At 39.4% G+C, this 115,343-nt stretch carries 101 protein-coding genes, 1 rRNA gene, 1 riboswitch and 1 other annotated feature (2 of these 104 only partly in view); of the genes, 91 read left to right on the top strand and 11 right to left on the bottom strand.

Translation table 11 applies throughout. The annotated features are described in order from the left end of the window. The 24 genes from IGJ99_RS13770 to IGJ99_RS13655 form a co-directional block, all read left to right on the top strand. On the top strand, nucleotides 1-562 hold the 3' portion of the coding sequence (locus IGJ99_RS13770; protein ID WP_010734026.1) for a sugar ABC transporter substrate-binding protein. It extends 488 nt beyond the left edge of the window; the window shows 562 of its 1,050 coding nt (coding positions 489-1,050); the start codon falls outside the window, past its left edge; its stop codon occupies nucleotides 560-562. Nucleotides 563-603: 41 nt separating this feature from the next. Beyond that, nucleotides 604-2,139, top strand: coding sequence for a xylulokinase (xylB, locus tag IGJ99_RS13765; protein ID WP_434800860.1), 1,536 nt, complete (start codon nucleotides 604-606; stop codon nucleotides 2,137-2,139). Between the two features lie 42 nt (nucleotides 2,140-2,181). Beyond that, entirely contained in the window at nucleotides 2,182-2,796 is a 615-nt protein-coding gene (locus IGJ99_RS13760; protein ID WP_153830580.1) for a ThuA domain-containing protein, read from the top strand. 93 nt (nucleotides 2,797-2,889) lie between these two features. Beyond that, entirely contained in the window at nucleotides 2,890-4,539 is a 1,650-nt protein-coding gene (locus tag IGJ99_RS13755; protein WP_438770899.1) for a MutS-related protein, read from the top strand. Between the two features lie 316 nt (nucleotides 4,540-4,855). After that, a complete protein-coding gene (locus IGJ99_RS13750) occupies nucleotides 4,856-5,797 on the top strand; it encodes an ABC transporter ATP-binding protein (protein WP_224434316.1) in 942 nt (313 codons plus the stop codon). Further along, the gene (locus IGJ99_RS13745; RefSeq protein WP_010734031.1) at nucleotides 5,790-6,560 is read left to right on the top strand and encodes an ABC transporter permease; all 771 of its coding nucleotides are present in this window, start codon (nucleotides 5,790-5,792) and stop codon (nucleotides 6,558-6,560) included. Before IGJ99_RS13750 ends, IGJ99_RS13745 begins: the two co-directional genes overlap by 8 nt. A 506-nt stretch (nucleotides 6,561-7,066) precedes the next feature. Beyond that, nucleotides 7,067-8,032, top strand: a complete 966-nt coding sequence (locus IGJ99_RS13740; RefSeq protein ID WP_137072974.1) for a tRNA dihydrouridine synthase — start codon at nucleotides 7,067-7,069, stop codon at nucleotides 8,030-8,032. A 339-nt stretch (nucleotides 8,033-8,371) separates the two neighbouring features. After that, nucleotides 8,372-9,862 carry a phytoene desaturase family protein gene (locus IGJ99_RS13735; protein WP_019722718.1) on the top strand — a complete coding sequence of 497 codons (1,491 nt, stop codon included), beginning with the start codon at nucleotides 8,372-8,374 and terminating at the stop codon, nucleotides 9,860-9,862. Further along, nucleotides 9,849-10,745, top strand: coding sequence for a phytoene/squalene synthase family protein (locus tag IGJ99_RS13730; RefSeq protein ID WP_023520543.1), 897 nt, complete (start codon nucleotides 9,849-9,851; stop codon nucleotides 10,743-10,745). The genes IGJ99_RS13735 and IGJ99_RS13730 overlap by 14 nt, the downstream gene beginning before the upstream one ends. A gap of 365 nt (nucleotides 10,746-11,110) precedes the next feature. Continuing rightward, entirely contained in the window at nucleotides 11,111-12,001 is an 891-nt protein-coding gene (locus IGJ99_RS13725; protein WP_023520542.1) for an Rgg/GadR/MutR family transcriptional regulator, read from the top strand. 141 nt (nucleotides 12,002-12,142) lie between these two features. Then, entirely contained in the window at nucleotides 12,143-12,436 is a 294-nt protein-coding gene (locus IGJ99_RS13720; RefSeq protein WP_023520541.1) for a WXG100 family type VII secretion target, read from the top strand. A 252-nt stretch (nucleotides 12,437-12,688) separates the two neighbouring features. Beyond that, on the top strand, nucleotides 12,689-13,210 hold the full coding sequence (gene esaA / locus IGJ99_RS13715; RefSeq protein WP_438770898.1) for a type VII secretion protein EsaA: 522 nt from the start codon (nucleotides 12,689-12,691) through the stop codon (nucleotides 13,208-13,210). Nucleotides 13,211-13,213: 3 nt separating this feature from the next. After that, nucleotides 13,214-14,701: a hypothetical protein gene (locus IGJ99_RS13710; RefSeq protein WP_438770897.1), complete on the top strand. Its 1,488-nt coding sequence runs from the start codon at nucleotides 13,214-13,216 to the stop codon at nucleotides 14,699-14,701. Beyond that, nucleotides 14,702-16,075 carry a hypothetical protein gene (locus tag IGJ99_RS13705; protein WP_438770896.1) on the top strand — a complete coding sequence of 458 codons (1,374 nt, stop codon included), beginning with the start codon at nucleotides 14,702-14,704 and terminating at the stop codon, nucleotides 16,073-16,075. It abuts the gene before it with no gap. A gap of 13 nt (nucleotides 16,076-16,088) precedes the next feature. Then, nucleotides 16,089-16,574, top strand: coding sequence for a hypothetical protein (locus tag IGJ99_RS13700; protein ID WP_438770895.1), 486 nt, complete (start codon nucleotides 16,089-16,091; stop codon nucleotides 16,572-16,574). A 13-nt stretch (nucleotides 16,575-16,587) separates the two neighbouring features. After that, the gene (locus IGJ99_RS13695; protein WP_010734040.1) at nucleotides 16,588-16,863 is read left to right on the top strand and encodes a hypothetical protein; all 276 of its coding nucleotides are present in this window, start codon (nucleotides 16,588-16,590) and stop codon (nucleotides 16,861-16,863) included. Next, nucleotides 16,860-18,032, top strand: a complete 1,173-nt coding sequence (gene essB, locus IGJ99_RS13690; protein WP_438770894.1) for a type VII secretion protein EssB — start codon at nucleotides 16,860-16,862, stop codon at nucleotides 18,030-18,032. The genes IGJ99_RS13695 and essB overlap by 4 nt, the downstream gene beginning before the upstream one ends. Further along, nucleotides 18,019-22,431, top strand: coding sequence for a type VII secretion protein EssC (essC, locus tag IGJ99_RS13685; protein ID WP_438770893.1), 4,413 nt, complete (start codon nucleotides 18,019-18,021; stop codon nucleotides 22,429-22,431). Before essB ends, essC begins: the two co-directional genes overlap by 14 nt. Beyond that, a complete protein-coding gene (locus IGJ99_RS13680; protein WP_010734043.1) occupies nucleotides 22,428-22,829 on the top strand; it encodes a DUF4176 domain-containing protein in 402 nt (133 codons plus the stop codon). The genes essC and IGJ99_RS13680 overlap by 4 nt, the downstream gene beginning before the upstream one ends. An 11-nt stretch (nucleotides 22,830-22,840) precedes the next feature. Next, nucleotides 22,841-23,095, top strand: coding sequence for a hypothetical protein (locus tag IGJ99_RS13675; RefSeq protein ID WP_224434310.1), 255 nt, complete (start codon nucleotides 22,841-22,843; stop codon nucleotides 23,093-23,095). Nucleotides 23,096-23,104: 9 nt separating this feature from the next. Beyond that, nucleotides 23,105-23,455 (top strand): hypothetical protein, encoded by a 351-nt coding sequence (locus tag IGJ99_RS13670; RefSeq protein ID WP_010734045.1) that lies wholly within the window; start codon nucleotides 23,105-23,107, stop codon nucleotides 23,453-23,455. Beyond that, nucleotides 23,446-24,966, top strand: coding sequence for a hypothetical protein (locus IGJ99_RS13665; protein WP_438770892.1), 1,521 nt, complete (start codon nucleotides 23,446-23,448; stop codon nucleotides 24,964-24,966). The genes IGJ99_RS13670 and IGJ99_RS13665 overlap by 10 nt, the downstream gene beginning before the upstream one ends. A 5-nt stretch (nucleotides 24,967-24,971) precedes the next feature. Beyond that, complete coding sequence (locus IGJ99_RS13660) at nucleotides 24,972-25,865, top strand: DUF4176 domain-containing protein (RefSeq protein WP_224434308.1); 894 nt, start codon at nucleotides 24,972-24,974, stop codon at nucleotides 25,863-25,865. Then, nucleotides 25,858-26,190 carry a DUF4176 domain-containing protein gene (locus tag IGJ99_RS13655; protein ID WP_010734048.1) on the top strand — a complete coding sequence of 111 codons (333 nt, stop codon included), beginning with the start codon at nucleotides 25,858-25,860 and terminating at the stop codon, nucleotides 26,188-26,190. The genes IGJ99_RS13660 and IGJ99_RS13655 overlap by 8 nt, the downstream gene beginning before the upstream one ends. Nucleotides 26,191-26,361: 171 nt before the next feature. Here the strand turns inward: IGJ99_RS13655 and IGJ99_RS13650 are convergent, their stop codons facing one another. Both IGJ99_RS13650 and IGJ99_RS13645 read right to left on the bottom strand, forming a co-directional pair. Next, nucleotides 26,362-27,969, bottom strand: a complete 1,608-nt coding sequence (locus IGJ99_RS13650; protein ID WP_010734049.1) for an SWIM zinc finger family protein — start codon at nucleotides 27,967-27,969, stop codon at nucleotides 26,362-26,364. Nucleotides 27,970-28,140: 171 nt separating this feature from the next. Then, on the bottom strand, nucleotides 28,141-28,608 hold the full coding sequence (locus tag IGJ99_RS13645) for an Rrf2 family transcriptional regulator (protein WP_019723027.1): 468 nt from the start codon (nucleotides 28,606-28,608) through the stop codon (nucleotides 28,141-28,143). A gap of 121 nt (nucleotides 28,609-28,729) precedes the next feature. On the opposite strand from IGJ99_RS13645, the gene IGJ99_RS13640 reads away from it, so the two are divergent. After that, a complete protein-coding gene (locus IGJ99_RS13640; protein ID WP_438748788.1) occupies nucleotides 28,730-29,575 on the top strand; it encodes an SDR family oxidoreductase in 846 nt (281 codons plus the stop codon). Nucleotides 29,576-29,905: 330 nt separating this feature from the next. Continuing rightward, nucleotides 29,906-31,066, top strand: a complete 1,161-nt coding sequence (locus tag IGJ99_RS13635; protein ID WP_010734052.1) for a glycoside hydrolase family 73 protein — start codon at nucleotides 29,906-29,908, stop codon at nucleotides 31,064-31,066. A 67-nt stretch (nucleotides 31,067-31,133) separates the two neighbouring features. Here the strand turns inward: IGJ99_RS13635 and IGJ99_RS13630 are convergent, their stop codons facing one another. Next, on the bottom strand, nucleotides 31,134-34,622 hold the full coding sequence (locus IGJ99_RS13630; RefSeq protein ID WP_438770891.1) for a glucosaminidase domain-containing protein: 3,489 nt from the start codon (nucleotides 34,620-34,622) through the stop codon (nucleotides 31,134-31,136). Between the two features lie 220 nt (nucleotides 34,623-34,842). Between IGJ99_RS13630 and IGJ99_RS13625 the strand changes: the two genes are divergently transcribed. Both IGJ99_RS13625 and IGJ99_RS13620 read left to right on the top strand, forming a co-directional pair. After that, on the top strand, nucleotides 34,843-35,283 hold the full coding sequence (locus IGJ99_RS13625; protein WP_019723030.1) for a DUF2798 domain-containing protein: 441 nt from the start codon (nucleotides 34,843-34,845) through the stop codon (nucleotides 35,281-35,283). Nucleotides 35,284-35,367: 84 nt separating this feature from the next. Further along, nucleotides 35,368-35,676 carry a hypothetical protein gene (locus IGJ99_RS13620; protein ID WP_175401350.1) on the top strand — a complete coding sequence of 103 codons (309 nt, stop codon included), beginning with the start codon at nucleotides 35,368-35,370 and terminating at the stop codon, nucleotides 35,674-35,676. A gap of 179 nt (nucleotides 35,677-35,855) precedes the next feature. Here IGJ99_RS13620 and IGJ99_RS13615 read toward each other — a convergent pair whose 3' ends face one another. Then, on the bottom strand, nucleotides 35,856-37,103 hold the full coding sequence (locus IGJ99_RS13615) for a glutamate-5-semialdehyde dehydrogenase (protein WP_010734056.1): 1,248 nt from the start codon (nucleotides 37,101-37,103) through the stop codon (nucleotides 35,856-35,858). Next, the gene (proB, locus tag IGJ99_RS13610; protein WP_010734057.1) at nucleotides 37,103-37,906 is read right to left on the bottom strand and encodes a glutamate 5-kinase; all 804 of its coding nucleotides are present in this window, start codon (nucleotides 37,904-37,906) and stop codon (nucleotides 37,103-37,105) included. Before proB ends, IGJ99_RS13615 begins: the two co-directional genes overlap by 1 nt. A 214-nt stretch (nucleotides 37,907-38,120) precedes the next feature. On the opposite strand from proB, the gene IGJ99_RS13605 reads away from it, so the two are divergent. The 12 genes from IGJ99_RS13605 to IGJ99_RS13550 all read left to right on the top strand — a co-directional run bounded on the left by IGJ99_RS13605 (nucleotide 38,121) and on the right by IGJ99_RS13550 (nucleotide 48,630). Then, nucleotides 38,121-38,648, top strand: coding sequence for a dUTP diphosphatase (locus IGJ99_RS13605; protein ID WP_010734058.1), 528 nt, complete (start codon nucleotides 38,121-38,123; stop codon nucleotides 38,646-38,648). Nucleotides 38,649-38,713: 65 nt separating this feature from the next. Next, nucleotides 38,714-40,084: a DNA repair protein RadA gene (gene radA / locus IGJ99_RS13600; RefSeq protein WP_010734059.1), complete on the top strand. Its 1,371-nt coding sequence runs from the start codon at nucleotides 38,714-38,716 to the stop codon at nucleotides 40,082-40,084. Between the two features lie 26 nt (nucleotides 40,085-40,110). Then, entirely contained in the window at nucleotides 40,111-41,259 is a 1,149-nt protein-coding gene (locus IGJ99_RS13595) for a PIN/TRAM domain-containing protein (protein WP_409173657.1), read from the top strand. 325 nt (nucleotides 41,260-41,584) lie between these two features. Then, on the top strand, nucleotides 41,585-43,045 hold the full coding sequence (gltX, locus tag IGJ99_RS13590) for a glutamate--tRNA ligase (protein WP_010734061.1): 1,461 nt from the start codon (nucleotides 41,585-41,587) through the stop codon (nucleotides 43,043-43,045). Then, nucleotides 43,042-43,275: a binding site (T-box leader), on the top strand. It overlaps the preceding gene by 4 nt. An 82-nt stretch (nucleotides 43,276-43,357) precedes the next feature. Further along, nucleotides 43,358-43,906: a serine O-acetyltransferase EpsC gene (epsC, locus tag IGJ99_RS13585; RefSeq protein WP_010734062.1), complete on the top strand. Its 549-nt coding sequence runs from the start codon at nucleotides 43,358-43,360 to the stop codon at nucleotides 43,904-43,906. Beyond that, on the top strand, nucleotides 43,890-45,302 hold the full coding sequence (gene cysS, locus IGJ99_RS13580) for a cysteine--tRNA ligase (RefSeq protein ID WP_023520525.1): 1,413 nt from the start codon (nucleotides 43,890-43,892) through the stop codon (nucleotides 45,300-45,302). The genes epsC and cysS overlap by 17 nt, the downstream gene beginning before the upstream one ends. Beyond that, entirely contained in the window at nucleotides 45,299-45,703 is a 405-nt protein-coding gene (locus IGJ99_RS13575; protein WP_010734064.1) for a Mini-ribonuclease 3, read from the top strand. Before cysS ends, IGJ99_RS13575 begins: the two co-directional genes overlap by 4 nt. Then, a complete protein-coding gene (gene rlmB, locus IGJ99_RS13570; protein ID WP_023520524.1) occupies nucleotides 45,687-46,550 on the top strand; it encodes a 23S rRNA (guanosine(2251)-2'-O)-methyltransferase RlmB in 864 nt (287 codons plus the stop codon). The genes IGJ99_RS13575 and rlmB overlap by 17 nt, the downstream gene beginning before the upstream one ends. A gap of 3 nt (nucleotides 46,551-46,553) precedes the next feature. Further along, nucleotides 46,554-47,084 (top strand): NYN domain-containing protein, encoded by a 531-nt coding sequence (locus IGJ99_RS13565; protein WP_010734066.1) that lies wholly within the window; start codon nucleotides 46,554-46,556, stop codon nucleotides 47,082-47,084. A gap of 77 nt (nucleotides 47,085-47,161) precedes the next feature. Further along, on the top strand, nucleotides 47,162-47,737 hold the full coding sequence (locus tag IGJ99_RS13560) for a sigma-70 family RNA polymerase sigma factor (RefSeq protein WP_019724411.1): 576 nt from the start codon (nucleotides 47,162-47,164) through the stop codon (nucleotides 47,735-47,737). Between the two features lie 116 nt (nucleotides 47,738-47,853). Continuing rightward, nucleotides 47,854-48,099 carry a Veg family protein gene (locus IGJ99_RS13555; RefSeq protein ID WP_010734068.1) on the top strand — a complete coding sequence of 82 codons (246 nt, stop codon included), beginning with the start codon at nucleotides 47,854-47,856 and terminating at the stop codon, nucleotides 48,097-48,099. A gap of 93 nt (nucleotides 48,100-48,192) precedes the next feature. Then, on the top strand, nucleotides 48,193-48,630 hold the full coding sequence (locus IGJ99_RS13550; RefSeq protein WP_023520523.1) for a GNAT family N-acetyltransferase: 438 nt from the start codon (nucleotides 48,193-48,195) through the stop codon (nucleotides 48,628-48,630). A 35-nt stretch (nucleotides 48,631-48,665) separates the two neighbouring features. On the opposite strand, the gene mscL is transcribed toward IGJ99_RS13550, so the two are convergent. Further along, the gene (gene mscL, locus IGJ99_RS13545) at nucleotides 48,666-49,130 is read right to left on the bottom strand and encodes a large conductance mechanosensitive channel protein MscL (RefSeq protein ID WP_010734070.1); all 465 of its coding nucleotides are present in this window, start codon (nucleotides 49,128-49,130) and stop codon (nucleotides 48,666-48,668) included. A 222-nt stretch (nucleotides 49,131-49,352) separates the two neighbouring features. On the opposite strand from mscL, the gene yfmF reads away from it, so the two are divergent. The 11 genes from yfmF (at nucleotide 49,353) to IGJ99_RS13490 (ending at nucleotide 61,140) form a co-directional block, all read left to right on the top strand. After that, entirely contained in the window at nucleotides 49,353-50,621 is a 1,269-nt protein-coding gene (yfmF, locus tag IGJ99_RS13540) for an EF-P 5-aminopentanol modification-associated protein YfmF (protein ID WP_023520521.1), read from the top strand. Continuing rightward, nucleotides 50,614-51,903 carry an EF-P 5-aminopentanol modification-associated protein YfmH gene (gene yfmH, locus IGJ99_RS13535; protein ID WP_023520520.1) on the top strand — a complete coding sequence of 430 codons (1,290 nt, stop codon included), beginning with the start codon at nucleotides 50,614-50,616 and terminating at the stop codon, nucleotides 51,901-51,903. Before yfmF ends, yfmH begins: the two co-directional genes overlap by 8 nt. 295 nt (nucleotides 51,904-52,198) lie before the next feature. After that, the gene (locus IGJ99_RS13530; protein ID WP_010734073.1) at nucleotides 52,199-53,089 is read left to right on the top strand and encodes a helix-turn-helix domain-containing protein; all 891 of its coding nucleotides are present in this window, start codon (nucleotides 52,199-52,201) and stop codon (nucleotides 53,087-53,089) included. A gap of 171 nt (nucleotides 53,090-53,260) precedes the next feature. Then, complete coding sequence (pgsA, locus tag IGJ99_RS13525; protein WP_019723896.1) at nucleotides 53,261-53,839, top strand: CDP-diacylglycerol--glycerol-3-phosphate 3-phosphatidyltransferase; 579 nt, start codon at nucleotides 53,261-53,263, stop codon at nucleotides 53,837-53,839. A gap of 226 nt (nucleotides 53,840-54,065) precedes the next feature. Further along, nucleotides 54,066-55,310 (top strand): competence/damage-inducible protein A, encoded by a 1,245-nt coding sequence (locus IGJ99_RS13520; protein WP_023520517.1) that lies wholly within the window; start codon nucleotides 54,066-54,068, stop codon nucleotides 55,308-55,310. 105 nt (nucleotides 55,311-55,415) lie between these two features. Continuing rightward, on the top strand, nucleotides 55,416-56,456 hold the full coding sequence (gene recA / locus IGJ99_RS13515; protein WP_010734076.1) for a recombinase RecA: 1,041 nt from the start codon (nucleotides 55,416-55,418) through the stop codon (nucleotides 56,454-56,456). Nucleotides 56,457-56,744: 288 nt separating this feature from the next. Beyond that, nucleotides 56,745-58,301, top strand: coding sequence for a ribonuclease Y (gene rny / locus IGJ99_RS13510; protein WP_010734077.1), 1,557 nt, complete (start codon nucleotides 56,745-56,747; stop codon nucleotides 58,299-58,301). Between the two features lie 296 nt (nucleotides 58,302-58,597). Then, a complete protein-coding gene (locus IGJ99_RS13505) occupies nucleotides 58,598-58,729 on the top strand; it encodes a hypothetical protein (RefSeq protein ID WP_347081657.1) in 132 nt (43 codons plus the stop codon). A 124-nt stretch (nucleotides 58,730-58,853) separates the two neighbouring features. Next, nucleotides 58,854-59,510 (top strand): hypothetical protein, encoded by a 657-nt coding sequence (locus IGJ99_RS13500; RefSeq protein WP_438770890.1) that lies wholly within the window; start codon nucleotides 58,854-58,856, stop codon nucleotides 59,508-59,510. Nucleotides 59,511-60,037: 527 nt separating this feature from the next. After that, complete coding sequence (locus tag IGJ99_RS13495) at nucleotides 60,038-60,778, top strand: hypothetical protein (RefSeq protein ID WP_010734080.1); 741 nt, start codon at nucleotides 60,038-60,040, stop codon at nucleotides 60,776-60,778. An 8-nt stretch (nucleotides 60,779-60,786) separates the two neighbouring features. Then, nucleotides 60,787-61,140 (top strand): hypothetical protein, encoded by a 354-nt coding sequence (locus tag IGJ99_RS13490; protein ID WP_034691573.1) that lies wholly within the window; start codon nucleotides 60,787-60,789, stop codon nucleotides 61,138-61,140. Between the two features lie 132 nt (nucleotides 61,141-61,272). On the opposite strand, the gene proC is transcribed toward IGJ99_RS13490, so the two are convergent. Continuing rightward, entirely contained in the window at nucleotides 61,273-62,067 is a 795-nt protein-coding gene (gene proC / locus IGJ99_RS13485; protein WP_438770889.1) for a pyrroline-5-carboxylate reductase, read from the bottom strand. 435 nt (nucleotides 62,068-62,502) lie between these two features. On the opposite strand from proC, the gene mprF reads away from it, so the two are divergent. From mprF to thiT, 9 genes are all read left to right on the top strand, one after another. Further along, a complete protein-coding gene (gene mprF / locus IGJ99_RS13480; protein ID WP_438770888.1) occupies nucleotides 62,503-65,073 on the top strand; it encodes a bifunctional lysylphosphatidylglycerol flippase/synthetase MprF in 2,571 nt (856 codons plus the stop codon). 112 nt (nucleotides 65,074-65,185) lie between these two features. Further along, complete coding sequence (ispE, locus tag IGJ99_RS13475; RefSeq protein ID WP_019722360.1) at nucleotides 65,186-66,034, top strand: 4-(cytidine 5'-diphospho)-2-C-methyl-D-erythritol kinase; 849 nt, start codon at nucleotides 65,186-65,188, stop codon at nucleotides 66,032-66,034. A 534-nt stretch (nucleotides 66,035-66,568) separates the two neighbouring features. After that, nucleotides 66,569-67,507, top strand: coding sequence for a metal ABC transporter substrate-binding protein (locus tag IGJ99_RS13470; protein WP_108145309.1), 939 nt, complete (start codon nucleotides 66,569-66,571; stop codon nucleotides 67,505-67,507). Nucleotides 67,508-67,525: 18 nt separating this feature from the next. Further along, nucleotides 67,526-68,206: a metal ABC transporter ATP-binding protein gene (locus tag IGJ99_RS13465; RefSeq protein WP_010734086.1), complete on the top strand. Its 681-nt coding sequence runs from the start codon at nucleotides 67,526-67,528 to the stop codon at nucleotides 68,204-68,206. Then, nucleotides 68,179-69,000, top strand: a complete 822-nt coding sequence (locus IGJ99_RS13460; protein ID WP_019722358.1) for a metal ABC transporter permease — start codon at nucleotides 68,179-68,181, stop codon at nucleotides 68,998-69,000. The genes IGJ99_RS13465 and IGJ99_RS13460 overlap by 28 nt, the downstream gene beginning before the upstream one ends. A gap of 175 nt (nucleotides 69,001-69,175) precedes the next feature. Continuing rightward, nucleotides 69,176-69,994 carry a pur operon repressor gene (gene purR / locus IGJ99_RS13455; protein WP_010734088.1) on the top strand — a complete coding sequence of 273 codons (819 nt, stop codon included), beginning with the start codon at nucleotides 69,176-69,178 and terminating at the stop codon, nucleotides 69,992-69,994. 155 nt (nucleotides 69,995-70,149) lie between these two features. After that, nucleotides 70,150-71,523 (top strand): bifunctional UDP-N-acetylglucosamine diphosphorylase/glucosamine-1-phosphate N-acetyltransferase GlmU, encoded by a 1,374-nt coding sequence (gene glmU, locus IGJ99_RS13450; RefSeq protein WP_153830574.1) that lies wholly within the window; start codon nucleotides 70,150-70,152, stop codon nucleotides 71,521-71,523. An 89-nt stretch (nucleotides 71,524-71,612) separates the two neighbouring features. Next, a complete protein-coding gene (locus IGJ99_RS13445; RefSeq protein WP_019722356.1) occupies nucleotides 71,613-72,581 on the top strand; it encodes a ribose-phosphate diphosphokinase in 969 nt (322 codons plus the stop codon). Between the two features lie 23 nt (nucleotides 72,582-72,604). Beyond that, nucleotides 72,605-72,707, top strand: a riboswitch (TPP riboswitch). 83 nt (nucleotides 72,708-72,790) lie between these two features. Continuing rightward, a complete protein-coding gene (gene thiT, locus IGJ99_RS13440) occupies nucleotides 72,791-73,375 on the top strand; it encodes an energy-coupled thiamine transporter ThiT (protein ID WP_023520509.1) in 585 nt (194 codons plus the stop codon). 54 nt (nucleotides 73,376-73,429) lie between these two features. Here thiT and IGJ99_RS13435 read toward each other — a convergent pair whose 3' ends face one another. After that, on the bottom strand, nucleotides 73,430-74,206 hold the full coding sequence (locus tag IGJ99_RS13435; protein WP_010734092.1) for a hypothetical protein: 777 nt from the start codon (nucleotides 74,204-74,206) through the stop codon (nucleotides 73,430-73,432). 232 nt (nucleotides 74,207-74,438) lie between these two features. Between IGJ99_RS13435 and IGJ99_RS13430 the strand changes: the two genes are divergently transcribed. The 17 genes from IGJ99_RS13430 (at nucleotide 74,439) to IGJ99_RS13350 (ending at nucleotide 92,379) form a co-directional block, all read left to right on the top strand. After that, a complete protein-coding gene (locus IGJ99_RS13430) occupies nucleotides 74,439-76,097 on the top strand; it encodes a patatin-like phospholipase family protein (protein ID WP_409173942.1) in 1,659 nt (552 codons plus the stop codon). Between the two features lie 2 nt (nucleotides 76,098-76,099). Beyond that, nucleotides 76,100-76,318 carry a YdbC family protein gene (locus IGJ99_RS13425; protein WP_019722353.1) on the top strand — a complete coding sequence of 73 codons (219 nt, stop codon included), beginning with the start codon at nucleotides 76,100-76,102 and terminating at the stop codon, nucleotides 76,316-76,318. An 18-nt stretch (nucleotides 76,319-76,336) separates the two neighbouring features. Next, nucleotides 76,337-77,227: a YicC/YloC family endoribonuclease gene (locus tag IGJ99_RS13420; RefSeq protein ID WP_010734095.1), complete on the top strand. Its 891-nt coding sequence runs from the start codon at nucleotides 76,337-76,339 to the stop codon at nucleotides 77,225-77,227. Nucleotides 77,228-77,484: 257 nt separating this feature from the next. Further along, the gene (gene gmk, locus IGJ99_RS13415) at nucleotides 77,485-78,099 is read left to right on the top strand and encodes a guanylate kinase (RefSeq protein WP_153830575.1); all 615 of its coding nucleotides are present in this window, start codon (nucleotides 77,485-77,487) and stop codon (nucleotides 78,097-78,099) included. Between the two features lie 4 nt (nucleotides 78,100-78,103). Next, entirely contained in the window at nucleotides 78,104-78,409 is a 306-nt protein-coding gene (gene rpoZ / locus IGJ99_RS13410) for a DNA-directed RNA polymerase subunit omega (RefSeq protein WP_010734097.1), read from the top strand. A 190-nt stretch (nucleotides 78,410-78,599) separates the two neighbouring features. Continuing rightward, nucleotides 78,600-81,008 carry a primosomal protein N' gene (gene priA, locus IGJ99_RS13405; RefSeq protein ID WP_023520505.1) on the top strand — a complete coding sequence of 803 codons (2,409 nt, stop codon included), beginning with the start codon at nucleotides 78,600-78,602 and terminating at the stop codon, nucleotides 81,006-81,008. A 13-nt stretch (nucleotides 81,009-81,021) separates the two neighbouring features. Further along, the gene (def, locus tag IGJ99_RS13400) at nucleotides 81,022-81,513 is read left to right on the top strand and encodes a peptide deformylase (RefSeq protein WP_019722350.1); all 492 of its coding nucleotides are present in this window, start codon (nucleotides 81,022-81,024) and stop codon (nucleotides 81,511-81,513) included. After that, entirely contained in the window at nucleotides 81,506-82,450 is a 945-nt protein-coding gene (fmt, locus tag IGJ99_RS13395; RefSeq protein ID WP_010734100.1) for a methionyl-tRNA formyltransferase, read from the top strand. The genes def and fmt overlap by 8 nt, the downstream gene beginning before the upstream one ends. After that, nucleotides 82,450-83,808 (top strand): 16S rRNA (cytosine(967)-C(5))-methyltransferase RsmB, encoded by a 1,359-nt coding sequence (gene rsmB / locus IGJ99_RS13390; RefSeq protein ID WP_065095609.1) that lies wholly within the window; start codon nucleotides 82,450-82,452, stop codon nucleotides 83,806-83,808. Before fmt ends, rsmB begins: the two co-directional genes overlap by 1 nt. Nucleotides 83,809-83,820: 12 nt before the next feature. Then, entirely contained in the window at nucleotides 83,821-84,561 is a 741-nt protein-coding gene (locus IGJ99_RS13385) for a Stp1/IreP family PP2C-type Ser/Thr phosphatase (RefSeq protein WP_010734102.1), read from the top strand. Beyond that, entirely contained in the window at nucleotides 84,558-86,606 is a 2,049-nt protein-coding gene (gene pknB, locus IGJ99_RS13380) for a Stk1 family PASTA domain-containing Ser/Thr kinase (protein WP_010734103.1), read from the top strand. The genes IGJ99_RS13385 and pknB overlap by 4 nt, the downstream gene beginning before the upstream one ends. 150 nt (nucleotides 86,607-86,756) lie before the next feature. Next, the gene (rsgA, locus tag IGJ99_RS13375; protein WP_029593934.1) at nucleotides 86,757-87,656 is read left to right on the top strand and encodes a ribosome small subunit-dependent GTPase A; all 900 of its coding nucleotides are present in this window, start codon (nucleotides 86,757-86,759) and stop codon (nucleotides 87,654-87,656) included. A 12-nt stretch (nucleotides 87,657-87,668) separates the two neighbouring features. After that, complete coding sequence (gene rpe, locus IGJ99_RS13370) at nucleotides 87,669-88,319, top strand: ribulose-phosphate 3-epimerase (RefSeq protein WP_010734105.1); 651 nt, start codon at nucleotides 87,669-87,671, stop codon at nucleotides 88,317-88,319. Next, on the top strand, nucleotides 88,319-88,957 hold the full coding sequence (locus IGJ99_RS13365) for a thiamine diphosphokinase (RefSeq protein ID WP_010734106.1): 639 nt from the start codon (nucleotides 88,319-88,321) through the stop codon (nucleotides 88,955-88,957). Before rpe ends, IGJ99_RS13365 begins: the two co-directional genes overlap by 1 nt. A gap of 159 nt (nucleotides 88,958-89,116) precedes the next feature. Beyond that, nucleotides 89,117-89,971, top strand: coding sequence for a rod shape-determining protein MreC (mreC, locus tag IGJ99_RS13360; RefSeq protein ID WP_010734107.1), 855 nt, complete (start codon nucleotides 89,117-89,119; stop codon nucleotides 89,969-89,971). A gap of 3 nt (nucleotides 89,972-89,974) precedes the next feature. Beyond that, a complete protein-coding gene (mreD, locus tag IGJ99_RS13355) occupies nucleotides 89,975-90,499 on the top strand; it encodes a rod shape-determining protein MreD (RefSeq protein ID WP_010734108.1) in 525 nt (174 codons plus the stop codon). A gap of 362 nt (nucleotides 90,500-90,861) precedes the next feature. Continuing rightward, nucleotides 90,862-92,379, top strand: a complete 1,518-nt coding sequence (locus IGJ99_RS13350) for a C40 family peptidase (RefSeq protein ID WP_438770887.1) — start codon at nucleotides 90,862-90,864, stop codon at nucleotides 92,377-92,379. A gap of 123 nt (nucleotides 92,380-92,502) precedes the next feature. Here the strand turns inward: IGJ99_RS13350 and IGJ99_RS13345 are convergent, their stop codons facing one another. Beyond that, the gene (locus IGJ99_RS13345; protein ID WP_438770886.1) at nucleotides 92,503-94,302 is read right to left on the bottom strand and encodes a M3 family oligoendopeptidase; all 1,800 of its coding nucleotides are present in this window, start codon (nucleotides 94,300-94,302) and stop codon (nucleotides 92,503-92,505) included. Nucleotides 94,303-94,424: 122 nt separating this feature from the next. Here IGJ99_RS13345 and IGJ99_RS13340 point away from each other — a divergent pair, with 122 nt between their 5' ends. Next, nucleotides 94,425-94,931, top strand: a complete 507-nt coding sequence (locus IGJ99_RS13340; protein ID WP_010734112.1) for a VanZ family protein — start codon at nucleotides 94,425-94,427, stop codon at nucleotides 94,929-94,931. A gap of 48 nt (nucleotides 94,932-94,979) precedes the next feature. Here the strand turns inward: IGJ99_RS13340 and IGJ99_RS13335 are convergent, their stop codons facing one another. Both IGJ99_RS13335 and IGJ99_RS13330 read right to left on the bottom strand, forming a co-directional pair. Next, on the bottom strand, nucleotides 94,980-96,380 hold the full coding sequence (locus tag IGJ99_RS13335; RefSeq protein ID WP_409173651.1) for a L,D-transpeptidase family protein: 1,401 nt from the start codon (nucleotides 96,378-96,380) through the stop codon (nucleotides 94,980-94,982). 297 nt (nucleotides 96,381-96,677) lie between these two features. Next, nucleotides 96,678-97,652, bottom strand: coding sequence for an L-lactate dehydrogenase (locus IGJ99_RS13330; RefSeq protein ID WP_019722338.1), 975 nt, complete (start codon nucleotides 97,650-97,652; stop codon nucleotides 96,678-96,680). 346 nt (nucleotides 97,653-97,998) lie between these two features. Here IGJ99_RS13330 and pth point away from each other — a divergent pair, with 346 nt between their 5' ends. The 13 genes from pth to IGJ99_RS13265 all read left to right on the top strand — a co-directional run. Further along, the gene (gene pth, locus IGJ99_RS13325) at nucleotides 97,999-98,559 is read left to right on the top strand and encodes an aminoacyl-tRNA hydrolase (protein WP_224434298.1); all 561 of its coding nucleotides are present in this window, start codon (nucleotides 97,999-98,001) and stop codon (nucleotides 98,557-98,559) included. Nucleotides 98,560-98,576: 17 nt separating this feature from the next. Further along, a complete protein-coding gene (gene mfd, locus IGJ99_RS13320) occupies nucleotides 98,577-102,098 on the top strand; it encodes a transcription-repair coupling factor (protein ID WP_153830578.1) in 3,522 nt (1,173 codons plus the stop codon). A 15-nt stretch (nucleotides 102,099-102,113) separates the two neighbouring features. Next, complete coding sequence (locus IGJ99_RS13315) at nucleotides 102,114-103,712, top strand: putative polysaccharide biosynthesis protein (protein ID WP_023520496.1); 1,599 nt, start codon at nucleotides 102,114-102,116, stop codon at nucleotides 103,710-103,712. Nucleotides 103,713-103,721: 9 nt separating this feature from the next. Then, nucleotides 103,722-103,997: an RNA-binding S4 domain-containing protein gene (locus IGJ99_RS13310; protein ID WP_019722335.1), complete on the top strand. Its 276-nt coding sequence runs from the start codon at nucleotides 103,722-103,724 to the stop codon at nucleotides 103,995-103,997. Nucleotides 103,998-104,060: 63 nt separating this feature from the next. Beyond that, nucleotides 104,061-104,486: an FtsB family cell division protein gene (locus IGJ99_RS13305; RefSeq protein WP_010734119.1), complete on the top strand. Its 426-nt coding sequence runs from the start codon at nucleotides 104,061-104,063 to the stop codon at nucleotides 104,484-104,486. A 46-nt stretch (nucleotides 104,487-104,532) separates the two neighbouring features. Beyond that, complete coding sequence (locus IGJ99_RS13300) at nucleotides 104,533-105,003, top strand: S1 domain-containing RNA-binding protein (RefSeq protein WP_010734120.1); 471 nt, start codon at nucleotides 104,533-104,535, stop codon at nucleotides 105,001-105,003. A 78-nt stretch (nucleotides 105,004-105,081) separates the two neighbouring features. Next, on the top strand, nucleotides 105,082-106,512 hold the full coding sequence (gene tilS, locus IGJ99_RS13295; RefSeq protein WP_010734121.1) for a tRNA lysidine(34) synthetase TilS: 1,431 nt from the start codon (nucleotides 105,082-105,084) through the stop codon (nucleotides 106,510-106,512). Further along, complete coding sequence (gene hpt, locus IGJ99_RS13290) at nucleotides 106,512-107,057, top strand: hypoxanthine phosphoribosyltransferase (protein WP_010734122.1); 546 nt, start codon at nucleotides 106,512-106,514, stop codon at nucleotides 107,055-107,057. The genes tilS and hpt overlap by 1 nt, the downstream gene beginning before the upstream one ends. Nucleotides 107,058-107,147: 90 nt before the next feature. Continuing rightward, nucleotides 107,148-109,244, top strand: coding sequence for an ATP-dependent zinc metalloprotease FtsH (gene ftsH, locus IGJ99_RS13285; protein WP_010734123.1), 2,097 nt, complete (start codon nucleotides 107,148-107,150; stop codon nucleotides 109,242-109,244). Nucleotides 109,245-109,397: 153 nt separating this feature from the next. After that, entirely contained in the window at nucleotides 109,398-110,285 is an 888-nt protein-coding gene (hslO, locus tag IGJ99_RS13280; RefSeq protein ID WP_438770885.1) for an Hsp33 family molecular chaperone HslO, read from the top strand. Continuing rightward, complete coding sequence (gene dusB / locus IGJ99_RS13275) at nucleotides 110,286-111,284, top strand: tRNA dihydrouridine synthase DusB (protein WP_010734125.1); 999 nt, start codon at nucleotides 110,286-110,288, stop codon at nucleotides 111,282-111,284. Nucleotides 111,285-111,399: 115 nt separating this feature from the next. After that, complete coding sequence (gene lysS, locus IGJ99_RS13270; protein WP_010734126.1) at nucleotides 111,400-112,896, top strand: lysine--tRNA ligase; 1,497 nt, start codon at nucleotides 111,400-111,402, stop codon at nucleotides 112,894-112,896. 966 nt (nucleotides 112,897-113,862) lie between these two features. After that, nucleotides 113,863-115,343: ribosomal RNA gene (locus IGJ99_RS13265) — 16S ribosomal RNA — on the top strand (it continues 80 nt past the right edge of the window).

Below are 115,343 nucleotides of genomic sequence, written 5' to 3'. Positions count from 1 at the left end.
CGGTGGTTCGATCGCCATCGTTTGTGTGGACGTCGCACAACCAACTATGATCGATCGTGAAAAAGGACTGAAAGAAGGTTTTGCAGAGATCTATGGAAAAGATGCTGAGAACTTTAAGTTTTTAGCGACGATCCAAGACAATGATCAACCATCAGAATCTAAAAAACAATTAGAAGGCTACATTGCGGCGAATAGAGACTTAGTCACTGTCTTTTCATTAGGTTCAGAAGGGCCGAATGTCGGTGTGATGAGTGCATTAGAATCTCAAGGAAAAGCAGGACAGGTGCTTCATTATGGATTTGATTATACGGACACTTGGTTAAGCGGAGTAGCGGACGAACGAATCACAGCGATCGTTGACCAAGATGCGTACCAAATCGGCTATCAAGTGATCGAGAATTTAGTGAAAGCAATCGACGGTGAAACAATTGACGCAACAATTCCGATCGATGTCAACTATGTGTTAGCTGAAGAGTTAGAAGAGTATGGAAAAGAAAAAAGTAAAGTGAAAACAGACTCAGTAGAAGATTCTTCAGTAGAAAGTACAGAAGAAACAGAATAAAAAGCGTATGTAATCAGTGGAAAGGAACAGGTGGTGTCTTGATGGAACGGACTGTTTCTTTCGCTTGTTTTTGTCGGAAAGGGGAACGATTCATGTATGTATTAGGTTTAGATCTAGGAACAAGTGCCTTGAAGGGCCTAGTGTTTGATCGAAAAGGAAAGTTAGTGGCAGAAGCAGTTGCTTCTTACCCTATGAGCAATCCACAGATGGGGTATAGCGAGCAACAACCGGCGGATTGGCTCAAAGCAGCAGATCAAATATTGAAAGAATTATTAGGGAAAGTGACTGATCTTAAAGATGAATTGGCAGGCATCAGTTTTTCTGGACAGATGCACAGCTTAGTTTTTTTGGATGAAGCCGATCAAGTTGTAAGACCAGCTATTTTATGGAATGATGTTCGTACGACACCACAATGTCAACGAATCACTGAAATAATGGGGGATAAGTTGTTACAGCACACGAAAAACAAAGCGTTAGAAGGATTTACACTACCGAAAATCTTATGGGTCCAAGAACACGAACCAGCGAGTTGGGAAAAGGTCAAACACATTCAATTACCGAAAGATTATTTACGATTCTGGTTGACTGGTTCGTATCATATGGACGAGTCAGATGCGGCTGGCACACTACTGCTGGATCAAGAAACGAAGCAGTGGGATGAAGAAATCTTAGAAGAATTTGGGATCGATCCAGCCATCTTACCTCCTTTAGTGGCTTCTACTGACGTGGTGGGGACATTGAAAGAGGAATTAAAAGAAAGATACGGCTTTACCAAGCCAGTCAAAGTGATTGCAGGCGGTGCCGACAATGCCTGTGGCGCTGTTGGCGCTGGTATTTTAGAAGAAGGTCTTGGATTATGTTCCATCGGCACAAGTGGAGTATTCCTTCGTTACGAAAAAAATGTGGATAGAGACTATCAAGGGAAGCTCCATCTCTTCCAACATGCCTCAGGTGCCGCGTATTCCATGGGTGTGACCTTAGCAGCTGGCGACAGCTTGAGTTGGTTCAAACAGCGCTTTGCTCCTAATCGTTCCTTCAGCGAGTTGCTATCAGAAATCGGAAGTGTTGATGCAGGCAGTAATGGCTTATTGTTCACTCCTTATATCGTAGGGGAACGGACGCCTTACAGTGATAGTCAAATCAGAGGAAGCTTTATTGGGATAGATACGCAACACGAATTGAAACATTTTACCCGTAGCGTGCTAGAAGGGATTACCTTCTCTCTAAAGGACTCCCAAGCGATCATGGAAGAGATGACCCAACAAAAAATCGAAACAATCGTATCAGTCGGTGGCGGCGCAAAAAATCAGACGTGGCTCCAAATGCAAGCGGACATTTTCAATCGACCGATCGTTACTTTAACCACCGAACAAGGACCTGGGCTTGGCGCCGCTATGTTAGCAGCAGTAGGCTGTGACTGGTTTACTGATTTGAACGAATGTGCAAGTGTTTTTGTTTCCTACCAATCCCCTGTGCAACCGAACCCGCAACAAGTGGAAATTTACCAAAAGGTGTATGCGCGTTATCGTAAAGTATACGAATGTACAAAGGAAATTTGTCACATGTACGAAAAATAATAAACGAGTACCTAAGTGAAAGGAGTGTTCCTAGTGAAAAAAATGATCACGTTGTTAGGCGATTTTTACCATCCGCATGATCCGTTAGTCAACTATTTTCAGGGGATCGCTAAGCACTTCCCACAAGAACTAAAGATGACTGATCTGACGATCGAGCAACTAACCAAAGCATTACATGAGCAACCTGATTTATTCCTCCTTTCAAAGGAAAATCGGTTAGCACCCAAAACAAATGACGCTTTTTGGTTAAATGAAACATACGATCAGTTGATCACCAAGTATGTAGCGGGTGGCGGAAGCCTGATTGCGTATCATTCAGGACTTTCTAGCTACCCGATCCACTCTGCGTTTAGTGAGATGTTGCGGGGGCGCTTCCTTCATCATCCCAAACCTACAGAAGTAACCTATCGAGAACCAAATGGTAAGTCTTATAAAATATGGGACGAACACTATTTCACTGAGGTAGCTATAGGCGAAACGGAAGTTCTGATGCACAGCTTTTCTCACTATGGTGAATCGATTGCCGCTTGGCGACATCTGTATGGTAAAGGTAAAGTTTTTTGTATGACTCCTGCACATTTTTCAGAAGGATTGCAACATGAAGGAAATCAAATGGTACTTTTCGATGGAATTAGTTGGTGTCTAGAATCAACATGAATACGGTGAAAAAGAAGGATAGTTTTTTTATAAGTCCATTTATGTTTCCAATCAGTGCTATACTTAAAGTATTCAATAGATTGGAGAAAATTTATGAGTCAAACAGAATTTATCATGCTCCTGATCGTCGGCATCATTGGAATCTTAATTGTCTTAGAAATCAATTCGCGAAAAAAATTAAGAGCAGATATCCGTTACAAATGGGGGAAGCTTCCATATCAAGTACGATTTGATAAGGAGGAGAGCTTAAAAGAAGCTTGGCAGACAGAAAAAAAGTTTCGCACGTGGGACAGTGAAGTCGATGACTTGACTTGGTATGACCTAGATATGTTTGAAGTATTCGAAACGCTCAATCATACGTATTCAAGTGTGGGTTCAGAAGCGCTTTATCAGCGACTGCGTAATTTTGATTTTGGACAAGATCAGCGTCTAGAAAAGTTGATTACTTTCTATCAAGAAAATCCTAAGTTGAGAGAAGAAATCCAATATCAATTTGCACGAATTGGAAAAAAAGACCGGAATTTTGCCAAACAATACTTAGCAGATGGCAAAAGCAAAAGAATTGGTCATATTGGGCTATTTGCCTTTTTAGGCATGTTACCACTCATTGGTTTAGGCTTGTTTTTACTTGGACAAGTGATCGGCATTTATCTCGCGATCATTAGTGTGTTATTCAATACGGTTTATTACTTGATAAAAAAGCAAACACTCGAAACAGAACTTAATAGTATGAGCTATCTTGTTTCTACGATTTCTGCGGCGAAAAAAATAGCTACGTTTGCCACACCGTTACAAGCAGAGTTACAAAAAAATGTTCAGCCTTTAAAAGAAATCCCTAAGTTCGGTTTTTCATTTCGAGTGAAAAATGGCTCAGAAGCGGAGTTGTTTTTTGACTACTTGAATATGATGTTCATGTTGCCATTTATTTCGTATCATTTTGTCATTAGCCGATTGGAAAAGAAAACGGAACAAGCGATTGAATTATGGCAATTACTCGGAGAGCTAGAAGTAGCTGCGGCAGTATTGAATTATCGCACCTACATGCCCTATTCTTGTCAACCAGTCTTTGTAGAAGGCGGGATTATGGCAGAGGATACGTATCACCCTCTGATTGCAGAGGCAGTCGTCAATCCCATCGATTGGCAACAGAACACATTGGTCACAGGCTCGAATGCTTCAGGAAAATCGACGTACGTCAAAAGTATTGCCATCAACTGTATCTTAGCGCAAACGATCCAAACTGCTTTAGCCGAATCTTTCACGATCCAACCCGGTCATGTCTTGACCTCGATGGCGATCGAAGATAATTTGTTTGAAGGCGATAGTTACTTTGTTTCAGAAATCAAATCGATCAAGCGCTTATTACAGCAAGTGGAAACAAAAGAACGTTGCTATTGCTTTGTCGATGAGATCTTGAAAGGGACAAATACGATTGAACGGATCGCGTCTTCAGCAGCTATCGTGAATTGGTTGAGTGATTACCCTTCTTTAGCCTTTGTCGCAACACATGATATCGAACTGACAGAGATCTTGAAAAAAGATTGTGCCAATGTCCATTTTGAAGAGCAAGTGACGCCTGAGAAGGGGATCAGCTTTGACTTTAAATTAAAACAAGGACCTGCTAAGACAAGAAATGCCATCGCATTATTAGATGTGCTGAAGTATCCTACAGCAATCGTGAAAGAGGCACAAGCAGAAGCCGCCTATTTTGATCAACATCGCCAATGGCGGGTAGTGGAGTAAGAAATAAGCCCAAGCTGAAAGTATTTAGTCAATAACCATCATTGATAATGAAAACCACAGAGACGACAGAATTATTTTCTGGAAGGACTTGTGGTTTTTTCATTTTCATCTTACTGCATGAAGCTTAACGGCTTTCTCACAACCTAGATAAACGGTGTTCGAAAGCCAACTCCTTCAATAGTAAGTCGAAAATTGAAAAAATATGAGGAACTATTTTCTCAATTTCCGCCTTACTATTCGGAGCTTAACGGCTTTCTCACAACCTCTTTACATGCTAAAATAGTAAATCAGACAAAATAAGGAGAGTTAGTAAAAAATGACATATGCTCTTGAGATAAATGAGTTAAGAAAAATATATGGGACAGGTGTGGAAGCACTCCGAGGCATCGATCTGACGGTTGAAGAAGGAGATTTTTATGCATTATTGGGACCAAATGGTGCAGGGAAATCAACAACGATCGGGATCATCACTTCATTAGTGAATAAGACATCGGGAAAAGTGAAAGTATTTGGCTATGATCTGGATACAGATTTAGTACGAGCAAAACAACAAATCGGCTTAGTGCCCCAAGAATTCAACTTCAATCCGTTTGAAACAGTGCAACAAATCGTCGTGAATCAGGCGGGTTACTATGGCGTGGCCCGTAATGAAGCATTGAAACGTAGTGAAAAATATCTTAAACAATCTAATTTGTGGGAGAAACGCAATGTTCGTGCGCGGATGCTTTCAGGTGGGATGAAACGACGATTGATGATTGCCCGTGCATTGATGCATGAACCCAAATTATTGATTCTAGATGAACCCACAGCGGGTGTCGATATTGAATTAAGACGAGAAATGTGGGAATTTCTACGTGAATTGAATCACGCAGGAACAACGATCATTTTGACGACTCATTATTTGGAAGAAGCAGAAATGCTTTGTCGAAATATTGGAATCATCCAATCGGGTGAACTGATTGAGAATACCTCTATGAAAGCCTTGCTTTCCAAATTACAATTTGAAACGTTTATCTTTGACTTAGCACCTTATGATAAAAAGCCAGAGATCATTGGCTATACAAGTATCTTAGAAGATGAACGCACACTTGCGGTTGAAGTGGAGCGTGATCAAGGAGTGAATGGGATCTTTGAACAGTTAAGTGCGCAAGGGATCAAAGTCTTGTCTATGCGCAATAAATCCAATCGCTTAGAAGAACTTTTCTTGAAAATTACGGAAGAAACTTATCATATGGAGGCAACGAAGAAAAATGTTTAATCTTTATTTTACTGCATTAAAAAGTTTAGCAATCAAAGAAACCAATCGCTATATGCGTATCTGGGTACAAACGCTAGTACCACCAGTGATCACTACGTCTTTGTATTTTATCATTTTTGGGAAAATGATCGGGGGACGAATCGGTGATATGGGTGGTTTCTCCTACATGGAATTTATTGTTCCCGGATTGATCATGATGTCCGCCATCACAAGCTCTTATTCAAATGTTTCTTCTTCATTCTTTTCACAAAAATTCCAAAAGAATATCGAAGAGATTTTAGTTGCCCCTGTACCAACACATGTCATCATCTGGGGATTTGTGATCGGTGGGTTGGGACGGAGTGTCTTGGTCGGTGCATTAGTCACAATGATTTCTCTATTTTTTGTGCCATTACATGTCTATTCATGGACGATCGTTGTATTAACACTATTGATGACCGCTATCTTATTCTCGCTTGCTGGTTTGATCAATGGGATTTTCGCCCAATCTTATGATGATGTGTCCATTGTACCAACGTTTGTGTTACAACCTTTGACTTATCTTGGCGGGGTGTTTTATTCAATTTCGATGTTACCACCGATTTGGCAAGCCATCTCAAAAGTAAATCCAATTGTTTATATGATCTCAAGTTTCCGTTATGGTTTCTTAGGCACCACCGATGTGCCAATCTTCATTTCGATTGCGATCCTTGTACTGTTCATTGTAGTGCTTTATTCAACGTGTTGGTACTTGATCAATAAAGGTAGAGGGTTAAGAAGTTAAGCGAACGAGGCAAGCTAACTCCTTCAATAGTAAGTCGGAGCTGACCGGCTTTCTCACAACCTCGATAAACGGTGTTCGAAGGCCAACTCCTTCAATATTAAGGCGGAAATTGAAAAAATATGAGAAGCTATTTTCCCAATTTCCGCCTTAATATTCGGAGCTGACCGGCTTTCTCACAACCTCGATAAACGGTGTTCAAAAAGCTGACCTTCAACATTAAGCTAAAAAATTGCAAAATATGAAAAGCTATTTTACAATTTTCTATCTTACTGCTCAGGTCAAAACGCTTTTTTCACAACCTATGATAAACGGTGTTCAAGGAGCAACACTTCGGACATAAGCCAGGAAAATCAAAAATGAAACAACCATTTTCGATTTTCCTTTCTTATGCCTTAGTGCTGATCGCTCCTTTCACAACCTCTACTTTGCTTCTTTTTCTTTTTCCTTGTATAATGGCAACAATGTTTTTGATGGAACTTTTTATATAGCGAAATGGAGTGTACTTGATGAAGAATAATTTTTGGGCTGAACTACCTACGCCCTTTTTTGTATTAGCACCGATGGAAGATGTGACAGATGTGGTTTTTCGCCATGTTGTCCAAAAGGCCGGTGCGCCGGATGTGTATTTCACCGAATTTACTAATTCAGATAGTTTTTGTCATCCAGATGGCAAAGAAAGTGTCAAAGGACGTTTGACATTTACTGAAGATGAACAACCGATGGTGGCACATATCTGGGGAGATAAACCGGAATTTTTCAGAGAGATGAGTATTCAACTAGCCGAGATGGGTTTTAAAGGAATAGACCTCAATATGGGTTGTCCGGTACCGAATGTGGCAGAACGTGGAAAAGGTAGTGGCTTGATCCTACGTCCTGAGGTTGCGGCAGAATTGATCGAAGCTGCAAAAGCTGGAGGGTTACCGGTAAGTGTAAAAACACGTATTGGCTACACAGAGCAAGCTGAAATGGTTGATTGGATCAGTCATTTACTAAAGCAAGATATCGCGAATCTTTCTGTTCATTTACGTACACGCAAAGAAATGAGTAAAGTGGCGGCACATTGGGAACTAATTCCTGAAGTCGTTGCCTTGCGTGACCAAATTGCCCCACAAACGAAGTTGACGATCAATGGTGACATCCCTGACCGCCAAACAGGGCTTGAATTAGCGGAAAAATATGGTGTAGATGGCATCATGATCGGCCGAGGTATTTTTAAAAATCCATTTGCCTTTGAAAAAGAACCGAAAGAGCATTCAGCAGAAGAACTTATTGATTTACTGCGCTTGCAACTAGATTTACAAGACCACTATGCAAAAGAGATCCCACGTTCGATCACAGGCTTACATCGTTTCTTCAAAATCTACGTCAAAGGATTTCCAGGAGCCAACGATTTGCGTGTGCAATTGATGAACACGAAATCCACTGATGAAGTTCGGGCACGTTTAGATGAATTTCAACATAAAACTGAATAAACTGTCTAAGTTTTCACAAAGTAATCAGCCAAAAAAGCTGTGACATCTAAAAAATATGAAAATATTTTCGGATGTCATGGCTTTTTTTAATGAATTGACTTTTGAAGGCTGTTTATTCAGTTTTAGCTGACAATGGCTATCTAGATTGTATATTTCACGTGTAAATAATACTGAGTGAAAAATGATAAAAAATGAATTAAAAACAAAGAAAAATGAAGAAAATTTAATGTAACGTATGTTATTTGAGCGTTTTATTTTATGACATAACGGATTTAATGATATCCTAAAATTTATCAGATGATAAAAATTTATAGAACAAGAATTGAGTAGGTGGATGTCATGAAAAAAGTCATTGTAACAGGTGCAGGAGTTGCGGGATTAAGTGCAGCTGTACGCTTGCAAAAATTAGGCTATGAAGTAACATTGTACGAAAAAGAAAGTGGCCCTGGCGGCAAGATGAATCAAATCAAAAAAGATGGGTTCACGTTTGATGTGGGGCCAACGATCGTGATGATGCCTGAAATCTATCGCGAAGTATTTGAATTTTGTGGGAAAGATCCGGATGACTACATTCCGATGGAAAAAGTCGATCCTATGTTGAAACTCTATTTCAATAAAGAAGAACCAATCGAATTTTCAAATGATCTCATTGAATTGACCAAAACGCTCGAAGCGATTTCCCAAGAAGATGCGCAAGGCTATTATGCGTTTCTAGCGGATATCTACAAGCGTTATCACATAGCCAAAGAAGCATTTATTACTAAATCCTTTCGTGGTTTTTGGGATTTCTATAATCCTAAATCACTATGGGCAGGGATTCGTCTAAGAACATTTAGTGATGCGTATTCATCGATTGCTAAATTTGTTAAAGATGAACGTTTGCGAAAATCATTGGCGTTCCAAACCTTATACATCGGTGTTTCCCCATATCAAGGTCCATCGTTATACACGATTATCCCGATGATCGAACTTTTATATGGCGTTCATTTTATCAAAGGAGGTATGTATACTTTAGCAACCTCACTAGCTAACTTATTAGAAGAATTAGGTGGAACGATCCATTATAATACACCCGTTGATGAATTGATCATTGAAGATAAAGTGGCAAAAGGTGTTCGAATCGGACAAGAACGAATAGAAGCAGATGCGGTCGTTTGTGGTGCTGATTTTCCTTATGCAATGAAAGAGTTGATTCCTGATGAAAAGAATCGTGGGAAATATACGGATAAGAAAATCGATAAGATGGAATACTCTTGTTCTTGTTTCTTACTATATTTAGGTCTAGATAAAAAATATCCGGGGGATTATCTCCACAGCATCTATTTTGCAGATGACTTCAAACGAAATGTGGATGATTTATTTGAAGATGGTCGTTTACCGGAAGATCCATCCTTTTATCTATACCGTCCTACGATCATGGATGAATCATTAGCCCCAGAAAACCATGAAGGATTATATGTATTAGTACCAGTTCCAGAACTTTCAAAATACGAAGATTGGTCAGAAGCGAAAGTCCAAGAATATCGTCAAAAAGTATTGACATTATTAAAAGAAAAGACAGACTTTACTGATATTGAAGAGCATATCGTTTCAGAAAGTTTTTATACACCAAAAGACTTTGAACAACATTTCAATGCCTATAATGGTGCAACATTTGGGTTGAAACCAACCTTAAAACAAAGTAACTATTATCGACCTCATAATAAATTTGCTTCTGCTGAGAATCTTTATTTCTGTGGTAGCAGCACACATCCCGGAGCTGGTGTACCAATCGTGATGCAAAGTGCTAAGCTTGCGGTAGAGGAGTTGGTTAAAGATGATAAAAACTAATCAGGAACTGTTTGAAAAACACGCAGACGATTTTGCCTATTGTGAAACTGTGATAAAAAAATATTCAAAATCGTTTTACGCTGCGTTTTCTCAACTTCCTGAAGAAAAAGCAAAAAGTGTCTATGCCATTTATGCTTTTTGTCGCTTGGCAGATGATACAGTTGACTTAGCCCATAGTGAGGAAGAATTGTTGGCACTAAAACACCAACTAGATGCTTTCTCCATGGGTAAAATTCCTGATGAACCAATTTGGCGTGCCTTGTCGGTTGTTTTTTCCGTTTATCCCATGACCTTGTCTCCGTTCTACGACATGATCGCAGGTCAAAAGCAAGATTTAGTCTTTACACAGCCAGAAACATTGGCTGACTTAGAAGACTATTGTTACTATGTCGCAGGTAGTGTCGGCTTGATGTTGTTACCTTTATTATCTGACCAAGCAGAAAAAATCCAGTCACAGGCAAAAAGGCTGGGTGAAGCGATGCAACTCACTAACATTTTACGAGATATCGGTGAAGATAATAAAATGGGACGAATTTATTTACCAAAGGAAATGATGCGTGCCCATGGTGTGACTGAAACCATGTTGCAAGCAGATAAACCTGCGAAGCCATTGATTGATCTATGGGAAGCGATAGCTAATGAAGCAGAGAAAAAATATGAAACTTCTTTTACGATGCTGCCGTTTATTGACCGAAATTGTCAACTCGCATTAACTGCTGCTGCAATGATCTATAGAGAGCAATTAAGCGTAATCAGAGAAAATAACTATTTCATGTTAGATCGTAAAAACTATGTCAGCCAGATAAGAAAAATCCAACTGCTGAGAAAAGCCAAAAAATATGTAGAAACTCTAATAAATAGTCCACAACAATCAACATTATAATTGGTATGATAGCATTGATAATCTGATGTATCAGAAAACGGAATGAGCACTCGCGGAAAGTACCGTTGCGAGTGCTCATTCTTTGTTTATCATGACATTTTGAACAAAAAATACATTGTTTATTCCATTATTATCGCTCTTATAAATAACATCAATGTTTTTCTGTTCTGTTTTTTTGTATTTATTAGTAAAGTCTTTATATTTAAAAACAACAGTTATTATAAATAAATGTAATATTCAAACGAGAATGATGGTAAGATTATAATAAACGGGGATTTTTAGCTTTATCAAATTTCAATCATAGAAGCTCTTTCTATAAAATCTTTGAGTTCAAGATTCAGTGAAAGAGGTCAGGAGTGAAAAAAATGGAAGTATGGGAGATCGTTGAATTTGTCAGAAAGCAAAAAGGAATAACGATTGCAGAACTTTGTGGAGAGGAAGCTAGTCGTTCTGTTTATAAACGTTTTATTCAAAATAAAGCAGATACGACAGTCAGTAAGTTGACTTATTTTTTGAAAAAACTAAATTTGGACTATGATGAATTGCAGTTATTTAATTTTCCAAATGATTTATCCGAGGTCAATCGATTGATGCAAGAAGCGGTAGTCGCTTTTGAAAAGAAAGATAGTTTAGAATTACATAGTATTATCATGTTGTATGAAACAGAAGAACCTGATTCTCAAAGAGAACGTCATCTAATCAGTCTTTGTCGCTTGATGATCGCTCAATTAAAAGAGGAAAAAATCGATGTGCTATCTTCAGAGGTTTATCAGTATTTAATGAAGGCACAAACATGGACTCGCTACGAAATTTTTTTGTTTACTAATTGTATGTATGCGTTCCATCCTAAATTTATCGATTTGATTTTAGAAAAGTCGTTTCTTAGTTTGGCGGTCTACGAAGAAAACCGCAGCGGGCAAAGTGAGACATTTCGCATGTTGGCAAATGGCCTCATTCTATTTATTAAAAATCAGGATCTCCGCCTGGTTTGGAAATATGGTGCGAAGTTAGAAGAGTATTTCCTTGAAGAAGAACTATACTATGAGCGTAACTTGCAATTGTTTTTGCAAGGCGTCTGGTATGTGATCAAAGGTAATAAGAAAGGGAAGTATCACATAAAAAACGCTTTAGCAGTCAGTTGCTACTTGGATTCAAAGCAACAATATCAAAAAAAATACGAACTGTTACGCTTCGTGGAGCAGGCGTACCATGTGGATTTTGAACTCAAGAATGAGTTTCCCCCCGCTAGTAATTGAATGCTATCTTAAAATAACTAATCTTATACGAAAAGAATTGTGCGTATACGACGAAGATCAACCTTATTCGGCGTATTTTATTTTGACCAGTTGAAAATCAAGTATGATAAACTAGTCAAAAAAATTTTAGGAGGTACAAAAATGGCAGGAGTAATTGCAGTCACCCCCGAACAACTGAAGTCACAAGCACAGGTTTATTCACAGGCAGCCTCTCAGATCCAAGAGGCGATCCGTAAAGTAAATGCAATGAACCAACAAATCAGTCAACAGTGGAAAGGACAAGCATTTCAAGCTTATTTGGAACAATACAACCAATTAGAAGGTAATGTTCGTCAAATGGAAGAACTTCTTGAGCGCATCAATCAGCAGTTGAACAAGTATGCTGATACGGTTGCAGAACGCGATCGTCAAGATGCAGGTTCGTTTGGATTTTAACTTGATGTTCAAACAGAAGTCACTTTGCTAGATTTTCTTAAACGAATCACATGTGCAACAATACACAATGTAAAACAGAGCATCTCAGCTATAGCCTAAAAAGAGGATATGACAGAAGTGCACATCGCCATGATATAAGCGTCAAAATCCGAAATCAGCTAGCTATTTTTGGATTTTGACGCTTATTTTGAAAGGTAGAAATACAGACAAGTCACTTCTGACCCCATGCTCTTTTAGAAGGAGGAGAACAACTTGAAAAACCATCTGAAGCAAAAGCAGCCATTTATCCTTGCGATCATTGCAAGTTTATCTTTGCTTCTTTTCTTTGCTTATATTGGCTTTAAAGAAAAGAGTATCATCACGAGCACCGCCAGCCCGACGACAAAAATGCAATATGTTTTGGTAAATGAGGATCGAGGAGCAGATTTTGAAGGTCAGCAGTACTTGTTAGGAACCGATTTTGTGACACTGATCAATAAAGATACTGCCAATCGTTGGGAAACGACTACGCGTAATATTGCAACAGCAGGACTAGAGAACGGCCAATTCGATGCAAAAATCATTATTCCCCAAGATTTTTCGGAAAAACTATTATCTTTACAAAGTATCAATCCAGAAAAAGCGATCATCGAATACCAAGTTCGAGATGGTCAAAATGAGATAACTAACCAAATGATCGAAGAACAAGTGAATCAGATTTTAACAAACTTCAATCAGCGTGTTGTGCAGATGTATTTCTCTAGTATTGTAGGAAATCTCTCTGAAGCGCAGTAAAACGTGAATAAAATGACGAATACACATAGCAATTATCAGCAAAATCTAGAAAATAGTATCTATCAGCCATTCCAAAATATTTCAGACAACTATGCGAGTGTATTAGACTCAACTAGTATTTTAGATACAACAAATAGTGCATTCAAGGCACAACAACAGGCCTTTGTTGATTCGGTACAATCTCTTTTGGAGCGCAATAATGCAAGTTTAGAAGAGACTCACAAAGAGACAGAAAATGTTCAGGAGACAATTGTTGATTATACAAAAGAAACGAATGAAAAAATCACTGGAGCGATCGATCAATTCAATCAACAAGTCATCTTACAAAAAAATCAATTAACCACTCAGTGGGAGAACGCAACAACTGATTATAGAAATCAATACGACTTATTCAATGATGCGATTTTAGCTCAATTTAGTAACTTTTATACACCAAATGAACAAAATAGTTTCGGTATTTATTGGGATTTCTTGGCTCAGGCAACGGCGTTTCAAACCAATCAACAAACCCGCATCGAAGAGATCCAACAACAAATTACTGAGTTGGAGAGTCAAGTAGAACAGCTAGAACGCTTAAAAGGTCAAATTGCCAATGCGTATTATAATGATCCGACAAGTACACCCGCAACTGCGACAGAAGTTCAAGTGAAAAATGCGATTATCAAATTGATGACAAATCAAAGGAATGAACCCAAATTAGATGGGGCGTACCAATCAGTTATCGAGGAGATATTGCCCCGGATCTCGGTGGATAGTTTAGCTCTATTATTAGCTGAATTACAAAATCAAGCAGTGATCAGTCAGGATCAGGCCGCCATTTTCAATGATGAGCTAGCGATTGTTACACGCTATGCCCATGATTTTGACCGACCAATCGGAAGTGAAGCCTCTTTTGCTTATCTTGAACCGAAAGCACAACATGATGCAATGATTTCTTTACCCACCACCAATCAACAGATGTCAATTGAGTTAAATCAAGATACGTTCCTCTCGATACAAGCAGAAGAAGAGCAGCAAGGAATGCTCTTTTTTGATCCAACATATGATTTTATAGAAATGGAAACTCAATTGAATCAGTTACTAGCCCCCTACAACTATGAAACAGCAATCCGAGTAGATACAAATCATTCATTCACAATCGTACAACCTTGGACGATTGAACCGGAGGAGGAAACGGAAGAGACATACCAGCGTATAGAATATCCTTCGCTATCAGATAAATTGAACTTTGAAGTAAGCATTCCTTTAAAGTGGCAGTTGACTCCAGAACAACAAACTACTTCATACAATCAGGTGTTTTACACATGGATGATCAATGAACGCGAACAACCAATGAGTGAATTCTCGGTATATCTTCCAATGGATCAGCCATTGATTGATGATGTGCCACAAATCTTGGAACAGTTTCAACTATTAAGTACGACTGCGCAACAAATCGTCACGCTATTTGGTGCACCACACCATTCTATAACGATTCCCGCATATCGATAGATGATCGATCAACCAGAAAATACGGGGAGATCCCTTATTGAATTAGCTGATTCTCGTTCGATCTATTGGCTATATAACAATCTTCAGGAAAGCGACAAACCTTCGATGATCAGTGAACAACTGTATCAGGAATACAAAAAAACAGGGGATCAGTTGTATAGCGATACCGAGAATCAAATCATTGCATTACAAGCAGTCATTGGTTCTCCTGGGACTAAAGAACCTGAAGAACTAAAACCAACCTTGTACGGTACCTTGCAATTAATGACATTACCACAGACATTTATGGAAGAAGCGGACAAATTAAACCACTGGTTCGCCTCTGCGAATCAACAAATCCATGCAGTATACGACAGTTGGCAGCAAACGGCACAAACAGAAGCGGAATCCGTCATCTCAGAAGAAAATCCACATCCTAAAGAAAATGAATACGCTCTGATTGAAGCTCAAACAGCCAGTCTGATCGAAACGATGCAAGGATTGATGGCAAGTTCAAAAGCAGCAGCTGAAGTTACCGGTCAATCTGCGGCAGAAGTAGCTGATATCACACCTACAATCGATCAGCTAAAAGAATCGACCATCGAAGTACAAGAGAATGCCACCACTATTTTAAGTAATCTAAGTACCTCTCTTGATGAATCAGCACAGACTGTCTCTGAAAATCAAACATATGCCGAATCATTTAGTGAAGTCCTTTCGAATACAAAGAATGGAGGGGCAGACAATCCACATGTCTTTAATTTTTTAGCAAGTCCAATTTTAGGACAAGGAAGCTTTGGTCAAACAAGACAAAGCTCATTGACTCCTTACTATGTGACATTGATCGGTGGCTTTATGATTCTGTTAGTATCCTTTCAATTGTCTAGCGTGATGAAAAAACGTGTAGTGACTTCTGTCGATTTGTTAGTCACACCGAACCGTATATGGAAAAACGTGCCTAATATGGTGGCGGTACTCAGTGTAACGTTAGTTCTGTCACTTATTTATAGCGTTTTAACGACCATAGTATCAGGAGTCGCGCATTCTTTTGTTTGGTTCGTTTATGCATTTTTAGTCTTTGCTAGTGGTCAATTGATTCTTTTAGGGTTCATGCGCCAATTCAAAAAAATCACGTTGTATTTATGTGGTGGGATTTTTGGCTTGTTCTTCATGTTGACTCCTTTGTTGGGCGTAGCAATCAAAAATGGCTCGTTGACAGAATGGCTCTATCGTCTGTCACCTTTACAGAATATTCAAAACGGGTTTAATGTGCTGATGAATGAGGGTGTCATCGGTTGGGGAAGTTATCTCATGCTCGTTCTATTCCTGATATTTGGAGTGATACTGAATTTTATTGTCCGACCAGAAGAGAAAAAAGAACGGTCAAATGAATAAACGGAGGTATAAAATGGTTCAGAAAAAAATAGGGGGGCTTTTCTTTTTATTGGTAGTTTTACTATTTTTAAGTCACCCGAATGTCACAGTCTTTGCAAGCACACTCACTATCAATAACCATGTGATCTACCAAGAAAGGGAAGGCATCGAAGATCATGAAACAACATTTATAGTGCAAGATTTATTTTTAGAAGATAAAACAAAATTAGACCAAGAACGTGTCCAACAACAAAGACAACAGATTTCTACTGCTCACAACCTCGTCTTTGTGTCGGAAGCAACTCCACAGCCACAGGTCTTTGAGCAAACAATTACACCCCAATTATTCAAAAAAGGGCAAATGTCTGTAGGACATCAGGTGTCAGCTAACCCAAATCACACAGCTATCCAGGGAAGAATTGTTTTGTGGATCTTACTTCTACTAGGAAGTATTTTACTGACTATTGGAGGCAATTATCTTGGTAAAAAGTTTTCACAGCAGAAATACAAAAATGATTAAAGGACTGTTGTAGTTGGATAGAAATCAAGCAATTGGGATAAGTTTACAAGTCAAAGAAGAAATCATTGACTTACAGATCCCGACCCAAGTAACGATTACACGATTAAAAGAATTACTGAAGGAATCTTTCATACAAAATGGTTCGTCCTTGCCAGAGGTGTTCGACTTAGTGGTATTGAATAAACCGATCCGCTTAAAGGAAGAGGCATATGTGGCAGACTATCCATTAAGTGAAGGCGATCATTTACTGATCCATGAATCTCAACAAAAATCGGAGGAACGAACGTGACCCACATAAAAGATATTTCTGAAACGATCATGATTGAGACAACAACTGATGCTGTCAAAGTGACACTGAATGCTAAGCAATACCAACTCGATCGTTTAGAACAGTATCAACTATTCTTAACACAGAAAAAACACTTGCTCTCTGGACAGATCGTAGAATCTTCAGAGGAAAAACTCGTCATTCAATACCAGAAAAGTAAACAAATCTATTCTTTGCAAGAGTACCTTAAACGAACAGAACTTTTTCAACGATTATTACTTGCACAAAAAATCAATTTCTTATCCGAGTTTTTGAGTAGCCCGATCCAGCCGTTCATCCATCCAGCCAATCTATTTCTATTTGGAGAAGAAATCATCGTAGCACATAGAGGTTTTGCGCATTCAATTATTCCTTATGAAATAACCGAAGAAGAATTTTTGAAGCAATATCGTGCCTTGATCCTGACAATTTTACATCCTAAGTTCGATTATGAGCAACTGATTGAAGGAAATGGCACATTGAAGGACGAGTTTTCTAAACGAATCCAAAGAGCAAACAGTGTCGCAGAAATCGACCGCATGATTGGCGAACAAGTCGTACAGCAGAAAACGAAACGTGCATCAGAAATTCAAATGGTGAACAAAAGAAGCTATTTTATGTTTAAGTGGGGCACGCTTTTATTAAGTATTTCAACAATAGGTTTAGCGCTTACAACAGGTATCTATGCGTTTGATAAACTTCCCGCACAAGAACGGATCAGTTCTGCTGAAACGCAATATATTGCTAATAATTATGCTGGTGTTTTGACCACATTAAAAGATGATAAACCCGAAGATCTCCCTTCTGGTGCCCAATATGTCGCTGCAGTCAGCGCGGTACAGCTGGATAATTTGTCGAATGAGCAAAAGACAGCAATCTTAAATAACATTTCTCAAAAATCAAATGAGAATACTTTGCTTTACTGGATCTATATTGGAAGGGGGAATTTTGAACGATCATTAGATATCGCACAAAACCTCAGCGATCATCAATACATTTTACATGCCTACACCAAACTATACGACGCGACGCGAGCAAACAACAAGATGAGTGGACAGAAGAAGCAAGAGTTATTAACAAGTTATGAGGAAGAAATCAATAAGTACTTAGAAATCTTAGAAAGCGAGACGGATAGTAATGAAGCAAACTAAGCCAAATTCAATAACTGATCAAATCCAACATTCCGTTTCAGTTCTTTATGATCTTTTTTACTTTGGTTCGACGTTTATTCATAAACAAATAACAGAAAAAAACAATCAAGTAATACTGGACAATCGAACACTTTCCTGTGAAGACGGACAGCTTTTTTGTGGAGGAGAATTAGTCAAGGATGAAAAGTTTCTCCTCGTTCATCATGAAAATTTGAAAACGGTAATCGTCAATAAGCCAAGGGAAAGCGTCTATCTATCAAATACACAAGACTCGGCGATCCGTATTGATTCGGATGCGTTGATTTTTATTCATCGTAATAGTACTGATGACTATCAAATAAAAATCTATCCTAGTAAGGCCAAGATTTATTACAATCACCAACGTGTAGAAAAAGGTGTCTTTCCATTTTCTGTAGGCGATCAATTGATCATTGATTATCTCATGATTGAGATGCGTGAGAAACAATTAAAGATCTCAGATTTAAAAAATCAGCTACAGTTGGACCCCTGGCAGTTGCTCGAAGAACCCTACATTCCCGAGTATCCAGAAAATTTTCCAGCATTTAGGCGTAGTCCAAGAATCCATTTAAAAGAGCCAAAAGAAAAAATAGAGATCCAAGCGCCTAAGCAGAAATCTAATGAAGGAAAGAATGAGTGGTTGAAAACTATCGTTCCACCGTTAGGTATGGTTGTTTTGAGCGGTGCGACAAGTTTTTTGAGCGGGGGCAATCCAGTTATGTTGATCAGTATGGGAGGTGCTAGTATACTTACAACAGGTTTTTCTGTGTCGAGTTATTTTACAAACAAAAAAGAAATCAACAGAAAAAATCATATGAGAGAAGAGCATTTCCGTCAGTATATGATCAAAAAAAAGTCAGAGCTTAATGTCTTACAGCAAACACAAAAAACAGCATTAGAATATATGAATCCTTCACTGGATGAATTAGCATTGATGGCTAAGGATTATCATGCGAGGATTTATGAACGCATGACAGTGAACGAAGATTTTTTGACTGTCCGCCTAGGAATCGGCGAAATCAATGCTAGTTTTCAAACAAACTTTCAGCCGGTAGAAGAGGATGAACTGAGTAATGAAGCGTTTGAGCATCTTAATAGTCCCTATAAACAACTTGGAGATGCCCCGATCATCGTTTCACTTTTGGAACAGACGGTTGGCTTAGCAGGAACACCTAGTGTTTTACGAACAGCATTACAACTCCTATTATTTCAGTTATGTGTGTTGCATTCTTATCGAGACGTCGAATTCATTACACTGATCCCGTCGGAAGAGTACGAACAACATTGGCGAGAATGGCGTTGGTTACCTCATAACAAAATCCGTTCTTTAAATCTAAGAGGAATGGTGCATACCCCCCAAAGTCGAGACATGATTTTGAATTCTTTTTATCAAATAGTGGCAAAAAGAAAACAACAAGTCCGTGAAGCGGGAAATGAAAAGGTACACTTTCAGCCACAGTATGTTTTTTCGATTTTGGATGAAAGTTGGTTGGCAGGTCATGGATTGAACGAGTTTTTAGCCGAAAACTTAGGAGACTATGGAATCACGGTCATTTGGGGAAAAGAAACGTTGAATATGTTGCCAGAAACAACGACTACTTTAATTGAATATCAAAGCAATGAAGCAGCAACGTTGATCAATCAGGACAATGAATATGTGAACCAGCGTTTTATTCCCAATCATTTGCCGACAACCTATCCAATCGAAAAAGCCATTCGGCGTTTGGCGAATCTTCATCATGTGGAAGTAGAGAAAAATGCCGTACCTGACAGCTTGAGTCTATTGGATCAATATGAGGTCAAGACAGCTGAAGAACTAGCGATTTCAAATCGCTGGGCTACTGCGGAACCTAATAAATCGATTCGTTCATTAATTGGTTGGCGTGGAAAAAAAGATTTAGTTTACTGGGATCTACATGAACGAGTCCATGGACCACACGCCTTAGTTGGTGGTACGACTGGTTCCGGGAAATCTGAATTTTTAACGACTTATTTGATCGGCTTAGCAATCAATTTTTCGCCAGAAGATATCGGCATGTTGATTATTGACTGGAAAGGTGGCGGAATAGCCAATACCTTAGATCATTTGCCCCATTTTATGGGCGCAATCACTAATTTGGATGGTGCTGGAACTGCGCGAGCCTTAGCAAGCATCAAAGCAGAGCTAGCGAAACGTCAAAGAGAGTTTGCCAAATATGGTGTAAATAATATCAACGGCTACATGACCTTGTATAAACAAAGAAATACCCCAAAACCAGACGTTGTTTATCCACAAAAACCTTTGCCCCATTTGATTTTAGTTTCGGATGAATTTGCGGAGCTTAAAGCCAATGTTCCAGAATTCTTAGATGAGCTCACTTCTGTTGCACGAATCGGACGTTCATTAGGTGTTCATTTGATTTTAGCCACCCAAAAACCTTCTGGGGTAGTCAATGACCAGATCGAAGCCAATAGTACGAGTAAAATTGCCTTGAAAATGGCGAGTGTCCAAGACTCGAATGAGTTACTCAAAACGCCAGATGCCGCACAAATCACGAATCCTGGACGAGGCTATTTGAAAGTTGGCGAAAATGAGGTGTATGAATTATTTCAAAGTGGCTATGCGGGGGTTCCATATGATCCAGAACAATTGATCGAAGAAGTGATTGATGAACGGGTATTCAAAATCAACGAATTGGGCCAGTTAGAATTACTCTATGATCCAGATATCGAAATCATTCAAGGAAAAGATACACGAGATTTGCCGACACAATTAGAAGCAGTGATTGATAAGATCAAGACAATCTTTGCCGATTCTACCTACAAATTGCCGGATAAGCCATGGCTACCGAACCTAAATAAGCAGATTATGGCGCCAAAAATAAAACAGTCAGAAGTTCGTAATCTAGCTATCCCATTTGGTTGTTTAGATATTCCTTCTGAACAAAAACAAATGAATTATACCTTCAATCTCGAAGAAGCGAGTCACACATTGATCGTAGCTAGTCCAGGCTATGGGAAGTCGACAGTGTTGCAAACTCTTGTAATGAACCTTGCCCGTCAAAACACCCCTGCAACGATTCAGTTTCATTTAATTGATTTTGGGAATAATGGTTTATTAGTACTCAAGGAATTACCCCATATTGCGGATATAGCGACTTTGGAAGAAGATGAAAAACTGCAAAAAATGCTTGATCGCATCGAAAAATTATTGGCAGCACGCAAAAATTTGTTCAAGCAAGCTGGTGTCGCGAATCTAACGCAATACGAAACAAGAACAAGAGAAAAATTACCGATCTTAGGAATCATTCTTGATAGTTATGATGGCCTGAGCTTGGAAGATAAGCGCAAAGATAGAATCGACGAAGTGCTTCTTCAACTACTAAGAGATGGTGCCAGTTTGGGTATCTTTCTTGTGATGACCGCGAATCGTGTAGGAAGTATTCGGACTAACATGATGAGCAATATTGCCACTAAGATAACGCTATATTTAAACGATGAAAATGAAATAAATATGGTCATGGGCAGAAATGCTTTGTCACCTGAAGCAATCAATGGGCGCGGACAAGTCTTACTCTCTACGCCAACTACCATTCAGTTTTATCTGCCGATTAACGGGAAAAATGATGCGGAACTACTCCAAAATCTGGAAGAAGAAATTATAGAAATCAATCAAGCTTGGACAGGCGAACGCCCAGATAAAATTCCAATGGTACCAGAAAACCTAACGCAAAAAAGTTTTGCTTCTTACCTTGAACAAGACGACAGCCACACACTGTATTTGGGATTAAACAAAGCCACTTCTTCAGTAGAATCGTTCGACTTGTTCCAGCGCATGAGATTAGGGATCTTTTTCAGATCCAATAAGCAACTTCGTGCGATGATGCCTTGGCTGCTTCAACAAATTTGTCAAGAAAGACAAGAAGAAGTGGTGTTGATCGATGCAAATGGAACACTCGAACCAGCAAAGCCGAAAGTTTCACTATATTTGGACCGTTCATGTCTTAGTGAAAAAGCAACAGCCCTAAAAGGGGCTTTAGAAGCTCTCTTAACAAATGAAACTGGCAAGAGAATCATCATTATCAATGGTATCGCAGACTTGGTCGATAAATTAACATTGAACCCTGAGGAAGTTACCGCTCTGCTAAGTGGAGGAAACGAGCATTTACAGTTTGTTTTTCTCGATCATATGACGAAAGTGGGTAATACCTTTGGCGGAATCACTATGTTCGTAAAAGAAAATATCGATCATATTTTATTTGGTGGAAGCTTACAAAATCAATTATTTATTGAAAATCTTTCTTATCAAGAAAAAAACGCAATAGTTGCTAAAAACGTCCTACACAGTTTGAAGGATGAACACTTGGAAGCTTTGGTGTTTCCTACGGAGGAAGAAGCATGAGAGAAGAAATGATCACACCGTTTTTGCCACTAGGTAGTATCTTAAGACTAGTTGGGACAGAGGATGACCAACTGCTCTATTTTGTCGTTGCTCGTGCCATCGCTAAAAATGAAGAAGAAAAAGTGATAGCGAGATATCGAGTAGCCCCCCATCCGTTTGGAGATGTACCGAGCCAAGAAGTCTTTTCTATCCATGCCGATCAAATCACAGAAGTGTTGTTCGAAGGCTTCCAAAACCAAGACGATGAAGAATTTTTAGACGATTTGCTGAAGCAACTTAGGGATGCGCCAACTAGACCACCACTCGTGCAAGAGGAGAAACCTGTACAGATTGTAGAAACTATAAAAATCAATGAAGAAGAGAGATTAAAAGAAGACCCATTCTATCAATTCAGATAAGGAGAAAAAAGATGCCGAAAATCGCTTCTCAGGAATCCACTGCAACAGCAGCCGTAACAGGAATAAAAAATGTATCTGTTAGTAGTAGTAAAACAAGTTCTTTAAGCAAGAGCACGATCAGCAGTATGAAAACAGGAGTAGAGGTCAGTAACAACCTACTCACCGATATTTCAAATCTAGTTACTTGTGTCAATGAACAGGCAAACAAATTCCCTCAGCTTGCTCAAGCAATCGCAGTCAGAGACAGTCAAACAAGATTCAAGTAAGGAGTCAGTATGGAAAAGGAAGAGTTGCTCGCTGAATATGAGCGTAAAATCAGCAACAATGAACAACGATTGGAGCGTCTGAGTAAAGAAAAACAGCAGTTAAAACAATGTATGTATTATTTAGAGATGGACATGCGAAAAAGCTTTCGAGAAATCCAACAATTCACAGAAGAATTAGTATCCCAAGGAAGCCAAGTTGCTCGTTGGGAGCAAAATGAGAATGAAGGGAAATCAACTTACTTCACGCAGTTGGTAGAAAACCAACAGCACCAACTAGATCAAGAATACTTAAAAGGTGTAATCAAACTTGAAGAAGAACGTACGGAACTTCAGAAAGAAAGGAATAAACGATGGGACTAATTTATTCAGCCACAGAGTCTTCTAATTTAATGAGCAATCTGACCACTAATTTATCGCTTGCTCGTACAACGATCACCCAACTACGAACAGGTAGTCAACAAGTTGTTCAAGCGGTTGATGGCAAAAAACTCTCAGGAGCTGCTTATCAAGCTGGGAAAGGGCTGTTTTCTGAGTTGATCATTCCTACGATCAATCGGGTAAACACTGCGGTACAAGGGATTCAGTCAGACTTGAATCTTTACTCTTCCGCACATCAAATGCTTGCCAGTGAAGGATACTTGGATGAAGAGAATTTAAGCGGACAGATTCGTGCCAAAACATTCGCTAAACAATCAATCGATAACCACGCGCAGACGATTAGGCAGATCGCCAATACAAGCATATTACCAGGTATCACAGAAATGCTCAGTGATTTTCATCGAAACTTGATGCGAATGGCGGACAGCCTGCAAGAAGATATCTACAAGTTGCAATGCAAACAACAAAAACTGCATGCCTTTAACTTCCAAACCAGTGGACTGTTCAATAACAGTCTACTGGAATTGAAACTCGCCATGCAAAGCGTATTAGTCTTGAACCAAACAACCATCAAGGCAGACGGTAGTTATGTATTGCCGAAAGGAGTGGATGGGAGTTGGTTTGAGAAGTACAAACCAAACGGACAAGCTTTGTTGGAAGAATCTTCAAATAATGCCTACTTAGAAATGTATGCGGAGATCGAAAAATTGGTCCAACCCTTGAAAGATGGGAAAACCGATGCAGTCAAGCGGTTCGAAATGTTGATCAAAAATTATCCGGATGCATTAGTCAACAAATTGGCATCCAACGATGAATTTTGGATGCTTGCTAATCATCTACCATCAGGTATGAAAAATAAATTATTTAGCGGTCTTGCAAAATACGAAATGTTCGGTAAAGCCGTTGCCCAAGGGAAATGGATTCCTAAAATCGATACGCTAGGCAAGGCCTATCAAAATTTCACTAAATTTACCTCTCCCGTAAAAACCTATGTCAGCGAAGCCTTGAAGAAATCTCAATTTGTGCAAGGAGCTAAAAATTGGGGTGTTGCCAAAGGATTAGGAACGGCAGGCCAAGTAGCTACTTACGCGCAATTAGGCGTCACTTTCGCCGCCAATGCGGTGAATGAATATGGAAAAACAGGAAGTGTTGGCAAAGGAATAATAGGCGGTGGAATAGAGATGGTGAAGAGCATTGGACCGTTAGAGGGAATGACATTAGGTGCGGCAGTCGCTGGGCCGCCGGGTGCTTTACTTGGTGTTGCTTTTGGACTTTCAAATAAAATATTGCAGTTTGCTTTTCCAAATAAGTACGATTATGGAAAAAAAGTTGCTTATGAAGCATACGATAAGAGTGTTGAGAAAGTGGGTAAGGTGATTGAACAAAGTATTGATACAGTAAAACATGTGTATAAAAATATTCAACAAGTAGGTAAATCAACAGGAAAGATGCTATTTTCGGTAAAAATACCAAAAATTAGCTTTAATTGGTGAAGAATATGAAAAAATTATTCAATGCGACGTTTGAACAAAGCTTAAACTTGTTGGATGATCGTTTAGTCGATTATATGATAAAAGATACTGAAAAAAGAGGATTATATAATGGGAAAAAGCGTTTTTTATTAATATCTATATCAATAATTTTAATAATGGGACAATATGGTTTTGTTAAATTTACTGAATTAGGGATGAAAGATCCTGATAGAAATAGCCTTGTTCCTGAACCAGATATAAATTTTTTGCCAGAAAGTTTTTTTTGGATATTTCTTTTTATTTATTTATTTATCTGGTTATATACAAGATATAAAAATAGGAATAATAGTAGTACAAGAATTTTTATTACAATGAACACCTGTAACAATTACCTTATTTGGTTAATACTGACAGTAAATTTATTTTTTATTACTATGTTTCTGAAACTATTAACTTCTATTGGGATGATAATCGTTTTGATTTTATTAACGATAGTAGGTTATATCGTTATTAGAAGTAAATGTAATTCCTTAAATATAAAAATGCTTAATATAAAAGATAAAGAGAAACATAAGGTGGGTGGTTTTATAAAAAAAATCATTCAGATGGTAATGAGCTATGGCTGGATAGTGGTCATAATAGTCATGATTTGGAAATTCATTTTCCCTAGTGGGAATACACCTCGAACAGATATGATCGGTTTTATTAATATTTTTGCTATGTGGATAGCGTTTAATATTGCAGTGATTCTCGCCGAAGCCTATCTATTCTTCCCGTATCTATTACACGGTTATTATAAACACAAATACTCAGAAGAATACCGTAATTTTGAAGGGAAAACACAATTAGAATGGTATGGAGAGAAATATTTTAACAAACATATCAAAGGAACTGATAAGGAGGAAATATATAATGAATGAGGGGAAAAAGTTATTACCATTAGGAAGTGTCGTGTTGCTTGAGGAAGGGTTACAAAAATTAGTCATCGTTGGAAGAGGTGCTGTATATACAGATCAACAGTCGAAAAAAGATACGTTTGCAGACTATATGGCAGTACTTTATCCCTCAGGATTAAATCCTGAGACCACTATTTTTTTTGATCATAAAAATATCGATAAAGTTGTTTTTGAAGGATATAGTGATGAAGAAGAAGTGAGATTTTTAGAGATCTATAGCAAGTGGGAGACTGACGTGAAGCAAGCAACCAGTAAATCAGCCCAATCAATTCCGATTGGATTTGATTGACAGATGAGATATCATGTTATTTAAAAGTTTTTAAAATGCTTTTTCTTTTTTAGGAAAATATAGGAAATAGACAAATTTGTAATTGTCTATTCAAAAAAGCCGAATCAACGGCGTTGCTTGTTGATTCGGCTTTTTGAAGTACGGACTGTGAATAGGGTCGCTATTGCTACATTATTTATACGTTTTTTCTAATTTTCTCAATTCTTCTAGCATCGCTTTTCTGCGTGGGTATTTTTCTTTTAGTTCTTTGATCAGTAATTGAACAGAGATGGTGCTACTTGGAAGGGTGGCCATTTCGGCGATCAACAAAGCCATTTTATGATACCGTAAACGTGTAGTTGTCTCAGCAGCCATCCGCCGTAATTCGTATTCATATTTTTGAAGAAGCGCTTCTGGAAATTGCTTTCTCAAGAAAGAAAAATAGCGACTTGCTTCTTCCAGTCCAGGTGACTTGAGGACATAATCCAACAATAAATCATAACGTCTTTCTTTTGAATAAAACAATCCAACGTCTGTACGATATTTTAATTTTTCAAATAAGTTTTCACGTACTTCTTCCCACTGATCAATCGAATATGTTTTTTTCAATTGATGGATCAAATTCATATCGACGGTCTCTCCCTCTAATAGAAGATGCAAGACTTGTTCCGCATACAGCTCTTTTTCCCCTAGTTTATGATAAAGATTTTTTAATGCATAGCGATGCAAGGTGACCATATCAGAAGAGTGTTGATCTAATACAATACTTTCATTCAAAACAGTGATTGCTTCTTCATATGCTTTCTTTTGCATCAGATAGTCAATATATTGTGAACGTATAGTTGGAGATTGCCAGCTTTCGCGTGCACGTTGATGAATTTGATTGTCTGTATAATTCAAATTTTCCATTTGGCGAATGGATAGCAGTCGTTTGTTTTTATAGTTTAAGTGTCCGTTATTTTCAGATGTTTGATCAAGTTTTTGCTGATCCTGATCAGAGAACTGTTCAGGGAATTCTTCATGTAAAATTTGTTGGATATAAAAACTAGATTGGCTTGCGTTATTTATTTTAGCCGAAAGTTTAGAATATATTCGTTGTTTTTCTTGCTCAGACGCATGTCTAAGTAATTTTTTCCATAGAGAGTACCATTGATGCATGATAAGGCTGATATCATTTTCTACATTATGTACCTTTGCTAAGTCAAAGTGTTCAACTATTCTGTTCATTAATTCGAATGCATGAAGGATCTGTTTTTTTGCGATGGATGTATCAATAAGACTGTTTAAAAATTCAGACAGTTCTTTATTGATGTTTTGAAGTGTACGATCATGAATATTGCTTCCAGAATAATGGGTATGTTTTTCTAAAATAACAATCATTTTATCGTAATCGTCCATATTTTTGATTGCAGTATGTTCTTGGAATCGTTGAGCTAGTTCTTGGTTCTCTTTTAAAATAATTAATAGAAAGTCTTGAATATCTTGTTCATTTGCATAAGAAATCAACTTGACCAGTTCATTTGCTTTTCTCTGCTCTTTTTCTTGTTCATATTTGAATAAGGTAGCCACGACATGAGGACAATGACCTGTGTCTTCGTGGGAGCAACTGCAAGACAAACCATAGAATTGGTTGTCATCTGTTAATTGGATAAGTATGTCATACTCCTTCTTGTTTTCTTCTGTGACTTTTGCGATGATTTTTTCTTGTGTAAACAAACATCCATGAACGCGTTTTTCAATAAACATTTCATAGCCATGATCTAAATCAGATTCCCAAAAATCGTTTTTCCAATCTTTCATAAAATTTCCTCCTTTAGTTATCTTCATAGTTTAATTTTACCGAATAAATAAAAAGAAAACAGCAATTTTTTTCCAGTACGAAGATTATTTAATCTATTATAAAATTAATAATAATATAAAACTGTTATTTTAATTTTTAGATAACTAAAAGTGACTCTGATTTACATCAAACTAAAGAAATTTTTCCACGAGCGGCTGGTTTTCTGGACGTTTCTCTTTTTCTGATAATGCAATCTGTTTAATGAGTCCATCTAAAGTGATTACTGCCATTTCTTCTTCCACTTTTTTTTGTAATCGAGAATAAGTTGCAGCCAAGACTTCTTGGATATTAGCGCCTACCACGCAATTCGGATTTGTTTTTGGATCTACTTGGATCAAATTTGTGTTGCCTTCAATACTTCGATAAATTTCCAATAAATTGATATTTTCGGGAGCTTTCGCAAGTACGGGTGTTGGTTTCCCACTTGTTGTATGGATAAGATCTGCTTTTTTTAATTGACTCATGATTTTTCGAACATTTGTTGGATTCGTTTCAATGCTACTTGCAATCATGTCGCTTGAAAGTAAATCAGTTCCTTGAAATATGTGGATATAAGCTAAGATGTGGATCGCATCGCTTAATTGTAGAGAATATTTCATTAAAATCCATCCTTTCAACTTGATTTCTTGACTTATCTTAGCATACTCTTTATGATAATGGTGTATTTTAAAAATGTACAGCTATATGAACAAAAATAATTAATCAATAGGGAGTGGGAATATGACTTATTTAGTAACAGGAGCAACTGGAGGATTTGGACACTACGCTTTAGAAGAATTAAAGAAGCTGGTTCCATTGGAGGAGATCTATGTCCTTGCTCGTAATGAAGAAAAGGCACAGAAATTAATTGAAGCAGGACTTCAAGTTCGCATCGGCGATTATGCTGATCGCGAGACGATGGTACAGGCGCTACAAGGCATCGATCGTCTATTATTTGTATCAGGTGTACCGGGAAACCGACAAGCTGAACATCAACATGTTGTAGAAGCAGCAAAAGAAACGGGGGTTTCTTTTATTGCCTATACTAGTTTTGCGGATGCAGATCATTCGACTAGTATCCTGGCTCCAGACCATCAATTTACAGAAAAAATCATCAAAGAATCGGGTATTAAACATACCTTTTTACGAAATAACTGGTACTTAGAAAATGAGATGCCATTGATTGGAGTAGCATTGAAAACTGGTCAGTTTGTTTATGCAGCTGGCGAAGGGAAAACCGGTTGGGCGTTAAAGAGAGAGTATGCAGAAGTAGCTGCAAAAGTGTTAGCAGGAATGGATTATCCTGAGTTCTTAGAATTATCTGGAAAACCAATCACCTATCAAACCTTGGCAGAACAAGTTGCTAAAGTAAGTGGGAAACCTTTAGACATCCTTTCGTTGGCTCCAGATGAATTTACAGACAAACTAACAGCCTCGGGATTTTCTCAAGGTGGTGCAGAAATGACGACTGCAATCCAAAATGATATTCGCAATAATCAGTTAGATGTAATTTCTGATGATTTTGCAAAAGTATTAGGACGCGAATTGACTTCGATAGAAGATGGGTTAAGGGAGTTAGGTATCTAAATTAAGGACTAGTTTTTTCTACCAAATTTAATAGGAATGTTACTCTTAGAGCACGCGTATGGGTTTGGAAATAGCAGATGTATTTCTAAACTATGCCGGCAAGCCTCTAAGAGTTTTTTATTTTTTGATTTGAGCCAATAATCATCGACTTCAAAAATAGAAAGTTACAAAATGGCATAAAGACTCCTCTAAATCTTAAGAATTTATATACTGAAAAATGTTGAAATCTATGTATAATTAAAAAGTGTATGATGTTTAAAGAGAGTGTATATTTCTGTTATCATATGCAACACATTAAATTATTTTATTTTTAAGAATAAAGGAGAAGTAATGAAAGCAAAAAATTTATTATTTAGTGCAATTGTTCTGAGTAGTCTTGTGACTACCAACCTTACTGTACTTGCAGAAGAAGTAGGGACAAATAATTCTGTTGAAACCACCGTTTCGACACAAGCAGACGATGTGACAGAACAGCCTACGGAAAATGTGGAACAAACTGAATCTATTACGAATCCTCTGACAAATGGGGAAGAACTAACACACACACATCAAGCGGATTTATCACAATTTGAAAATCCTGGCATAGCAGCATTTTCAGCACGTGCTTCTTCAAATGCGCAACAAGCGTTCATTGATAGCATTGCTGCAAGTGCACAGACCTTAGCAAGCGCGAATGACTTATATGCTTCAGTTATGATCGCTCAAGCGATTGTTGAAAGTGGCTGGGGGAAAAGTACGCTAGCTTCGGCACCTAACTACAATTTATTTGGAATAAAGGGAAGTTATAATGGGCAATCCGTGACAATGCCAACTTCTGAGTTTGTAAATGGGCAATGGATCACTGTAAATGCCGCTTTTCGTAAATATCCTTCGTACGCAGAATCTTTACAGGATAATGTAACTGTTCTTAAAACAACTTCGTTCCAATCGGGTGTGTATTATTACTCAGGTGCTTGGAAAAGTAATACCTCTTCGTATAAAGATGCCACAGCATGGTTAACAGGTCGTTACGCGACAGCACCAAACTATGGTTCAACATTGAATAGTATTATTGAAACCTATAATTTGACACAATATGATACGCCAAACTCTAGTTCTTCACCGATGTATCGCTTATATAATAAAAGTACAGGGCAACATTTGTACACATTAAATGCGGGAGAGAAAAACTATTTATCAACAGTTGGTTGGAAATACGAAGGAATTGCATGGCAAGCACCAAATAGTGGTCAACCGGTGTATCGTCTGTATAATCCAAATAATGGGGATCATCATTATACAATGGCTCAGTCAGAAATCAACTTCCTTACACCACTAGGCTGGAGATATGAAGGGCTAAGTTTTTATTCTGGAGGTTCTAAACCAATTTATCGACTATTTAACCCAAATGAAACTATCGGAACACATCATTACACATTAAGTTCAGTAGAAAGAGATTCTTTGACACCATTAGGTTGGAGATATGAGGGAATCGGTTTTTACGCGAATTAATAAATAAAAAATATCTACTTGGCATTTTTAAATAATGTCAAGTAGATATTTTTTATAAAAGATCAGATCAATCAAACTGATCCAAACGCCAACGTTCAATGATGTTGTTTAATTTTGTTCCATAATTTGGATCAGTTGCATATGTTCCAGTTAAGGCTTGGGTCGCATCTCGATAAGAACGTGTATTAACTTTCCAAGTTCCACGATAGCGAACAGGGTCCCAAGGTACGCCATATTTCAGTTTCACAGCATTGTCGATGAAAGATTCATCGGTACTTTGATAGACACGGAATTTAGAATTGACAGGTATCGTGATCCCGTTGACAACTTCATTGGATACATGCCAAACGTAATCATATTTCCCTTCATCTTCCCCATCTTTGAACTTCATTCCAAAGAAATTGTTCGCATTGCGTGCCAAGAAGCTAGTGCCATAGCCGGTCTCTAGAATTGCTTGAGCAAGCATGACAGAAGTGTATAATCCGTATGCTGGAGCAACTCGATTTGCACTTTGTGTAATAGAATTGACAAATCTTCCTTCTGGTGTTGAAGTGTCAATTTGACCTAATATGGTCAGTTGATTTGCTTGGTAACCCGCTGGTTTTCGATCATTTTCTACAATCGTGACTTCAATTGCTTCGACAGGTAGACTCATTCCAACTGAGCCTGCTTTTTGACCATTTGAAGCCCAACCTAACCAACCGCGTGAACGGACGAATGAACGATAGTAAATATCGTATTTTTCAGATAATTCACCTGTTAGTTGAAAAGAGAAGGCCTGGAGTGCACGACTATGTCCGACCGAACCTGATATTGCTCCATTCTCAACAGGATTTGTCCATCCACTTGATGAAATATGTGAATCATATCTAATTCCACCAGAGTAATCACTTTGTTCTAATTGTGCACGAATTGCTTCAAATTGCCGCCCTTGATTCGCATGATTGATTGAATTACTTAGACCATTGCGATTGACCCAACCAATACCAGACACATGACCATCAAAGAAAACCTTAGGTGGTGCAATTCGAAAGGCACGAGCAGTTTGACCTGGGGGAGCTTGCCCTTTTTCGACTAGTTTTATTTGTAAGCCCTCTGCACGATACGAGTAACCTTGTGTGCCAGCTGATTCTCCATTTTTTGCCCAGTCTAACCAGCCGAAGTGTTGGGAGTGGACACGGTAATAAATATCATAGTGGTGACTGATATCACCGGTCAAATTAATTCGGACAGCTTGTAATGCTAAGCTTTGTCCAACGGTCCCTGAAGTTTGTCCTTCCTGAATCCATGAAGTTTCCCAACCACGATGTGCCAGGTGGGATTGGTAAACGATACCACCCTCATAACTGTTTTCCGTTAATTTTAATTGAAGTGCCTGTAAGCTAAGTCCTTGTCCGACCGTTCCAACTTGTGTCTCGGCTGTTTGTTCTGGTAGCCATCCTCTAGAAGCTACGTGAGCGTTCGCTAAGACAGAAGGGGGTTTTTCAACATAAGATTCACCCGTTGGTGGCCCAATTTGCTCTTTGGGTAGCAGACGTATTTCAATTGCTTCAATACGATAACCGTACCCCAATGTACCAGCACTATTTCCATTTTCTGCCCAAGGTAACCAGCCTAGATTTTGAGCATGGATTCGGTAATAAATATTGTAATGTGTTGCAAGTTCGTCTGTCAGTCGTATCCTGATTCCTTCAATCTGACGACCTTGTCCTTCTGTTCCCGATATCCCTCCATTTGCTACCCAATTTTGCCAACCATGATTTTCAATATAGGAAGTATATTCGATTGATCCAGAAAAGGCAGAAGAGAGATTGACACGTAACGCTTCAATACGTAACCCTTGTCCTTCTGTTCCAGAAATTTCCCCATTCGAAGATTCAGGAAGCCAACCTTGCCCGCGTACATGCGTGGAATAATTTATAGATGCTCTTTGGACGTAAGAATCTCCAAGTTCAGGACCTTGTTGGGAGCGGCTAATTAATTGAATTTCGATGGCTTCGATTCGGAAACCAAAACTGGATGTTCCAGAAGGATTTCCATTTTTTGCCCAAGGTAGCCAACCAAGTTTTTGAACATGAACTCGGTAATAAAGGTTATAATTTTCAGCCAATTCTCCTGTGAGTCGCATATTAATTCCTTCTATTTGAAGACCTTGCCCCTCCGTTCCTGATATTGCTCCATTTGATACCCAGTCTTGCCAGCCAGTTCCTTCAACATAGGAACTATACTCAATCGAACCAGAAAGGGAAGAAGTAAGATTGGCACGTATTGCTTCAATGCGTAGTCCTTGTCCTTCTGTGCCAGACAACTCACCATTTTTTGAGGTGGGCATCCACCCATGTCCACGCACATGTGTTGAGTAACTAATTGAAGTTTCTGTTCTTCTTTCGCTAGGTGAATGATTTGTATCATTGACACTACTATTCGAAGGTATAGTAGGTGTAATATTTTCTGTTTCAGTTGTGTCTGGATCACCTTGTCCCAATTTGTTGAAGTCGTTCTGATCAACATACCCCACCACAACATTGTCATGGGATATTTTATAAAATGAACGGTTATTGATTTGTATTTGTTGATTTATTTCATAAAGTGTTTCAAGATCAGCTTGCATTGCAGATTTTTCAAGCCATGCATCATCTAAAGTGGAATAAATTTTTGCATGATTTTCTGTTAATTTTCCTTTTTCAGAAAGGTTTATTATTTTAGAAGCATGATAAGTTAAATTTTCTGCAAAAATCCAACCGGACTGCGTAGCGCTTTCGACAAAAAAGAATGTTTCCTGATTGGATAATGCGATTTTTCGACTCAAAAGAATGTTTCCAGAGAATACTTTTTCATTAGATTGTTGATTAAATGTATCAGTTAGTGATTGTTGTTGCACACTCCCATATTGATCAGTTAAATCTTCTATTTCTCGAATGGTGGTTTTTTCTGTGACCTGCGGATAATACTCTTGGATCAAAGCAAACAAACTATCTTCATTGATCGCTAAAGTTGGATCAATTGAAAGAATATCTGTGAGATTTTCGAGTGAGAGTTGATAAGTTTTAAACTGTTGTGCAAGATAATAAGCTAAAGTTTGTTTGGTTTGTGAGACATCTCCAGTGTAGACAGCTAACTGGATTGTGGATGAATCAGTAGTTCGGGGGTTAGGGACTTGCACATCTGTGGAATTGATTTCATAGATTGTGTTTCCACCAATGTAGCTGTGTGTTGTTTTTTTGTTTTCCTCATCTTCAATAAATGTTTGTTGCATAGTTTCAGTCGCTGATACGTTGATTCGTTTCGGTTTACTGACACCATCCTTATAGCTTTCTCCTATTAATTGGGGAGTTCCTATTATAGTTGGTGTGTCAGTGCTGGGTGGGGGTATCTCTTCATTTGTGGTTGAAATGGTAGTTGGAGATATTACATTCGTTGTTTTTTCTTCGGTGATTGAACTTGAGGTGCTTTCGGTTTGCTGATTATTGTTTGTTACTGTTTCTGCTAAAGCAATACATGGCGACAATGATGCGTTTAATAACATTATCGATGCAAGCAAAATCCTTACTTTCATCAAATATCCTCCTGGTTATAATCTTTTCTTTATTTGATTGATAAGAAAATGTTATTTTTATTTCGGTGTTACTAATATTATTCTATCGTAAATTTAATTATTTTCCAATATATTTTCTAAATTAAGTCAAGAAATATAGCTCAATGAAAAAAATAAAATAAAAACTTACGAAAAATTTTCATTTATGCTATGCTGTTTTTCATGAAAAGGAGTGATTGAAGTGCCAACAAACAAAAAAGAAGGAATTATTTTTACAACAATGATGTGTTTTCTGATGGTTTTAGGGATGAGTATCTATAATCTATGGTTACATAATGCGTTGCATGTATCAAACTTATTCGTAGGACTTATACCAGGATTTATCGTGGCATTTATCTTAGATGTTTTTATCGTAGGAGTAGTCGCAAAAAAGATTGCTTTCAAACTACCTATAAATAAACAAAATAAAATGCAAATGATCCTTACGATTTCATGTCTCATGGTTTTAGGTATGGTGACATGTATGTCATTATTCGGTATTGTTATTGAACAAGGGATTCCAGAACAATTTCTTTCTGCCTATCTTACAGCTTGGAAAATGAATGTGATCATGGCGTTGCCGTTACAGTTATTATTTGTCGGTCCAGTTTCACGTGCAGTTTTGGCGACGATCCAAAAATAAATAAAGAAGTCTCTATGTTGTCGCTAGCAACTTTCAGTTAGATAAGCTAAAATGCAAGCAAGACATAAATGTGAGGCTTAGATGATGATCGAAGAATATTTTAAAGAGGTAGGTTTGACGATGGTCGAACTACCTGTTGAATGGGTAGATGAACAGTTGATTTATCGGGGATTGATCAAGGAGCTTCCGACGATCAATGCGGAGGCTAATTCAAGGATAAAAATGCAACAACAATTAGCAGAGACCTACCGAATCTATCGTGAACAACTTCTTCTTGAATCAGAAGAGGAAAAAGAAACTACTACAAATCTGACGAGTGAACAATTATTGCGCTATTACGATGGAGAAACATTTGATGGCTTTTCTTTATTTGATCAATTAACGGAAGAATAGTCTATCAAGGGAGAATGTACTAATAGTGTGCACTCTTTAGAAACAAGACGACATCCACGAAATTTATTTTAAAATTTTGTGGATGTCGTCTTATTTTTTCTTTTAATAAAGAATAATCTGATTTTTACGTAACTTTATTATGAAAGACAACTCGCACATAAAATGTTTCCCGTGAAACATTATTTACGAATTTGTCCATCTCCATAGATGATGTATTTCGTCGTTGTTAACTCATTTAGCCCCATTGGACCTCTAGCATGAAGTTTTTGTGTAGAAATACCGATTTCTGCACCGAAGCCAAATACTGAACCATCCGTGAAGCGAGTGGACGCATTGACGTAAACAGCAGCTGCATCAACTTCATTTAAAAAGCGTTGGCTTGCTGTGTAACTGTCCGTCACGATAGCTTCGGAATGTTGTGTATTGTGACGGTTGATATGTTCAATTGCTTCGTCCAAAGAATCAACGATCTTAACCGCTAAAATATAATCCAAATATTCTGTATCCCAATCGGTTTCGTCTGCTAAGGTTGCGGTCTCTAAATAATCTAACGCGTGAGCATCTGCATGTAGAGAGACACCATGTTCAACCAGTGCTTGCTCAATAGATGGCAAGAAGAAAGGTGCGATCTCTGAATGGATCAGCAAAGTCTCGGCAGCGTTACAGACAGAAGGGCGAGATGTTTTGGCGTTCACAATGATATCCACGGCCATGGCTAATTGTGCTTCTTTATCGATATAGATATGGTTGTTGCCGGTACCCGTTTCAATGATTGGTACAGTGGCTTGCTCTTTCACACGTTTGATCAACGAAGCACCACCTCGAGGAATCAATACGTCTAAATAATCCGTTAATCGCATCAATTCCGCAGCCGTCTCATGAGAGGTATCATCCACGAATTGGATCGCGTAAGGCGAAACTTCAGCATTTCCCAATGTTTCTTGAAGTAATTCAACCAACAGTTGATTGGAATGGAAGGCTTCTTTTCCACCACGTAAAATCACTGCATTTCCTGATTTAAATGCGAGACTTGCCGCATCAGTTGTCACATTCGGACGTGATTCGTAGATCATGCCGATGACACCTAGAGGGACACGTTTCTTGCCAATCAATAAACCATCTTCGTTTTGCCACATGTGATCGACTTTTCCGATTGGGTCGTCTAGTTGCGCCACTTTAATGATTTCTTCCGCCATTGTATGGATGCGTTCTGGTGTTAGCCGTAAACGATCTTGCATTGTTTCGCTAATATTATTTTCTGTCGCTTGATCTAAGTCTTTTTGATTGGCTTCAAGAATGGCTAGTTGATTTCTCTTGATTGTTTGTGCCATTTGCAACAATAAGTCATTTTTTTGTTTAGTCGGCATCAAAGCAAGTTCTCGCGCGCCTTTTTTTGCTTGTATCCCAAGTTGGTTAAGATCAGTCATTATAAAACCTCCTTAAATAATGTGCCGATTTCTTTTCCAGCTAAAATATCAAAAATGATTGCTGGATTTTTTCCGTTTGCTAAGATCATCGGACGATTTGCTTCAAAGATCCTTAAAGCTGCTTTTAGTTTGCTTGCCATCCCACCAGTTCCGTAGGCACTACCAGCACCACCTGCTTGGGCCATCAGTTCATCGTCGATCGCGGTAACTGTTTGATACATTTCAGCGTCAGGATTGATGGTTGGATTATCCGAATAAAAACCGTCGATATCTGAAAGAATGATGAGTAGATCAGCGGCAATCAGTTTGGTAACGATCGCAGATAACTGATCATTGTCGCCAAATTTGGTGGAGTGATCTAATTCATCCACTGCGACGGTGTCATTTTCATTGACGATCGGAATGGTTCCCATTGCTAGTAGCTGTTCTAACGTATTGACAACATTTTTTCGGCTTTCAGGGTAATCGATAACATCTCGCGTCACTAAGATTTGTGCCGTTTGTTGACCATAGGCACTGAACCGTTGATTATAGATATTCATCAATTCAGCTTGTCCAATTGCTGCAATCGCTTGTTGTGCGGGGATCGTATTAGGACGCTTTGCTAGATTCATCTTGTGCATCCCAACACCTACTGCACCGGAAGAGACTAAGACGATTTCTTTGCCTTGATTACGAAGGTCAGAGAGAACAAAAGCGAGTTGATCGATCGCACCCAAATTGATGTTGCCATTTGGATAGATCAACGTACTTGTTCCTACTTTTATAATGATTCGTTTTGCTTCTATTATTTCTTTTCGCATGGTGCACCTCAACTAATCTTTTTTACACAGAAATGATTTTGCTCTATTCTACTTGTTTTCAATCATAAAGTCATGTTTTAATAAACTTTTTTTCAAAAAATCAATAAATTTGTTTCTTAAATAGAGAAAGGAATTTCATGAAGAATTCGTTAACTTTGGGTATTCAGTCGCTTGGTATGTTAAAATAGAACTAGTTTACTCTGGGAGGGATTCGGTGAATAAAAGAGGTTTTGAAGTAATTACACGTTATCAGGATCAACAGATCCAATTGCCGCAAAGAGCGACTCATCACGCTGCCGGTTATGATTTTGAAGCAGCAGAAGATGTGGTGATTCCAAGTGTTTGGAAAGCCGGGTTCAAGCAAGGACTAACAGCTGTATCAGATGCGCTGATCTCTGAAATGTCAGCAGAGGAAAAGAAAATCAAACCCGTTTTAGTGCCTACAGGAATCAAAGCGTATATGGGTGAGGATGAATTCTTACAATTAGCCAATCGTTCGAGCAATCCATTAAAACGTTTTTTGATTTTGACGAATGGTGTCGGCGTGATCGACAGTGACTATTATAATAACGAAGCAAATGAAGGGCATATCATGTTCCAATTCACGAATTTTGGTTTCAAAGATGTAGTGATCAAAAAAGGGGAAAGAATTGGGCAAGGAATCTTCCTACCGTTCTTAAAAGCGGACCAAGATCAAACCGCTAATGCTCGTCAAGGTGGATTTGGTTCATCCAACCAATAAGCAAAGTAGATTTAAGTTATCTTTAACTCAAGAAAAGTAAAATGAAAGACAGGTGGTACACCGAAATGGCCAAAAAAGCAAAAGTTCAATTTGTTTGTCAAAATTGTGGCTATGTGTCGCCTAAATTTTTAGGACGTTGCCCAAATTGTGGTAAATGGAATACCATGGTTGAAGAAATCGAACAAGATACAACGGACCGCAGAGTACGAACGAGTTTGACCGGAGAAAAAGCCAAGCCAACAAAAATTGCTGAGGTGGTTCCTAAGAAAGAACCACGAGTAAAGACGAAGCTAGAAGAATTGAACCGTGTTTTAGGCGGTGGTGTGGTCCCTGGCTCGATGGTTTTGATCGGTGGCGACCCTGGTATCGGAAAATCCACCTTACTCTTGCAAGTATCACAGCAACTGGCTGCTATTGGTGGAAAAGTCCTTTACGTATCGGGAGAAGAGAGTGCGGACCAAATCAAGTTGCGTGCAGAACGATTAGGTTCGATCGACACAGAGTTTTACTTGTATGCAGAGACAGATATGAATGAAATCAGTCGAGCCATCGAACAAATTTCACCTGATTATGTCATCATCGATTCGATCCAAACAATGACTCAACCTGATATTACGAGTGTCGCTGGTAGTGTTAGTCAAGTGCGAGAAACCACAGCTGAGCTATTGAAAATCGCAAAAACAAACGGTATTGCTATCTTTATAGTAGGTCATGTCACGAAAGAAGGCTCGATTGCAGGTCCGCGCATGTTAGAGCACATGGTTGATACGGTCTTGTATTTTGAAGGTGAGCAACATCATAGTTTTCGCATTTTGCGTGCCGTCAAAAATCGTTTTGGTTCCACCAATGAGATCGGTATTTTTGAGATGCACACCCATGGCCTTGAAGAAGTAGCCAATCCTTCACAGATTTTCTTAGAAGAACGATTGGATGGGGCGACAGGTTCAGCGATCGTTGTCGCCATGGAAGGTACACGTCCGATCTTGGTTGAGATCCAAGCCTTAGTCACGCCTACGATGTTCGGAAATGCCAAACGAACAACGACTGGTTTAGACTTTAATCGGGTGTCATTGATCATGGCAGTCTTAGAAAAACGGGCAGGATTATTGTTGCAAAATCAAGATGCTTACTTAAAAGCAGCTGGTGGGGTAAAATTAAATGAACCTGCAATCGACTTAGCGATTGCAGTCAGTATTGCGTCTAGTTACAAAGAAAAAGGAACGCAACCAACGGAGTGTTTTATTGGAGAAATCGGTCTGACTGGTGAAATCAGAAGAGTCAACCAAATTGAACAACGAGTCAAAGAAGTACAAAAATTAGGTTTTACAAAAGTATATTTACCTAAAAATAATTTAGGTGGTTGGAATATTCCAGAGGGTATCGAAGTCGTAGGTGTTGCTACACTTGATGAAACTCTTAGACGAGTATTTCGCTAAAATCAAAATGAAATGGAGGAAACAGGATGCAAAAACGTGTCATCACCTTACTGATGATCATCGTTGGTGCCAGCTTAGGGATTTCTTTTTTACCTACAGCTTGGCAGGCGGTCGGTCAACAGACGAATGGATGGCTGAATAACACCTTTACCAATAGCTTGTTAGGTGCACTTATTTTCTTTCTATTATCTTTGCTATTGGCAAAACATATAACAGCAGTCATCAAGCAAATTGAAGAAAAATTAAGTGAAGTCAGCTTGACGTATCTCTTATTTGGCGCAATCGGTGCAATTATTGGCCTAACGTTGGGGGTTGTGATCTCAACGCCGCTTTACAATATTGAAATACCTTTTGTGAACAGTGTTTTACCCATCTTATTGATGGTGATCCTTGGCTATTTGGGCTTGCGAATGGGAACGACCCGCATCGAAGAATGGAAGAAAATATTTGGACCTAGAAGTAAAAAGGTGGAGCAAGAAACACCTAGTCAGGTGGAAAGTCAGTTATTAGAACGCAAATTAGATGATCATTTTCATAAATATAAAATTTTAGACACAAGCGTCATTATTGATGGACGTATTTACGATATTACAAAAACAGGATTTCTAGAAGGAACCTTGATGATCCCAAATTTCGTCCTGTATGAATTACAATATATCGCTGATTCTGGCGATAGCCTGAAGCGGGTACGTGGACGTCGCGGACTAGATATTTTGAATGCGTTACAAAAAGAAGAAGGTATTTCAGTTGAGATGTATGATGGTGATTTTGAAGACATCAGTGAAGTAGATAGTAAGCTGATCAAATTGGCAAAACTATTGGATGGTGTCATCGTGACCAATGATTATAATCTTAACAAAGTCTCTGAATTTCAAAATGTACCTGTTCTCAATATCAATGCACTTGCTAACGCAGTGAAACCAGTCGTTATCCCTGGTGAGAATATGAATGTACTAGTGGTCAAAGCAGGCACAGAACGTCAACAAGGAGTGGCTTATCTAGATGACGGTACAATGGTGGTTGTGGAAGATGGGCAACATTACATGAATGAACGGATCGAAGTCGTGGTAACGAGTGCACTACAAACAGCTGCTGGACGAATGATCTTTGCAAAACCTGCTCATGCGGGTAGAGGAATCGACAATAAGCGTGAAAATGAGAAAAAAACGAAATAAAAACGCAATATGGTAAATATGAGGCAATTAGACATCGTCAGATTTTTTAGAGAGATGGTTTTTGTTTCCTCAGTTTAGGTGGAGTAGGCGAGGATTGAAAAGTAGGCCAAACTATTTTTTCGATTCCCGCCTTCTTACGTAGATTTGAATGACTTTTTCATAATCTCTTTACTATTTAACGTATAAAAGGTAAAATTTGTGCTGAGTAGCTTTAAATTTCAACATTTATCGCTAAAGGAGATCCAACCCAAAACAATCTGATAAGATATTGTATTGTCAGTTGTTTTTGGCGTCTCAAAGTCTAGTTTGAAAGAAGAGGAAGAAAATGACGAAAGTACGCGTACGTTATGCACCAAGTCCAACAGGGCATTTGCATATTGGGAATGCACGAACTGCATTATTCAATTATTTATTTGCCCGTCACAATGATGGAGATTTCATTATCCGCATTGAGGACACTGACCAAAAACGAAATATTGAAGATGGCGAAAAAAGCCAATTAGAGAATCTTGCATGGTTAGGGATGGAATGGGATGAATCACCTGAAAATCCAGGTGAATACGGTCCTTACCGTCAATCTGAAAGAAAAGAAATCTACCAACCATGGATCGATCAGTTATTAGCAAGCAATCGTGCTTACAAATGCTATTGTTCAGAAGAAGAATTAGAAGCAGAACGTGAAGCGCAACGTGCGCGTGGCGAAATGCCTCACTACGCTGGGACTTGTGCGAACTTGTCACCTGAAGAACAAGCGAAAAAAGAAGCAGAAGGTATTGTACCAGTGATTCGTTTCCGTGTGCCGCGCAATACAGAATATGCGTTTACCGACATGGTCAAAGGAGATATCACCTTTGAATCAGACAATATCGGTGGGGATTATGTCATCCAAAAACGCGATGGTATGCCAACCTATAACTTTGCGGTAGCTGTTGACGATCACTTAATGAAGATCACTCACGTATTACGTGGGGATGATCATATTGCGAATACACCAAAACAATTAATGATCTATGAAGCATTTGGTTGGACTGCGCCAACATTTGGGCATATGACCTTGATCATCAATTCTGAAACGGGCAAAAAATTAAGTAAACGTGATGAATCGATTTTACAATTTATCGAACAATACCGTGAATTAGGCTACTTACCAGAAGCGATGTTCAATTTTATTGCTTTACTAGGCTGGTCGCCTGTCGGTGAAGATGAATTGTTCAGTCAAGAAGAATTGATCAAAATGTTTGATCCACAGCGCTTGAGCAAATCACCAGCAGCATTTGACGCAAAAAAATTACAATGGGTGAACAACCATTACATCAAAGAAATGGATCTAGATGCATTGACAGAAATGTGTTTACCTTATTTGATCGCTGATGGTCGTGTGCAAGAAAATCCAGATGCACAAACAATCGAATGGGTGAAAAAAATTGTTCGTCTGTACCAACCACAAATGAGTTATGCAGCGGAAATCGTTGAAGTATCAACATTATTCTTTAACGAACATCCTGTATTAGATGAAGCAGCCAAAGAAGTATTAGCGGGTGAAACGGTTCCGACTGTGTTGAAAGCTTTCAAAGAACAACTTACTCAAATGGAAGTGGTAGATGCACCAACAGTCAAAGCAGCAATCAAAGCAGTACAAAAAGAAACAGGGGTAAAAGGAAAGAACCTGTTTATGCCGATCCGTGTCGCTGTTTCAGGACAAATGCATGGACCTGAATTACCAGAAACAATCGAATTGTTAGGAAAAGAAAAATCTTTAGCACATTTAAACCAAGTATTGAACTAAACACGATGAACAGAAAGAAGTAAAAAAAGAATGGTTTCAAGAGAGTCAACGGGTGGTGTAAGTTGTCAATTGTTCTTTTTTGAAATGCCTCTGGGAGTGGTCTTTGCGAAGAGGGGGTTGATCAATCTCAATCCTTGAAAGTAGCGAAGAACGAATAGCAGACGTTACCTGTTAGAGATAATCATTTGATTATGAAAAAAAGTGGAACCACGCCTCATAGCGTCTTTTAATAAGGAAACTTATTAAAAGACGTTTTTTAGTTGTCTTTCGTTGTTCTTACATACAGTCGAAAAAGGAAAGGAGAGGAAGTCGATGGAATGGTTCAAACGAGCTGTCATTGCCGTAAAGAAAAATGATCCAGCAGCGCGTACCACAGCAGAGGTCATTTTGACCTATCCTGGGCTACATGCATTATTTTGGCATCGTTTCTCCCATTATTTATATCGCCATCGTCTCTATTTGATTGCCAAAATGAATGCCCAATTTTGGCGATTTATTACGGGAATAGAGATACATCCAGGAGCGACGATTGGAACGGGTGTATTTATCGATCACGGTATGGGAATCGTTATTGGAGAAACAGCAGAAATCGAAGATGATGTCGTCTTGTTTCATGGTGTCACTTTAGGGGGGACTGGAAAAGAAACGGGGAAAAGACATCCAACCGTCAAAAAAGGCGCAATGTTGTCAGCCAATGCCCAAATCTTAGGACCGATCACCATAGGAAAAGATGCGAAAATCGGTGCAGGCGCAGTCGTCTTAAAAGATATACCTGATGGGGCAACAGCAGTAGGGATACCAGCAAAAGTTGTCCGAATCAATGGAGAGAAAGTAGGGGATGAGAATGATAAAAATCTATAATACGCTATCAAGAGAAAAAGAGACTTTTGTTCCTTTAAAAGAAGGACAAGTTTCAATGTATGTTTGCGGACCAACTGTCTATAATTATATCCACATTGGAAATGCCCGAAGTACGATTGCATTTGACACGATTCGACGCTATTTGGAATACCGTGGATATCAAGTGAACTACGTATCGAATTTTACAGATGTGGATGATAAAATCATCAAGGCTGCCAATGAGCTTGGGATCACGGCGCCTGAAGTTGCTGATCGTTTTATCAAAGCTTTTGAAGAAGATACGAAAGCCTTGAATGTGCAGCCAGCAACGAGCCATCCAAGAGTAATGGATCACATGGAAGATATTCGTGTGTTCATCCAAATATTGATCGCCAAAGGTTTTGCTTATGAATCGAATGGCGATGTTTATTATCGTACGCGTAAATTTACTGATTATGGTCAATTGAGTGATCAATCAATAGACGAGTTAGAGATTGGTGCAAGTCAACGTACTGGCGCAGAACAGCAACAAAAAGAAGATCCTTTAGACTTTGCCTTGTGGAAAAAAGCAAAACCAGGCGAAATTTCATGGGAATCGCCATGGGGCGAAGGTCGTCCAGGGTGGCATATCGAATGTTCCGTGATGGCAACGAAACATTTAGGTGAGACAATCGATATCCATGGTGGTGGACAAGACTTGGAGTTCCCTCATCATGAGAACGAAATTGCCCAAAGTGAAGCGAAAACAGGTAAAAAATTTGCGAACTATTGGATGCACAATGGCTATGTGACGATTGGTGAAGACGATCAAAAAATGAGTAAGTCTTTAGGGAACTTTATCACTGTCCACGAAATGATCCAAGAGGTAGACCCACAAGTGTTACGCTTCTTTATGGCAACCACACAATATCGTCGACCGATTCGCTATAGTGAAGCAACGATGAAAGAAGCAGCGACAAACTTACAGCGATTGAAAAATACGTTTGATAATCTAAACTTCCGTTTTGAAAATGCGGTAGCAGCCCAGTCGGAAGATGAGAGACAGGTAACAGAACTGGAACAATTAGAGACACGATTCATCAAAGAAATGGACGATGATTTCAATGCGGCTAACGGCATCACAGTTGTCTATGAATTAGCAAAATGGATCAATACGTATTTGGAACAACCGACTGTCTCCAAAACGATCCTATCCAAAAGTGAGGCACTATTTACCCAATGGTTGTCGATCTTTGGTATCTTATTTACGACAGCAGAAATGTTGGATGAAGAAATCGAGCAACTGATCGAAGAACGAACACAAGCCAGAAAAAACCGAGATTTCGCTCGTAGTGATGAAATTCGGGACCAATTAAAAGAAAAAGGTATCTTGTTAGATGACACTCCACAAGGTACTCGTTGGAGAAGAGAAGCATGAGAGATCATACACAACTAAATGGTTTAGCACTTGCTTATGTTGGAGATGCTATCTACGAAATCTATATTCGAGATTACTTGATTGAAAAAGGTGAAACAAAGCCGAATAAACTGCACCGAGCAGCGACACACTATGTTTCGGCAAAGGCACAAGCTTTTTTGATCCAACAAATGTTGCAAGAAAACCTGTTAACAGAAAATGAAGAACTTTACTATCGCAGGGGTAGAAATGCCAAAAGCCATACGAGTGCAAAAAATGCGGATATTACCACTTATCGCGTTGCAACAGGGTTTGAAGCCTTGATGGGCTACTTACATCTAACAAAACAAACCGAACGTATGGAAGAATTGATCAATTGGTGTATTGAGAAAGTAGGTGAAACCCATGAGGAAAGAAAATAAAGAACGTAATTATCAAAAACGAAACAAAAAAGATTCTCAACGTTTTACAAAAGGCAATGAGAAACGTAGTGCCAAGAAGGAAACAGTTTATGTTGGTCAAGAGGACACAACGAGTGAAGACAATTTTGTATTTGGTCATCATGCGACAGTCGAAGCTTTGCAACAAGGTCGTGGAAATAAATTGTTCCTCCAAGAAGATTCAAGGGGCGACAAGGTTGAAGAGTTGAAAAATATTGCTCGAGAACAATCGGTGCCGGTCAAGTGGGTGCCTAAGCAGAAATTAGACCTACTGAGTGATCGTGGTGTTCATCAAGGGGTGGTATTGGCCATCACGCCTTATGAATATCTGACGTTGGATCAACTATTGGAACAGGCGAAGAGCAAAACGGAAACACCCTTTTTCTTGATCTTGGACAGTATCGAAGATCCTCACAATTTTGGTTCGATTTTACGAACGGCAGATGCCAGTGGGGTGGATGGTGTCATCATTCCTAAACATCGCGCAGTCGGAATCACGCCAATCGTGACGAAAACATCGACAGGCGCCGTTGAATACGTGCCAGTGGCTCGTGTGACAAACTTAGTTCAAACTGTCCAGCAGCTAAAAGAGCAACAATTTTGGGTATTCGGAACGGATATGGAAGGAACGAATTTCCAATCATGGAATGCAAAAGGATCGATAGCGTTAGTGATCGGTAACGAAGGTCGTGGCATGAGTGCAGGCTTGAAGAAAGAAATGGATGAGTTGTTAACGATCCCTATGGTCGGTCATGTTCAAAGCTTGAACGCGAGTGTTGCGGCTGGGCTACTGATGTATCAGGCTTTTTCTCAGCGTCAGGGGGGATAAGGCATGAAGAAGCAGCTGTTGATCGTCGATGGCTATAATATGATCGGTTCTTGGCCGGAATTAGTGGCACTGAAAAAGCAAGATAAAATGGCGGATGCCAGAGAAGCCTTGTTGCATCGTTTATCGAATTATGCAAAATATGAAGGCCTAGAAGTAATCGTTGTCTTTGATGCACAATTAGTGCCGGGTATCCAACAAAATTATCGAAAATACCAATTAGAAGTTGTTTTCACAAAAGAGGATGAAACGGCAGATACGTATATCGAGCGGATCGCTGGAGAGTTGAATACTCGTTTGACGCAAGTGACTGTCGCAACGAGTGACTTAGCGGAACAATGGGTGATTTTTTCACAAGGTGCCTTACGAACTTCCGCGTACGAATTATATAAAACAATCAAAAAAACAGAAAAAAATATTACCCAAGATAATATAAATATGCGTTTTATTGATTTTCGACGAAATTCTCCGTGGAATGAAGAACAATTAGAAAAATTGTCCCAAAAATTGGACGATTTAATGAGAAAAGAAAAATAACAGCCAGATACGATTAGTTATTCAATGAATTGATGGTAAGATTCCTCCATAATCGAAAGTTATGGAGGAATTATTTTATGTCCGAGGAGTTATTGTGCGCCGCCCGTAATGGAGATGAAGAAGCATTTTCTATGCTGTATCAAAAATATTTCCCGTTATTATTACGGTTGAAAAATATTTATTATCTAAGGAATTATGTAAGTGAAGATTGGGAACAAGAAGCAAGGATTGCTCTATATCAAGCACTTAAAACGTACGAAAATAATAAAGGTGTCAGTTTTGGGAGTTATTACAAAAGTATTATCAGTAACCAAATCTACTCTTTATTGCGTAAGCAAAACGCGCTAAAACGTCGAGACCAAAAAAATGAAATTTCTATTGAACAAAAAATAGCGACAGAAGGACCAGATTTTTTAGCCGAGATCACCATCCAAGAACCTGTTGCGATGCAACAATTACTATTAAAAGAAGCTTTCGAGGACTGTGATATCAAATTCTCATCAAAAGAGGCAAAAATCTTTCAACATTACATGCAAGGCAATGATTTTAGCGAGATGGAGAGAGAATTATCAATGGATCTGAAGCAAATAAAAAGCGCTTACGGTCGAGTGAAATATAAGATAAAAAAACATCTGAAAGATTATAATGAGTGATTTTTTATAGCATTACTAATGTTTTTCTTACTTATTTCTATTGCATTTCTTTTTTTGATATGGTAAACTTGAAAAATTTTACTATATATGGTATGATAGTAATTGAGGTGAATTGTATGCCACTAACTTTAGCTACAATCAAAAAAGATTTAGAAGGTCGTATCGGCAGCCAAATCATGTTGGTTGCACAGACCGGAAGAAAGCGTCAAACGGAACGCCGAGGCGTTTTAACAGAAACCTATCCTTCAGTATTTGTCGTAGACTTAGATCCTGAAGAAAATTCATTTGAACGAGTATCTTACAGTTATTCAGATGTACTTACTCGAACAGTTGAGATCGAATTTTTAACTGAAGCAGTTTAAAAAGCAAGCGGACCTAGATTATATATGAGGTTCGTTTGCTTTTTTGTATCTAACTCGTTATGCTATTAGCAAGAAAGAACGGAGGTCCTGATGATGAAGCATTATGTAAAAAAATTTGCAGAACTAACAACAGCAGAATTTTATGCAATCGTGAAAGAGCGAATCGCCGTATTTGTTGTTGAACAAAATTGTCCTTACCAAGAAGTCGATGAGATCGATGAAATCGCATGGCATACTTATTTTAAAGATGAAGATGGTACGATTTTGGCATATACACGTATTTATGCAGAAGAAGACACAGTTCATTTTGGACGAGTCTTGGTCAATCAGGCGCATCGCAAGTCAGGGTTAGGACAAAAAATCGTGGCACAAACATTAGCGGCGATCGAAGCCAATGCACCTGGACGTCCGATCGTGATCGGGGCACAAGAATATCTACAATCATTTTATGAATCCTTTGGTTTTCAGGCAATCTCAGAAGTATATTTAGAAGATGGAATCCCCCACTTAGACATGAGAAAACAAGCATAAAAAAAACAGAAGGATTTCCTTCTGTTTTTTTTATCTCACGCTTTAGGATCCGTGCTCTCAGAAGTTGCTTGGGCAGTGGGGCGTGCATTATTTTCAGCTGTTTGTTGTGCCAATAGATCGCGAATATCACTAAGATAATCTTCCGCAGTGGGTTTGTCTTCCACCACTTCTTCTTCTTTTGGACGTAAGTTTTTCGCATGATTGGCTGCTTTGACCACTAGGAATAGAACAAAACCAGTAATGACAAATGTAATAATTGCACTAATAACATTCCCAAAAGAAAAGGTGACCCCTTTCGCAGGTGACCAATCAAGAACAGACAATGCACCATCCAAATCAGAGGTACCTGTGATCATTGCAACGACCCAACCAATTAAGGGAGTAATCAGACCTTGAACGATTTGATTCACAATGCCCGTAAAAGCACTACCGATCACTACACCGACAGCTAGATCTAGCACATCGCCTCGCATGATAAATTCTTTAAATTCTTTGATCATTGTTTTTCTCCTTTCTTGTTAATCCTAGTATATCGAAGAATAAAAAAATGTAAAAACAACACGCTTAATAATATCCCCACACGTTCGTTCAATCACTTGTATGCTATACTAGAAAGTGACTTTTAAAAAAATTGGACAAAAAAAGAGAACTTTTATGTCGTTGAAACAACAACGATCATCGCTAAGAGATCCAAGGATCATGACAAAAAGGAGTAGTTATTTATGGCCTATCAATTGACAGAAGGTGTCAACCTTCATGTGCTACCAACCAAACAATTTAAAACGATCCGTATTTTTGTACGGTTCACCACAGCCTTAGAAAAAGACATCGTCACCAAACGTTCATTACTGAGTAGTTTATTAGAGACGAATAGCTTGAACTATCCGGATCAGACACAATTAAGTGCAAAATTAGCTGATTTGTATGGAGCTGGTTTCGGTTTTTCTGTTCGGAAAAAAGGCAATCTACATTGGATGAATGCGGGAATCAGTTTCGTCAATGGTGCGTATGTCAATGACAGCACGATTTTGACGAATGCCGTTTCCTTTTTAAAAGAGGTATTATTCTTCCCTAACATCAAAAATCAAACATTTGATCAAGCAACATTTGATTTAGAGAAAAATAACTTAAAGCAATATTTGGAAAGCTTAAATGAAGATAAGCAAACAATGGCTTCATTAGCATTACAAGAATTATATTTTGAACAGTCAGATGCACAAAAAATCCCAAGTATGGGGTCCGTTGAAGAACTCGAAAATATCACATCAAGTGCCTTAGCAGAATATTATGCACGTATGATCAAAGAAGACCAAGTGGATATTTTTGTAGTGGGTGATATCGAAGAAACAATGGCAATCGAAGCGTTAAAAGAGCTTCCTTTCACTGAGCGAAAAGTGGTACGACCAGAAATCTTTTATCAACAAACACAAAACAACGTGATCAAGGAACGACAAATCCAAGAACCAGTGGTGCAAGCCAAACTGAACCTAGCCTATCAAACCAATGTTTATTACGATCAGCCAGAACGTTTTTCATTGATGGTCTTTAATGGCTTATTCGGAGGCTTCCCTCACTCCAAACTTTTCATGAATGTACGTGAAAAAGAAAGCTTAGCTTATTATGCGTCTAGCAACGTTGATACTTTTCGTGGGTTATTGACTGTACAAACAGGCATTGAGACCAAAAATCGTAATCAAGTCTTGCACTTGATCCATCAACAACTGGCAAGTTTACAAAATGGCGAAGTCACTAAATTGGAGCTTGAACAAACCAAGGCAATGTTACGTAATCACTATTTGTTGTCTTTGGATTCGCCACAAGCTGCAATCGAATCCGCTTATTTAGCACACTGGCTTCCTGATACTGAACTATCGGACGAGGAATGGCTGGCTCGCATGGAACGTGTAACGATCGAAGATATTCAAGAAGTGGCAAACCAAATCGAATTACAAGCAATTTTCTTTTTAGCTGGAGGTGAAGAGAATGCATAAAGCAGAGTACAGTCAAATCAATGAAACACTGTATCACGAAGTCTTACCGAATGGTTTGACGGTTTACTTGTTACCAAAAAACGATTATCACAAAACATACGGTTTATTCAGTACGAACTATGGGTCGATCGACAATGAATTTATTCCCTATGATGCAACGGAAAAAGTGAAAGTTCCTGATGGGATCGCGCATTTCTTGGAACATAAGTTATTTGAAAAAGAAGAAGGCGATGTGTTCCAGTTGTTCGGTCAACAAGGAGCATCAGCGAATGCGTTCACGAGCTTTACAAAAACCAGCTATTTGTTTTCAACGACAGATCAGGTAGAAAAGAATCTTTTGACCTTACTTGATTTTGTTCAAGCACCTTATTTTACTGAAGAAACAGTCAACAAAGAAAAAGGGATCATTGGTCAAGAAATCCAGATGTATGAAGACGATCCGAATTGGCGGTTATTCTTTGGTATCTTAAACAATCTATACCCCAATCATCCATTACACATCGATATTGCAGGAACGGTGGAAAGTATTGCTGACATCACAGCAGAGGATCTATATACTTGCTATCGCACCTTTTATCAACCAAGCAATATGGTGTTATTTGTAGTTGGTAATTTGGAACCAGAACAGTTGATGGAGCAAATTCGCCACAATCAAGCTACCAAAGAATTTCCACCCGCTCAAAAAATCGAACGATTCTTTCCCGAAAATCAAGCAGATGTTCTGCCGATAAGTACCTTAGAAGCAGCGATCACACGAGAAAAATTTGTGTTAGGGATCAAAGGAATCGATGTGTTACCTGAAAATGGGAGAGAATTGCTCAGATATAAAACAGCGATTCGTTTGTTACTACAATTACTTTTAGGCCCAACTGCACAAAACTATTTAGCCCTTTACAACGAAGGAATTATTGATGATAGTTTTGGCTTTGAGTTTAGTTTAGATCGTGAATTTCATTTTGCTGACTTCAGTGGCGATTCGGACCAACCAAAACTAGCAGTAAAAAAAATAAAAGAGATTCTATTGAACTTTGAACATGACGAAGGAATCACAGAAGAAAACTTGAACTTGTTGAAAAAGAAAATGTTAGGGCAGTATTTCCAATCATTGAACTCCATCGAATACATCGCCAATCAATTTACACAAAGTCTATTTGGTGACCAAACATTGTTTGATTTGCCAGAAATCATTGAATCAATCCAGATGACGGATCTTCTTCAAGTAGGACGCTCTTTTATCAATGCTGATGTATTTAGTGAATTTTATATGCAGCCAAAAAAGTGAAACAGTAAAAAAACTCTGAATTTATTGGACATACTCGCTGTTTCGTCATGCTTTTTGTAAGAATAAAAGAAAGTTTTAAATTTCACTTTAAAACAGATGAAATGTTGTCCAAAGTAAGTTCGCTTTGTGGTATTCTTAAGTAGATTGAGTGCAAGATTGATCAATATAGAGGGAACACTATACATTGAGCATGAATAAAGCAAAAATTCAATGAGAAGCAGTCAGAAAAAATGGTCGATCCTCAGTAGAGAAAGCACCTTCTGACTAGAATACACAGACTGGAGAAGATGAACGAGTGGCTTTTGAAACCATCGGGGAAAAATTACGGCAAGCCCGTTTAAACAAAAAAATATCATTAGATGAATTACAACAAATGACGAAGATCCAAAAACGTTACTTGGAATCGATCGATCAAAACGAATTTGATCAATTGCCAGGTAAATTTTATGTTCGTGCATTTATTCGTCAATATGCAGAAGCTGTTGGTGAAGATGGTGATTATTTAGTGGATGTTTTTGATGGGAAAAAATCTTTCGCAGATGAGACCATCAAAAAACGACCAGAACCAGAAACAGTGAGTGGTTCAAGAAAAGCCATGCACGAAGAAGAAAAGAATCTAACAAAATTCTGGACAAGTCTGCCAGTGATTTTATTAGGATTAGTCGCTGTAGCAATTATCACAGTAGTGGCATATATGTCATGGCAAGACCGTCAATCGGAGCCGATCATTGGTGGAACAGCTTCAACGGTATCTGTCGATGGTTCGATCACGGAAGAAGAACCGGAGTCAAGTGAATCAACGGTTGAATCGACCGTGGAATCGACAACAAAATCAACAGAAGAAGAGAAAAAAATGATCATCACACCGGGACAAGACACAGGAAGTGCGCTTTCAATCGAGGTAAAAGATGCGAAAAAACCGATCACATTGGAATTTACAGCAAGTGAACGTGTCTGGATTGGTGTCCAATTGAACAATACGTTTGACTATCACTATCAAGAAACCTTGGTTGCCAATGATACAAAAACAACAGAACTTCCAGAAAATACGACAAATGCAATGATCACACTTGGAGCAGCGAGTAATGCAACGGTCAAATTAAATGGTGAAGAACTGCCTATCAACGCAGGCCCAAATAATACGAGTCTGAAGAATATTTCGCTTTCCTTGCAGTATGCAGAATAACTAGTTTAAACATCAACCGTGTAAAAGAGAGCCGGAATCTCGTGTTGGGCTCTCTTTTCTTGTTTAGATAGTAGGTTATAATGTAGTGAAAGATTTGTTTAGCAATTGAGAGACTATTGGTGGAAACTTTTGCTGGACTGACGTAAAATAGGAAAGAAAGGAGTCGTTCTTGTGAATTTACCAAATCAATTAACTGTACTTAGAATCTGTATGATTCCAGTGTTTATTTTAGTCGTCGGCCTTCCGTTAGATTGGGGGCAATTAACGGTAGGAACAACGTCATTAGCGATCACTCAGCTAGTAGGTGCCATCATTTTTGCTTTAGCAAGTGTGACGGATTGGCTAGATGGGAAAATTGCTCGCTCCAGAGGATTAGTGACGAACTTCGGAAAATTTGCTGATCCATTAGCAGACAAAATGTTAGTTATGACAGCTTTTATCATGTTGGTAGGTCAAGGAAAAGCGCCAGCATGGGTGATTGCGATCATCGTTTGTCGTGAGTTGGCTGTAACAGGGTTACGATTATTGCTTGTCGAGGACGGGGAAGTCATGGCAGCTGCTTGGCCTGGAAAAGTAAAAACAGCTACTCAAATGATTGCGATCATTTTATTATTCATCAATAATATCCCATTCAACTTGATCAATGTACCCCTTGATCAAATCATGTTATACGCTTGTCTGATTTTTACCATCTATTCAGGTGTCGATTACTTTATCAAGAATCGTGGCGTATTCAAAGGATCCATGTAAAATCATAGAGTCACTTAGTGAACCTTGCAATCAGATCGGTCATTTCCGGTCTGATTTTTATTTTTTTGACATAGACGCAATCACAAGAATAAATTGAGCAAGGAGAAATGATTCTATCAGCAAATAGCGTATACTATTTGGTAGAGATAATTAGTCGAACAAAGACTGATTTACAGATAAATAGAGATGTTGCAAAAGCAACCTCAACTAAAGGAAGCGATCAAATATGAAATCTGAAATCATAGCAGTAGGAACAGAATTATTACTTGGACAAGTCGTGAATACGAATGCGACATTTTTATCAGAACAGTTAGCAGATCTAGGAATCGATGTCTATTATCACACAGTTGTCGGGGATAATCCGACTCGTTTGGAGGAGTTACTCCAGTTAGCTGAATCAAGAAGTGAACTAATCATTTTATGTGGTGGATTAGGACCAACAGAAGATGATTTAACAAAAGAAGTTGTTGCAAAACACCTTGATAGAAAACTGATCCAAAATACAGAAGGTTACAAGAAACTGTTGGCATTTTTCGAAACGACAAAAAGAAAAATGACGGATAACAATTTACAACAGTCCCAAATCATTGAAGGTGGCACACCATTACCTAATCGAACTGGCTTAGCGTTAGGCACGTTTTATCAAACGAAAAGCAATGCCTATCTTTTACTTCCTGGGCCACCGAGTGAGTTGAAGCCGATGTTTGTAGAACAAGTACGCCCCTTGTTAGAACAACAATTCCCTTCAGAAGAAAAACTGATCTCAAAAGTGTTGCGCTTCTATGGCATTGGTGAATCACAATTAGTAACCGATCTAAAAGACTTGATTGCTACACAAATCAATCCCACGATTGCTCCTTATGCCAAACCAAATGAAGTCACACTGAGATTGACCGTCAAAACGTCAGACATCCATGCAGGGAATCAAGCGTTGCACGCACTAGAAGAAAAAATCCAAGCCCGTGTCGGTGAATATTTTTATGGCTATGGGGATGACTATTCGTTGCCACAAGCCGTCGTGGATCTACTGAAAGAACAGGGGAAGACAGTCACAGCAGTTGAGAGTTTGACAGCCGGAGGCTTTCAATCCGCACTAGGAGCGATTCCTGGCGTCTCTCAAGTCTTTTCTGGTGGTTTTGTGACTTATTCAGCAGAGACCAAAGCAAAGCTCTTAGGCATCGATCCAGACCTGTTAGAGCAGTTTGGCACAGTCAGTAAAGAATGCGCCGAACAAATGGCGATTCGAGCACGCCAACTCGTTGGTACAGATTATGCCGTAGCGTTTACTGGCGTAGCGGGACCCGACACATTAGAAGGACATCCTGCGGGTACAGTTTGGCTTGCCGTTGCATCAAAAGAAGGCGTAGAAACAAAAGAATGTCACTTCACAAGAGACCGTTCGGCAATCAGAAATAGCGCGATTATGCAAGGATTTGATCTGCTAAGAAAGCAACTATTAAGAAAAAAATAAATGCGAATATTTGTTCGGTTTTCGCTTGCTTTTTATAAATAAAAAAGATATTATAAACGTAATGAAATGTTACTTTGAGTCGTAAAAATAAGGAGGATTATCGTATTGGCAGATGATCGTAAAGCAGCCTTAGATGCTGCATTGAAAAAAATTGAAAAGAACTATGGGAAAGGTTCGATCATGAAACTGGGCGAAAAAATCGACCAACAAATCTCGACAATTCCAAGTGGTTCTCTTGCACTAGATGTTGCTTTAGGGATAGGTGGCTATCCTCGTGGACGGATCATTGAAGTCTACGGTCCAGAAAGTTCAGGTAAAACAACGGTTGCACTTCATGCAATCGCAGAAGTCCAAAAAAATGGTGGGACTGCCGCCTTTATTGATGCGGAACATGCCTTAGATCCACAATATGCCCAAAAATTAGGGGTAAATATCGATGAATTACTCCTTTCTCAACCGGATACAGGAGAACAAGGATTAGAAATCGCTGATGCTTTAGTATCAAGTGGTGCAGTAGATATTGTCGTTATCGACTCAGTAGCAGCTTTAGTACCACGTGCAGAGATCGACGGTGAGATGGGTGACTCACACGTAGGGTTACAAGCTCGTTTGATGTCTCAAGCCTTACGTAAACTGTCAGGATCGATCAACAAAACAAAAACGATCGCGATTTTCATCAACCAAATTCGTGAAAAAGTTGGCGTGATGTTCGGTAATCCAGAAATCACACCAGGAGGACGTGCGCTGAAGTTCTATGCAACGATCCGTTTGGAAGTACGTCGTGCTGAACAATTGAAACAAGGAACGGACATTGTCGGTAACCGTACAAAGATCAAAGTCGTAAAAAATAAAGTAGCGCCACCATTCAAAATCGCTGAAGTCGATGTCATGTATGGCTTAGGTATCTCTCAAGAAGGCGAGCTATTGGATATGGCAGTTGAAAAAGATATCGTTGACAAGAGTGGTGCATGGTATTCTTACAAAGAAGATCGCATTGGTCAAGGTCGTGAAAACGCGAAAATCTATATGTCAAATCATCCAGAGATGATGGCTGAAGTATCTACATTAGTGCGTGCAGCTTATGGCATCGGTGAACCAGTTGATGTACCAGAAGAAGCACAAGAAGAATTACCACTAGATGAATAAAGAAATAAGCGGATATCCGGTAGTCTAATAACTACCGGATGTTTTTTTATTTTTCTCTAGAATAAGCACAAAAAAATAAGTCATCACTCGCTCAAAACCTCCCTTTTTTGAAAAACGAGGAAGCCGTTTCTTTTCGTATTTAAAGTTGACACTACTGGAAACAAACATTAGAATAAACTTGTGCAGGTTTTTATGCACATATGCAACAGCATATTTATAGTTTAGAATAATTTATCATAGAAATTGGTAGATGATAAAAATGGAAAAGATAGTATGGAGGTGGATTTAATGGGACTCAACATTCTCCTCGCTATCATCGGTTTAATTGTCGGTCTTGGTTTAGGGTTTATGGTTGCGAAGTCACGTCATGAGAAAGAAATTGCTGGTGCAAAAACATCAGCTGCAAGTATTCTTGAAGGTGCAAAAAAAGAAGCAGAAACTCTAAAAAAAGAAGCATTGTTGGAAGCTAAGGAAGAAAATCAGAAATATCGTTCTGAAGTTGAAAGTGAGCTGAGAGAAAGTAAATTAGAGCTAAAATCTCAAGAAAATCGATTGATCCAACGCGAACAAACGTTAGATCGTAAAGATGACTCGTTAGAAAAACGAGAAAACTCACTTGAAAGTAAAGAAGAGGCACTTAGTTCAAAACAGCAATTAATTGAAGAGCGAGAAAAAGACGTTGAAAGATTGATTGAAGATCAACAAAAAGAATTAGAAAAAATTGCTGGTTTATCGAAAGAAGATGCAAGAGAAGTAATCATGAAATCAACCGAAGAAGAGTTGAATCATGAACTGACCTTGATGGTAAAAGAATCAGAACAACGTGCAAAAGAAGAAGCAGATCGCAAAGCGAAGAACTTGCTCTCATTGGCTATCCAACGTTGTGCAGCAGATCAAGTTTCTGAAACGACAGTGTCTGTCGTGACATTGCCAAATGACGAAATGAAAGGTCGTATCATCGGACGTGAAGGACGAAACATTCGGACCCTTGAGACCCTTACAGGGATCGATTTGATCATTGATGATACACCAGAAGCAGTCGTTCTTTCAGGATTTGATCCAATTCGTCGAGAAATCGCACGAATGACATTAGAAAAACTGATTCAAGATGGACGGATCCATCCAGCGCGTATTGAAGAAATGGTTGAAAAATCACGCAAAGAAATGGACGAACGGATTCGAGAATATGGAGAAGAAGCAGCCTTTGAAGTCGGCGCACATACGCTTCATCCAGATTTGATCAAGATCATGGGTCGTCTACATTTCCGAACAAGTTATGGCCAAAACGTGTTGAAACACTCGGTCGAAGTAGCGAAATTATCAGGAATCTTAGCAGCGGAGTTAGGCGAAGATATCCAATTGGCGAAACGTGCGGGATTGCTGCATGATATCGGGAAAGCATTAGACCATGAAATTGAAGGCTCACATGTTGAGATCGGTGCAGAACTAGCAGCGAAATACAAAGAGAATCCAGTTGTGATCAATGCGATCGCCTCTCACCATGGCGATGTCGAAGCGACTTCTGTTATTTCCGTCCTAGTTGCCGCTGCAGACGCATTATCAGCAGCTCGCCCAGGTGCAAGAAGCGAATCATTGGAAAACTATATCCGTCGTTTGAGAAGCCTAGAAACGATCTCAAACAGCTTTGCCGGTGTTGAATCAAGTTTTGCTGTCCAAGCCGGACGTGAAGTACGCGTCATGGTCAAACCAGAAGAAATCTCTGATTTAGACGCGGTACGCTTAGTACGCGATATCCGTAAACGCATCGAAGATGATCTGGATTACCCAGGACACATCAAAGTAATCGTGATCCGAGAGACTCGTGCAACCGATTATGCGAAATAAAAAATAGTTAAAATATAGGATGACCCAACAGATTAGATTAGTCTGTTGGGTCATTTTTTTTATTGACTTTAGTCAAAGATGTGTGTTTAGAATTATTAAAAGTAGATAAAATCGCAGAAACAGTCGAAGGTCAATACTTAAGAAAATTCCTTGATATACCACCTTCTTTTCAATAAGAGAAGATTTTAAAGGAATCAGTCGAGCGACTTCTTTCGATCGCAACAAAAGGCGAACAATGTTTGCGTCGAACAGCAGACTGGGGATTTGAAAATATTTGAGTCGTTTCGACTGATTTTGTGCTAGATGAGAAGACACATGCCTATTATTCCATTAGTAATGATGATCCGAAAGCCTATGCCTTTGTATTGAAAGAAGATGCTGAGTGTCGCATCATTATTGTAGCGGATGCTTTCCATAGAAGACCATAAATTTTATCAGGAATCCAAATGGCAGCACCCCCAGAGATTACGATTACGCATGAAACTACACACATTGTTTTAGGAACATATAATGTTGTTAAATATGGGCTAACGTCTATTGGATTTTTGCCTAGTGGTCAAACATGTGAAAGATGATTTTCTTGCACGCTACGCAGAGTATTTTGAACCTCCTAATTTTGATCAATTTGTTACAGCGGTAGCAAAAAAGCAAAATGCCCCTCAGTCATCTAAAAAAACTGTCATCAAAGCATTTCAAACAGACCCTTTATTATTTACTAAGTTCAAATTGACGGATGCTCAATTGCTTGCAACGATTATAAGAGATTTTGCCAATCAAAATAGGTTCTATAACCAACCGTGTGTCAAAAGAAAAACAAAGGCAGAGGAAATGGGAGATGGCAAGCTATTCACTGTGTTAGCAATGATGCAAACAGTTAATTTCTTTGTTTTAGAACAAACCAAAGATTTAGAAAAAAAGCAAGAATTGTCTGAAATGACGCCGACAAGATCTACTCAAATAAGAGATGAAGTAGCGAATTTTGCAAGGATCATGAGAGGGGGTGAGGATAAAAATGAGTTCCACGATAACCCCCGCGTCAAAAGAGAGACAAAAGAAGAAGGATTAGGAGATAGTAAGCTGTTTAGTGGTGCAAAGACGATGCAAACAGGTGTTTTTTTAGTGATTGAACAAGCTAAACGTTTAGAAAAGAAACAAGCAGTACCAAAATGTCGACAGAAGTACCTGCTCAAACAAGAGATGGAGCGGTAGATTCTGCAAAGATCATAAGTCATGGCAAAAAGGTTAGTAAAGAGACCAACGCGACAATCACTTACCAGCAGTCTATCGTGAAGGGAAAACAGGTTAGTCTGTAAAACGAACAGTAAAGGACACTAGCCAAAAAAAATAGCATAGAGATAAAGTATAATTTTACTACTGTAAGTATCAGCTAAAATATGAAGAACAACCTCTTCGATTACTAAGACAGTAAGCATAAAAATGTGCGGTCTTATTCTCGAAGAGGTTACGGATGTTCTCGGCGTTTATTCAGTTCTAAGGTAACAGAAAAAAGTGAATTTACAAGGATTTTTATATATTATTGTTATTATTTAATTTTAAAATAACTATTTTATAGTTATTTTTCTGGTGTAAGTAAGTGATTTAGTGTTTTTTTATCAGTATGTTATTGCGTTTGTTGTGTCAATAATAAAAAAACATAAATTATTTAATGTAGGGCTTTAAATATGTGGTTTAATATTTAGAGAGATTTCTCACAAAATATTGTTGGAGGAGTATAAATGATTAAATCTAAAATCATTACCTTATCTGTCACAATCAGTACGTTAGCTAGTGTTATAGTATTTTCGGTTTTAGGAGTTAATGAGTCAGTATTTGCCTCGGAGTATCAAGAAAAAACAACGACAGAGGCTAAATCTTATCAAACGGATTTATTTAATGATGCGGTTATCACTTATAAGAATACTGCTAAGATTAATCAATTCGATGAAAACAATGAGCATATTATTCAGTTGCTAGATAGAAACAATAATGTATTGGCCGCAGAGGTTACTAATTTACAAACATTAGAAACAATGGCTGTAACAAGAACAGGTAGTGAAGTGATTGTCGAGAAAAAAGAAAAAAATAATGATGGTGAATATAGACAAATAACTGAAAAATACCCATTGATAGTCGAAAATAGTGAAAAAAATGGGTTAGATGATCTCTCAAATAATCTACTAAGGCTGAAATATACCTCATGGAATTATACGAATTTAGCTGTAGGGAAAAATATATTTGGGTCGCTAGTAAATATAGGGATTGCGTCTTTAATTACTTTTACAGCTGGTGTATTTGGTATTGCAACAATTGCAGCAGAATTTTTACTTGAGTATATGGGGGCATATGGTCTATCTAGTGGAGCAGCCATTGCATCGGCTTTAGACACTAGTGGTAATGGTTGGATTGGATTATATGTTCGAGAAGTATGGAATGACTCATGGACGGTATATCATGGAACGCAGCATCGAACGATGTGACTAACCTTATGAAGAAATACATCGTTAAATTACTAGTTATATTTTTACTTGTATTAGTCTTTATCGGCTTGGTTGAGTTTTTATTGAAAGGAAATAAATCCATACTAATATCAACCAGTGGTTTAGGCTATGTTTTTGGCGTTCCATTTTTATCCGTTAAACCGTTTAAGAATGAAACTAGGATAAGAAAAATCCAATATGTGGTTCTTCTCTTCTTGTGTTTTTACTTACCACCTAAAATAGTAAGCTCATTTGGGGTTGAAAAATTTGAGATTACACGTTTTTTGTACGCTATATTAATACTTGTAGGAATACTAATTTTATATGGGGTAATTTTGTTTACACAGCGAAACAAGAAATAATAGCAATTGTTCAATATAAACAAGCCGAAGAATCCAGAAGTAGGCACAGGAGTTTTAGGATTCTTCGGCTTGTTTTGTTTTAACAATATTAAATTTTATTTTTTTCAGTCTATCCTTGCATCGCTTCTTCGTTTACAACATTTCTTTATCTTTTTCGATTGTTTTCGTGATCCCTATGATGATTGCAGGGATAAACCCAGCTTCTTCTAATGCGACGACACCGGCAACTGTCGTTCCGCCTGGAGAAGATACTTGATCAACTAATTCCCAAGGATTTTCATCGCTTGCTAGGAACTTTTGGCAGGAACCTAAAATCGCTTTAGCGGCAATTTCTGTTGCTGTTTTTTTAGGTAGTCCATGTAAAACACCTGCACGTCCCATTGCATCGATCAACATATAAATAAAAGCAGGGGAGCTTCCAGCCAATCCGATAAATGTACTGAAATCATCTTCTGCTAAAGGGTAGACACTACCAATCGCTTCAAAGATTTGTGTCGCTTGTGTCAACTGTTCATTTGTTGCTGCTTGGTTTTTGCAGATTGCAGAAACACCCGCGCCAACACTCACGTTGACATTGGGCATCACACGAATGATAGCAGCTTCTGGATCCAGTGCTTGTTCTAGTGTTGCAAGCGATTTTCCTGAAGCAATTGAGATAAACAACTGTTGTTTACGATGGTCGCGTAATTCATTTAACACCTGTTCGATGATTTTTGGTTTCACTGCCAAAACAACGATTTCTGCTTTTTCAGCAATCTCTTGATTGGTTTGACAAGCATTGACCCCAACTTTACCAGCAAAGCGTTGGGCATTTTCATAATGACCGCTTGAAACAAAAATATCTTCTTTAGCCACTAGATTATTTGCTAAGATACCATGAATAATTGCTTGTGCCATATTTCCTGTACCGATAAATCCGATTTTCATGTAATCCTCTCCTTTGGTTTTTAGCATAGCTTTTTTTCTCATAACCTGCAAGTCGAGAGACGAATTGATTTTCCAGTTTACTGCTCAGGTCAAAGCGCTTCTTTCACAACCTTGATAAACGGTGTGCAAGGAGCAACACTTCGGACATAAGCCAAAAAAAATCAAAAATGAAACGACCATTTTCAATTTTTCTGTCTTATGCTTTAGTGCTGAACGCTCCTTTCGCAACCTCTGATAAACGGTGTTCAAAAGCCAGCTCCTTCAATAGTAAGTCAAAACGTGAAAAAATATGAGGCGCTATTTTTCCACGTTCTGCCTTACTACTTGGAGCTTCACGGCTTTTTCACAACCTAATGCCCAAAGTGGAAAAATCAATGTAAATAAGATAACATGAGTGTATATGTTTAGAAAGTCTACAGGTGAGGAAGGGTGTCGGTGAAAAATAAATTACAGATAATGATCCAGTGGGTGAAAGTACATCAGTTGATTTTGAAGCTGATTTTCTTTGGATCGATCCTTGTTTTTGTGGCGAATCAAGTCGCAAACATTGCCAATGGGATGAGTTGGCAAGATGTCTGGCACACGATGGAACAACAAAGTCATGTCACGTTAGCATGGATGATATTAGCAGGTTTGATTGGTGTGATGCCGATGTTACTTTATGATTGGGTAACGATTCGAGTATTGGAAAAACAAGGCAAGCCCAAAATGAGTCGTAAAGACTTTTTGTTATCTGCATGGATCACGAATACGATCAATAACTTGGCAGGATTCGGAGGGATTGTCGGAGCAAGCTTGCGCGCCAGTTTTTATGGCAAGCACACGAATCGGAAAATGGTGTTGGCAACAGTCTCTAAGGTTGCTTTGTTTCTATTGACGGGTCTTTCTATTTGGTCATTAGTGACATTCATCAATGTCTTCTTTCTTCAAACAGATAGTGTATTTCGCAGTTATTGGATTTGGTTATTTGGTGGTAGCTTTTTGGCACCGCTTATCTTTTTGTTTGCCTATTTGAAACGTAAAACGCTATTTGTAGAATTTTATCCTAAAGGCTTACTGGGCTTGTTGCTGGCTTCCTTTGGACAATGGACCGGTGCCTTAGTGGTTTTCTTGTTGATTGGGCGCTTGATGGCTGTAGATATTTCTGTATGGTCCTTGTACCCTATGTTTATCATTGCCACATTGATTGGGATGTTGACGATGGTGCCAGGTGGTGTAGGAACATTTGATGTGCTGATGATCTTAGGAATGAGTCAACTTGGCGTGCGGCAAGATGTTGCACTTGTTTGGTTACTTTATTATCGTTTGTTCTATTATGTTCTACCATTTCTTTCAGGGATCGTTTTATTTTTGACACACACAGGTGTCAAAATCAATCGGTTTTTAGATAATATTCCCCGACTATTTTTTCAAAAAATTGCTCATTTGGTGTTAGTGTGTGCCGTTTATTTTGCGGGAATCATGATGGTCTTACTTTCAACGATCACGAATCTTTCGACTGTCAGTCGGTTGTTTCAAATACTCTTACCCTTTTCGTTTGATTTTTTAGATCAGTCATTGAATCTGCTGGTTGGGTTCTTATTGTTAGGACTAGCTAGAGCTTTAGCGATGAAGGTCAAAAAAGCATTTATTCCTACGATTGCTTTACTCGCTTTTGGCATCATCAACACTGTGATGCGAACCTTATCATGGGAATTGATTGTTGTATACCTTTTGATTTTATTAGCGGTGTGGTTATCCCGAAAAGAGTTTTATCGTGAAAAGTTCGTCTATTCTTGGGGAGCAATCATATTTGATGCGTGTTTGTTTGGCTTTTTATTTATTGTTTATGCAATCGCAGGCTATCACCGTGGAAGTTTTTGGGTAGGTGATTTAACTGCGAATCGCTTTATTCTCTTTCCATCTGAGGATGTTTGGTTTTCAGGACTGATTGGTTTAGGGATCTCATTACTTGCGTTAGTTGCATTGTACCAATATTTAGCTTCAGAGACAGGGTTTGGTGAACCTCTGGATCAAATGCGTTTAAATCGCCTTTTGACCGCCTATGGTGGAACGGCAGCTAGTCATTATCTGCACTTACCTGGATATACTTATTTTTATTATCAGGAAAATGGTCAAGATAAAGTAGTGTTTGGTTACCAAATCAAAGGGAATAAATGTTTTGTTCTTGGTGATCCGATTGGTGATCCAACGAAGATACGTACAGCTACGCATGAGTTTTTGAAAAAAGCCGATTGTTTTGGCTATGAATTAGCTTTTTATAAAGTATCCGAAAGTTATGTCGTCATGCTTCACGAAGCGGGTTTTCACTTTGCAAAAGTTGGCGAAGCAGCAATTACTGATCTTTCTTCAGATGCGCTACACTGGCGCACAAAGCAGATCGAATTACAACGTTTGACGAATGAGGGCTACCATTTTACTTGGTATGACCAATTACCTGAAGAGTTGCTCGAACCGATCCAAGAAGTTTCTCAAAAATGGTTGGATGGTTCTCGTGAGAAGCATTTCTCTGTTGGTTATTTTGAGAAAGATTATCTCTTGATGAGTGGTATTGGTATTGTTCGGAAAGAGCAGAAAATCGTTGGGTTTATTACATCTCAACCAATCAATGACCGCCAAGCGGGGTATGATTTATTGCGGTATCTGCCGAACCAGCCGAATAGTCTAGGTGATTACTTACTTGCAAATCTATTGGATGTCTATCGCAAAAATGGGTATGCAGAAGCAAATCTGGGACTGGCTCCACTTGCAAATGTCGGAGAAACTGATTTCTCGTTCTTACAAGAAAAAGTGATGAGGATCATCTTTAATTATGGGAATTTCTTTTACTCATTCCAATTAGCTTACGAAGAAAAACAAAGGTATGTTACTCATTGGGAAGGCCGTTATTTTGCATATATGAAAGGAAGTAGTTTTACTTTAGCCACATGGCAGCTTTTCTTATTGATTGGCAAAGGGAAAGAAAAAGGAACAAGTCTAGCAGAAGAAGTTCTGACAGAATTGTAAAAATGATTGTAAAGCTGTGAGGAAAGTGTTTACGTATGTTGGTGGAAGCTATACTTTTATTTTCCCCTATGATAGAATACTTTCGACTTAGACTTTTCGAATGGGTGAGAGGATGGAATTGATTGAAAAAGCACCAGCGAAGATAAACTTAGGGTTGGATGTGTTATATAAAAGACCAGATGGGTATCATGAGTTGGAAATGGTGATGTCAAGTGTAGATTTAGCTGATCACTTGTTCTTTGAAGAGCTATCGGAAGATCGGATCATTGTTGAAACGAATAAAGCATTTTTACCGGTAGATCAGCGTAACAATGTGTATCAAGCAGCTTTGTTGTTGAAAAAGAAATATCAAATCAAAAAAGGCGTAAAAATCGTTGTGAAAAAAAATATTCCTGTCGCTGCTGGCCTAGGTGGTGGAAGTACAGATTGTGCTGCCGCGTTGCGAGGGATCAATCGGTTATGGGAGTTAGGCTGTAGCTTAGAAGAACTAGCAGAGATCGGCTTGGAAGTGGGGACAGATGTTCCTTACTGTGTTTATGGCCAAACAGCTTACGTAGGCGGAAAGGGAGAAATCGTCCAATTGTTGCCAGCGATGCCCTCTTGCTGGATTATCTTGGTAAAACCTAAAATGAGTGTTTCGACACGAACTGTTTTTCGAGAAATCGATACGCAAAAAATCCAACATCAAGATATTCCTGGGTTGGCTGATGCGCTTCGACAACAAGATTATCAAAAAATGTTGACGAAAATGGGGAATAGTCTTGAAGATGTGACAGGAAAACGCCATCCGGTCATTTATCAAATCAAAGAGCGAATGATCAAATATGGTGCAGACGCGGCCCTGATGAGCGGTAGTGGACCAACTGTTTTTGCCCTTTGTCAACACTATTCCAGAGCACAACGCGTCTACAACGGATTAAAAGGTTTTTGTGAGGAAGTTTATCTTGTCAGAACGCTATAAACGCATGAAAGAGACACGATGTCATGACGGAAGCAGTCAGATTCGAAAAATAAGTGGTAAAAGAGGTCGGAATAGAAGTGTTTAGCCTCGAAAAATAAGGCGCCATCCACGAAAATTGTTTTTTAAATTTTTGTGGATGGCGCCTTATTTTCGAAGAGGTTACTTCTGTTTCTGCCGTTTATTCAGTTTTAGGAGATGTGAGAGGACTAATATTCCAGACATCTTTCCCGCTGATTTCGTTTTAGAAGATGAAGGATCGTTACCTTCTTTTTTGTTATCAATCTCAACCAATCGTTCATTGTTCTCGGGACATAAAATAATAGTGTGGAACAGCCACTTTTTGACCAAAGTTGAAAGAAAACAATTACGTTCGTTGTTGATATGACGGGCAATTCATTTGTTTTCCGATTTACATGGTAAGTTTGCATTTAAATCAGAAAATCAGGTTAAACTATTGACTGTTTTTTTTTAATTTGGTACATTAATCCTCGTTGATAAATCGTAATATTACGATTTGTTTTGAAAGGAGCATATATGAAGAAATATTTATTAGCCGCATCTTTAGCAATAGGAGCTTTCCTATTTACAGCGTGTGGACAGACAACCCAAGAATCGGCACAAGATGAGTTGAACGTTGTCGCAACGTTTTACCCGATGTATGAATTTACGAAAGAAGTCGTTGGTGATACTGGGAAGGTCGAATTATTGATCCCCGCAGGAACGGAACCCCATGATTTTGAGCCAAGTGCCAAACAAAGTGCAACCATTGCGGATGCAGATGTTTTTGTTTATAACAGCTCAGATATGGAATTTTTTGTTGACTCATTGAAAGATACGGTCGATACCGATCGAACGTTGATGATCGAAGCCGCTAAGGGAATTGAACGTCTAGAGTCACAAGAAGAGCATGAAGAAGAGCACGAAGAATCAGAAGGACATCAGCATGATCATGCCTATGACCCTCATGTTTGGTTAGATCCAACATTAGCGATCCAAGAAGTACAGACGATTGCTACAGAGCTCGGCAAGAAATATCCAGATAAGAAAGATACATTTGACCAAAATGCCGCAGCTTATATCAAAAAATTAGAAGCATTGGATCAGAACTATACAGAAGCATTAAAAGGTGCAACCAATCGAACATTTGTGACGCAACATGCTGCCTTTGCTTATTTAGCAAATCGCTACGACCTAAAACAAGTAGCCATCTCAGGAGTTTCACCGGATCAAGAGCCGACGCCTAGTCGATTGGCTGAATTGAAAGATTTTGTCGATCAAAATAAAATCGAAGTTATCTATTTTGAAGAAAATGCGTCATCTAAAGTAGCAGAGACATTATCAAAGGAAACAGGTGTAAAACTTGAAGTACTTAATCCTCTTGAGAGTTTGACGAATGAACAAATCAAAGCGGGTGAAACCTACATTTCTACCATGGAGAAAAACCTAGAGGCATTAAAAGAAAGCATAAAGTAAAGGAAGGGAGTCCTCTATGTGCGTTATATCGAAATAGCTGATCTTACTTTCTATTATGATGAAGAACCTGTGTTAGAAGGTGTTTCTTATCATGTAGATGCCGGTGAATTTGTGATTTTGACTGGTGAAAACGGGGCGGCAAAATCTACATTGATCAAAGCTTCTTTGGGGTTATTGAAACCCTCTAAAGGGACCATCAAAATTGCAGGAAAAAATCAGGACGGAGACAAATTAAGTATCGGGTACATTCCCCAACAAGTTTCTTCCTTTAATGCGGGTTTTCCTAGTACAGTCTTAGAATTAGTACGTTCTGGCAGATATCCGAGAGGTCGTTGGTTCAAACGGTTAAGCGAAAAAGACCATGAGCATGTCAAGCGTGCCTTAGAATCTGTTGGTATGTGGGATATGCGTCATCGTCGGATCGGTGAGCTGTCTGGTGGTCAAAAGCAACGAATCAGTTTAGCACGTATTTTTGCGACTGATCCAGATTTATTTGTACTTGATGAACCAACTACTGGAATGGATGAAGAATCACGAAATGAATTTTATCGTTTGTTGCGCCATAGCGCACACGACCATGGGAAAGCTGTATTGATGATCACTCATGATCACGAAGACATCAAACAATATGCGGATCGACAAATCCGTTTAGTGAGAAAGGAGGATTCTCAATGGCGTTGCTTTCATATGAATTCATGAGGCGGGCATTTCTTGCTGCGATCTTTATTGCAGGAATCGCACCAATGTTAGGAGTATTCTTAGTGATACGTCGGCAATCGTTGATGGCAGATACACTGTCTCATGTTTCTTTAGCAGGGGTAGCCTTAGGATTTTTCCTCAATCTCAATCCAACGATGACCACAATGGTGGTAGTCGTTATCGCTGCAATCATTTTAGAATACCTACGTTCGATGTATCGTACGTATTCAGAGATTTCCATTGCGATCTTAATGGCAGGAGGACTTGCGCTTGCATTAGTTTTGATGAATTTGAGTGGGGGTAATTCTGCCACGAGCATCCAATCTTATTTATTTGGATCGATTGTGACGATCACTTGGCCACAAGTTCTATTCCTAGGTATTTTGTTTGCAGTAATCGGTCTTTTGTTTTTCTTATTCAAACGTCCGATGTACGTGTTAACCTTTGATGAAGACACCGCTCATGTCGATGGGCTGCCAGTTCGTTGGATGTCAATGATGTTCAATATCATTACTGGGGTAGCAATCGCTGTCATGATCCCGATAGCAGGCGCGTTGCTGATTTCTGCTATTATGGTTTTACCAGCAGCAATCGGGATGCGTTTAGGGAAAAGCTTCAATATTGTTATATTGATCAGTATCATCGTTGGTTTTATTGGTATGCTTTCTGGGTTAACTAGTTCGTTCTACTTGGATACACCGCCAGGGGCAACTATCACATTAGTATTTATCTTTTTATTCTTATTAGTCAACTTGAGTAAACGTATTTTATTAGGAATTAGAAGGAAAAAATAGACCACTATTTTTAAAACAGGTAGTTATTTTAGACAAACAAATGTCTTAAATAGTTACCTGTTTTTTTATAAATACCGAACTATTTTCTTAATTTTGGATAAAATGCTCGAATTTTCCCGAAAAAACTTATATAATGAAACACGATAAAATTTGTTGGAAAAAGGAGTTGGAATTTTTGAAAGTACGTCGCAGTGAGCGTCTTGTCGATATGACACAGTATTTATTAGATCATCCGCATGAATTGATTTCATTAACAAGCTTTGCCGAACGTTATGAATCTGCTAAATCTTCGATCAGTGAAGATTTGGGAATCATCAAAAAAACATTTAAAGAAAGAGGTTACGGAACGCTTGAAACAATCCCTGGTGCAGCCGGAGGTGTTCTATTCATTCCGGAGATTTCCTACGAAGAAGCAAAGAAATATGTTGAATCGCTAGCTGAGCGCTTGTCTGAACAAGACCGTTTACTCCCTGGAGGCTATGTTTACTTATCTGATCTATTAGGAGAACCTGAGCTATTACGTCAAGTAGGGAAAATCATTGCCTCAAAATATTTAGGAGAAAAAATCGATGCTGTAATGACTGTAGCCACAAAAGGGGTGCCAATCGCTCAAGCCGTTTCCTATTACTTGAACGCACCGTTTGTCATCGTTCGTCGTGACTCTAAGATTACAGAAGGTTCTACAGTGAGTGTGAACTATGTTTCAGGTTCATCTGAACGGATCGAAAAAATGGAACTATCAAAAAGAAGTTTGAAACGTGGTTCTCGCGTGCTTGTCGTCGATGACTTTATGAAAGGCGGCGGAACAGTGAACGGAATGAAGAGCTTGATTGAAGAATTTGAATCTGAGCTTGTCGGTATCACTGTGTTTGCGGAGTCAAAATTCAACGGACATCGCGCAATCAATGACTACACGTCGCTACTTTACGTCAAAGATGTGGATACAAAAACGAAAAATATCACTGTAGTACCAGGCAACTATTTCGAAGAATAAAACAACGAACATAGCGGTGCTATGGAAAAAGAAGAGGCGATGGATGATGTCTCTTCTTTTTTTGCGTCCTGGTTGCTAAAATGAACGTTTAGTTGAAAAAAAAGAGCGACTGGGCTAAACTAAAAATAATAAATCGTAATTTAGGAGTGACACATTTGGATGCACGTTATGCAATCATATTAGCCGCGGGTAAAGGTACTCGCATGAAATCAAAACTATACAAGGTCCTACACCCTGTTTCTGGGAAACCGATGGTCGAACACATCATCAACCGTGTAAGTGAGACAAACCCTGATCAAATCGTGACGATCGTTGGTCACGGTGCAGAGAAAGTCAAAGCTCAGCTAGGCGAACGTAGCGAGTATGCGTTACAAGCGGAACAACTTGGGACGGGTCATGCGGTACTACAAGCAGCCTCATTTTTAGCAGGTAAGGAAGGCACGACGTTAGTCATCAGTGGTGACACCCCTTTATTGACAACTGAGACGTTGAACAACTTGTTTGAATACCATCAAGGGAAAAATGCAAGTGCTACGATTTTGACTGCACAAGCAGAAGATCCGACAGGTTATGGCAGAATCATTCGTGACCATGTAGGAATCGTTGAAAAAATCGTTGAGCAAAAAGACGCTTCGCCAGAAGAAGCGTTAGTTCAAGAAATCAATACAGGAACTTACTGTTTCGATAACAAAGCGTTATTTGAAGCGTTGAATAAAGTAGGAACAGACAATGCACAAGGCGAGTATTATTTAACAGACATCGTTGAGATCCTAAAAGATGCTGGAAATCCAGTTGCTGCGTATCAGACGGAAGATTTCGATGAGTGTATGGGTGTCAATGATCGTATGGCACTAGCAAAAGCAAACGAGTTGATGCGCCAAAGAATCAACAAAAAACATATGGTCAATGGCGTTAGCTTGGTTGATCCTGCAACTACGTATATTGATGCAGATGTTGTGATTGGTTCAGATACAGTGATCGAAGCGGGCGTTCAGATCCAAGGAGAAACAGAAATTGGTGAAGATTGTTTTATTGGTGCACATTCACGTATTGTTGATAGCAAGATCGGTGACCAAGTAGTCATCGAAAACTCAGTGATCGAACACAGTGTGGTCAAAAGTAAAGCAGATGTAGGACCGTATGCCCATTTACGTCCAAAAGCAGAAATTGCAGAAGGCGTCCATATCGGCAACTTTGTAGAAGTGAAAAATGCAAAAATAGGCAAAAACACAAAAGTTGGTCACTTGACGTATGTCGGGGATGCAACACTAGGTGAAGAAATCAATGTGGGGTGTGGTGTCGTCTTTGTCAATTATGACGGAAAAGCAAAACATCATACAACAGTCGGTGACCATAGTTTCATTGGGTCAAATGCGAATCTTGTGGCGCCAGTAGACGTGGCAGAGAATACATGTATCGCTGCTGGTTCGACGATCACTAACGATGTTCCTGAACATGCGATGGCAATCGCACGCGCTAGACAAGTCAATAAAGAAGGATACGCGAAGAAACTCCCATATTCAAATTGATACTTTTTGCAAAATCACTTGATTTATTCGGCAAATATGACTAGTATTTATTAGGTAGTAGAGTTGTGAAAAAGAAAGCGGAGGTCCTCATGTCCAAACATTACTTTGATCCAAGATTAAAAATATTTGCATTAAACTCAAATCGTCCATTGGCAGAAAAAATTGCTGCAGCTGTTGGGGTTGAATTAGGAAAATCATCGGTCACTCAATTTAGTGATGGTGAGATCCAAGTCAATATCGAAGAAAGTATCCGTGGTTCACACGTATACGTTATTCAATCAACAAGTAGTCCGGTAAATGATAACCTGATGGAACTGTTGATCATGATCGATGCATTGAAGCGTGCAAGTGCCAAAACGATCAACGTTGTAATGCCGTATTACGGCTACGCACGTCAAGACCGTAAAGCGCGCGCGCGTGAACCAATCACTGCAAAATTAGTGGCAAATATGATCCAAAAAGCTGGAGCAACAAGAATGTTGACACTTGACTTGCACGCAGTCCAAATCCAAGGTTTCTTTGATATTCCGGTCGACCATTTGATGGGCGCACCACTGATTGCGAATTACTTCTTAGAAAAAGGGATTCAAGGCGATGATGTTGTCGTTGTTTCACCTGACCATGGTGGTGTTACTCGTGCACGTAAATTGGCTGAATTTTTAAAAGCACCAATTGCAATCATCGATAAACGCCGTCCAAAAGCAAACGTGGCAGAAGTGATGAATATCATTGGTCAAGTAGAAGGCAAAACGTGTGTCTTGATCGATGACATGATCGATACAGCTGGAACGATCACATTGGCTGCTAATGCCTTGAAAGAAGCTGGAGCAGTGAGCGTTTATGCTTCATGTACACATCCTGTGTTGTCAGGACCTGCTTTACAAAGAATCGAAGACTCTGCAATCGAGCGCTTAGTTGTAACGGATTCAATCTATTTGCCAGAAGATCGCAAAATTGATAAGATTGACGAAGTAAGCGTTGGTGGCTTGATGGGTGACGCAATCAAACGTATCCATGAAAACAAACCAGTTAGTCCTTTATTTGAAACAAAAAGATAAAGGAAAATAAAAACTAAATAATTACAATCACAAAGGGGAGTCCATTTTGGGCTGAGACTGAATATATTCTAAACCCTTCGTACCTGTTTCGGTTATGCGAGCGTAGGAATTGTGAATGAATAGCTAGTGTGAAAGCACGAAGCTGTTTGTAAAAAAACAAACTTGCTTCCTCCTTTGTGATGTCCAATTATAAAGGAGGAAGCTTTTTTATGAATAAGAATCATCGTGTCTGGATCGAGGGAACGATCGTCGCAGCATTATCTTTAGTGTTGTCGATGATTCCTCTACAAATAGGTAGTAGTTTTGAAATCTCACTCGGGCAAATCCCTTTAACTTTATTTGCCTTGAGAAGGGGTTGGAAAGCTGGTATGGGATCGGCTTTTCTATGGGGAATCCTTCATTTTCCCATGGGGACTGTCTATTACTTGAGTGTCATCCAAGTGTTGATCGAGTATCCGATCGCGTTTACGTTTGCTGGCGTTGCAGGAATTTTTTCGCAAAGAATGCAACAGAGTTATCTGCAAGGCAATCGTAAGAAAATGGCCTCAACGATTATTTTAGCGACATTCGTTGGTGTGACTGCCAGATATTTCTGGCATTTTGTCGCTGGGGTTGCTTTTTGGGGGAGTTTCGCACTATGGGGAATGAATCCATGGTTGTTCTCTTTAGTCATGAATGGCGCTAGTGGGTTAGCTACGGGGATTGTAACAACTATTGTCCTATTAGGTATTGAACAGACCGTTCCTTCTTTATTTGTAGCCGAAGGGTTGCAGGTACGTAAAAGTAAAAATTAAAAAAAAGCGTAAAGGCAGCTGACCTTTACGCTTTTTTAGTGGAGTTGACTGTCATTATACAAATGTGTTATAGACAAAATCAGAAACGTTGCCGTCTAGTTGCCAACGTTGTTGAGTGGCATGATAGACGAGAACAGCTACCGGTTTTTCTTCCAAGTAACGTGTTCCTTTTAATTTCCAAACGTAATCTTCAATGACATAAATCGGGATCTCATACTTGTCATCGACCAAACCTGCTTGATCAAACGAAAAAATGATTCCTTCTTGCATCAAATTACGCATCTTTTTCAGTATCTCCACACTGATTTTTTCAACAGGGATCTCTTTTCGAAAGAATGATTTTTTTTCGTTGATTTTTCCCGCCAAGATCGTGCTTAACTTGTTGGCAAAAATCCGATAAAATTCATCTAAATAACGATAATAGGTTCTACCTAGATGATCGCTCAAATCAAAATAAACAAAGTTATTTTGTAATTTATAGAAAAAAGGTGAATGGAGATGTGTTTTCATATGACCAAAATAAAGCAACTCTGAGATTTCTAAAGGGCTTAATTCTTTTAACATCGTCAAATCCGTAAAATCGATCCATTTAAGATCCGTACTGTTGTTACGGCTGCGAACGGTTTGGAAAAATCTTTGGATATTCTCAGTTCCACGAATGACCTTCAAGCCTGTGTGTGATTCATATTCTCCAGCAGATGCGGAAGGGTCCAACAAAAGTAGATTTTGAGGAAAATGCACGATGCTATTTGAAAAATCATTGATAGTCAGCCCTTTGGTCAAAACGGCGTTACTAGTTGTATCGATATGTACATATACTGAATCACTCATCATGCTCCTCCTCCCCTGTATCTCATCCCTTTCATTTTACAACATTTACTGAAAAAAAGCTTGTTTCTTTTATTTTAAAATTCGATTACAAAGCAACTTTTTTTTATGAATAAACGATGAACATAGAGTAAAAATTTATATATATATAACACTGTTATCAGATGACTATTCACCCCCACCCTTTTTTTCTGATTACTGATATAATAAAAGAAAAAGAGAATCCGAGGTGTCTATGAAAGTTCAAAAAGTCTATTGGTCGGAACGTTATCAGCAGAATCGAGTGCAGCAAGCAAAACAACTTTTTAGTTTTTTTACTACACATCAAGAAAGCCGGCAACATTTTTGGCAACAGGCAAAAAAACAACAGGCATGGAAGATCGTATCGAAAAGGCTGAACATTTACTTTACTGCAGAAATAACGAATGAAAAATTGATCTATACCAACGTGTTGATTGAAGAAGAATATTGGCAGTGGTCCGATATTTTCCTATTGCTAGAAAGTACGGTTCGTTATTTTTTCAAAAAATACGGACTCGTCCGCTTTGATCATTCAATCTCACCGAACATGATCGACCTTTTCCACCAAAGTGGTTATTTGGGAACGCAATCGTTTGAGAAGGAAATATCCTATCATACCGGTCTTGTCTTAGGCGGAGGAGGGGCTCATGGTGCTTATCAAATAGGTGTTTGGAAAGCATTGAAAGAAGAAAATCTAGAGATTTCACTCGTTACTGGTACTTCTGTAGGTGCGCTAAATGGGGCTTTGGTCGTTCAGGATCAACTGCCACAAGCCATTGACTTGTGGCAGGAACTGTCAACCAATCAAGTATTGGCTTTACCAGAGGTTGCCTTATCAGAAGATTTGAGGCAACGTTATATCCAAGAAGCCAGCTTGATGACACGTCGTGCAGTAGTCGAAGGAGGAACCTCGATTGCACCGTTGGAAGCATTACTAGAGCAGTACCTAGATGCGGAAAAAATCCAATGTACAGAAAAACCGCAACTCTATACAATCGCAACTAAAATCCCAGAATTTCAAGAAACAGTTACAAGGATCCAAGCATTAGCACCAACAGAAATCGCCGATTGGGTCCTCGCCTCTGCTTCTTTTTATCCTGCCATGGCTTATCGTCAGATTGACGGATCAAAATATGTTGATGGGGGCTATCGAAATAACGTGCCAGTAGATGTTGCTATCCAACAAGGTGCAACCGAAGTCTTGATTGTCGATGTCCAAGGACCTGGGGTGACAAAAAAATACAAGGAACCTGATGCTTTGGTGACCTGGAAATGTTGTTCAAACTGGTCTTTAGGTGGTTTCTTAGTTTTTGAGCGACAAAGAAACCAATTGAATATCCAATTAGGTTATTTAGAGGCTAAAAAATGTTTAGGGATCTATCAAGGAAACTGGTATACGTTTGAAACAGCAAAGCCAGCTGAACGTTATTGGCGACGTTTCTTACGTTTCTTAGTCGAAACACTTGATTTAGACGTATCCTTTTTTTACAAAGAAAAATTCTGGCGGGACTTGCGTAATGTATATAAAGACAGGGTCACAAGTGAAACATGCGGATTGGCGATGCTTGAGCTACTAGCGAAACAAAAATTGATCTTACCGAATAAAGTGTATACCGTCGAAGAAATATTACCGCTCATTTGCCAAGAAAGTAAAATTGATGAAGCATTTTTAAAAAAGGTTGGACAATTAAATGCCAGCGAATGGTTGAAGTTTCGAAAACTGGAACGAAATGCTAAAATACACGTAATGAAGGAACACGCGATCTATCAATACGTGAAAGAAAAAAAGAGTGATCGCTTACAACGACAACTCAATGCAGATACAGTAGAAACTTTGATGTATCTCTATCTTTATCATCTAAAGGAGGAATAAAAATGGCACAAGAATTCTCATATGAGATCGTAGAAGAAATTGCAGTTTTATCTGAAAACAATAAGGGATGGCGCAAAGAATTGAACTTAGTGAGTTGGAATGGCAGACCACCAAAATTTGACTTGCGGGATTGGGCACCGGACCATGAAAAAATGGGTAAGGGACTAACATTAACGAACGAAGAGTTTGAAGAGTTACAAAAAGCAATTAAAAATATGTAAAAGAAAGGACTCTGTCGCATGAAGAGCATGACTGGCTTTGGCAATGCCATCCGCGAAAAAAAGAACTATCAACTTGAAATCGAGATCAAAAGCGTCAATCAACGGTTTTTAGATATCCAGATACGTAGCCCTAAAGTATTAGGCTTTGTTGAGAATGAATTGAGACAATTGATCAAAACGAAGTTAAGTCGAGGACGTGTCGATGTCTTTATTAATTTAACATACTTAGGTGAACAAGATAAAAAAGTGACGATCAATTGGCAACTGATCGATACGCTCTATACACAGATGACTACCGGTATTAAAGAAAGGTATGGCGAAGCGAACGCATTGTCGATCGGTAAACTGATCGAACGTTTTGCACTAAACGAAGAGTTTGTGACAATTGCTGAAGCAACGGAAGAGGATCAAGAATTACTTGCACAATTAGCGAAAGAAACGATGCAAACAGCACTTCGTTCAATCGAAGAAAGTCGGAGTATAGAAGGCCAAGCCATGGCGAACGTGTTACTTCAACAAACCGCAGAATTAAAACAAAATATTGCTGGATTAGCTAACTTTGTCGAGATTTATGAGCAAGAATTTCAGACGAGATACCAAGAAAAATTAGAAGCTTTTCTTGGTGCAGAAGTTGAGCGAGATCGTTTATTGACCGAAATAGCGATTCTTTTAGAGCGTGGCGATATCCATGAAGAAATCGACCGTTTAATCATCCATACGCAGAAATTGGAAGAGTTACTTGAAGCAGATTACCCCATCGGTAGAGAACTAGATTTCCTTTTACAAGAGATGAATCGCGAAATCAATACGATCGGCTCAAAATCAAGCGCGATCGAAATCAAAAACCATGTCGTTCAGTCTAAAACGATTTTAGAAAAAATACGTGAGCAAATCCAAAATATTGAATAAGTGTCCAGCCTGTCTAATTGATGACCTATCCGTTAGGCAGGCTTATTTCCGAAGAGGTTACTCCTGTTCCCGCCGTTTATTCATTTTTTAGGTATCCAACAAAAGTAATTTTTACTTTTGTCTCGGACTCTTTAGTGGGAAGTAGACTAGCTTTTTCTAGGTTTTCTAGCTATAATAAAAAAATAGCCTTGAAAGTTGCAAGAAAAAAGTGCAAAATAAGCAATAGTATAAAAAAGACTAGTTGAAAGGACGTCGTCATGTCAGAGCGTGGATTATTAATCGTGTTGTCTGGTCCATCCGGTGTGGGAAAAGGCACAGTGCGAAAAGCAATTTTTGAGAGTGAGGATAATGATTTCCAATATTCGATTTCGATGACGACACGCAAGATGCGTGAAGGAGAAGTTGAAGGAGTCGACTACTATTTCCGAAGCCACGAAGAATTTGAACAAATGATCGCTAAAGGCGAAATGTTGGAATATGCAGAATATGTCGGGAATTATTATGGTACACCACTATCGTATGTCAACAAAACCTTAGACGAAGGAAAAGACGTTTTTCTTGAAATTGAAGTCCAAGGTGCACAACAAGTAAAAGAAAAAGTACCTGACGGCGTATTTATTTTCCTGACGCCCCCAGATTTAGCAGAATTGAAATCACGAATCGTTGGGCGTGGGACAGATGCAGATGAAGTAATCGAAGAACGAATGAAAGTCGCTAAGGAAGAAATCGAGATGATGGCACTGTATGACTATGCTGTTGTCAATGATGAAGTTCCATTAGCGGTCAACCGAATCAAAGATATTATTGCAAGTGAACATTTCCGTGTCGATCGTGTCATCGGAAAATATATCAAAATGTTAAAGGAGATGTAGTCTTATGATGTTAAAACCTTCAATCGACTCATTATTAGATCGCGTGAACTCAAAATATTCTCTAGTGATCTTAGCAAGTAAACGTGCACATGAATTAGACGCAAAAGCACAACCAACAATGGATTCATTTGATTCTGTCAAAAGCGTTGGACAAGCTTTAGAAGAAATCGAAGCAGGAAATGTGATCAGTGATCCACATCCTGAATTAAAACGTGAACGTCTACGTATGGAAGACGAAGAACGTCGTGCGCAAAAAGACCGTGCACAACAAGAATTAGAGTCTCGTATCCGTGACGAGCAAAAACTATAAAATCAATTCACTATTCAGCTTATGGATAGCAAAAGATTTGAGCTTGGGAAATGTTCCTAGGCTCTTTTTTTTCCTGCGTTAATTTTTTGTTAGGATTTGGCAGAAAGTAAGACAAAACAAGGAATCTCTAGTAAAATAGGCAAGAGCCATTTTGTGTTTAAAACCAAGATGAAGAAAGGAGAAGGAGTCCATGACTGTTATTGCGGATGTGATTGTCGATGTACCAACGATGCAAACCGACCAAGCATTCACCTACTTGGTTCCTTCTGAAATGGAAGCGGCTATCCAAGTCGGTATGCGTGTAGCGATACCATTTGGAAACGGCAATCGCCAAGTCCAAGGCTTTGTGATGGCGTTGACAGCCAACGAACAACCTATAAAAAAAGAATTAAAGCCAATCCTTCAATTACTTGACCTGGCACCTGTTGTCAATCAAGAGTTGATGAGGTTAGCAGACTATATGAAAACCATTACGTATGCTTTTAAAATCACCTGTTTACAAACGATGCTACCAAGTGTCATGAAAGCAGAATACGATAAGCTCATTTACCCAGTGACCGATGAACCAGAAGTCGTTGCATTTTTCGCAGGTAGACAAGAGATTTCTTGGAAGGAAGCGGAAGAAACTGGGATCTTACCGCAATTGATCCGTTGGCGTAAAAACAAGCTAGTTGATATCCGTTACGAAGTCCATACAAAAAACAAAGTGAAAACGATCCGTGTCGTTCACTCTCTTTTGTCAAAAGGACAACTCGATGAAGCTTGGGGCACCTTGAGGCAAAATGCGAAAAAACAAAAAGAATTACTTCTTTATTTGTCAGAAATGGAAAAACCAATGCCTATTGCTTATTTCAAAGAAAAAGGAGTCAGTTCTGCCGTATTGAATCAAGGTAGAGATAAAGGTTGGTTGCGTATCGAAGAAGTCGAAAGTTATCGTGACCCTTATAAAGATCGGGTATTTGAACGAACGACTGCCTTACAATTGAATGAAGAACAACAATCGGCGGTTCAGCAGATCATTGAAGCCTGTCATCAGGAAAAGAATGAAACCTTTTTACTTGAAGGAATTACTGGTAGTGGGAAAACGGAAGTCTACCTTCAAGCCATTGCTGATGTCTTGGCAGAGAAGAAGACAGCAATCATGTTGGTTCCTGAAATCGCATTGACCCCTCAGATGGTCGAACGTTTTAAAGGGCGCTTTGGAGAATCCGTCGCAGTTTTACATAGTGGCTTATCTCAAGGTGAGAAATATGATGAATGGCGTAAAATCGAGCGCAATGAAGCGCAGGTCGTCGTCGGTGCACGTTCAGCGATCTTTGCCCCACTAGAGAACATTGGGTTGATCATCATTGATGAAGAGCATGAATCGAGCTATAAACAAGATGAAACCCCGCGTTACCATGCCAGAGATTTAGCTATATGGCGTGGGAATTACCATCATTGCCCGATCGTTTTGGGGAGCGCGACACCTTCCCTCGAATCAAGAGCCCGTGCACAAAAAGGGGTCTATCGCATGTTGCATTTGAGTCAGCGTGCGAAAATGAGTGCGCAATTACCTGAGATCGAAGTCGTTGATATGCGTGAAGAATTCGAAAAGAATCAGACATCGACGTTCTCTCAATTATTACAAGAAAAAATCCAAGATCGATTAGAGAAAAAAGAACAGACAGTTCTTCTATTGAATCGACGAGGGTATTCTTCCTTTGTGATGTGCCGAGATTGTGGCTTTGTCTTGCCTTGCCCAAATTGCGATATCTCATTGACTCTCCATATGGATTCTCGCTCGATGCGTTGCCATTATTGTGGACATGAAGAAGCGATCCCGCATCGTTGTCCAAATTGTGGGGAAAACAAGATCCGGTATTATGGAACGGGAACACAAAAAGTGGAAGAAGAGTTAAAAGCACTGTATCCTCAAGCAAGAATCTTGCGGATGGATGTGGATACCACCAGAAAAAAAGGCGCGCATGAACGAATCTTACAAAAATTTGGGGACAAACAAGCGGATATTCTACTAGGAACGCAGATGATCGCAAAAGGGTTAGATTTTCCTGATGTGACCTTAGTCGGCGTTCTAAATGCAGACACTTCGTTGAACCTGCCAGATTTTCGTTCTAGTGAACATACCTTCCAATTATTGACACAAGTCTCCGGAAGGGCAGGAAGAGCCGAAAAAGCTGGGGAAGTCGTGATCCAAACATTTAATCCGAATCACTATGCGGTAACTTTAGCAAAGGAACAAAATTATGAACGCTTTTATCAACAAGAAATGAATGTACGCCATCGTGGAGGCTATCCGCCTTATTACTTCACTGTGAAAATCACGACGAGTCATCCAGAAGAACAAGTCGCAGCCAAAAAAATCTTTCAGATCGCCAGTCAATTAAAACAAGTATTAGGAACGAACAGCCTTCTGTTAGGTCCGGTACCTAGCACCGTTTTACGCGTGAAAAATCGCTATTACTATCAGCTGATCATCAAATATAAACATGAACCAGAACTGCCTAACGTCCTGAAAGAAATTTTGGATCAAAGTCAAAAAGAACAGCGACAAAATCTATTTGTTGCGATCGACAACGAGCCGCTACATTTTATTTAAGAAAGGAAACACTATGCGTTATCCAATAATGATCCACCCAAATAAAAAATTGAATCGAAAAGCCCAACCAATCGATATGATCACTGATGAGACTATCGTCTTGTTAGATAACTTGTATGAAACAATGGTGGCAAATGACGGCGTCGGCATCGCCGCGCCGCAAGTCGGCAAAAATCAACGGATCGCTATTGTTGAAGTCGATGAAGGGGATAAATTTGAACTCATCAATCCTGAGATCATCGAGGCAAAAGGAGAAAGTATCGATGTGGAAGGTTGCTTAAGTATTCCGCATGTCTACGGTACAGTCAAACGTGCAGATGAAGTAACAGTTCGATATTATGATCGTGACGGAGAGGAAATCGAAGTTACCGCGTTTGGCTATCTTGCACGTGCCTTTCAACATGAGATCGATCACTTAGATGGGATTTTATTTATCGATAAAATGATCGAACAAATCCCCGAAGAAAAACTCGAAGAATACATGGAGGAACATTTAGATGACTAAAATCGTATTTATGGGAACCCCAGCATTTTCAGTTCCTGTACTAGAAGGGCTGATCGACCAAGGGTATGAGATCGTCGCTGTCGTGACACAACCTGATCGACCAGTGGGAAGAAAAAAAATCATTACCCCAACACCTGTGAAAGTGGCGGCTTTGAAGCACGATCTTCTTGTGCTACAGCCAGAAAAAATCACGGGTTCTCCAGAAATGCAAACAATCATTGATTTGCAACCAGATGTGCTGGTAACAGCAGCGTTTGGTCAATTCTTACCGGAGAAACTATTGCAAGTTCCAACACATGGAGCAATCAATGTTCATGCCTCTTTGTTGCCAAAATATCGTGGGGGTGCACCAGTCCATTATTCCATTATCAACGGGGAAAAAGAGACAGGTGTAACGATTATGGAGATGATCAAGAAAATGGATGCGGGCGGTATTTTCTCACAAGCAAGCCTACCAATCACTAAACAAGATGATGTCGGTACGATGTTTGAAAAACTTAGTCTATTAGGCAAAGAGTTATTGCTAGAAACACTACCAAAGATCATTTCTGGCGAATTGACGCCTACGCCTCAAAATGAGGACCAAGCAACGTTTTCACCGAATATCACACGTGAACAAGAAGCAATCAATTGGGAAAAAACAGCAGAAGAAATCGACTGCCAAGTTCGTGGCATGCGTCCATGGCCCATTGCTTTTACAACCTATGAAGGAACACGCTGGAAGCTTTGGGCAGTAGATGTGTTGGCAGATGAAACGACATCTGAAACACCAGGAACTATCATCCATAAAGATAAAAAACAATTATGGGTAGCTTGTGGGGAACAGACGGTATTATCGATCAAAGAACTACAACCTGCCGGTAAAGCAAAACAACTAATACAAGAATTCCTAAATGGCAGTGGACAACAAGTCGCTGTAGGACAGCAGGTGAAATAATGGCGAAAATACCAAAAAAAATGAAACGTTCGGTTCGCTTTATGGCGTTGATGACATTAGAGCGTGTCAACAAAGGTGGAGCATACTCCAATCTATTGTTGAATGAGATGATCAACCAAGGCGACCTTAACCAAAAAGATATCGGTCTGTTTACAGAACTAGTGTATGGAACGATCAGTCGCCATCGTTTGATTGCATTTTATGTTGCGCCATTGATTGCAAATGCAAAAAAAGTGGATGACTGGGTCAAAACTTTGCTGTATTTGTCTGTCTATCAACTCGAATTTTTAGATAAAGTACCTGATCATGCAATTTTGAATGAAGCAGTAGAAATTGCAAAAATCAAAGGTAACCCCGGTACAGGGAAATTTGTGAATGGTGTATTAAGAAATTATTTACGTCAAGGAAAACCTGATCTGGAAACTATCACAGATGAAGTCGAACGTTTAGCCGTTAAATTAAGTCTGCCGAATTGGCTGACACAGCGCTTAATTGACCAAATCGGCTACGAGGAAACAGAAAAGTTAGGTCTTTCATTGTATCAACCAAGTCATGTGAGTGGCCGTATTGATACCCGTAAACTTTCGCGTGAACAAGCACTGGATCAATTGAAAGAAGAAGGACTAGATGTAAAAGCAAGTCCAATAAGCCCATATGGTGTGATTGCTGAAAAGGGCAGACTCGCCTCTACGACACTTTTTCACGATGGCTTGATGACGATCCAAGATGAAAGCTCGATGCTTGTTGCACCAGCGATGCAGATTGAGCCAGAACATCATGTACTAGATGCCTGCGCTGCCCCTGGTGGCAAAACGACCCATATCGCCACGTTCCTTGATCCAACTTGTGGAGGAGAAGTCGTGGCTCTAGATGTCCATGACCACAAAGTAAAACTAGTGGAAGAGAACGCTCGCCGTTTAGGAGTTGCCAACGCAGTGTTCGCACAAAAAATGGATGCTCGTGAAGTCAAAGAACAGTTTGAAGCAGAACAATTTGACCGTATTTTAGTAGATGCTCCATGTTCCGGTTTTGGCTTGTTACGCCGAAAACCAGATATTCGTTATAAAAATAATGAAAAAGAATTAGCCAATTTACCGGCTATCCAACTAGCTATTTTGGAAAGTGTGGCTACGGCTCTTAAACCTTCAGGAATATTGACCTACAGTACTTGTACGATTTTGAAAGAAGAGAATCAAGAAGTTGTTTCAGCGTTTTTACAACGACATCCTGATTTTGAGAAGATTGATGTTTTAGTTGATCCTGTGCTACAATCATCAATCAAGGATAAGATGTTGACGTTGTATCCACATCAATCTTATACAGATGGCTTTTTCATTTGTTGTTTGCGCAAAAAGTAATGAGGTGAAAGTATGCAGATTGAATATCAATCAGATGTAGGAAGAAGACGTAATACGAATCAAGATTATGTCAGTGTATTTGAAAACCAAGTCGGTCTCACGCTGGCGGTTTTAGCAGATGGCATGGGTGGGCACCGCGCAGGCGATATTGCTAGTCAAATGGCCGTCACAAATTTAGGGAAAGCCTGGGAAGAGCAAGCGTTACTTGATGACGAAAAAATCGCGCAGTGGTTTATCCAAGCGATCCAAGAAGAAAACCGCGCGATTCATCAATTAGGACAAGAACAGCTTGAATATAACGGAATGGGAACAACGATCGTAGCAGCTGCCCTATCAGAGGAACGTTTCACGATTGCCAATGTTGGCGATAGTCGTGCGTATTTGCTTCGCGATAATCGGATCATTCGCTTGACGGAAGACCATTCTTTAGTAAATGAATTAGTCAAATCTGGTGAAATCAGCGAAGAAATGGCCGTCAATCATCCACGTAAGAATATCTTGACTCGATCTGTCGGCATGCCAGGATCATTAGAAGTCGATGTTGCAACGTATCTTTGGCAACTCCAAGATCGTTTGCTTCTATGTTCGGATGGTTTGACGAATATGCTGTCAGAAGAAACGATCGGTACGATCATCAATCAAGAAGGATCATTATCAGAAAAAGTAACGCAATTAGTGGATCAAGCAAATGAAGCTGGCGGAGCAGATAATATCAGCGTTCTTCTTATTGAATACAAGGAGGATGTTGCATGATTGAGCCAGGAAGAAAATTAAATGGTCGTTACCAAATTACCGGTAACATCGGTAGTGGCGGTATGGCAAATGTCTTTTTAGCCCATGACTTGATTTTAGATCGAGATGTTGCAATCAAAGTCCTACGCTTTGATTTCCAAAATGACCAAACGGCGATCCGTCGTTTTCAACGAGAAGCATTAGCGGCAACCGAATTAGTTCATCCAAATATCGTCAGTGTTTATGATGTCGGTGAAGAAGATAACATGCAGTACTTAGTTATGGAATATGTAAAGGGAATGGATTTAAAACGTTATATCCAAACGCACTATCCGATTCCTTATGAAACAGCAGTAAACATCATGCAACAAATCTTGTCTGCGATTTCTTTAGCACATAGCCATCAAATCATCCACCGAGATCTAAAACCACAAAATGTCTTGATCGATAATGAAGGTGTTGTGAAAATCACCGATTTTGGTATTGCGATTGCTTTATCGGAAACATCGATCACCCAAACGAATACGATGCTTGGTTCGGTTCACTACCTTTCACCAGAACAAGCAAGAGGTAGTATGGCGACAAAACAATCAGATATCTATGCGTTAGGGATCATTTTATATGAAATGCTGACAGGAAGCGTTCCTTTTGATGGGGAATCAGCTGTCACCATTGCACTGAAACATTTTCAGGATGATTTGCCTTCAATCAAAGAGTTAGATCCAGGGGCACCTCAGTCATTGGAGAATGTTGTCTTGAAAGCAACAGCCAAAGAACCTGTCGACCGGTATAAAACGGCAGAAGAAATGGCAGATGACCTAGCAACGGTGTTGTCGTTAGAACGAGCAAACGAAGAAAAATGGCAACCCCAGGCGATGGACAACGAAACAAGAGTATTGACACCACTGACGGCAGAAACACCGATGCCAGATTCCTTTAAGTCAATGCCTCTTCCCGAAGAGAAACCAGCGGAAGAATTACCAGATCCCGAAGAAACAATGCCAGATGTAAAGACTAAAAAAAGAAAAAAATGGTGGATCATTTTGCTGGTCTTGCTTGCTTTGTTAGGAATTGGGACAGCGATTTTATTTGCTTCAGGTGGACGAGGAGAAGTAACGGTTCCCGATGTTTCGGGTCAATCCGAAGCTTCAGCAAGAGAAGCTTTGACACAAGCAAAATTAAAGGTAGCAACGAACACTGAAGAAATTGCTGACGATACGATTGAGAAAGGAAATGTGGTCAAAACAGATCCAGCCTCAGGAACAACAGTGAAACAAAATCGTGAAGTCACACTTTATATCAGTACAGGTAAGAAGAAAATCCAACTCGATGATTTTACGGGTATGTCTTACGATGAAGCGCGCAAGCAGCTACTGGATTTAGGTTTCTCTTCAAGTAGAATCAAAAAAGAAGAAGAATTTAGTGATGAGGTCACTAGTGGAAATATCATCTCGCAATCAGAAGATGAAGGAACAGAAGTCGATCCCACATCAGATACGATTACTTTTACTGTTAGTAAAGGAAGTCAGCCGACGATGAGCGATTACACCGGACAAAACTATGAAACAGTTCTTAGTATTTTGAGAACGAATGGCTATACGAATATCAGTGCAACGAATGATTATAGTGATACGGTCCCAGCCGGTGCAATCATCAGTCAGTCACCAAGTTTTGGGGAACCATTGACGGATGCGACATTTATTAGTTTCGTGGTGAGTCAAGGACCAGATGCGAAGACACTGAATGACATTTCTGGTTATACGAAAAGTGATGCGCAAAGTTACTTATCTGGTATCGGTGCCGACTACATTGGTCATGAAACGTATGAGTTTTCAGATACAGTAGAAAAAGACAAAGTGATCCGTACAGATCCAGGAGTAGGTGCATCAATCACATCAGGAACGATCGTCAATGTGATTTACTCAAAAGGACCAGACCCAGCGAAAGCATCATCAAGTTCTGAAAAAGATTCTTCCAGCAGTTCTTCTAGCAGTTCAAGCAGTAGTTCAAGTTCCGAAACAACTAGTAGTAGTACCACCACACCGTCCTCGACGGATAGTGACTAGTAGACAGAATTAAAAGAACTAAAACGATAATGAAAAAAATAGATCTGAGAATTCAAAATGTCGGCGGCATTTGAGGAAATTCTTAGGTCTATTTTTTGGTGATTTCTCCTAACTTCTGCTGTCCTATGGTAAAATATACTAAAAATGGAGGTGGGTTTCATTAAAGGGCAAATCAGAAAAGCAATAAGTGGATTTTATTACGTATATAAAGATGGAGAGACCTATCAGACACGAGGTCGAGGGAATTTTCGTAATCGAAAGATCACGCCCCTTGTTGGCGATCAAGTCATATTTGAAAGTGAAAACAAGACCGATGGCTATCTACTAGAAGTTTTACCACGTAAAAATCAATTAGTACGACCACCAGTAGCAAATGTTGATTTAGGAGTTGTTGTGACGAGTTTGATCGAACCAACATTCTCTTATAATCTACTCGACCGTTTTTTAGTCATGTTGGAATATGAATCGATCGAGCCAGTGATCTATTTGACGAAAACGGATTTAGCTGTCGATTCTACACAAATAAAAGAAATTAAAGAGACTTACGAAAAAATCGGCTATCCAGTGATCGTCCCTCGCACACAGGGTGACACGGATGAATTAGTTCGCTATTTTCCAGAAAGACTGACTGTTTTCATGGGACAGTCAGGTGCAGGTAAATCGACGTTGCTCAACCAAATCTCACCAGAGCTTGAGTTAGAAACAGGTGAAATATCTGATTCTTTGGGACGTGGACGTCACACGACAAGACATGTCGAGTTATTACCACTCTATGATGGATTGGTTGCCGATACACCAGGTTTCAGTTCTATTGATTTCTTAGTCATCGAACCTGTCGAGTTATCCAAACAATTCCCTGAATTTGTCGATGCTTCTGTAGACTGTCGCTTTAGAGAGTGTATGCACGTAAAAGAGCCAGATTGTGAAGTCAAACGAAGAGTAGCGGCAAAAGAAATTGCACAGACTCGCTATGACAATTACTTGCAATTTTTGCAAGAAGTTGAAAACCGTAAACCGATGTACAACAAAAAAGAAACTAGAAGAAAGTAGGAGGGTATTTTTATGAAAATAGCACCATCGATTTTAAGCGCAGATTTCGCCAATCTCCAAGCAGACATTGAACGAGTAGAAAAAGGTGGAGCAGACTATATCCATGTGGACGTAATGGACGGCCAATTCGTTCCTAACATTACATTCGGATCGAATGTAGTGCAAGCAATCCGTCCGGTCACAAAACTACCTTTAGACGTTCATTTGATGATCATCAATCCTGAAAATTATATTGCTGATTTTGCAAAAGCAGGTTCAGATATCATTACGGTCCATGTGGAATCGACACCACATATCCATCGTGCGATCCAGATGATCAAAGATTTAGATGTCAAAGCAGGGGTCGTTATCAATCCTGGTACACCGATCGAAATGATCAAGCATGTTTTGCCTTTAGTTGATCAAGTGTTAGTGATGACAGTCAATCCAGGATTTGGCGGACAAAGCTTTATTACAGAAACAGTGGATAAAATCGCAGAGTTAGCGGAATTACGCAAGGTGAACGATTGGACCTATCAAATCGAAGTGGATGGTGGAATCGTTCCAGAAACTGCAAAAATTTGTCGTGAAGCAGGTGCAGACGTATTTGTTGCAGGCTCCTATGTCTATAGTGCAGAAGATCCAGCAGCTCAAATCGATCAATTGAAAAAGGCATTAGGCTAATGGAAGTATTACTTGTTGCAGGCGGATCACCAGAAAATTGGCCAGACTTGTCACAGCAATCATTTGATCAATACGTGGGCATTGACCGTGGGGCACTCTATTTACTTGAAAAAGGCTATTCATTAGATCTAGCAATCGGTGATTTTGATTCATTGTCTTCCTCGGAATATCAACGAGTATCCGATAAAGCTGTCGAAGTACACCAAGCGCCAGCAGAGAAAGACGATACGGACACTCAGCTAGGTTTAGCAAAGACATTCGAACACTTTCCAGAAGCAAGCGTGACACTGATCGGTGCAACTGGTGGAAGATTAGATCATTTATTAGCTAATCTATGGTTAGCATTAGAACCACGGTTTCAACCCTTTATACGACAGATCCAAATACAAGACAAACAAAACGTAATCACTTACTATCTACCAGGAGCTTACGAGATAAAAAAAATTCCTGAAATGAAGTATTTGGCTTACTGTTGTTTGACACCTGTTAGTCAATTGACATTATCTGACAGCAAATATCAACTATCAAACGAGGAAGTATCTCGTCCAACTTCTTATGCAAGCAATGAATTTGTCACTGACAAAGCATCCTTCAGCTTCTCTGAAGGAATCATTTCAGTCATCCAAAGTAAAGATTGATGGATCGGTTCAGGACAAAGTAGCAAAAGAAATGAAGCGGAAAAATGACAGTTTAAATTATTTGCTAAAAAAAGCTTAAAAGAAGGGTCGAGCCTTTTGTTTCCCCTTATTTAATGATAAAATTACAGGTAAGAGTCTAATTTAATTCGAGGTGTCTTTGTGAAGAAGTTCAATCCTAATAAAAATATCATTATTACCTTAGTCATCGTTATTATTGTAGTAACGGTCCTAAGTGTGACAGCTGCCCAGCGAGCGAATGAAGGAAAGCCCAATTTCTTCCAATCTATTGTGAACGACAGTGTCTCTTTTGTCGATCGGACGATTTCTGCTCCGGTCAAATGGGTCCAAAATGGCGTGGATTCAGTACATCATCTTTTCACCACCTATTCAGAAAATGAACGGTTAAAAGAAAAAATCGACAGCTATGATGAGATAGCTCAAAAAAACAAGAACATGCAAAAAGAAATCGATGCACTAAAAAGCGAACTCGATTTAAGCCAAACGTTGACGAGTTATGAAAGAGTCACAGCAAATGTGATCACTCGTTCACCTGACTCATGGCAAGATCTATTAGTCGTCGATAAAGGATCAAATGATGGAATCGAAGTCAATATGGCAGTCATGGCGCAAAAAGGTTTAGTCGGACGTGTCATTGAAGTCAATGCCACTTCTTCTAAAGTAGAATTGCTGACTTCATCAAATGTAAGTTCCAACCATTTTCCTGTTCGCGTATCTTCTGGAAACGGAGAATCTTTCGGTTTACTCAAGAATTATGACGAAAAGTTACAAGCGCTAGTTGTGACACAGCTAACAGGTGACAGTGAAATCAAAGAGGGCGACGTAGTACAAACATCAGGTCTTGGAGGCAACTCGCCAGCAGATCTACAAATCGGTACAGTCATCAAAACAAAACCAGATAGTTATGGGCTAGATCGCGAAGTCTATGTCAAACCTTATGCGGATATGTATGATCTCCCAGTAGTAACGATCATCAAACGTCTTGTGGAGGAATAGTCCATGCTGAAAAAAGAGAAAATGACCATTTATTTGCCGATCCTCCTGTTCCTACTCATGTTGATCGATGGGCACTTTACCCGAATGATGATCAGGTGGTCGAGCGGTGACTACATGGCAAGTGCGCATCTTTTGATATTGGTTTTACTATTTTGCAGTTTGAGTTTTTCCAAACGCTACTTACTGATCACGACATTAGTTTTAGGTATTATCTTTGATTCTTACTATATTGGTGTGATTGGTATTTACGCAGTTGCTTTACCTTTATTAGTATTTATCATGTATGGGATGAAATCGGTCATCCATGTAAATATTTTTACTGAGTTTTTTAGCCTCATTATTTTCATCACAGGCTATGAGTTGTTTACATTGATCGTACAAATGGTATTCAAACTTGCGAGTGTAGATAGTACGTACTTTATCACTAAATATTTAGGCCCAACATTATTATTGAATATGGTATTGTTCGCTCTACTTGTATTCCCATTAAAGAAGCTATTCAAAGAAGGTCGGGACAGAGGTGTTTAGTCTCGAGAAATAAGGCGCCATCCACGGAAATTGTTTTTCAAATTTTTGTGGATGGCGCCTTATTGCCGAAGAAGTTACTTCTGTGCCCGCCATTTAATCTGTTTTAGGTGGTGCGAGAGGCCCAATGTCTCAGCCTTTTTTTATTTAATTTAAAACGGACATTATTTAATTATTGAAAAATGTATTATGAAAATAACCATGTCATCTTACATTTCTGTCATTATAATCAGTTGTTTTGAAATGTTTTTGTAACATAACTATTATCTCATTGACATACAGCTATGGTACAATTTTGTTATCGTTAAGAAAGACTTAAATATTTTTAGATATTTATTAAATTAAGCCAGTCGGAGGAATGAAGAGTGAAAAAGAGTTTAATATCAGCAGTAATGGTAAGTTCAATGGCCTTGACTGCCGTAGCATCACCGATCGCAGCCGCGGCGGAAGATTTTGATTCTCAAATACAACAACAAGATCAAAAAATTGCGGAATTACAAAACCAACAAGCAAGTGCCCAATCTCAAATCGAGGCATTAGAAGGTCAAGTCGCTGACATCAATACAAAAGCTGAAACTTTATTAGCTAATCAAGCAACATTACGTCAAGAGTCTTCTCAATTGACACAAGAAATTGCTGATCTACAAGAACGTATCGAAAAACGTGAAGCAACGATCCAAGAGCAAGCACGTGAAACACAAGTTAAAGGTACAAGCTCTAACTACATCGATGCAGTATTGAATGCTGAGTCATTCTCAGATGCTATCGGACGCGTTCAAGCAATGTCATCAATTGTACGTGCGAACCAAGACTTAGTGAAACAACAAAAAGAAGACAAACAGGCAGTTGAAGATAAAAAAGCTGAAAATGAAGCGAAGCTACAAGAGTTAGCAGAAAACCAAGCGGCTTTAGAATCACAAAAAGGCGACTTACTATCAAAACAAGCTGATTTAAATGTCCTAAAAACTACTTTAGCGGCTGAACAAGCAACAGCAGAAGATAAAAAAGAAGACTTGAACCGCCAAAAAGCAGAAGCTGAAGCAGAGCAAGCACGTATTCGTGAACAAGCTCGTTTAGCAGAGCAAGCGCGTCAACAAGCAGCACAAGAACAAGCTGAAAGAGAAGCACGTGAACAAGCAGCAGTTGCCGCTGCAGCAGCACAAGAGCAAGAACAAGCTTCTTCTTCATCAGTACAAGAATCAACAGAAGTTTCTGAATCAGCTACTTCAGAATCATCATCAAGTGCTGAATCTTCAACAGAACAATCTTCAGTTCCTGAATCATCTACATCAACAGAAGATTCAACAACTGAAAGCAGTGTACCAGAATCTTCAACAGAAGAATCTACTACTACACCATCTGTTCCAGAAACAACAACACCATCAACGCCGGAGCCATCAACACCAGCTCCATCAACGCCAGCTCCATCAACGCCAGCTCCATCAACGCCAGCTCCATCAACGCCAGCTCCATCAACGCCGGAGCCATCAACACCGGCACCCTCAATTCCAGCGCCAACGGCTCCATCTACTAATGGAGCAGCGATTGTAGCTGAAGCGATGAAATACATTGGGACTCCTTATGTATGGGGTGGAAAAGATCCAAGTGGATTTGATTGTTCTGGATTTACACGCTATGTGTACCTACAAGTAACTGGTCGTGACATCGGTGGTTGGACTGTACCTCAAGAATCAGCAGGAGCTAGAATCTCAGTTTCTCAAGCAAAAGCTGGAGACTTATTATTCTGGGGAGCAGCTGGTGGCACTTACCACGTAGCAATTTCTTTAGGTGGCGGACAATACATCCACGCACCACAACCGGGCGAAAGTGTTAAAATTGGCTCAGTTCAATGGTATGCACCTGACTTTGCTGTAAGTATGTAATTTATGAAGAACTAACTCTAAAGTGAGTTAGTTCTTTTTTTACGAAACTAAAAAGGATCGAACAAACAGTTTTTGGTAACTGTCTGTTCGATCCTTTAAAATTTTCTTGCTTAGAAAGCATGATCAAATAAATTCTTCCGTCAATTCCATGAAGTTTTGGATATCTTCTAAGACCATGTTGATACCTGCTTGCCAAAAATCTGGTTTCGTTAAGTCTACACCTAAGTGTTTTTGAGCCAATTCTTCCGTTGTCATCGAAGCAGTATCGCGTAGTAAGTCGATATACTCTTGTTCAAAACTTGAACCTTGCTCGTTAGCATAGGCGTAAATACCTAAACTGAACAGGTAACCAAAGGTATAAGGGAAATTATAAAACGGTACATCATCAATAAAGAAATGTAGTTTTGCTGCCCAGAAATAAGGATGATAAGTAGATAATGCATTTGCATATCCTTCTTTTTGCGCTTCGATCATCATATCAGTGATCTCTTGTTCTGCGACTAGTCCTTTTTGTCGAGCAGTATAGAATTGATTTTCAAAGATAAAACGAGAATGGATATTCATGAACATAGCCAGAGCATTTTGTAGTTTCGTATCCAACAAATTGATTTTTTCTTCTTTTGTTGATGCCGCTTTAAGTGTTGCATCAGCTACGATCAATTCTGCAAAGGTACTTGCTGTTTCAGCAACATTCATCGCGTATTCACGATTCAACGCTGGAAGATCCCACATCGTACTACTATGGAAAGCGTGACCTAACTCATGGGCTAAAGTAGCGACTTCGTTGACTGAATTACTATAAGTCATGAAGATTCTAGATTCTTGTGTTTCAGGCAATTCGGTGCAGTAACCACCAGGTCGTTTGCCAGGACGATCCTCTGCTTCAATCCAACTTTTGTTAAAAGTGTCTTGAGCAAATTCAGCCATTTTAGGACTGAATTTATTGAAATTCTCAATGATAAATGCTGCCGCTTCATCAAAGGTAAAGGTTTTTTCTTTCATATCACCTAGAATGATCGGTGCATCTTGGTCTTGCCATTCCATTTTTTCTTTACCGAAAAGATTGGCTTTTCTTGTTAAGTAATCGACAAGGGGTTGTTTATTTTTTTGGATCGTCTCCCACATTACATCTAATGTTTCTTTTTTCAAGCGATTATATTCTAAAGGCTTTTGTAAGAAATCTGTTGTACCGTGTAGTTTATAGGTGGATAGACGGAACCCATCTAAATGATTCAAAGTGTCTGTAAATAAAGGTGCTTTTTCTTGCCAAGCAGTTTCCCAAGCTGTAAATAATTGTTTGCGGACTTCTGGATCAGGATCACCCATCATTTTATTGAATGCTTGACCAGCAGATAATTCAATGATTTCTCCCTCTTGTTCAAATGGTACAGTCACGCTAGCGACAATCGTATCATAATGACTACTCCAGGCATTCAAACCATCCAAAGATAATGTATTGATAATGTGCTCCTCGTTTTCAGATAACAAGCGTGCGCCATCGCGACGAATTTCGTTCATGCGAAAAGCAATCGGAGCTAATTGATCTTGAGCAATCAAGTGTGTCCATTCATTGTCAGATATTTCTGCAAATTTTTTCGATAAGATCGTATCTGCTGCTTGCCAACGTGGTAATGAAGCATAGAGTTTACCAGACAAAATCTTTGCATCGGAATCTTTTACATTAGCAGATAATAAAGCAGTAATATAACTATTACATTGGCTGAAGCCATTAGTTACTTTTTCTTGAAGTGCCAAAATCGTCACAAGAGAATCGATATCTTCGGATGAAAATGACCATTGATTGATTTGTTCGTAATATGTTTCTATTTGTCGTTCTAATTGAGCCAAACGTTCATTTAATTCAGTTGAAGCACTTCCTCCAGGAAAGATAGAATCTAAATCCCAGTTAAGCGAATAAGTCATCAAAAAACCCCTCTCATATTTATGGTACTATCTCTAGTATAGCATTTAAAGAAGGAATAAGTCTTGGAGAAATTATTGTTGTTTTATGAAAAAAAAGCTATCATAGAAAGAAGAGGTGACTTATGGAGTTTTTAAAAAAACAAAGAAAAAATGGAAATTTTTATTTAGTGTTTGCATTAATGATCATGGCTATTTTATTTTATAGCTCCTCGCAAACCTATGGACAACAATCGCAACTTTCAAGAATTGATGCGTGGTTCCCAAACCAACCCTTTAAAGAAGCATTATCAGGTATCCAGTTTACTTATGGAGAAAGTGTTATCAGTATCGACCATTCTGGATACAGCAAATTCATTGAATTCTTTTTAAGAAAAGGCGCCCATTTTGGTACCTATTTTCTATTAGGAGGTAGTCTGTATCTAGGTGTATTCCCGAAAATGAAAATCTGGTGGTTAACGGGGGTTCTTGCTTGGTTATCTGCGACAGGATACGCCGGTCTAGATGAGTTCCATCAAATGTTGACAGGCGATCGTTCACCAATGTTCCAAGATGTCATGCTTGATTCGATGGGGGCATTGACTGCAGTTGTTATATGTATTTTATTTACTTTTATAAAGAAGAAAAAGTAAAAAAGAGAGCACAGTTGCGTGTCTGCAACTGTGCTCTAGTAGTTACGATTAAAAAATCAAAACAGGCGTACCTTTTTCAACCATTCCAAATAATTCTTTCATGACACCTGGTGGCGTATTGACACAACCATGAGAACCGCGAGTTCGCCATAAGTCGCCGCCATATTCTGGTTGCCAATCCGAATCGTGGATACCGATACCTGTCCAATCGACTGGCATCCAATAGTTCACTGGACTTTCATATGGTGTACCATCATCGTTCGTTCCTCTTAATACTGCATTTTCTTCTTTATTCCAGACATAAAAGACACCAGGAGGAGTAGGGGTAGAAGGTTTTCCTGAAACGATATCTGTTTCAAGTGCTACTTTCCCATCTTTGTAGAACCACATATGTTGATTCTCTAAATCGACTTCGATATACGTATCCTCAATCAATGGGTGGTCGGCAGTTGTACTACCTTGAACAATTGGTGAACGTGTGAAATCTTGTCCTGCTAAAATCGCTTCTGTTAATGCTGTTACTTCGCTATCTGTTTGGATCGTCCAACTGAACGTGCCAGCAGGAACAGTTACTTCGCCACGTTTGGTACTTTTGAATTTAGTATCATTCGTACTTGTATTGTATTTTTCGCCAAGTTCACTAACATATTGACGAACTTTTTCTGAATCAAGCGCAGGTTTTCCATCTTCATAGGTGAGCCATTCAACGATGAGTGAAGAAGGGATCGTAACTGTTTCACCATTGATACTGTAAGTTCCTTTTACTTTAGCGATATTATTCATTGTCGTTAACTGCTCAGTCAACTTTTTATCTGTAGATGTGACCGTTGGTTCTTTTTGGAACTCAGTCAGATCAATTGTATCTTTTCCATCATTGACAACAGTTGTCAATTCCTTCGTAACGGCTTCGACATCGACCGTGTTCCCTTTCACTTCAGGCTTGATTTTAAATGAGTCACCAGACTTTTCAATCGTTGCATTGGCAGTAGGCGTACGTTCTTTATTCAATTCAGTCAATTCCGTAGACAATGTCTCGATCGTTTGATCCAGTTGTTCCCGTTCCGCACTTAGTGGATCGATTTCTTGTTTTTCGGCCGCAGCTACATAGTTCATTCCCCAAGTCCAAGCATTTTGGTTTTTCAAGATGGAAGCTAGATCAGTTGAAAAATCCTTTTTATAACCAAGATCGGACTTTGCAATCTCTTTCCAAACCGTTCCGTTTTCTTTGATTGAAATCATCTTATTGGAATAAGCTTCTTTTAGCTTGTCATTTGCTTGGTCGATAGTCAGGTTACTTACATTGATCGAATTGACTTCCGTTTTAGGAAGAAAACGATTCGTGTAATATGTACTACGGTAGGTGTAAAAGCCGATTAATACTAGAATCACACCGAGAACAGAAAGCAAACCAATACGCATTGATTTTTTTCGATGAGAAGATCTTGTCATATCTGCAACTCCTTAATAATAATAGTTATAGGGTGTAACGACTCTATCATAGCATAATTTACAGTAAAAGACGAAATGATGTCCCTCTTTATATAAAAATTAACATACTGCTTAGAAAAATAACGATAGTTAGGCAAGGATTTTATATACGGAAGTGTATAAAAAAACAGGAAATCCTAGAAAATGGAAGGTCGATTTTCAGGATTCCCTGTGAAGATGAGGTTGTTTTCGAAGACATTACTTCTGGAACAACGTGTATTCTTTTTTAGTGAGAACGATAGCGTCTCAAGTAATTAATTATTCAGCATCCAATTTAGCAAAAGCTTCATCTAAGATATCTTTTAATTGTTTTGCTGAAGCGGCCATACGATCTTGTTCGCTGTCGCTTAATGGAATTTCAATGACTTTTTGGATACCTTGACGGTTGATGACAGCAGGTGCACCGATATAGATATCGTTTAGTCCATATTCACCATTCATATAAACAGATAATGGAAGAACTGCATTTTCATCGTCTAAGATCGCGCGAGTGATACGTGCTAAAGCTACAGCGATACCGTAGAATGTTGCGCCTTTTTTCTCGATGATCGTATAAGCAGCGTCACGTACACCGAAGAATAAGTTGACCATTGCTTCTTCATCCACGTCTGGATTATTTTTCACCCATTCATAGATTTGTAAACCAGCAACATTGGCATGTGACCAAACTGGGAACTCAGAATCTCCATGTTCACCTAAAATATACGCATGGACGTTACGTGCATCAACGTCAACTAATTCAGCAAGTGCTTGACGGAAACGAGCAGAGTCAAGTGAAGTTCCTGAACCGATTACGCGCTCTTTAGGGAACCCTGAGAATTTCCAAGTAGAGTAAGTTAAAATATCAACTGGGTTAGCAGCAACTAAGAAAATACCATTGAAACCTGAGTCAACGATTTGTGTAACAACTTCGCGGTTGATTTTTAAGTTTTTATTTACTAAATCTAAACGTGTTTCACCTGGTTTTTGTGGTGCACCAGCTGTGATAACGACTAAGTCTGCATCATGTGCATCTGCATAAGATGCTGAGTAGATTTTTTTAGGTGAAGTAAATGCTAGAGCGTGTGATAAGTCGATCGCATCTCCTTCAGTTTTTGCTGTATTGATATCGATGATACCAACTTCTTGAGCGATATTTTGTGTAACTAAAGCGAAGGCATAGCTAGAACCTACAGCACCGTCTCCAACAAGTATTACTTTTTGATGATCTTTTTTTTCTGCGTTTGCAGTCATTTATATCAATCCTTCCATTGATTTGTTTTTCCCATGCCTATGCTAACATGGAAAAAGCCTGCTGTCACGCTATTTGGTTACAAAATATAACAGATAACAAGGTTGTACCATATGTAAAAGCTTACATGTGCGTTATTTCACTATTTAGCAAAACCAATGATTTCATTAGTTTTGAATTATAATTTTAATCATTTTTTCATTTATTAAGTTTCTCTTTTTAGCTGTAACAAAGGATTGTGTGTTATACTAATAGGAGCTAAAATAATAAAAAAATCGAGTCAAAGACTGGACCGCCTATGAGCAGTCCAGCCTTTTGTGCTGTTTATAAGATTGGATGAGCGCAGAAATGAAAATGATCGTAGGGCTTGGAAACCCAGGAAAGAAATATGAACATACAAAGCATAACGTTGGATTTATGGTGGTGGATCGTTTGGCTGAAAAACACCAAGCGACCTTTAAGAAAAACACATTTGAAGCAGAAGTAGCTGAATTTTTCCACAAAGGTGAGAAAATTTTATTAGTCAAACCCCAAACATTTATGAATGAATCTGGCCGAGCGGTTGGTCCATTGATGACTTACTTTGGGATTTATCCAGAAGAGTTGGTGGTTGTTTATGATGACCTAGATTTAGCAATCGGTAAAATCCGTTTACGACAAAAAGGAAGTGCAGGCGGACATAATGGGATCAAGAGTATTATCTCTCATTTGGATAGTACGATCTTTGATCGAATAAAAGTTGGTATTGGTCGACCAGAAGGTAAAAAAACAGTCGTCCAACATGTTCTCAGTCCCTTTAGTAAAGAGACGCAACCCTTGATCGAACAAAGCATCGATCAATCAGTCGCTGCTGTTGAATTTCTATTGGATGGCCATTCTTTTATAGATACAATGAATCAATTTAATTAAGAAAGGAGAATGAAACGATGGATATGATCCAATTGATTGGCAAAGATGCTCAAGTGGCTGAATGGTCCATGAATCTTGAACAACGGATGTCTAGACAGTTGATTACAGGTTTAGCTGGATCTGCTAAGACGTTGTTGTTTGCACATGCGTTTAAAAAACTGGATAAAAATCTGATTATCCTGATGCCAAATTTATATTACGTCAACCAATTGGCAGAGGATCTGCAACACGTTCTGCCAGCTGAAAGTATCCACTTATTTCCAGTAGATGAAGTGCTTTCCGCAGAAATGGCTTTTTCTTCTCCTGAAGCTCGGGCTGAACGTGTAGCGACGTTGAATCGTTTGCAACAAGATGAGCCAGGAATCTATCTTCTTCCAGTGGCAGCACTGCACAAACGTCTTCCTGATAAAGAAACATGGAGCAATGCCCAATTACATTGGCAGATTGGCGACGAGATCGCCGTGGACTCATTACCGCAACAACTCGTCTTGATGGGGTATGAGCGGACAGAGATGGTCGCAAAACCTGGGGAATTTAGTATGCGAGGGAGTATTGTCGATATCTATCCTTTGACATTTGAATACCCTGTTCGTGTGGAATTATTTGATGTCGAAATTGATTCCATGAGATACTTCGAAGCTGATACGCAACGATCGATTGAAAAGATCGAAGAAGTGTGGTTGCCACCAACAAGTGAACAAATTTATTCTCAAGAGAATCTGCTTGACGGTATCAACAAAATAGAAAACCTCTTAGAAAAGAAATTAGCAACGACCGCAGAACCTACTGAACGACAATTTTTGCATGACTATTTCGGTCAGTTGATCTCGGAGTGGCAACGTAATGTCCCGACAGACCAAGCGAAGTTCTATGCGGATCTTTTGTATCCTGAACATTTATCGATTTTGGATTATTTTCCCCAAGATAGCTTGCTGATTGTGGACGATTACCAACGAATCATGGAAACGAATCGCGAAATGGAGAGAGAAGCAGCGGAATGGCATACACAAAAAATCAGTGAGTTACGCGTATTCTCTGAACAACAATTTGTGGCAGACGTACATGGGATCATCCAAAAAGAAAAATTTGCGACCACTTTTTTCTCTTTATTCCAAAAAGGAATGGGAAATCTCAGGTTCCAAGCACTTTACCAGTTCCAGTATCGCACGATGCAACAGTTCTTTGGACAAATGCCATTGCTGAAAACGGAAATGGATCGTTGGCGCAAACAAGAGCAGACAGTCGTCATCTTCATTCCAACGAAAGAACGTATCCGTAAGGCGGAACAAATGTTGCGTGACGAAGACATATTAGTGGTAGAAACAGAAGCAGACCAACTGATCAAAGGACAAGTCCAATTAGTCGAAGGCGCATTGATGACAGGTTTTGAGTTGCCGCAAGAAAAAATCGTAACGATCACGGAAAAAGAGATTTTTCAAAAGACAACAAAAAAACAGACACGTCGTCAAACGGTAACGAATGCAGAACGACTAAAAAGCTACAACGAATTAAAAGCTGGAGATTACGTTGTCCATGCGAATCATGGGATCGGGAAATATATCGGTATGGAAACCTTAGAGGTCGACGGTGTCCACCAAGATTATATGACGATCATTTATCAAAATGATGATAAGCTATTTATTCCTGTCACGCAGTTGAATTTGATCCAAAAATATGTAGCTTCGGAATCGAAAACACCACGAATCAACAAACTCGGTGGTAGTGAATGGACGAAAACGAAACGTAAGATCTCCTCAAAAATCGAAGATATTGCGGATGACTTGATCCAATTGTATGCGGTCAGAGAAGCAGAAAAAGGATACGCATTTGGTCCGGATGACTCTTATCAAAAAGAATTTGAGAATGCTTTTCCATATTCGGAAACAGATGACCAACTCCGAAGTGCGGCGGAAATCAAACGAGATATGGAAAAAGAAAAACCGATGGATCGTTTACTTGTGGGGGACGTCGGCTATGGGAAAACAGAAGTTGCGCTACGTGCCGCTTTTAAAGCAGTCAAAGAAAGTAAACAAGTGGCATTTCTTGTGCCGACAACAATCTTGGCGCAACAACATTACGAAACGATGTTGGAACGATTTGAGGGATTCCCAGTGAATGTTGGTTTGCTGAGTCGTTTCCGAACAAAGAAACAACAAAAAGAAACGATCGAAGAATTACGAACAGGACAACTAGATATTGTTGTGGGTACTCATCGTGTATTGTCAAAAGATATTGAATTTAGTGATTTAGGACTATTAATCGTTGATGAAGAACAACGTTTCGGTGTAAAACACAAAGAACGTTTGAAACAATTGCGTGCGCAAGTGGATGTGCTGACTTTGACAGCGACACCTATTCCGCGAACGCTGCATATGTCGATGCTAGGCGTACGGGATCTATCGGTGATTGAAACACCACCGGCGAATCGGTATCCGATCCAAACATATGTGATGGAAAAAAATCCAGGTGCGATCCGAGAAGCGATTCAGCGAGAGATGGGACGTGGGGGACAAGTTTTCTACTTATATAATCGTGTAGAAACGATTGAACGTAAAGTAGAAGAAATCCAAGCATTAGTTCCCGAAGCGAGAATCGCCTATGCGCATGGACAGATGACGGAAGTCCAACTAGAAAACACATTATTCGACTTTATCGAGGGACAGTATGATGTCTTAGTGACGACGACGATCATCGAAACTGGTGTGGATATTCCAAATGCAAACACACTCTTCGTAGAAAATGCCGATTATATGGGACTCTCTACGCTTTACCAATTACGAGGACGTGTCGGACGAAGCAATCGTGTCGCTTATGCTTATTTTATGTACGAACAGCAAAAAATCCTTAATGAAGTCAGCGAAAAGCGTCTTCAAGCAATCAAAGACTTTACGGAATTGGGTTCAGGATTTAAAATCGCGATGCGAGATTTATCGATCCGTGGTGCTGGTAACTTGCTAGGGGCGCAACAACATGGATTTATCGATGCTGTTGGTTTTGATATGTACTCTCAAATGTTGAGTGAGGCAGTCGCTCGTAAACAAGGTAAAAATCAGCAAATAGAAAAAACTTCTGTGGAGATCGATCTAGGCGTCGATGCCTATCTACCAGAAAGTTATGTGTCAGATCAACGCCAAAAAATCGAAATCTATAAACGGATTCGCGAATTGGATTCACAAGAGATGTTGGAAGAATTAGAAGCAGATCTACTGGATCGTTTTGGTGAATATCCTGAAGAAGTCGCGCATTTGTTGACGATTGGACAAATCAAAATGGATGGCGATCGTGCATTGCTAGAGATGATTCGTAAGCAACAACAAACCATCGTGTTCAAGTTGAGCAAAGTGGGAACAAAACGCTACACGGTTGAACAATTATTTGAAGCGCTGACTGCCACAAAATTAAAAGCAGGACTTGGTGTGGAAAAAGAACAAATGATGATTCGTTTGACCTTGCCACCTCAAACAACGACTGCTGTTTGGTTGCAAGAAATCCAACAATTTGTCAAAGCATTGCGCGAACAGAAATATGCGACTGCATAGGAAGGGGCTGAACCTTTGGATCATAAAGAAATGCGTCAAGTGATGCATGGTGCCTTTGTGTTGACGCTTGCCTCCTTTATAGCAAAAGTCCTCAGCGCACTCTATCGGATTCCATTGCAAAACTTAGTGGGCGATGAAGGTTTTTATGTTTATCAACAAGTTTATCCTATTTATGGTATTGCGATGACACTCGCTTTGTCGGGGCTACCCCAGTTTATCTCTAAATATGTAGCAGAAAAAAAAGACCCTTTCGAACAAAGACAAGCATTGAAAAATCTTTATCCCCTTGTTTTTTGGTCAGGCTTTTTACTCTGGCTCTTCGTATTTTCATTTAGTCACTGGATCGCTCTTATGATGGGGGATCAACAACTGATGCCGTTGATTCGGATCGTCTCCTTCACGTTTTTGTTGATGCCAGGACTATCTTATTATCGTGGAAATTTTCAAGGTCGATTTTTAATGGAGCCCACAGCGGTTTCGCAAGTCGTGGAACAAATTGTTCGTGTAGCAATCATTGTTTTTAGCGCAATTGCCTTTAAGCGATTAGGCTGGACAGTCTATCAAACAGGCACAGCGGCAATGAGTGGCGCAGTATTTGGTGGCGTATGTGCATATGGTGTACTGTACTATTATGAACAAAAAATCCATGGTGGTGCATTGAGCTTCCGCCACTTTCCGATTTTAAGAAGGCCAGCGAAATCACTCGTACGCCGTTTCTTGATTGAAGGGGGATTAGTCTCCATTTATAGTGGTCTATTGATCTTCTTCCAATTGATTGATTCTTTTTTTGTTAAGAATGCGTTACAAATCTATGGTTTATCTGAGCAAGCATCTAAAATAGCTAAAGGAGTATATGATCGTGGGCAACCGTTAGTTCAATTAGGATTAGTTATTGCTACAGCTTTAAGTGCTACGTTCTTACCCGCATTGACACGCTACCTAACGAGTGCAGTCAAAGGACAATTTTATTCCACAGCAAAAATTTACTTGCGTCTGACGACTGCATTAGCATTGGCAGCTTCAGTAGGATTAGCTGTATTGTTGCCTTATATCAATTACGCATTGTTTAAAGATTATGCTGGGAATATGACACTAGTTCTATTTGTTTTTTCCATTGGACTAACTGCAATTATTCAAGCGTACCAAAGCATTGCTCAAAGTAAAAACTCTTTCCGCCCCTCACTAAAGGGTGCTGGTTGGGGCTTGCTTGCTAAAGCTTTAGCTACACCGCTTCTCACGAGTTATTTAGGAACAGTCGGTGCTAGTTTATCGACATTACTTGGACTATCAGTGACTTTATGGTATTTTGTCCGTACTGAAACTCCAGCAATCAATAGTTTTTGGCACGAACGAAAATTTGGTAAGAAATTGATCCAATGTTTAGGTTGGATGGTCTTAGCGTTGTTTGTGTATTATGGCTTCTTAAACTTATTGTTTGGTCCAGTGAGCCATCGCTCGACTGCTCTTTTTGCCAGCCTAGGCGGTGTCATTATAGGCGTAGTCACATTTGTATATGCAGTGATCTGGACAAAATTATTTACGATCCGTGAATGGCTGTTACTGCCATTTGGTAAGAAAATCTTACGTTTGAAAAAAATAAAAAAAGAAAAGTGAGGACATGAGATGCGACTAGATAAATTTTTAAAAATCTCGCGAATCATCAAGCGCCGATCTGTCGCTAAGGAAGTGGCGGATAAAGGACGAATCAAAATCAATGGCAAACTAGCGAAATCTTCCAGTGATGTCAAGGTTGGAGACCAATTGGACATCCAATTTGGCAACAAGACGATGGAAATCAAGGTAGCAGAGTTGCATGAGTCAACAAAAAAAGAAGATGCACAAAAAATGTATGAAGTCTTGTCAGAAACACGAGTACAAAACACAAGCGAAATAGATTAGACAAGCATTCAGGATGTTGGTATAATAAAGAATGACAATCAAAAAAGATTGGAGCGAATACAGGTGGCAAACAAAAGCAATAAAATCGCTGCACTAGACACAGAGTATGCAAAGAAAAAATATGTCGAATTTCAACAACAACAACGCCAATTGATTTTTCGTAGACGCAGGTTAGCAGCCATCTTTTTAGGTGCTTTGGTCATTTTCGCTGTAATAGGTTTCCAAATTTTTAATGATATGCAACGAATGAATCATTTAAATGAATTAAAAGTCGAAGCAGATACAGAGTTACAACAAATCAATAAAGATGTAGACCAACTCACAGAAGACGTGAAATTGCTTAAAGATGAAGATTACGTAGCAAAACTTGCTAGAAGCAAATTTTTCTATTCAAAAGAAGGGGAGCAAGTCTACCCGATACTTGAATCTACGACAGATAATTCAGCAGACACCGATGAACAAACAACGAGTTCAACAACTGCCCAATAAGCAGTAATATAAAAAAAGGGAAATAATTAGGAGGAACATTTTTTTTATGTCAATCGAGGTAGGAGCAAAACTGCAAGGAAAAGTTTCAGGAATCACAAATTTTGGCGCATTTATTGATTTAGGAGCTGGCAAAACAGGGTTAGTTCATATCAGTGAAGTATCAAACGGTTATATCAAGGATATTCATGATGTATTGAGCGTTGGTGATGAGGTAACAGTCAAAGTCATTACAGTCAATGATGATGGGAAAATCGGTTTATCTATCCGCAAAGCACAAGAGCAACCAGTAGAAACTAATGATGAAAATCGTCAAAAGAGATATCCACAAAAAGAAACTCGAGATAATCGAGGACGCGCACCGCAGAAAAAATCTTTTTCTCGCAGCCAACCTTCCAATACAAAAGAAGACTTCGATTCATTGATGAGCTCATTTTTAAAAGATAGCGATGATCGATTGACTTCCTTAAAACGCAACACAGAAGGAAAACGCGGAGGCCGTGGCGGTCGCCGTAGCTAAGCTAAGCGAAATTGAAGGGCAGGCAATTGTCACAGACTTTTGTCCGCTCTTTTTATTTTGTAAAAGGATGTGACACCAATGGATAGAAGAGCAAGTCAGTTTAAACAAGCATTTATAAAAAGAGGCTTACGCCGTGGCTATCTGTCTGAACATGCGAAAATACTAGTTGCTGTTTCCGGTGGGGTAGACTCGATGGTTTTACTCGATTGCTTAATGACCGCCCAAAAACAAATTGGCTTTCGGTTAGGGGTTGTCCATATCGATCATCGCTTACGGAGCGTTTCTGCGGATGAAGCAGCCTATCTTGCTGACTTTTGCGATAAAAACAATCTTACTTTCCACTTAAAAGTATGGGAGAATCCCGCGGAACAAGGAATTGAAACGGCTGCTCGAGCTTTTCGGTATGAGAAATTTGATGAGATCGTACGAGATTATCATTATGATACATTGATGACAGCGCATCATGGGGATGATCAAATGGAAACGATTTTGATGAAAATCATTCGTGGTGGGCAGCTAGGTACGTATGCGGGAATCAAGGAAACGCAACCTTTTGCTGGTGGGCGACTTATTCGACCGTTGTTGTCATTTAGTAAAGAACAATTGTATGCGTATGCGGAAGCAGAAGATTTACCTTTTTTTGAGGACCATACCAATCAGGAACTAACTGTCCAACGTAATCGACTGCGTCATTTAGTCGTACCACAATTGAAAAAAGAAAATACCCAAGCGATGGCTCATTTCCAAAAATTCTCGCAACAAATCCAATGGGCAGAACAATTTATCCGAAAAAATACTCATCAGATGATCACGGAACATCTTACGTATAGAGAAGAGCGCTTATCTATTCCGTGGAAGGTGATCGAAAGTTTGGAATCTTTTGAACGTTATTTCTTCTTTTACACGTTCTTTGATTACGTTTTTCCAATTACGAAAGTGACGATCAAAGAAAAACAGATTGACACGTTGTTACAACAATGTGAACAAGCCGCAGGACAATGGCAGATTGATCTGGGCAAACGCTGGGTGATCGAACGTTCCTATGAAGTACTTTATCTTTATGAAAGAAAAAAGGAACGATCAACCAACCACCAAAATACTCCGTTAAAAATCATACCGAATCAATCCATTCAGTTAGGAGAGTCGGAATGGTTAGGGATCTACACACCCGACCAACTTCCAGATTGGAAATTGGATGAAACAGGTGAAATCTTCACTCATGATCTATGGTTATCCGCCGAACAATCGCTTTGGGTCGATCGGCGAAAACCGGGAGATCGTATCCAATTGACGGAGACGTTGAACAAAAGAGTGTCAAGATATTTTATCGATAAAAAAATATCTGTTGCACAACGAAAAAATTCATGGGTTATTATAGATGAAGGGAGAAATCTATGGAGTCTAGTCCCTTTTGTCCATTCTTATTTGAGTATTGGTGTAGAAACTGATAAAATACACTACATACTTCTTTACAAATATCAAAAAGAAGCAATTGGAAGGAGAACCTGATGTTAGAAAAAGATATCGAGAGAGTATTGATCACGCAAGAAGAGATACAAGTTCGTTGTAAAGAACTAGGAAAAGAGTTAACTGAAAATTATCAAGATAAAAATCCGTTGGTTGTTGGTGTATTGAAAGGTGCTGTCCCATTCATGGCAGACATTATCCGTTCGATCGATGCTTACCTAGAATTGGATTTTATGGATGTTTCAAGTTACGGTAACGCAACTGTTTCATCAGGTGAAGTAAAAATCGTAAAAGACTTGGATACGAATGTGGAAGGCCGTGATTTATTGATTGTCGAAGACATTATTGATAGCGGAAGAACACTTGCTTATTTAGTCGATCTATTCAAATACCGTAAAGCAAACTCAGTCAAAATCGTGACACTCCTTGATAAGCCCGAAGGCAGAGTCGTAGATATCGAAGCGGATTACATTGGTTTCAATGTGCCAAACGAGTTTGTGGTAGGTTATGGATTAGATTATGCAGAAGCCTATCGAAATCTTCCATACATCGGTGTACTAAAACCGAGCGTTTATCAATCAAATTAATCATCTATCTCTCATAAATTATGTTACAATAGTATGGTCAGGATTGATAAAAGATTTATCAAGTAAAAATAACGCATAGGGAGGACAACTATGAACAAAAAAAACAATGGCATGATGAAAAATGCCTTGTATTATGTCCTCGTAATCTTAGCGATGGTAATGGTCGTCTACTTTATTTTTGGTAACAATGGCCAACGGTCGTCAGATATCGAGTACTCAAAATTCACTGAACAATTACAAGAAGGCAAAATCAAAAACTTTGAGGTGCAACCTGCTAATGGTGTGTATAAGATCTCAGGTGAATACAAAGAACAACAGACAGTTGCAAATAGTGGTGGTCTATCGATTCTAGGTACTACTGAGACATCAACTACGCACTTCACTACGATTATTTTGCCAAACGATACAACATTGAGCCAAGTCACAGAGTTGGCAAAAGACAACAACGTAGCAACTACGATCAGAGAAGAATCAAGTAGCGGCGTATGGGTATCACTCCTATTAAGCTTCTTGCCAATCGTGATCATCGTCTTCTTCTTCTATATGATGATGGGACAACAAGGTGGCGGCGGAGGCGGCGGAGGCCGTGTGATGAACTTTGGGAAATCCAAAGCAAAAGAAGCCGACAAAAAAGCAAATCGCGTTCGTTTCTCTGATGTAGCGGGTGCGGAAGAAGAAAAGCAAGAACTTGTCGAAGTCGTTGAGTTCCTAAAAGATCCAAGACGCTTCATTGAATTAGGCGCACGTATTCCAGCCGGAGTTCTCTTAGAAGGACCTCCAGGAACTGGTAAAACGTTGCTTGCCAAAGCAGTTGCTGGTGAAGCTGGCGTACCATTCTACTCTATTTCGGGTTCAGACTTTGTTGAAATGTTTGTTGGGGTCGGTGCAAGCCGAGTTCGTGACTTATTTGAAACTGCGAAAAAGAATGCTCCAGCAATCATCTTTATTGATGAAATCGATGCTGTCGGTCGTCAACGTGGCGCTGGTATGGGTGGCGGACACGATGAACGTGAACAAACACTGAACCAATTGCTTGTTGAAATGGATGGATTCGATGGAAATGAAGGCGTGATCGTGATTGCAGCGACAAACCGTTCAGACGTATTAGATCCAGCCTTGCTTCGTCCAGGACGTTTTGACCGTCAAATTTTAGTTGGTCGTCCAGATGTCAAAGGCCGTGAAGCGATTTTACGAGTTCACGCAAGAAACAAACCAATTGCTGACGATGTTGATTTGAAAGTCGTAGCACAACAAACACCAGGTTTTGCTGGTGCGGATTTAGAAAACGTCTTAAACGAAGCAGCATTAGTAGCTGCTCGTCGAAACAAGAAAAAAATCGATGCTTCTGATATCGATGAAGCAGAAGACCGCGTGATTGCTGGACCAGCCAAGAAAGACCGTGTCATCAGCAAACGCGAACGCGAAATGGTCGCTTACCATGAAGCAGGTCATACGATCGTTGGGCTTGTCTTGAGTCGTGCCCGTGTCGTTCATAAAGTAACAATCATCCCGCGTGGACGTGCTGGTGGATATATGATCGCTTTACCAAAAGAAGATCAATTCTTAATGACAAAAGAAGATATGTTTGAACAAATCGTTGGATTACTAGGTGGACGTACCGCAGAAGAAATCATCTTCAACGTTCAATCTACTGGTGCATCAAATGACTTTGAACAAGCAACAGCACTAGCAAGAAGTATGGTTACAGAGTATGGGATGAGTGATCGCTTAGGTCCTGTCCAATATGAAGGAAACCACCAAGTATTCGTAGGCCGTGACTATGGTCAAACGAAAGCATACTCAGAACAAGTTGCTTTTGAAATTGACCAAGAAGTACGCAAGATCTTGATGGAAGCACATCAAAAAGCACATGAAATCATCGAAGCACACCGTGCGCAACACAAACTGATCGCAGAAAAACTGCTTGAATTTGAAACATTGGATGCCAAAGCAATCAAATCTCTCTTTGAAAAAGGTGTAATGCCTGAAGGAGCAGAATCGGCAGACTTCCCTAGTGAAAAAGAAGCGCAAACGTTTGAAGAAGCAAAACGTGCACTAGAAGAAAAAGATGCGGAAAAACAAGCAGAAGAAAAACATGAGTTTGATGAAGCGAAAAAAGAGTTGAATGATGAGAATCAATCGACTTCAACGGATGAACAAAATCATTCAGATGATCAAAATAGATAAAGAAAGCAGCTGTGACGAAAGTCGCAGCTCTTTTTTTGTGTCTGACAATTAAAATAGAAACGTAGAATTTACAAATTCAAAAGTTGAAAAATTTGGAAGTTACTAGTATGATTCACTATGAGTTTTAAAATCGGGAAATGAGGTTACATACAAATGGAAGATTATTTAGTAAAGGCATTAGCCAATGACGGGTTTGTTCGAGCATATGCTGTTCGTGCAACCAATACTGTCGCAGAAGCGCAGCAACACCATGATACTTGGCATACATCATCAGCAGCATTAGGCCGTGCATTAGTTGGCAGTCTGCTGCTAGGTGCGACAGTTAAAGGAGAAGACAAATTAACAGTACGCATCCAAGGCGATGGCCCTGCAGGTGGGATCGTTGTTGATGCGAATGGTAAAGGTGATGTCAAAGGGTACATCAAAAATCCACACCTGAGTTTACCGCTGAACGCAGAAGGAAAAATCGATGTACGTGGAGCAGTAGGGACACAAGGGATGTTCAGTGTGACAAAAGATCTAGGGTTAAAAGAACCTTTTTCAGGACAAACACCGATTGTATCTGGTGAACTAGCTGAAGATTTCACGTACTATTTAGCGATTTCAGAACAAATCCCTTCAGCTGTAGGGCTAAGCGTCTTAGTCAATACGGATGATACCATCAAAACAGCGGGTGGTTTTATGATCCAGATCATGCCAGGAGCAGACGAAGAAACGATTGTGAAAATCGAAGAGCAACTGAAAACAACACCACGTATTTCTACACTCTTAGATGAAGGGTTGACACCTGAAGAAATCTTGCATGGATTGTTAGGAACAGACGAATTGCAAGTACTAGAAAAAATGCCTGTGCAGTTTAAATGTGATTGTTCGAAAGAAAAGTTTGGCGAAGCAATCATTGCTTTAGGCGCAGCAGAAATCCAAGCAATGATCGATGAAGACCATGGCGCAGAAGCAGTTTGCTCATTTTGTAATAGTAAGTATACCTACACAGAAGATGACCTAGCAGCATTGAAGACAGAAGCCTTGGGAGGATTATAAGTGGATCACACATGGAAAATCGGGAACGTTGAAATACCGAATCGCGTTGTTGTAGCACCAATGGCAGGGATCACGAACGCCGCATTTCGTGTAACCGTCAAAGAATTTGGTGCAGGAATGGTCGTTTGCGAGATGATCAGTGACCAAGGTATTCATTTCCGCAACAAAAAAACATTGGAAATGCTGCATATCGACGAAACGGAGCATCCATTAAGTTTGCAAATATTTGGTGGGAACAAAGACACACTAGTAGAAGCAGCACAGTTTGTTGAGAAACATACTACAGCAGATATCATTGATATCAATATGGGATGCCCAGTCAATAAAATCATCAAAGCTGAAGCAGGTGCAAAATGGTTATTAGATCCTGATAAAGTCTATGAAATGGTTCATGCAGTTGCATCGGCAGTTGATGTGCCAGTTACTGTGAAAATGCGTATTGGTTGGGACGAAGAACATGTTTTTGCTGTCGAAAACGCATTAGCCGCTCAAGCAGCTGGAGCCGGTGCAGTAGCCATGCACGGACGAACACGTGTGCAAATGTATGAAGGAAAAGCCAATTGGGAAGTGTTAAAGGAAGTCAAAAAACATCTAACGATCCCTTTTATGGGGAACGGGGACGTCAAAACGCCAGAAGATGCAAAACGCATGTTGGAATACGTGGGTGCCGATGGCGTCATGATCGGCCGCGCTGCTTTAGGGAATCCTTGGATGATCCATCGGACACAACATTATTTAGAAACTGGAGAGCTGATTCCGGAACCAACCGCACGCGAAAAAATCGCTACTGCAAAATTACATCTAGAACGTTTAGTTGATTTAAAAGGAGAAACCATCGCCTGTCGTGAGTTTCGGACTCACGCTTCCTACTATCTAAAAGGTATCTCACGTGCAGCCAAGATCAAATTAGCGATCAATAAGACTGAGAAACAGCATGAAATCAATGAACTGCTTGACCAATTGGTTGAAAAAAGTGAAAAATTATCACTTCAATCTTAGGAAGTTATTCTAAGTTTTTTGCGAAATTCAAGCCGAAACACTAAGTTCGGCTTGCTTTTTTTGCGTTTCATTGGCATTATAAGGAAGAGAATAAGATGAGAATGGAGGAACTTTTGTGACTGAGGAACAACAAAATCAATTAGAAGATTTAAACGATCAAATGATTGTTCGTCGTGAAAAAATGGAGCAATTGAGAGAAAATGGGATCGATCCATTTGGTAAGCGATTTGAGCGTACACATAATTCCCAAGAATTGCACGAATTATTTGATCCACGTACAAAAGAAGAATTGGCGGAGATGGCATTGACAGCGAGTGTTGCTGGCCGTATGATGACACGCCGTGGAAAAGGTAAAGCTGGATTTGCCCATCTGCAAGACAGAGAAGGCCAAATCCAAATCTACGTACGCAAAGACCGAGTAGGTGAAGAAGCTTATGAAGTATTCAAACATGCTGACTTAGGAGATTTCTTTGGCGTAACTGGAGAAATCATGAAAACTGATACAGGTGAGGTATCGATCAAAGCCTCTGAAATCGTCATCTTATCAAAAGCACTTCGTCCATTACCAGATAAATATCATGGATTAACGAACATCGAGCAACGATACAGACAGCGTTACCTTGATTTAGTAAGTAATAGAGATAGTTTTGACCGCTTCATGAAACGCAGTCAAATCATTAGTGAGATCCGTCGCTATTTAGATGGGAACGGCTATATCGAAGTTGAAACACCAGTCTTGCATAATGAAGCCGGTGGAGCAGCAGCACGTCCGTTTATCACACATCACAATGCGTTAGATATGGATCTATATCTACGTATTGCGCTAGAACTTCATTTGAAACGTCTGATCGTTGGTGGTATGGAAAAAGTTTATGAGATCGGCCGTGTATTCCGTAATGAAGGAATTGATACGACCCATAACCCTGAGTTCACGATGCTTGAAGCATACACTGCATATACTGATTTTCAAGATGTGATGAACTTGACAGAAGGTATCATCCGTAATGCAGCTGAAAAAGTATTAGGAACAGCTAAAATCACTTATGCAGGTCAAGCAGTTGACTTAGAGAGTGATTTCAAACGTGTGCATATGGTCGATGCAATCAAAGAGCATACAGGTGTTGATTTCTGGAAAGAAATGACCTTAGAAGAAGCACTAGCGATTGCAAAAGAACACCAAGTTGAAGTGACAGAAGCAATGGGTGTTGGTCACGTCATCAATGAATTCTTTGAAGCGTTTGTGGAAGAAACCTTAGTGCAACCTACTTTTGTCTATGGACATCCAGTAGAAGTTTCTCCATTGGCGAAGAAAAATCCTGAAGACCCACGTTTTACTGACCGTTTCGAATTGTTCATCACAGGTAAAGAATTTGCTAATGCCTTTACTGAGCTGAATGATCCAATCGATCAAAGAGAACGTTTTGAAGCGCAAGAAAAAGAACGCGAGCTTGGAAACGATGAAGCACATGGTTTAGACGAAGACTTCTTAGAAGCGCTAGAATATGGTATGCCACCAACTGGCGGACTAGGTATCGGAATCGACCGTCTAGTCATGCTATTGACCGATGCTCAATCGATCCGTGACGTATTACTGTTCCCAACCATGCGTTAAATCTGAGACATAAATAGAAACAACCTGTTCAGGGAACCAAACCGACAATAGCCAGAAATGATTTTTATTTCTAGCTACTGTCGGTTTATTTTTTAGAGAAAAAAATGAGATAACTTTGCTTGAAATCTGGTTCTATATTTAAGACTTTATTGAAACTAATTTTTAAGTAAATGCGTATCAATGAACCAATTCAGAGAAAGTTATGGCAAGGGATAAGATAGCTATAAAAAAAGAAAACGGAACCATTAGAAATGGGTCTGCTTTATAGAAGTTTCAGCACAGTTGCAATGGCGAATGATTTATATAGATAAAGGTTTTCAATCTCTTTATACCATGTAAAAAACGAATGTTTATATCGCTTTTTATCATATTAATCGTATAACTAAAAAACTTGAAAAAACACAAAAAAATTCGTTGACCAATAAGATTTTAGTTGGTATATTATTATTTGTTCAAAAGTTAAGTTTCATAACTTCTGAATGATCATAAAAAAGTTCTTGACGTGTGGGACAACACATGATAAGATAACCAAGTCGCTTGTGAACGACAATAGATAAACGTTGATTTCGCAAAGAAAAAAACAAAATTAACTGTTGACAAATAACAAACGATGAGTTATGATAAGTGAGTTGCTAAAACGACCTCGTGAAAAACGAGTTCAAAAAAACTTTTAAAAAATAGTTGACAATCATCCGAGAGTTTGCTAAGATATAAAAGTTGCTACGGCAATCACAAATGATAAGTTGAGACAGTTGTGTTTCAATTATCACGTAGACCTTTGAAAACTGAACAAAGTAAGACAAACCAAATGTGTAGGGCGTCTTGATTCAATTCAAGACAACAAACATTTTTAACAAGCAAGCAATATGCTAGCAAACAATTGAGCTTAACAAATGAACTATATGATGTTCGAAAGTAAATTTCGAACTACAGTTCCACATCAGCTTTCGCTGTGAGGAACTAGCATATTATGAGAGTTTGATCCTGGCTCAGGACGAACGCTGGCGGCGTGCCTAATACATGCAAGTCGAACGCTTCTTTTCCCACCGGAGCTTGCTCCACCGGGAAAAGAGGAGTGGCGAACGGGTGAGTAACACGTGGGTAACCTGCCCATCAGAAGGGGATAACACTTGGAAACAGGTGCTAATACCGTATAACAATCGAAACCGCATGGTTTCGTTTTGAAAGGCGCTTTACGGTGCCGCTGATGGATGGACCCGCGGTGCATTAGCTAGTTGGTGAGGTAACGGCTCACCAAGGCCACGATGCATAGCCGACCTGAGAGGGTGATCGGCCACATTGGGACTGAGACACGGCCCAAACTCCTACGGGAGGCAGCAGTAGGGAATCTTCGGCAATGGACGAAAGTCTGACCGAGCAACGCCGCGTGAGTGAAGAAGGTTTTCGGATCGTAAAACTCTGTTGTTAGAGAAGAACAAGGGTGAGAGTAACTGTTCACCCCTTGACGGTATCTAACCAGAAAGCCACGGCTAACTACGTGCCAGCAGCCGCGGTAATACGTAGGTGGCAAGCGTTGTCCGGATTTATTGGGCGTAAAGCGAGCGCAGGCGGTTTCTTAAGTCTGATGTGAAAGCCCCCGGCTCAACCGGGGAGGGTCATTGGAAACTGGGAGACTTGAGTGCAGAAGAGGAGAGTGGAATTCCATGTGTAGCGGTGAAATGCGTAGATATATGGAGGAACACCAGTGGCGAAGGCGGCTCTCTGGTCTGTAACTGACGCTGAGGCTCGAAAGCGTGGGGAGCAAACAGGATTAGATACCCTGGTAGTCCACGCCGTAAACGATGAGTGCTAAGTGTTGGAGGGTTTCCGCCCTTCAGTGCTGCAGCTAACGCATTAAGCACTCCGCCTGGGGAGTACGACCGCAAGGTTGAAACTCAAAGGAATTGACGGGGGCCCGCACAAGCGGTGGAGCATGTGGTTTAATTCGAAGCAACGCGAAGAACCTTACCAGGTCTTGACATCCTTTGACCACTCTAGAGATAGAGCTTCCCCTTCGGGGGCAAAGTGACAGGTGGTGCATGGTTGTCGTCAGCTCGTGTCGTGAGATGTTGGGTTAAGTCCCGCAACGAGCGCAACCCTTATTGTTAGTTGCCATCATTTAGTTGGGCACTCTAGCAAGACTGCCGGTGACAAACCGGAGGAAGGTGGGGATGACGTCAAATCATCATGCCCCTTATGACCTGGGCTACACACGTGCTACAATGGGAAGTACAACGAGTCGCGAAGTCGCGAGGCTAAGCTAATCTCTTAAAGCTTCTCTCAGTTCGGATTGTAGGCTGCAACTCGCCTACATGAAGCCGGAATCGCTAGTAATCGCGGATCAGCACGCCGCGGTGAATACGTTCCCGGGCCTTGTACACACCGCCCGTCACACCACGAGAGTTTGTAACACCCGAAGTCGGTGAGGTAACCTTTTTGGAGCCAGC

Origin of the sequence: Enterococcus sp. AZ095b (genome assembly GCF_051714725.1) — a bacterium.
GTDB lineage: Bacteria > Bacillota > Bacilli > Lactobacillales > Enterococcaceae > Enterococcus_B > Enterococcus_B pernyi.
This window is presented reverse-complemented; position numbering and strand designations above follow the sequence as displayed.

Bases quoted from the DNA above. Each gene is read 5' to 3' on its own strand.
- xylB (WP_434800860.1), top strand. From the start codon at position 604: ATGGAACGGACTGTTTCTTTCGCTTGTTTTTGTCGGAAAGGGGAACGA.
- IGJ99_RS13760 (WP_153830580.1), top strand. From the start codon at position 2,182: ATGATCACGTTGTTAGGCGATTTTTACCATCCGCATGATCCGTTAGTC.
- IGJ99_RS13755 (WP_438770899.1), top strand. From the start codon at position 2,890: ATGAGTCAAACAGAATTTATCATGCTCCTGATCGTCGGCATCATTGGA.
- IGJ99_RS13750 (WP_224434316.1), top strand. From the start codon at position 4,856: ATGACATATGCTCTTGAGATAAATGAGTTAAGAAAAATATATGGGACA.
- IGJ99_RS13745 (WP_010734031.1), top strand. From the start codon at position 5,790: ATGTTTAATCTTTATTTTACTGCATTAAAAAGTTTAGCAATCAAAGAA.
- IGJ99_RS13740 (WP_137072974.1), top strand. From the start codon at position 7,067: ATGAAGAATAATTTTTGGGCTGAACTACCTACGCCCTTTTTTGTATTA.
- IGJ99_RS13735 (WP_019722718.1), top strand. From the start codon at position 8,372: ATGAAAAAAGTCATTGTAACAGGTGCAGGAGTTGCGGGATTAAGTGCA.
- IGJ99_RS13730 (WP_023520543.1), top strand. From the start codon at position 9,849: ATGATAAAAACTAATCAGGAACTGTTTGAAAAACACGCAGACGATTTT.
- IGJ99_RS13725 (WP_023520542.1), top strand. From the start codon at position 11,111: ATGGAAGTATGGGAGATCGTTGAATTTGTCAGAAAGCAAAAAGGAATA.
- IGJ99_RS13720 (WP_023520541.1), top strand. From the start codon at position 12,143: ATGGCAGGAGTAATTGCAGTCACCCCCGAACAACTGAAGTCACAAGCA.
- IGJ99_RS13705 (WP_438770896.1), top strand. From the start codon at position 14,702: ATGATCGATCAACCAGAAAATACGGGGAGATCCCTTATTGAATTAGCT.
- IGJ99_RS13700 (WP_438770895.1), top strand. From the start codon at position 16,089: ATGGTTCAGAAAAAAATAGGGGGGCTTTTCTTTTTATTGGTAGTTTTA.
- essC (WP_438770893.1), top strand. From the start codon at position 18,019: ATGAAGCAAACTAAGCCAAATTCAATAACTGATCAAATCCAACATTCC.
- IGJ99_RS13680 (WP_010734043.1), top strand. From the start codon at position 22,428: ATGAGAGAAGAAATGATCACACCGTTTTTGCCACTAGGTAGTATCTTA.
- IGJ99_RS13675 (WP_224434310.1), top strand. From the start codon at position 22,841: ATGCCGAAAATCGCTTCTCAGGAATCCACTGCAACAGCAGCCGTAACA.
- IGJ99_RS13670 (WP_010734045.1), top strand. From the start codon at position 23,105: ATGGAAAAGGAAGAGTTGCTCGCTGAATATGAGCGTAAAATCAGCAAC.
- IGJ99_RS13665 (WP_438770892.1), top strand. From the start codon at position 23,446: ATGGGACTAATTTATTCAGCCACAGAGTCTTCTAATTTAATGAGCAAT.
- IGJ99_RS13660 (WP_224434308.1), top strand. From the start codon at position 24,972: ATGAAAAAATTATTCAATGCGACGTTTGAACAAAGCTTAAACTTGTTG.
- IGJ99_RS13655 (WP_010734048.1), top strand. From the start codon at position 25,858: ATGAATGAGGGGAAAAAGTTATTACCATTAGGAAGTGTCGTGTTGCTT.
- IGJ99_RS13650 (WP_010734049.1), bottom strand. From the start codon at position 27,969: ATGAAAGATTGGAAAAACGATTTTTGGGAATCTGATTTAGATCATGGC.
- IGJ99_RS13645 (WP_019723027.1), bottom strand. From the start codon at position 28,608: ATGAAATATTCTCTACAATTAAGCGATGCGATCCACATCTTAGCTTAT.
- IGJ99_RS13640 (WP_438748788.1), top strand. From the start codon at position 28,730: ATGACTTATTTAGTAACAGGAGCAACTGGAGGATTTGGACACTACGCT.
- IGJ99_RS13635 (WP_010734052.1), top strand. From the start codon at position 29,906: ATGAAAGCAAAAAATTTATTATTTAGTGCAATTGTTCTGAGTAGTCTT.
- IGJ99_RS13630 (WP_438770891.1), bottom strand. From the start codon at position 34,622: ATGAAAGTAAGGATTTTGCTTGCATCGATAATGTTATTAAACGCATCA.
- IGJ99_RS13620 (WP_175401350.1), top strand. From the start codon at position 35,368: ATGATCGAAGAATATTTTAAAGAGGTAGGTTTGACGATGGTCGAACTA.
- IGJ99_RS13615 (WP_010734056.1), bottom strand. From the start codon at position 37,103: ATGACTGATCTTAACCAACTTGGGATACAAGCAAAAAAAGGCGCGCGA.
- proB (WP_010734057.1), bottom strand. From the start codon at position 37,906: ATGCGAAAAGAAATAATAGAAGCAAAACGAATCATTATAAAAGTAGGA.
- radA (WP_010734059.1), top strand. From the start codon at position 38,714: ATGGCCAAAAAAGCAAAAGTTCAATTTGTTTGTCAAAATTGTGGCTAT.
- IGJ99_RS13595 (WP_409173657.1), top strand. From the start codon at position 40,111: ATGCAAAAACGTGTCATCACCTTACTGATGATCATCGTTGGTGCCAGC.
- gltX (WP_010734061.1), top strand. From the start codon at position 41,585: ATGACGAAAGTACGCGTACGTTATGCACCAAGTCCAACAGGGCATTTG.
- epsC (WP_010734062.1), top strand. From the start codon at position 43,358: ATGGAATGGTTCAAACGAGCTGTCATTGCCGTAAAGAAAAATGATCCA.
- cysS (WP_023520525.1), top strand. From the start codon at position 43,890: ATGATAAAAATCTATAATACGCTATCAAGAGAAAAAGAGACTTTTGTT.
- IGJ99_RS13575 (WP_010734064.1), top strand. From the start codon at position 45,299: ATGAGAGATCATACACAACTAAATGGTTTAGCACTTGCTTATGTTGGA.
- rlmB (WP_023520524.1), top strand. From the start codon at position 45,687: ATGAGGAAAGAAAATAAAGAACGTAATTATCAAAAACGAAACAAAAAA.
- IGJ99_RS13565 (WP_010734066.1), top strand. From the start codon at position 46,554: ATGAAGAAGCAGCTGTTGATCGTCGATGGCTATAATATGATCGGTTCT.
- IGJ99_RS13560 (WP_019724411.1), top strand. From the start codon at position 47,162: ATGTCCGAGGAGTTATTGTGCGCCGCCCGTAATGGAGATGAAGAAGCA.
- IGJ99_RS13555 (WP_010734068.1), top strand. From the start codon at position 47,854: ATGCCACTAACTTTAGCTACAATCAAAAAAGATTTAGAAGGTCGTATC.
- IGJ99_RS13550 (WP_023520523.1), top strand. From the start codon at position 48,193: ATGAAGCATTATGTAAAAAAATTTGCAGAACTAACAACAGCAGAATTT.
- mscL (WP_010734070.1), bottom strand. From the start codon at position 49,130: ATGATCAAAGAATTTAAAGAATTTATCATGCGAGGCGATGTGCTAGAT.
- yfmF (WP_023520521.1), top strand. From the start codon at position 49,353: ATGGCCTATCAATTGACAGAAGGTGTCAACCTTCATGTGCTACCAACC.
- yfmH (WP_023520520.1), top strand. From the start codon at position 50,614: ATGCATAAAGCAGAGTACAGTCAAATCAATGAAACACTGTATCACGAA.
- IGJ99_RS13520 (WP_023520517.1), top strand. From the start codon at position 54,066: ATGAAATCTGAAATCATAGCAGTAGGAACAGAATTATTACTTGGACAA.
- rny (WP_010734077.1), top strand. From the start codon at position 56,745: ATGGGACTCAACATTCTCCTCGCTATCATCGGTTTAATTGTCGGTCTT.
- IGJ99_RS13495 (WP_010734080.1), top strand. From the start codon at position 60,038: ATGATTAAATCTAAAATCATTACCTTATCTGTCACAATCAGTACGTTA.
- IGJ99_RS13490 (WP_034691573.1), top strand. From the start codon at position 60,787: ATGAAGAAATACATCGTTAAATTACTAGTTATATTTTTACTTGTATTA.
- proC (WP_438770889.1), bottom strand. From the start codon at position 62,067: ATGAAAATCGGATTTATCGGTACAGGAAATATGGCACAAGCAATTATT.
- ispE (WP_019722360.1), top strand. From the start codon at position 65,186: ATGGAATTGATTGAAAAAGCACCAGCGAAGATAAACTTAGGGTTGGAT.
- IGJ99_RS13470 (WP_108145309.1), top strand. From the start codon at position 66,569: ATGAAGAAATATTTATTAGCCGCATCTTTAGCAATAGGAGCTTTCCTA.
- IGJ99_RS13460 (WP_019722358.1), top strand. From the start codon at position 68,179: ATGGCGTTGCTTTCATATGAATTCATGAGGCGGGCATTTCTTGCTGCG.
- IGJ99_RS13445 (WP_019722356.1), top strand. From the start codon at position 71,613: ATGTCCAAACATTACTTTGATCCAAGATTAAAAATATTTGCATTAAAC.
- thiT (WP_023520509.1), top strand. From the start codon at position 72,791: ATGAATAAGAATCATCGTGTCTGGATCGAGGGAACGATCGTCGCAGCA.
- IGJ99_RS13435 (WP_010734092.1), bottom strand. From the start codon at position 74,206: ATGAGTGATTCAGTATATGTACATATCGATACAACTAGTAACGCCGTT.
- IGJ99_RS13430 (WP_409173942.1), top strand. From the start codon at position 74,439: ATGAAAGTTCAAAAAGTCTATTGGTCGGAACGTTATCAGCAGAATCGA.
- IGJ99_RS13425 (WP_019722353.1), top strand. From the start codon at position 76,100: ATGGCACAAGAATTCTCATATGAGATCGTAGAAGAAATTGCAGTTTTA.
- IGJ99_RS13420 (WP_010734095.1), top strand. From the start codon at position 76,337: ATGAAGAGCATGACTGGCTTTGGCAATGCCATCCGCGAAAAAAAGAAC.
- gmk (WP_153830575.1), top strand. From the start codon at position 77,485: ATGTCAGAGCGTGGATTATTAATCGTGTTGTCTGGTCCATCCGGTGTG.
- rpoZ (WP_010734097.1), top strand. From the start codon at position 78,104: ATGATGTTAAAACCTTCAATCGACTCATTATTAGATCGCGTGAACTCA.
- priA (WP_023520505.1), top strand. From the start codon at position 78,600: ATGACTGTTATTGCGGATGTGATTGTCGATGTACCAACGATGCAAACC.
- def (WP_019722350.1), top strand. From the start codon at position 81,022: ATGCGTTATCCAATAATGATCCACCCAAATAAAAAATTGAATCGAAAA.
- fmt (WP_010734100.1), top strand. From the start codon at position 81,506: ATGACTAAAATCGTATTTATGGGAACCCCAGCATTTTCAGTTCCTGTA.
- rsmB (WP_065095609.1), top strand. From the start codon at position 82,450: ATGGCGAAAATACCAAAAAAAATGAAACGTTCGGTTCGCTTTATGGCG.
- IGJ99_RS13385 (WP_010734102.1), top strand. From the start codon at position 83,821: ATGCAGATTGAATATCAATCAGATGTAGGAAGAAGACGTAATACGAAT.
- pknB (WP_010734103.1), top strand. From the start codon at position 84,558: ATGATTGAGCCAGGAAGAAAATTAAATGGTCGTTACCAAATTACCGGT.
- rpe (WP_010734105.1), top strand. From the start codon at position 87,669: ATGAAAATAGCACCATCGATTTTAAGCGCAGATTTCGCCAATCTCCAA.
- IGJ99_RS13365 (WP_010734106.1), top strand. From the start codon at position 88,319: ATGGAAGTATTACTTGTTGCAGGCGGATCACCAGAAAATTGGCCAGAC.
- mreD (WP_010734108.1), top strand. From the start codon at position 89,975: ATGCTGAAAAAAGAGAAAATGACCATTTATTTGCCGATCCTCCTGTTC.
- IGJ99_RS13345 (WP_438770886.1), bottom strand. From the start codon at position 94,302: ATGACTTATTCGCTTAACTGGGATTTAGATTCTATCTTTCCTGGAGGA.
- IGJ99_RS13340 (WP_010734112.1), top strand. From the start codon at position 94,425: ATGGAGTTTTTAAAAAAACAAAGAAAAAATGGAAATTTTTATTTAGTG.
- IGJ99_RS13335 (WP_409173651.1), bottom strand. From the start codon at position 96,380: ATGACAAGATCTTCTCATCGAAAAAAATCAATGCGTATTGGTTTGCTT.
- IGJ99_RS13330 (WP_019722338.1), bottom strand. From the start codon at position 97,652: ATGACTGCAAACGCAGAAAAAAAAGATCATCAAAAAGTAATACTTGTT.
- pth (WP_224434298.1), top strand. From the start codon at position 97,999: ATGAAAATGATCGTAGGGCTTGGAAACCCAGGAAAGAAATATGAACAT.
- mfd (WP_153830578.1), top strand. From the start codon at position 98,577: ATGGATATGATCCAATTGATTGGCAAAGATGCTCAAGTGGCTGAATGG.
- IGJ99_RS13310 (WP_019722335.1), top strand. From the start codon at position 103,722: ATGCGACTAGATAAATTTTTAAAAATCTCGCGAATCATCAAGCGCCGA.
- IGJ99_RS13300 (WP_010734120.1), top strand. From the start codon at position 104,533: ATGTCAATCGAGGTAGGAGCAAAACTGCAAGGAAAAGTTTCAGGAATC.
- tilS (WP_010734121.1), top strand. From the start codon at position 105,082: ATGGATAGAAGAGCAAGTCAGTTTAAACAAGCATTTATAAAAAGAGGC.
- hpt (WP_010734122.1), top strand. From the start codon at position 106,512: ATGTTAGAAAAAGATATCGAGAGAGTATTGATCACGCAAGAAGAGATA.
- ftsH (WP_010734123.1), top strand. From the start codon at position 107,148: ATGAACAAAAAAAACAATGGCATGATGAAAAATGCCTTGTATTATGTC.
- hslO (WP_438770885.1), top strand. From the start codon at position 109,398: ATGGAAGATTATTTAGTAAAGGCATTAGCCAATGACGGGTTTGTTCGA.